The 114,197-nt window shown below is 69.1% G+C and carries 107 protein-coding genes, 1 tRNA gene, 1 rRNA gene and 2 pseudogenes (1 of these 111 running past the window's edge); 47 read left to right on the forward strand and 64 right to left on the reverse strand.

All coding sequences use genetic code 11. The features are described 5' to 3' along the window. Window positions 1–72, forward strand: a 5S ribosomal RNA gene (rrf, locus tag NE236_RS45500); the annotation flags it as partial. Window positions 73–321: 249 nt separating this feature from the next. Here rrf and NE236_RS24650 read toward each other — a convergent pair. Next, complete coding sequence (locus NE236_RS24650; RefSeq protein ID WP_252844487.1) at window positions 322–1,278, reverse strand: LysR family transcriptional regulator; 957 nt, start codon at window positions 1,276–1,278, stop codon at window positions 322–324. A 113-nt stretch (window positions 1,279–1,391) separates the two neighbouring features. On the opposite strand from NE236_RS24650, the gene NE236_RS24655 reads away from it, so the two are divergent. Next, window positions 1,392–2,312: a zinc-binding dehydrogenase gene (locus NE236_RS24655; protein ID WP_252844488.1), complete on the forward strand. Its 921-nt coding sequence runs from the start codon at window positions 1,392–1,394 to the stop codon at window positions 2,310–2,312. A gap of 12 nt (window positions 2,313–2,324) precedes the next feature. Beyond that, the gene (locus tag NE236_RS24660; RefSeq protein WP_252844489.1) at window positions 2,325–2,762 is read left to right on the forward strand and encodes a nuclear transport factor 2 family protein; all 438 of its coding nucleotides are present in this window, start codon (window positions 2,325–2,327) and stop codon (window positions 2,760–2,762) included. Window positions 2,763–2,837: 75 nt separating this feature from the next. Here the strand turns inward: NE236_RS24660 and NE236_RS24665 are convergent, their stop codons facing one another. The 3 genes from NE236_RS24665 to NE236_RS24675 are packed head-to-tail and all read right to left on the reverse strand — an operon-like array spanning window position 2,838 to window position 5,377. Next, window positions 2,838–3,677, reverse strand: coding sequence for an alpha/beta fold hydrolase (locus NE236_RS24665; protein WP_252844490.1), 840 nt, complete (start codon window positions 3,675–3,677; stop codon window positions 2,838–2,840). A 54-nt stretch (window positions 3,678–3,731) separates the two neighbouring features. Beyond that, complete coding sequence (locus NE236_RS24670; protein WP_252844491.1) at window positions 3,732–4,010, reverse strand: hypothetical protein; 279 nt, start codon at window positions 4,008–4,010, stop codon at window positions 3,732–3,734. 29 nt (window positions 4,011–4,039) lie between these two features. Then, window positions 4,040–5,377, reverse strand: coding sequence for a serine hydrolase domain-containing protein (locus NE236_RS24675; RefSeq protein ID WP_252844492.1), 1,338 nt, complete (start codon window positions 5,375–5,377; stop codon window positions 4,040–4,042). A 332-nt stretch (window positions 5,378–5,709) separates the two neighbouring features. Here NE236_RS24675 and NE236_RS24680 point away from each other — a divergent pair, with 332 nt between their 5' ends. Next, window positions 5,710–6,414 (forward strand): hypothetical protein, encoded by a 705-nt coding sequence (locus NE236_RS24680; protein WP_252844493.1) that lies wholly within the window; start codon window positions 5,710–5,712, stop codon window positions 6,412–6,414. A 9-nt stretch (window positions 6,415–6,423) separates the two neighbouring features. Here the strand turns inward: NE236_RS24680 and NE236_RS24685 are convergent, their stop codons facing one another. Next, the gene (locus NE236_RS24685) at window positions 6,424–6,618 is read right to left on the reverse strand and encodes a hypothetical protein (protein WP_252844494.1); all 195 of its coding nucleotides are present in this window, start codon (window positions 6,616–6,618) and stop codon (window positions 6,424–6,426) included. A gap of 190 nt (window positions 6,619–6,808) precedes the next feature. Between NE236_RS24685 and NE236_RS24690 the strand changes: the two genes are divergently transcribed. Beyond that, window positions 6,809–8,551: a pyruvate dehydrogenase gene (locus NE236_RS24690; protein WP_252844495.1), complete on the forward strand. Its 1,743-nt coding sequence runs from the start codon at window positions 6,809–6,811 to the stop codon at window positions 8,549–8,551. Between the two features lie 84 nt (window positions 8,552–8,635). Here NE236_RS24690 and NE236_RS24695 read toward each other — a convergent pair whose 3' ends face one another. Beyond that, window positions 8,636–9,649: a helix-turn-helix domain-containing protein gene (locus NE236_RS24695; RefSeq protein ID WP_252844496.1), complete on the reverse strand. Its 1,014-nt coding sequence runs from the start codon at window positions 9,647–9,649 to the stop codon at window positions 8,636–8,638. Between the two features lie 373 nt (window positions 9,650–10,022). Here NE236_RS24695 and NE236_RS24700 point away from each other — a divergent pair, with 373 nt between their 5' ends. The 3 genes from NE236_RS24700 (at window position 10,023) to NE236_RS24710 (ending at window position 11,554) form a co-directional block, all read left to right on the forward strand. Further along, window positions 10,023–10,187: a hypothetical protein gene (locus tag NE236_RS24700; protein WP_252844497.1), complete on the forward strand. Its 165-nt coding sequence runs from the start codon at window positions 10,023–10,025 to the stop codon at window positions 10,185–10,187. Between the two features lie 59 nt (window positions 10,188–10,246). After that, on the forward strand, window positions 10,247–11,167 hold the full coding sequence (locus NE236_RS24705) for a hypothetical protein (RefSeq protein WP_252844498.1): 921 nt from the start codon (window positions 10,247–10,249) through the stop codon (window positions 11,165–11,167). A gap of 141 nt (window positions 11,168–11,308) precedes the next feature. Then, entirely contained in the window at window positions 11,309–11,554 is a 246-nt protein-coding gene (locus tag NE236_RS24710) for a helix-turn-helix domain-containing protein (RefSeq protein ID WP_308209154.1), read from the forward strand. Window positions 11,555–11,557: 3 nt separating this feature from the next. On the opposite strand, the gene NE236_RS24715 is transcribed toward NE236_RS24710, so the two are convergent. Genes NE236_RS24715 through NE236_RS24730 form a run of 4 tightly spaced genes read right to left on the reverse strand, consistent with a single transcriptional unit; the run spans window position 11,558 to window position 16,175 of the window. Then, window positions 11,558–14,419, reverse strand: a complete 2,862-nt coding sequence (locus tag NE236_RS24715) for an ATP-binding protein (RefSeq protein ID WP_252844499.1) — start codon at window positions 14,417–14,419, stop codon at window positions 11,558–11,560. Window positions 14,420–14,422: 3 nt separating this feature from the next. Next, window positions 14,423–14,590 (reverse strand): PHP domain-containing protein, encoded by a 168-nt coding sequence (locus NE236_RS24720; protein WP_252844500.1) that lies wholly within the window; start codon window positions 14,588–14,590, stop codon window positions 14,423–14,425. Continuing rightward, window positions 14,587–14,871 carry a hypothetical protein gene (locus NE236_RS24725; RefSeq protein WP_252844501.1) on the reverse strand — a complete coding sequence of 95 codons (285 nt, stop codon included), beginning with the start codon at window positions 14,869–14,871 and terminating at the stop codon, window positions 14,587–14,589. Before NE236_RS24725 ends, NE236_RS24720 begins: the two co-directional genes overlap by 4 nt. A 2-nt stretch (window positions 14,872–14,873) precedes the next feature. After that, window positions 14,874–16,175, reverse strand: a complete 1,302-nt coding sequence (locus tag NE236_RS24730; RefSeq protein WP_252844502.1) for a hypothetical protein — start codon at window positions 16,173–16,175, stop codon at window positions 14,874–14,876. A 308-nt stretch (window positions 16,176–16,483) separates the two neighbouring features. Between NE236_RS24730 and NE236_RS24735 the strand changes: the two genes are divergently transcribed. Continuing rightward, window positions 16,484–18,733, forward strand: a complete 2,250-nt coding sequence (locus NE236_RS24735) for a proline-rich domain-containing protein (RefSeq protein WP_252844503.1) — start codon at window positions 16,484–16,486, stop codon at window positions 18,731–18,733. Window positions 18,734–18,966: 233 nt separating this feature from the next. Continuing rightward, window positions 18,967–19,509, forward strand: coding sequence for an RICIN domain-containing protein (locus tag NE236_RS24740; protein WP_252844504.1), 543 nt, complete (start codon window positions 18,967–18,969; stop codon window positions 19,507–19,509). Between the two features lie 16 nt (window positions 19,510–19,525). On the opposite strand, the gene NE236_RS24745 is transcribed toward NE236_RS24740, so the two are convergent. After that, window positions 19,526–20,494, reverse strand: coding sequence for a hypothetical protein (locus NE236_RS24745; RefSeq protein WP_252844505.1), 969 nt, complete (start codon window positions 20,492–20,494; stop codon window positions 19,526–19,528). Between the two features lie 388 nt (window positions 20,495–20,882). Between NE236_RS24745 and NE236_RS24750 the strand changes: the two genes are divergently transcribed. Continuing rightward, window positions 20,883–21,281, forward strand: coding sequence for a hypothetical protein (locus NE236_RS24750; RefSeq protein WP_252844506.1), 399 nt, complete (start codon window positions 20,883–20,885; stop codon window positions 21,279–21,281). 377 nt (window positions 21,282–21,658) lie between these two features. On the opposite strand, the gene NE236_RS24755 is transcribed toward NE236_RS24750, so the two are convergent. The 3 genes and pseudogenes from NE236_RS24755 to NE236_RS24760 all read right to left on the reverse strand — a co-directional run bounded on the left by NE236_RS24755 (window position 21,659) and on the right by NE236_RS24760 (window position 23,457). Continuing rightward, window positions 21,659–22,504 (reverse strand): M48 family metalloprotease, encoded by an 846-nt coding sequence (locus NE236_RS24755; protein WP_252844507.1) that lies wholly within the window; start codon window positions 22,502–22,504, stop codon window positions 21,659–21,661. A gap of 228 nt (window positions 22,505–22,732) precedes the next feature. Then, window positions 22,733–22,861, reverse strand: a pseudogene (locus NE236_RS45180) (DUF2510 domain-containing protein); the annotation flags it as partial. 113 nt (window positions 22,862–22,974) lie between these two features. Next, complete coding sequence (locus NE236_RS24760; RefSeq protein ID WP_252844508.1) at window positions 22,975–23,457, reverse strand: hypothetical protein; 483 nt, start codon at window positions 23,455–23,457, stop codon at window positions 22,975–22,977. Here NE236_RS24760 and NE236_RS24765 point away from each other — a divergent pair. Further along, on the forward strand, window positions 23,456–23,698 hold the full coding sequence (locus tag NE236_RS24765; protein ID WP_252844509.1) for a hypothetical protein: 243 nt from the start codon (window positions 23,456–23,458) through the stop codon (window positions 23,696–23,698). The two genes, NE236_RS24760 and NE236_RS24765, sit on opposite strands and share 2 nt — an antisense overlap. Window positions 23,699–23,994: 296 nt before the next feature. Here NE236_RS24765 and NE236_RS24770 read toward each other — a convergent pair whose 3' ends face one another. Together NE236_RS24770 and NE236_RS24775 are read right to left on the reverse strand one after the other, a co-directional pair. Next, complete coding sequence (locus NE236_RS24770) at window positions 23,995–24,474, reverse strand: hypothetical protein (protein ID WP_252844510.1); 480 nt, start codon at window positions 24,472–24,474, stop codon at window positions 23,995–23,997. Window positions 24,475–24,967: 493 nt separating this feature from the next. Continuing rightward, window positions 24,968–25,546: a TetR/AcrR family transcriptional regulator gene (locus NE236_RS24775; protein ID WP_252844511.1), complete on the reverse strand. Its 579-nt coding sequence runs from the start codon at window positions 25,544–25,546 to the stop codon at window positions 24,968–24,970. 87 nt (window positions 25,547–25,633) lie between these two features. Between NE236_RS24775 and NE236_RS24780 the strand changes: the two genes are divergently transcribed. Further along, window positions 25,634–26,515 (forward strand): SDR family oxidoreductase, encoded by an 882-nt coding sequence (locus NE236_RS24780; protein ID WP_252844512.1) that lies wholly within the window; start codon window positions 25,634–25,636, stop codon window positions 26,513–26,515. A 107-nt stretch (window positions 26,516–26,622) separates the two neighbouring features. Here the strand turns inward: NE236_RS24780 and NE236_RS24785 are convergent, their stop codons facing one another. After that, complete coding sequence (locus tag NE236_RS24785) at window positions 26,623–27,522, reverse strand: MBL fold metallo-hydrolase (RefSeq protein ID WP_252844513.1); 900 nt, start codon at window positions 27,520–27,522, stop codon at window positions 26,623–26,625. Between the two features lie 144 nt (window positions 27,523–27,666). On the opposite strand from NE236_RS24785, the gene NE236_RS24790 reads away from it, so the two are divergent. Further along, complete coding sequence (locus NE236_RS24790) at window positions 27,667–28,278, forward strand: TetR/AcrR family transcriptional regulator (protein WP_252844514.1); 612 nt, start codon at window positions 27,667–27,669, stop codon at window positions 28,276–28,278. A gap of 99 nt (window positions 28,279–28,377) precedes the next feature. Here the strand turns inward: NE236_RS24790 and NE236_RS24795 are convergent. Then, window positions 28,378–28,545, reverse strand: a pseudogene (locus NE236_RS24795) (IS30 family transposase); the annotation flags it as partial. Between the two features lie 38 nt (window positions 28,546–28,583). Between NE236_RS24795 and NE236_RS24800 the strand changes: the two are divergent. The 6 genes from NE236_RS24800 (at window position 28,584) to NE236_RS24825 (ending at window position 36,639) form a co-directional block, all read left to right on the forward strand. Then, window positions 28,584–30,521 (forward strand): protein kinase domain-containing protein, encoded by a 1,938-nt coding sequence (locus NE236_RS24800; RefSeq protein WP_252844515.1) that lies wholly within the window; start codon window positions 28,584–28,586, stop codon window positions 30,519–30,521. Between the two features lie 283 nt (window positions 30,522–30,804). Further along, entirely contained in the window at window positions 30,805–31,992 is a 1,188-nt protein-coding gene (locus NE236_RS24805) for a glycosyltransferase family 2 protein (RefSeq protein WP_504915088.1), read from the forward strand. A 112-nt stretch (window positions 31,993–32,104) separates the two neighbouring features. After that, the gene (locus NE236_RS24810; protein ID WP_252844517.1) at window positions 32,105–32,764 is read left to right on the forward strand and encodes a glycosyltransferase family 2 protein; all 660 of its coding nucleotides are present in this window, start codon (window positions 32,105–32,107) and stop codon (window positions 32,762–32,764) included. A gap of 295 nt (window positions 32,765–33,059) precedes the next feature. Next, window positions 33,060–34,253, forward strand: coding sequence for a molybdopterin-dependent oxidoreductase (locus NE236_RS44630; RefSeq protein ID WP_252844518.1), 1,194 nt, complete (start codon window positions 33,060–33,062; stop codon window positions 34,251–34,253). Next, window positions 34,250–34,819, forward strand: a complete 570-nt coding sequence (locus tag NE236_RS24820; RefSeq protein WP_252844519.1) for a hypothetical protein — start codon at window positions 34,250–34,252, stop codon at window positions 34,817–34,819. Before NE236_RS44630 ends, NE236_RS24820 begins: the two co-directional genes overlap by 4 nt. Then, window positions 34,816–36,639 carry a glycoside hydrolase family 15 protein gene (locus NE236_RS24825; RefSeq protein ID WP_252844520.1) on the forward strand — a complete coding sequence of 608 codons (1,824 nt, stop codon included), beginning with the start codon at window positions 34,816–34,818 and terminating at the stop codon, window positions 36,637–36,639. Before NE236_RS24820 ends, NE236_RS24825 begins: the two co-directional genes overlap by 4 nt. 158 nt (window positions 36,640–36,797) lie before the next feature. On the opposite strand, the gene NE236_RS24830 is transcribed toward NE236_RS24825, so the two are convergent. Continuing rightward, complete coding sequence (locus NE236_RS24830; protein WP_252844521.1) at window positions 36,798–37,739, reverse strand: hypothetical protein; 942 nt, start codon at window positions 37,737–37,739, stop codon at window positions 36,798–36,800. A 109-nt stretch (window positions 37,740–37,848) separates the two neighbouring features. After that, window positions 37,849–38,277 carry a protein-tyrosine phosphatase family protein gene (locus NE236_RS24835; RefSeq protein ID WP_252844522.1) on the reverse strand — a complete coding sequence of 143 codons (429 nt, stop codon included), beginning with the start codon at window positions 38,275–38,277 and terminating at the stop codon, window positions 37,849–37,851. Between the two features lie 197 nt (window positions 38,278–38,474). On the opposite strand from NE236_RS24835, the gene NE236_RS24840 reads away from it, so the two are divergent. From NE236_RS24840 to NE236_RS24870, 7 genes are all read left to right on the forward strand, one after another. Further along, window positions 38,475–39,443: a DUF5954 family protein gene (locus NE236_RS24840; protein WP_252844523.1), complete on the forward strand. Its 969-nt coding sequence runs from the start codon at window positions 38,475–38,477 to the stop codon at window positions 39,441–39,443. Between the two features lie 85 nt (window positions 39,444–39,528). Continuing rightward, window positions 39,529–39,873, forward strand: coding sequence for a PadR family transcriptional regulator (locus tag NE236_RS24845; protein ID WP_252844524.1), 345 nt, complete (start codon window positions 39,529–39,531; stop codon window positions 39,871–39,873). Window positions 39,874–39,878: 5 nt separating this feature from the next. Next, window positions 39,879–40,454: a hypothetical protein gene (locus NE236_RS24850; RefSeq protein WP_252844525.1), complete on the forward strand. Its 576-nt coding sequence runs from the start codon at window positions 39,879–39,881 to the stop codon at window positions 40,452–40,454. Between the two features lie 122 nt (window positions 40,455–40,576). Beyond that, on the forward strand, window positions 40,577–41,869 hold the full coding sequence (locus tag NE236_RS24855; protein WP_252844526.1) for a VWA domain-containing protein: 1,293 nt from the start codon (window positions 40,577–40,579) through the stop codon (window positions 41,867–41,869). A 2-nt stretch (window positions 41,870–41,871) separates the two neighbouring features. After that, entirely contained in the window at window positions 41,872–42,681 is an 810-nt protein-coding gene (locus NE236_RS24860; protein WP_252844527.1) for a hypothetical protein, read from the forward strand. 479 nt (window positions 42,682–43,160) lie between these two features. Then, window positions 43,161–44,867: an ABC transporter ATP-binding protein gene (locus NE236_RS24865; RefSeq protein WP_252844528.1), complete on the forward strand. Its 1,707-nt coding sequence runs from the start codon at window positions 43,161–43,163 to the stop codon at window positions 44,865–44,867. A 36-nt stretch (window positions 44,868–44,903) separates the two neighbouring features. After that, window positions 44,904–45,944, forward strand: a complete 1,041-nt coding sequence (locus NE236_RS24870) for a hypothetical protein (RefSeq protein ID WP_252844529.1) — start codon at window positions 44,904–44,906, stop codon at window positions 45,942–45,944. Between the two features lie 60 nt (window positions 45,945–46,004). Here NE236_RS24870 and NE236_RS24875 read toward each other — a convergent pair whose 3' ends face one another. The 18 genes from NE236_RS24875 to NE236_RS24960 all read right to left on the reverse strand — a co-directional run bounded on the left by NE236_RS24875 (window position 46,005) and on the right by NE236_RS24960 (window position 65,055). Continuing rightward, complete coding sequence (locus NE236_RS24875; protein WP_252844530.1) at window positions 46,005–46,778, reverse strand: L,D-transpeptidase; 774 nt, start codon at window positions 46,776–46,778, stop codon at window positions 46,005–46,007. Between the two features lie 88 nt (window positions 46,779–46,866). Continuing rightward, window positions 46,867–47,412: a hypothetical protein gene (locus NE236_RS24880; RefSeq protein WP_252844531.1), complete on the reverse strand. Its 546-nt coding sequence runs from the start codon at window positions 47,410–47,412 to the stop codon at window positions 46,867–46,869. A 436-nt stretch (window positions 47,413–47,848) separates the two neighbouring features. After that, window positions 47,849–48,292 carry a MarR family winged helix-turn-helix transcriptional regulator gene (locus NE236_RS24885; RefSeq protein ID WP_252844532.1) on the reverse strand — a complete coding sequence of 148 codons (444 nt, stop codon included), beginning with the start codon at window positions 48,290–48,292 and terminating at the stop codon, window positions 47,849–47,851. Next, entirely contained in the window at window positions 48,289–48,708 is a 420-nt protein-coding gene (locus tag NE236_RS24890) for an SRPBCC family protein (RefSeq protein WP_252844533.1), read from the reverse strand. Before NE236_RS24890 ends, NE236_RS24885 begins: the two co-directional genes overlap by 4 nt. Window positions 48,709–48,860: 152 nt before the next feature. Beyond that, a complete protein-coding gene (locus NE236_RS24895; RefSeq protein WP_252844534.1) occupies window positions 48,861–50,918 on the reverse strand; it encodes a glycosyltransferase family 39 protein in 2,058 nt (685 codons plus the stop codon). Window positions 50,919–51,035: 117 nt separating this feature from the next. Next, the gene (locus NE236_RS24900; protein WP_252844535.1) at window positions 51,036–51,881 is read right to left on the reverse strand and encodes a dolichyl-phosphate beta-glucosyltransferase; all 846 of its coding nucleotides are present in this window, start codon (window positions 51,879–51,881) and stop codon (window positions 51,036–51,038) included. A gap of 180 nt (window positions 51,882–52,061) precedes the next feature. Continuing rightward, window positions 52,062–53,321, reverse strand: a complete 1,260-nt coding sequence (locus tag NE236_RS24905; RefSeq protein WP_252844536.1) for an alginate lyase family protein — start codon at window positions 53,319–53,321, stop codon at window positions 52,062–52,064. Window positions 53,322–53,717: 396 nt separating this feature from the next. Then, entirely contained in the window at window positions 53,718–54,182 is a 465-nt protein-coding gene (locus tag NE236_RS24910) for a hypothetical protein (protein ID WP_252844537.1), read from the reverse strand. Further along, window positions 54,179–54,688 (reverse strand): RNA polymerase sigma factor, encoded by a 510-nt coding sequence (locus NE236_RS24915; protein WP_252844538.1) that lies wholly within the window; start codon window positions 54,686–54,688, stop codon window positions 54,179–54,181. Before NE236_RS24915 ends, NE236_RS24910 begins: the two co-directional genes overlap by 4 nt. Then, a complete protein-coding gene (locus NE236_RS24920; protein ID WP_252844539.1) occupies window positions 54,685–56,058 on the reverse strand; it encodes an alpha/beta fold hydrolase in 1,374 nt (457 codons plus the stop codon). The genes NE236_RS24915 and NE236_RS24920 overlap by 4 nt, the downstream gene beginning before the upstream one ends. Before the next feature lie 646 nt (window positions 56,059–56,704). Beyond that, window positions 56,705–56,878 (reverse strand): hypothetical protein, encoded by a 174-nt coding sequence (locus tag NE236_RS24925; protein ID WP_252844540.1) that lies wholly within the window; start codon window positions 56,876–56,878, stop codon window positions 56,705–56,707. Window positions 56,879–56,945: 67 nt separating this feature from the next. After that, window positions 56,946–59,255 (reverse strand): transcriptional regulator, encoded by a 2,310-nt coding sequence (locus NE236_RS24930; RefSeq protein ID WP_252844541.1) that lies wholly within the window; start codon window positions 59,253–59,255, stop codon window positions 56,946–56,948. A 1-nt stretch (window position 59,256) separates the two neighbouring features. Beyond that, a tRNA-Pro gene (locus tag NE236_RS24935) sits at window positions 59,257–59,330 on the reverse strand. Between the two features lie 48 nt (window positions 59,331–59,378). Continuing rightward, on the reverse strand, window positions 59,379–60,776 hold the full coding sequence (locus NE236_RS24940) for an aldehyde dehydrogenase (NADP(+)) (RefSeq protein ID WP_252844542.1): 1,398 nt from the start codon (window positions 60,774–60,776) through the stop codon (window positions 59,379–59,381). Then, window positions 60,776–61,732, reverse strand: coding sequence for a PH domain-containing protein (locus tag NE236_RS24945; protein ID WP_252844543.1), 957 nt, complete (start codon window positions 61,730–61,732; stop codon window positions 60,776–60,778). Before NE236_RS24945 ends, NE236_RS24940 begins: the two co-directional genes overlap by 1 nt. Before the next feature lie 13 nt (window positions 61,733–61,745). Next, window positions 61,746–62,750, reverse strand: a complete 1,005-nt coding sequence (locus tag NE236_RS24950; RefSeq protein WP_252844544.1) for a zinc-dependent alcohol dehydrogenase — start codon at window positions 62,748–62,750, stop codon at window positions 61,746–61,748. After that, complete coding sequence (locus NE236_RS24955; protein WP_252844545.1) at window positions 62,747–63,904, reverse strand: mandelate racemase/muconate lactonizing enzyme family protein; 1,158 nt, start codon at window positions 63,902–63,904, stop codon at window positions 62,747–62,749. Before NE236_RS24955 ends, NE236_RS24950 begins: the two co-directional genes overlap by 4 nt. Window positions 63,905–64,005: 101 nt before the next feature. Next, complete coding sequence (locus NE236_RS24960; protein WP_252844546.1) at window positions 64,006–65,055, reverse strand: LacI family DNA-binding transcriptional regulator; 1,050 nt, start codon at window positions 65,053–65,055, stop codon at window positions 64,006–64,008. Window positions 65,056–65,546: 491 nt separating this feature from the next. Here NE236_RS24960 and chvE point away from each other — a divergent pair, with 491 nt between their 5' ends. From chvE to galT, 5 genes are all read left to right on the forward strand, one after another. Next, complete coding sequence (gene chvE, locus NE236_RS24965; RefSeq protein ID WP_289850850.1) at window positions 65,547–66,683, forward strand: multiple monosaccharide ABC transporter substrate-binding protein; 1,137 nt, start codon at window positions 65,547–65,549, stop codon at window positions 66,681–66,683. Window positions 66,684–66,748: 65 nt separating this feature from the next. Then, window positions 66,749–68,296, forward strand: a complete 1,548-nt coding sequence (mmsA, locus tag NE236_RS24970; protein WP_252844547.1) for a multiple monosaccharide ABC transporter ATP-binding protein — start codon at window positions 66,749–66,751, stop codon at window positions 68,294–68,296. Next, window positions 68,293–69,540: a multiple monosaccharide ABC transporter permease gene (gene mmsB, locus NE236_RS24975; RefSeq protein WP_252844548.1), complete on the forward strand. Its 1,248-nt coding sequence runs from the start codon at window positions 68,293–68,295 to the stop codon at window positions 69,538–69,540. Before mmsA ends, mmsB begins: the two co-directional genes overlap by 4 nt. Before the next feature lie 16 nt (window positions 69,541–69,556). Next, window positions 69,557–70,591, forward strand: a complete 1,035-nt coding sequence (locus NE236_RS24980; RefSeq protein ID WP_252844549.1) for a LacI family DNA-binding transcriptional regulator — start codon at window positions 69,557–69,559, stop codon at window positions 70,589–70,591. 67 nt (window positions 70,592–70,658) lie between these two features. Then, window positions 70,659–71,711, forward strand: a complete 1,053-nt coding sequence (gene galT / locus NE236_RS24985) for a galactose-1-phosphate uridylyltransferase (protein ID WP_252844550.1) — start codon at window positions 70,659–70,661, stop codon at window positions 71,709–71,711. 134 nt (window positions 71,712–71,845) lie between these two features. Here galT and NE236_RS24990 read toward each other — a convergent pair whose 3' ends face one another. From NE236_RS24990 to NE236_RS25005, 4 genes are all read right to left on the reverse strand, one after another. Then, on the reverse strand, window positions 71,846–72,325 hold the full coding sequence (locus NE236_RS24990) for an SRPBCC family protein (RefSeq protein ID WP_252844551.1): 480 nt from the start codon (window positions 72,323–72,325) through the stop codon (window positions 71,846–71,848). Further along, window positions 72,300–72,695: an ArsR/SmtB family transcription factor gene (locus NE236_RS24995; RefSeq protein WP_252844552.1), complete on the reverse strand. Its 396-nt coding sequence runs from the start codon at window positions 72,693–72,695 to the stop codon at window positions 72,300–72,302. The genes NE236_RS24990 and NE236_RS24995 overlap by 26 nt, the downstream gene beginning before the upstream one ends. 78 nt (window positions 72,696–72,773) lie before the next feature. Then, window positions 72,774–73,700: a J domain-containing protein gene (locus NE236_RS25000; protein ID WP_252844724.1), complete on the reverse strand. Its 927-nt coding sequence runs from the start codon at window positions 73,698–73,700 to the stop codon at window positions 72,774–72,776. Then, window positions 73,700–74,446, reverse strand: coding sequence for a hypothetical protein (locus tag NE236_RS25005; RefSeq protein ID WP_252844553.1), 747 nt, complete (start codon window positions 74,444–74,446; stop codon window positions 73,700–73,702). Before NE236_RS25005 ends, NE236_RS25000 begins: the two co-directional genes overlap by 1 nt. 461 nt (window positions 74,447–74,907) lie before the next feature. Between NE236_RS25005 and NE236_RS25010 the strand changes: the two genes are divergently transcribed. Next, window positions 74,908–75,534, forward strand: a complete 627-nt coding sequence (locus NE236_RS25010) for a hypothetical protein (RefSeq protein WP_252844554.1) — start codon at window positions 74,908–74,910, stop codon at window positions 75,532–75,534. 235 nt (window positions 75,535–75,769) lie between these two features. Here NE236_RS25010 and NE236_RS25015 read toward each other — a convergent pair whose 3' ends face one another. The 4 genes from NE236_RS25015 to NE236_RS25030 form a co-directional block, all read right to left on the reverse strand. Continuing rightward, window positions 75,770–76,582, reverse strand: a complete 813-nt coding sequence (locus NE236_RS25015; RefSeq protein ID WP_252844555.1) for an SAM-dependent methyltransferase — start codon at window positions 76,580–76,582, stop codon at window positions 75,770–75,772. Window positions 76,583–76,840: 258 nt separating this feature from the next. Then, window positions 76,841–78,088: an alpha/beta hydrolase family protein gene (locus NE236_RS44635; protein WP_252844557.1), complete on the reverse strand. Its 1,248-nt coding sequence runs from the start codon at window positions 78,086–78,088 to the stop codon at window positions 76,841–76,843. Continuing rightward, window positions 78,085–78,999, reverse strand: a complete 915-nt coding sequence (locus NE236_RS25025) for an alpha/beta hydrolase (RefSeq protein WP_252844558.1) — start codon at window positions 78,997–78,999, stop codon at window positions 78,085–78,087. Before NE236_RS25025 ends, NE236_RS44635 begins: the two co-directional genes overlap by 4 nt. A 147-nt stretch (window positions 79,000–79,146) precedes the next feature. Continuing rightward, window positions 79,147–79,752, reverse strand: a complete 606-nt coding sequence (locus tag NE236_RS25030; RefSeq protein WP_252844725.1) for a response regulator transcription factor — start codon at window positions 79,750–79,752, stop codon at window positions 79,147–79,149. A 148-nt stretch (window positions 79,753–79,900) separates the two neighbouring features. Here NE236_RS25030 and NE236_RS25035 point away from each other — a divergent pair, with 148 nt between their 5' ends. Beyond that, complete coding sequence (locus tag NE236_RS25035; protein WP_252844559.1) at window positions 79,901–81,832, forward strand: sensor histidine kinase; 1,932 nt, start codon at window positions 79,901–79,903, stop codon at window positions 81,830–81,832. 49 nt (window positions 81,833–81,881) lie between these two features. Here the strand turns inward: NE236_RS25035 and NE236_RS25040 are convergent, their stop codons facing one another. Both NE236_RS25040 and NE236_RS25045 read right to left on the reverse strand, forming a co-directional pair. Then, window positions 81,882–82,034 carry a hypothetical protein gene (locus tag NE236_RS25040; protein WP_252844560.1) on the reverse strand — a complete coding sequence of 51 codons (153 nt, stop codon included), beginning with the start codon at window positions 82,032–82,034 and terminating at the stop codon, window positions 81,882–81,884. 146 nt (window positions 82,035–82,180) lie between these two features. Further along, window positions 82,181–83,647, reverse strand: a complete 1,467-nt coding sequence (locus tag NE236_RS25045; protein ID WP_252844561.1) for an FG-GAP-like repeat-containing protein — start codon at window positions 83,645–83,647, stop codon at window positions 82,181–82,183. Window positions 83,648–84,028: 381 nt separating this feature from the next. On the opposite strand from NE236_RS25045, the gene NE236_RS25050 reads away from it, so the two are divergent. After that, window positions 84,029–87,418: a phosphodiester glycosidase family protein gene (locus NE236_RS25050; protein ID WP_252844562.1), complete on the forward strand. Its 3,390-nt coding sequence runs from the start codon at window positions 84,029–84,031 to the stop codon at window positions 87,416–87,418. Window positions 87,419–87,671: 253 nt separating this feature from the next. After that, the gene (locus tag NE236_RS25055) at window positions 87,672–88,331 is read left to right on the forward strand and encodes a choice-of-anchor C family protein (protein ID WP_252844563.1); all 660 of its coding nucleotides are present in this window, start codon (window positions 87,672–87,674) and stop codon (window positions 88,329–88,331) included. 153 nt (window positions 88,332–88,484) lie between these two features. Here NE236_RS25055 and NE236_RS25060 read toward each other — a convergent pair whose 3' ends face one another. Then, complete coding sequence (locus NE236_RS25060) at window positions 88,485–89,114, reverse strand: TetR/AcrR family transcriptional regulator (RefSeq protein ID WP_252844564.1); 630 nt, start codon at window positions 89,112–89,114, stop codon at window positions 88,485–88,487. Continuing rightward, complete coding sequence (locus NE236_RS25065; protein WP_252844565.1) at window positions 89,111–89,626, reverse strand: hypothetical protein; 516 nt, start codon at window positions 89,624–89,626, stop codon at window positions 89,111–89,113. Before NE236_RS25065 ends, NE236_RS25060 begins: the two co-directional genes overlap by 4 nt. Window positions 89,627–89,927: 301 nt before the next feature. On the opposite strand from NE236_RS25065, the gene NE236_RS25070 reads away from it, so the two are divergent. Together NE236_RS25070 and NE236_RS25075 are read left to right on the forward strand one after the other, a co-directional pair. Continuing rightward, window positions 89,928–90,527 (forward strand): RNA polymerase sigma factor, encoded by a 600-nt coding sequence (locus NE236_RS25070; RefSeq protein ID WP_252844566.1) that lies wholly within the window; start codon window positions 89,928–89,930, stop codon window positions 90,525–90,527. Then, a complete protein-coding gene (locus NE236_RS25075) occupies window positions 90,520–91,482 on the forward strand; it encodes a CU044_5270 family protein (protein WP_252844568.1) in 963 nt (320 codons plus the stop codon). The genes NE236_RS25070 and NE236_RS25075 overlap by 8 nt, the downstream gene beginning before the upstream one ends. 82 nt (window positions 91,483–91,564) lie before the next feature. Here NE236_RS25075 and NE236_RS25080 read toward each other — a convergent pair whose 3' ends face one another. From NE236_RS25080 to NE236_RS25090, 3 genes are all read right to left on the reverse strand, one after another. Next, complete coding sequence (locus NE236_RS25080; RefSeq protein ID WP_252844569.1) at window positions 91,565–92,122, reverse strand: DUF6529 family protein; 558 nt, start codon at window positions 92,120–92,122, stop codon at window positions 91,565–91,567. Between the two features lie 107 nt (window positions 92,123–92,229). Next, window positions 92,230–92,724, reverse strand: a complete 495-nt coding sequence (locus NE236_RS25085; protein WP_252844571.1) for a hypothetical protein — start codon at window positions 92,722–92,724, stop codon at window positions 92,230–92,232. Window positions 92,725–93,081: 357 nt separating this feature from the next. Next, on the reverse strand, window positions 93,082–93,513 hold the full coding sequence (locus tag NE236_RS25090; protein ID WP_252844572.1) for a nuclear transport factor 2 family protein: 432 nt from the start codon (window positions 93,511–93,513) through the stop codon (window positions 93,082–93,084). Between the two features lie 245 nt (window positions 93,514–93,758). On the opposite strand from NE236_RS25090, the gene NE236_RS25095 reads away from it, so the two are divergent. Further along, window positions 93,759–93,983 (forward strand): hypothetical protein, encoded by a 225-nt coding sequence (locus tag NE236_RS25095; protein WP_252844574.1) that lies wholly within the window; start codon window positions 93,759–93,761, stop codon window positions 93,981–93,983. Here the strand turns inward: NE236_RS25095 and NE236_RS25100 are convergent. From NE236_RS25100 to NE236_RS25115, 4 genes are all read right to left on the reverse strand, one after another. Further along, window positions 93,980–94,504 carry a GNAT family N-acetyltransferase gene (locus NE236_RS25100; RefSeq protein WP_252844575.1) on the reverse strand — a complete coding sequence of 175 codons (525 nt, stop codon included), beginning with the start codon at window positions 94,502–94,504 and terminating at the stop codon, window positions 93,980–93,982. The genes NE236_RS25095 and NE236_RS25100 overlap by 4 nt on opposite strands. 166 nt (window positions 94,505–94,670) lie before the next feature. Then, a complete protein-coding gene (locus tag NE236_RS25105) occupies window positions 94,671–95,198 on the reverse strand; it encodes a hypothetical protein (protein WP_252844576.1) in 528 nt (175 codons plus the stop codon). A gap of 101 nt (window positions 95,199–95,299) precedes the next feature. Continuing rightward, window positions 95,300–95,788, reverse strand: coding sequence for a cupin domain-containing protein (locus NE236_RS25110; protein WP_252844577.1), 489 nt, complete (start codon window positions 95,786–95,788; stop codon window positions 95,300–95,302). A gap of 345 nt (window positions 95,789–96,133) precedes the next feature. Beyond that, complete coding sequence (locus NE236_RS25115; RefSeq protein WP_252844578.1) at window positions 96,134–97,081, reverse strand: NADP-dependent oxidoreductase; 948 nt, start codon at window positions 97,079–97,081, stop codon at window positions 96,134–96,136. A 104-nt stretch (window positions 97,082–97,185) separates the two neighbouring features. Between NE236_RS25115 and NE236_RS43755 the strand changes: the two genes are divergently transcribed. The 4 genes from NE236_RS43755 to NE236_RS25135 all read left to right on the forward strand — a co-directional run bounded on the left by NE236_RS43755 (window position 97,186) and on the right by NE236_RS25135 (window position 101,171). Beyond that, a complete protein-coding gene (locus NE236_RS43755) occupies window positions 97,186–97,599 on the forward strand; it encodes a winged helix-turn-helix transcriptional regulator (RefSeq protein ID WP_289850852.1) in 414 nt (137 codons plus the stop codon). A gap of 375 nt (window positions 97,600–97,974) precedes the next feature. Then, the gene (locus NE236_RS25125) at window positions 97,975–98,514 is read left to right on the forward strand and encodes a hypothetical protein (protein WP_252844579.1); all 540 of its coding nucleotides are present in this window, start codon (window positions 97,975–97,977) and stop codon (window positions 98,512–98,514) included. A gap of 598 nt (window positions 98,515–99,112) precedes the next feature. Further along, window positions 99,113–100,639 carry a WXG100-like domain-containing protein gene (locus NE236_RS25130; RefSeq protein WP_252844580.1) on the forward strand — a complete coding sequence of 509 codons (1,527 nt, stop codon included), beginning with the start codon at window positions 99,113–99,115 and terminating at the stop codon, window positions 100,637–100,639. A gap of 25 nt (window positions 100,640–100,664) precedes the next feature. Beyond that, window positions 100,665–101,171, forward strand: a complete 507-nt coding sequence (locus tag NE236_RS25135; protein WP_252844581.1) for a hypothetical protein — start codon at window positions 100,665–100,667, stop codon at window positions 101,169–101,171. 159 nt (window positions 101,172–101,330) lie between these two features. On the opposite strand, the gene NE236_RS25140 is transcribed toward NE236_RS25135, so the two are convergent. The 3 genes from NE236_RS25140 to NE236_RS25150 all read right to left on the reverse strand — a co-directional run bounded on the left by NE236_RS25140 (window position 101,331) and on the right by NE236_RS25150 (window position 104,795). Next, a complete protein-coding gene (locus NE236_RS25140; RefSeq protein ID WP_252844582.1) occupies window positions 101,331–102,509 on the reverse strand; it encodes a BAR domain-containing protein in 1,179 nt (392 codons plus the stop codon). A 13-nt stretch (window positions 102,510–102,522) separates the two neighbouring features. After that, window positions 102,523–102,834, reverse strand: coding sequence for a hypothetical protein (locus NE236_RS25145; protein ID WP_252844583.1), 312 nt, complete (start codon window positions 102,832–102,834; stop codon window positions 102,523–102,525). A gap of 143 nt (window positions 102,835–102,977) precedes the next feature. Then, window positions 102,978–104,795 (reverse strand): DUF2075 domain-containing protein, encoded by a 1,818-nt coding sequence (locus NE236_RS25150; RefSeq protein ID WP_252844584.1) that lies wholly within the window; start codon window positions 104,793–104,795, stop codon window positions 102,978–102,980. A gap of 160 nt (window positions 104,796–104,955) precedes the next feature. Between NE236_RS25150 and NE236_RS25155 the strand changes: the two genes are divergently transcribed. Next, window positions 104,956–105,243 (forward strand): hypothetical protein, encoded by a 288-nt coding sequence (locus NE236_RS25155; protein ID WP_252844586.1) that lies wholly within the window; start codon window positions 104,956–104,958, stop codon window positions 105,241–105,243. 346 nt (window positions 105,244–105,589) lie between these two features. Here the strand turns inward: NE236_RS25155 and NE236_RS25160 are convergent, their stop codons facing one another. Beyond that, a complete protein-coding gene (locus tag NE236_RS25160) occupies window positions 105,590–106,612 on the reverse strand; it encodes a hypothetical protein (RefSeq protein WP_252844587.1) in 1,023 nt (340 codons plus the stop codon). Between the two features lie 628 nt (window positions 106,613–107,240). On the opposite strand from NE236_RS25160, the gene NE236_RS25165 reads away from it, so the two are divergent. The 3 genes from NE236_RS25165 (at window position 107,241) to NE236_RS45185 (ending at window position 110,597) form a co-directional block, all read left to right on the forward strand. Further along, on the forward strand, window positions 107,241–107,531 hold the full coding sequence (locus NE236_RS25165; RefSeq protein WP_252844588.1) for a glycoside hydrolase family 88 protein: 291 nt from the start codon (window positions 107,241–107,243) through the stop codon (window positions 107,529–107,531). Window positions 107,532–107,894: 363 nt separating this feature from the next. Continuing rightward, window positions 107,895–109,613 (forward strand): ParB N-terminal domain-containing protein, encoded by a 1,719-nt coding sequence (locus NE236_RS25170; protein ID WP_252844589.1) that lies wholly within the window; start codon window positions 107,895–107,897, stop codon window positions 109,611–109,613. A gap of 552 nt (window positions 109,614–110,165) precedes the next feature. Further along, window positions 110,166–110,597: an HNH endonuclease gene (locus tag NE236_RS45185; RefSeq protein ID WP_372494438.1), complete on the forward strand. Its 432-nt coding sequence runs from the start codon at window positions 110,166–110,168 to the stop codon at window positions 110,595–110,597. A 61-nt stretch (window positions 110,598–110,658) separates the two neighbouring features. On the opposite strand, the gene dndE is transcribed toward NE236_RS45185, so the two are convergent. The 3 genes in view from dndE to dndC are tightly spaced (each overlapping or abutting the next) and all read right to left on the reverse strand, a layout consistent with a single transcriptional unit that may run on beyond the window. Next, complete coding sequence (dndE, locus tag NE236_RS25175; protein ID WP_252844591.1) at window positions 110,659–111,036, reverse strand: DNA sulfur modification protein DndE; 378 nt, start codon at window positions 111,034–111,036, stop codon at window positions 110,659–110,661. Beyond that, on the reverse strand, window positions 111,026–113,020 hold the full coding sequence (dndD, locus tag NE236_RS25180) for a DNA sulfur modification protein DndD (RefSeq protein WP_252844592.1): 1,995 nt from the start codon (window positions 113,018–113,020) through the stop codon (window positions 111,026–111,028). The genes dndE and dndD overlap by 11 nt, the downstream gene beginning before the upstream one ends. Then, window positions 113,007–114,197 carry the 3' portion of a DNA phosphorothioation system sulfurtransferase DndC gene (gene dndC, locus NE236_RS25185; protein WP_252844595.1) on the reverse strand. The gene runs 333 nt beyond the window's last position, so only the last 1,191 of its 1,524 coding nucleotides appear in the window; the start codon falls outside the window, past its right edge — the gene reads right to left on this strand; the stop codon is at window positions 113,007–113,009. The genes dndD and dndC overlap by 14 nt, the downstream gene beginning before the upstream one ends.

A 114,197-nucleotide genomic window follows, 5' to 3' on the forward strand; every position in this document is an offset into this window, starting at 1 on the left:
CCGGAAGTTAAGCCTTTCAGCGCCGATGGTACTGCACTGGAGACGGTGTGGGAGAGTAGGACGCCGCCGGACACATACATAGATCAGGAAAGCCCGCCAGGCATCAGCCGGCGGGCTTTCCTGCGTTTCGGGAAATTCTCGGACTCTCAGTGTTGATCTCTATAGTCTCGATCGTTCTGCCTGATCAACACGGCCGATCGGAGACATCATGTCGGTGCGACGGCTCGGTGCGCCCGCGGATCTGGAGACGGCACGTCCCCTCCCTGCGCGTTCAATCGGATTCCTCGTGGGCCGCTCCCGCCCCTAGACGGATCTTCGGCGTCACCTCACGCGGAGCGCGAGTTTCGCGTGGTCAGCCTCGGGGAGCCAGTCGCGCTGTGGTGTGTAGTCCAGCCAGCGCCGGGTGCGGCCGGTTTCGGCGAAGCCGCGCAGCAGGGTGTCGAGCAGCGGGTGGCGGTAGGACTCGCGCCAGGCCAGCGACCAGGCGTACAGCGGGGTCGGCTCGACGAGGGGGATGGAGCGCAGGCCCGCGTGGTCGGGCAGCGGCGCGTCGGCGGGGAAGAGTGTGAAGCAGGCCGTGTCGGTGCGGATGTGGTGAACGAGGTGGTCCAGGCCCAGGTTGGGGCCGTCCTGCCGCCGCGTGATGTGGAACTCGTCGGCGAAGCGGCGGAGGAAGTCCAGGCGGGTGAGTTCGGCCGGGCACCACAGGGTGCTGTCACGTAGGTCGGCCGGGCGCAGTTCGTCGGCGCCGGCCAGCGGGTGGGACGTACTGACCACCGCGTCGACGGGTTCCAGCCGCACCAGCCGCTGAGTGAGGCCCGCGTCGAGGCCGCCCGGCAGCGCGTGCACCCGGCCGAACCCCAGGTCGGTGTCGCCGCGCAGCAGCGCCGCCGCGACCGACGGCCAGTCACGTCCCGGGCCCGGTTCCAGTCGGACCATGCCGAGCGCCTGCACCGCTTGGGCGACGGTGCGCATCGGCGCGTACAGGTGGCCCCACGTGTCGATTCGTACGACCGGCCCGGCGCCCGTCACCGCCGCGACCGCGCGGTCGCCCGCCGCCAGCGCCTCGTGCGCGGCCGGCAGGAACCGCTCGCCCGCCTCGGTCAGCCGGATGCCGCTCGCGCGTTCGAACAGCCGGACCGCCAGCATCGTCTCCAGGCGCGCGATGCGCTTGGACAGTGCCTGCTGGCTGGTGTTCAGCCGCTCTGCGGCGCGCCCGAAGTGCAGCGTCTCGGCGGTCACGGCGAACGCTCGGACCAGGGTCAGGTCAAGATCCACGCCTGTGACCATAGGCGACAACCGTACGTTGTCGGCCAAGCGGTCGCGTTGTTGGCCCGGCCACCGCCTCACCCGGTGAAGTGGTCGCAGACGCCACCAAGGAGGCAACAACGATGAGGGCGCTCATCCCAACCGGGAACCCGGCCGAACCGGTCGTGCTCGCCGACGTCCCCGAGCCGACGCCATGCTCGAACGAGGTGCTGGTGAAGGTCGAGGCGTTCTCGATCAACCGGGGCGAGACGTTCAAGCTGGAGAATCCCGCACCCGGCGACCGGCCCGGCAAGGACATCGCGGGCCTGGTGGTGCAGCCGGCCGCCGATGGCAGCGGGCCGGCCGGCATCACGCGGGTCGTCGGCCACCCCATGGCGGGCGGCTGGGCGGAGTACGTCGCGGTGCCGGCCGACGCGCTCGCGGAGCTGCCGGACACCGTCTCCGGGGCGCAGGGCGCGGCGCTGCCGCTGGCCGGGCTCACCGCGCTGCGACTGCTGCGCACCGCCGGAACCCTGCTGGGGCGGCGCGTGCTCCTGACCGGCGCGTCGGGAGGTGTGGGGCACTATGTGACCGAGCTCGCCGCCGCCGCCGGGGCCGAGATCACCGCCGTGACCCGGAACACCGAGCGCGGGGCGCGGCTCACCGAACTCGGTGCGACCGAGATCGTCCATGACGTGGCCGACGCGCGCGGGCCGTACGACATCGTGCTGGAGTCGACCGGCGGTCAGGCCCTGCCCCTCGCCCTGGCGCGGCTGGCCGGGCGCGGCACGCTCATCTGGTTCGGGCAGGCCAGCCGGACTCCGGCGACGCTCGACTTCTTCGACTTCTTCGCCGGGCCGGAGTCGGCCGTCATCCGCCACTTCCACTACCTCGACGCCGACACCCGCCTCGGCGACGACCTCGCGGCGCTCGTACGGCTGACCGCCCACGGCCGCCTGCACCCCGAGATCGGCCGCGTCGCCGACTGGGCCGACACCGCGACCACCCTCACCGACCTGCGCGACCGCCGTATCCGCGGCAAGGCCGTCCTCACCCTCTCCTGAAGGAGTACGACCATGACCACCACCACCGACCCGCGGGCCGTCGTCATCCGCTACATCGAGGCCGTCCGCGACGGCGACGCCGAGGTGATCTACGACAACTTCGCCGAGGACGCGACCTGGCACTACCCGGGCGACCTGCCCATCTCGAAGGTGTGGCAGGGCCGCGACGCGATCGTCAACGACTTCCTGGGCGGCATGGGCCCGATTCTCGTCCCCGGAACGCTGGAGATCGAGCTGGTCGGCACGATCGCCGAGGGCGTCCGCGTGGTCGCCGAGTGGACCTCCAAGGCCAAGACCGTCCACGGCGGCACCTACGACAACCGCTGCATCGGCATCTACACCGTCCGCGACGGCCGCATCGCCTCCGTCATCGAGTACGCCGACACCCGCCACGTGGCCGCGGCGCTCTTCCCAGACCACGACACCCCCCGGCTCACCGGTACCGAATGAGCCGTACGCCGGCCGAACGAACAGGTCACCACCCGGGTCGAGCGTCGCCGGACACCTCCCCGGGTGGTCACGGCCCTAGGCACCGGCGTGCTCCTTGAGGAAGGGGATGATCTGCGCGGCGGTCAGGTTCGCGGACTGCGCGTGCGGGTAGTGGCCCGCGCCCTCGATCAGGCCGAGGGTGCCGATCCCGGCGGGCATCATCGACACGATCGCCTCGCCCTCGGCCCGCGGGTCGGGGAAGTCGCACTCCGCGGCGCCCATGAGGATCAGCGCCGGGACGTGGACATTCGGGAGCTGCGCCTGCGCGTCGGCGGGGGTGGACTTGGTGGTCTTCATGAACTCGGCGAATCGTCCGGGCTCCGACAGCTTGGCCGCGAGCTGAGCCATGTAGGCGTCGTAGTCGGCGGGCTTGGTGGGGTAGGCGACGTTGAGGTAGCTCATCCACAGCTTCAAGCTCTTGAACATTCCGGCGCTCATCAGCCGGAGCCCGCCCCGGCGGTAGAGCGAGTTGGTGAACAGGGCGCCGATGTCGGTCTTCGGGACCCTGGTGAAGGGGTTGATCTCGACGATCGCGGTGACCAGCTCGGGAGCGGTCGCCGCGGCGATGGTGGCGGCGCCGCCGCCGAGCGAGTGGCCGACGATGACGGCTGGTCCGCCCAGGTGGCGGATCAGCGCGAGCAGGTCGCCTGCCACGTCGGTCCGGCTGATGGCGTCGCTGCCCCAATCCATGCTCGACTCGCCGTGCCCGCGCATGTCGGCGGTGACCACTCGGTAGCCGGCCGCGGCGAGCTGGGGAGCGAGGTGGCGGAAGGCCTGGCGCATGTCGCCCATCCCGTGCTGCATGACCACCAGCGGGCCTTCACCGATCACGTCGTAGGCGATCCGGCCGCCGTCGACATCCACGAACTCGGTCATCTCTATCCTCCAAAGAGGTGTTGGTTAATCTCGATAGCGATCGAGGTAATCCGATTAGCCAATCTGGTCAAGAGGGCGTCCTGCTCCCGAACGTGACGCGAAGGCTTCCTTGACGGTGGTGGCCAGGTTCTGTTCGGCGGCGCAGGTTGCTTCGAGTTGGCCGAGCAGTGCGGTGAGCTGGCGGCCCATGGCCTGTTCGACCAGGTCGGGCAGGCGCATGTGTTCGGCGCGGAAGATTATCAACGTCGACATCGAGGCCGAGCTCGCCAAACTCACCGAAGGATGACGGCCGCTGCGCCCCACCACCGTCAATGAGTCGGGCACCACGTCCATGCTCCAGCCCTGACCGGGTGCGCGATGGTTTAGACCCGGTTGAACAGCCGTCCGGCCAGGTCCGCCCCGATGATGGCGCCGTCGGCGTCGCGGGTGAGGAAACCGCGCTGCCCGATCAGGCCGCCGCCGGTGACGATGTACTCGTCGCCGGTTCCTGGCAGCAGGCCGAGCCCGGCCGGCGGGATGTCGGGCGGCAGTTCGGCCTCGGACGCCGCGCGGATCTCCGGCTTGATCCGGCATTCCACCGTCAGCGTCTCACCGTCGGTGTCGATGATCAGTGTCATGAATTCGTTCTCGTAGTGTCCGGCGATCTCCCTGGCGCGCTGCGGGTCGTAGGGGATCGGCTCGGGGTCCCGCTCGACCACGCCGAGGTAGGTCTCCAACGCCCAGCGGACCACGGCCTGATTGAACGCCAGACCGTTGTCAGGACCGGCGTTGGACATCGCCACGACGGCGAAGTCTCGTTCGGGAACCAGCAGAAGGTCGGCGAACTGGCCGTTGGACGATCCGCCATGCCCGACGGTGTGTGCGCCGTCCACGTCGCGCAGGAACCAGCCGATGCCGATGGCGTCACCGAGCGTGGAGCCGTGCAGCTCCACCGTCGGCCCCTGCATCCGCCGCGCCGGCTCGCCGCCGCCGAGATGGAACCGGGCCCAGCGGAGCTGATCGGACACCGAGGACACCAGGCCGCCGCCCGGGTGGTTGCCGCGCGTGTCCTTCCACTTCCTCACGGCCTTGAGCGTCCCCTCGCTGAGGTTGTGGCCCACGGCGAACCTGCGGGTGATGGCCTGCCCGGCGGTGAAGACGCTGTCGGCCAGGCCCAGGGGCTCGAAGAGCAGTGACGCGACGGCGGCCTCGTAGGTCTGGCCGGTGACGTTCTCGATGACCCGGCCGAGCAGGTTGTAGCCGAGCTGACTGTAGGAAGCGCGCCCGCCGACCGGACCGACCAGCGCCACCTCGGCCATCTTCGCCACCTCGCCGGCCAGCGCGTCGTCTCCGTCTCCGCTGTCGAAGACCATCCGGGTGTCCAGCCCGGCGGTGTGGTTGAGCAGGTTCAAGATGGTGATCTGAGCGGCCGCGTCCTCGTCCGGGAGCCGCAGTTCAGGAACGTACCGGCGTACCGGCGCGTCCAGCTCGACCCGCCCCATCTCGACCAGGCGCATGATCGCGGTCGCGGTGTAGGTCTTGGTGACCGAGCCCAGCACGAACAGCGTGTCCTGGTCGACGGGCAGCGGGTTGTCGACGCTCGTCACGCCGTGACAGGCGAAGATCTCCCGGCCGTCCACCCACACCCCGACCGCGACACCCGGGATGTCGAACTCCTTGGCCTTCGCCTCGACGAACTCCGCCAGTGCCTCGCGTGACATCCCGTTTCCCTTTCCATTCCGTCTTCGCGCACGACACCGAGGTATCCAACGACCCGCAGCGACCTGCACTTTGTTCAAGTGAACGCTAGCGACAACTTGAACACAGTGCAAGTGATTCTTGAACGTTGTGCAAGTCGATGGCCATCGTGAGGCCGATGGCCCGTGACGCGCTGACCCGCGAACAGATCGTCACCGCCGCCATCGCCCTACAGGGCGCCTCTTGAACAACGTGCAAGTCTCTGACTGTGGATGCGGATGTGGTCCCAGGTGCGGGGCGCGCTGGCGCTCGACTACCCTGCGTGTATTGATCTTCTGGAGCGGCGGGTGGAGCGGTGCGAAGACGGGCGACGATGGCGGCGGCTCTCGGTGGGACGCTGGTGGCCGCGCTCACGGCCTGCGGCCCGGCCGCCAAGAGTCACTCCGGGCACGAGAACGGGCGTGACGCCACGCACGGCCCTTCCCAGGCCGCCGCGACCTCCACACCGGCGGCACCTGGCGGTACGGGGGCGGCCGTTCTCGGCACCTTGGACCAGGTGAAACAGGTCCTTCCCGACCCGCGCGCCATGGGGCCGTGGGATCCGATCGACCGCGCCGCCACCACCGCGGACGGCCGTCTCGGCTGCCCGAGCCCGCAGCAGTGCGCGGGCAGGTTCTTCGGCATGGTCAAGTACCGCCTGCAGGGCGACACGGCCCTGACGGTGACCTTCGACCTCGTCACCTTCACCAAGGCCCTGGACGCCACCGGATACCTGAGGACGTTCTCGAAGTACCGCTCATTTCCCTTGGACAAGAAGATGGGCGATCAGAGCTACGCCTACCAGCGCTACGCCGGTGGTCTGTACGGCAACTACATCGCCGTGCGGGTCGGCACGGTCGTCGCCACGACGGTCGTGGAACGACTAGGCCACGGCGTCGGCCCGATCAACGGCCCCAGTGACGTCACCCTGCTTCAGACGGCCGACATGTTCAGCAAACGTGTCCGGCAAGGCATGGAGGGCAAGAAGGTCGACGCCTCCATGCGGGAGTACACCGAATAGGACCGGGCCCTACGGCGTTTCCGCCGCATCGGCCGGGTCGGTGAGCAGGTCGCCCTTCTCGGCCAGGGCCATCGCGGCCATGGCCTGTCGCAGGTCGTAGCAGCCGGGGCGCCAAGAAAGCACCCAGCGGCCGCTCGGTATGGCCATGGCGGTCTGCGGACAGCGGTCGCTGCGGATCCATTTGTCGCCGATCTGCAGCGTCACCCCTCCAGGCTACGCCCGCAAGCGGCCACCGGCCGTGGCGGAAGCCGGCGGTGATCGTCCAGCCGAGGCCGCAGTGGAGGGGCCGCTGAGGGCGGGAGCGGGGATTGGGTACGCCTGGAGTGAGTGGCCCGGGTGAGGCACCAGATCGGCTGCTTCCGGGGCGGGGCGCCGCTCGACGGGGGTTGAGGAGATGGCACGGCAAACGATCGCGGAGCAATTCGTCGATCTTCTCGTGCAGGCGGGTGTCAGGCGCCTGTACGGCGTCGTCGGGGACAGTCTGAATCCCGTCACCGACGCCGTACGCCGGAATCCGTCGATCGAGTGGGTGCAGGTGCGGCACGAGGAGACCGGTGCGTTCGCGGCGGGCGCGGAGGCGCAGTTGTCCGGGCGTCTGGCCGCGTGCGCCGGTAGTTGCGGTCCGGGCCACGTGCACCTGATCAACGGGTTGTTCGACGCACACCGGAGCATGGCGCCGGTGCTGGCGCTGGCCGCGCACATCCCCAGCGCCGAGATCGGTACCGCCTATTTCCAGGAGACCCACCCGGACCGGCTGTTCGCCGAGTGCAGCCACTATTCGGAGCTGATCTCGCATCCGGCGCAGATGCCGCGGATCCTTCGGACCGCCATCCAGCACGCCGTCGGTCGTTCCGGGGTCGCGGTGGTGAGCATGTCGGGTGACATCGCGGGCCATGAGGCACCGCACCGGGGCGATGCCGTGGCGATGGTCACCCGGCGGCCGGCCGTACGCCCGGGGGAGGCCGAGATCGCTGAGCTGGCGCGGCTCATCGACGAGGCCGAGGCGATCACGCTGTTCTGCGGGAGCGGGACCGCCGGGGCTCATGACGAGGTCATCGCGTTCGCCGAGCGCGTCAAGGCGCCGGTCGGGCACGCGCTGCGCGGCAAGGAGTGGATCCAGTACGACAACCCGTTCGACGTCGGCATGTCGGGGCTGCTGGGCTACGGCGCCGCCTATGAGGCGATGCACGAGGCCGATCTGCTCATCCTGCTGGGCACCGACTTCCCGTACACGGCGTTCCTGCCCGACGACGTGCGCATCGTCCAGGTCGACATCCGGGCCGAGCACCTGGGTCGCCGTTCCCGTCTCGACCTGGCGGTCTGGGGCGACGTCCGCGAGACGCTGCGCGCGCTCATGCCCCGGGTGCGGACCAAGACCGACCGCCGGTTCCTGGACCGGATGCTGAAGAAGCACGCCGACGCCCTCGAAGGGGTGGTCTCCGCCTACACCCGCGACGTCGAACACCACCGGCCGATCCATCCCGAATACGTCGCCGCGATCCTGGACGAGGAGGCCGCCGACGACGCGGTCTTCACGGTCGACACCGGGATGTGCAACGTCTGGGCCGCCCGCTACCTGTCCCCGAACGGCCGGCGCCGGGTGATCGGGTCCTTCAACCACGGGTCGATGGCGAACGCCATGCCGCAGGCCATCGGCGCCCAGATGCTCGACCGTACCCGGCAGGTGGTCTCCCTCTCCGGCGACGGCGGCTTCTCGATGCTGATGGGCGACTTCCTGACGCTGACCGGCTACGACCTGCCGGTCACGGTGGTCCTGTTCGACAACTCCTCGCTCGGCATGGTCGACCTGGAGATGCTGGTCGGGGGCTTCCCGCCGTACGCGACCGCGTACCCGCACGTCGACTACGCCGCGATCGCGCGGGCCGCCGGGGCCCATGCCGTCCGGGTCGAGGATCCTCAGGACGTACGCGACGCGCTGCGCGAGGCCCTGGCCCACGACGGCCCGTCGCTCGTGGACCTCGTTACCGATCCGAACGCACTGTCCATTCCGCCGCGCATCACCGGCCGGCAGCTGGCCGGCTTCGCCACGACCACGAGCAAGCTGGTGCTGAACGGCGGCGTCGGCCGCATGGTGCAGCTCGCCCGCTCGAACCTGCGCAACATCCCCCGCCCGTGACGACCGACAAGCTGGTCTTGGCCGCGGGGCAGGAGTCACGCGGGCAGGCGCAGTCGTACGGGGGCGCGACGAACGGGAACGAACTCACGGGCCGTGCCGGTAGTAGTCGACGGCGATCTTGGCGGCGTAGTTGCCGTCGTCGGTGTCGATGACCTTGATCACGGCGGTCTCGCCGGTGTTCCGGGCGCGGAGGCAGAACACGCTTCCGGGAGGAGCCTGGCGGAAGCGCACGATGTGGACGGGGGCGCGGGTGATCTGCGCGGCGCACTGGTCGGGCGTCAACGAGCCCCCCGGGGAGACGTAGGCGTCGGCGCCGTCCGGGAGTTCGAAGGCGCCGTGCCCGTCGCCGCCGCTGTTGGTGCTCATCGAGAAGGGGCCGTCCCCCTCGGCCACCGTGCCGGTCTTCAGGTCGAAGTAGTAGTTGTAGTTCGGCAGGTCCAGGCGCCGATAGCGGTAGACGGCGACGTACGCGGATGGTGTCGCGGACACCGATGGCTTCGCGGTCGTACGGGCGTGGGCCCGGCCGTCGGAGCGGGACGGATACAGCAGCACCGCGACCAGGACCGCCCCGGCCGCTGCCGCCGCGATCATCGCGACGACGCCGGCTCTGCGCCCGAGGCGGGTGCGGCGAGTGGCCGCCGGGGCGAGCAGGGCGGGAGGCTCGTCGACGCTGTGCCCGGCCCGGGTGGGTGATGCTTCCGGCCGCGTCACCGGGCCGGGGCTCCCGGTTCGACCCTGCGGGGCGTCGGTCTCGGTGATGAGCTCCGGATGGTCGATCCGGAGCGCGGTGTGCAACCGGGTCCAGCGCTCCCGCCACTCGTCGGCGTCGCCGCCGCACGCCTCGACGAACGCCAGGGTGACGTCCAGCGTCGGCAGCCGGCGCCCGGCGGCGGCGACCGACAGCACGGAGGGCGAGTAGTGCGCCTTGTCGGCGAGCTCCCGGTAGGTCGGTGCTCCTGGCGCGTTCGTCCGCAGCAGGCGGAGGGCGAGGGCGAACTCCTTGAGCGGCCCCTCCGGAACCGGCGCCTCTCGTCGGCCCATCGCCACCTCGATCGCGGAGTCACGAGCCGCCTCCCGATCGGCAGGCGGCTGACTCACCGTAATGATCCTTGACGAGGCGGGTCAACGGTCCGTAGTGGCCGACTCCGGCGAGGGCGCGCCGGTGATCGTCGCACGGCATGGCCGTACGCGGGGCCGGCCCGCCGCCTCGTCACCCAAGGCATTACTGACCTGCGGAAACATCGCGCCGAACAATCCATCAACCCAACAATCGAAAGATCAACGCGGAACCCTGTTCCCGGCCGTCTCCTCGCGTCGAACCTGTGGGTGTCGGACCCCCGGGGGAGCGGAATCCCCGCTCCCGGAGAGGAGAACCCCATGGCCGTTCGACGCCCGCGCACCGTGCCGGACGCCGGGCCCGCGCCCCGCCGCCGGTCGCTGCCGCGGTACGTACCCGAGCGGAGGCCCTGACGTGGATCGCACCACGGAGGAACCCGCGAGGGCCGCGTTCCTCCGGCTCCTGGTCGCGGTGATCGCCTCCGCGATCGTCACCACCACGGTCATCGCCACCGCCGCCGTCTGGATGCCACCGGCCTCTGCGGGTCACGCACGGACCACCGGCCCGGCACGGCCTTAGCCCCCTCCACTGCGAGAAGGCCGGCATCGAACCGGCCCAGTCCCGAACGAGGAGTTCCCATGTCCGAACAGTCACGCCCGTCCCTCTGGAGAAACGCGTCCCTGGCCGTACTGACGGCCGCGCTGGGGCTCGCCGGCGGGGTCGCGATCGTCTCCGGCCCGGCCCACGCCGACACCGGAGTGACCGGCACCATCAACACCGGTGCCGTACCGAACTACGTCTCCACCAAGACGATCTACGAGGGTCCCAGCAAGGCATACCACTCGGCGGGAACCGCGCTCGCCGGCAAGTCGTACGCGGTGCTGTGCACGACCGCCTCCGGTGCGAGAAAACCGGGCGTTGCGGGCCCGGTGGCATCCTCGGACGCCTCCGGGGCGTGGGACCGGATCGCCGACCCGGCCAGCCCGGACAGGCCGATCGGCTACCTTGCCGACTCCGACCTCGTCCTGACCAGCGGCGGGACCAAGACCGACTGGACCATCCTCCCCGCCTGCCCCGCCCCGCCCCCGCTCCCGGAGGGCGACCCCCAGCATCCTGTCGTGAGCGCACCGAGTCCCGGGTGGAATGTCCCGCGGTACAAATGTGGTGGGGGGGTCCTCGAACCAGGGTTGAACACCATCGCGTTCACCTCCGAGCAGACCATCGACATCGAGTTCTCCACCGCGAGCGTCGGCATCACGGGGATCGACGTGACGGACAACCAGACCGGATACGAGAACTCGGGGAACGCGCTCCCGGCGATTCTCAACACCAAGAACGGGCCGACGTCCTGGCACTTCACGGAGACGGCGAAGGGAACCGGGGTGACGACGCACACCTTCGGCGTGACCGTCGGCGGTGCCGTCGGCGGCCAGAACACGTCGGTCGAGGGCGGTGGTCCCGTCGGCGGTGCGGGGGCGTCGCAGGAGAAGGGCGGCACCGACGGCGACACGGTGGAGGGCGACGTCGCCTGGGTCGCCCGTTCCATCGCCTGCGGATGACCTCGCCGGCGGCCTGAATCCCGCCCGGTCACTCGCGGCCTCGGCGCCCTCATCCACCAGGGTGCCGAGGCTCGCGGCGTGATCATCTGGTAACGCACAGAACTCGTCATACCGCTGCATAGCGCGGTCTATGCTCGACGCATGACCGATGGTGCCACGCGAATACCGCCCGAGCGGGAGCCGGACGAGTCGACCGTCGCCCACCTCCGGCTGCTGACCACCGGCGAGGTGGCGCGTCTGTTCCGGGTGACGCGTTCGACGGTGACGTCGTGGGCGTACCGCGGCCTGCTTCCGTACACCACCACCCCGACGGGCCACCTGCGGTTCTACCGGGAGTCGGTCGAGCGGCGGCTGGCCGAGCGGCGTGGCCCGGACGACCGCCGCTGACGGTCATCCGGTGGCCGGTGTGTAGAAGCGGACGAGCCCGCCGATGTTCGACAGGTCGATCACGGCCTCGGTGAGGAGCTCCGCCCAGTCGTCGTCGGCGCGGCGGGCCCCGACCGCCGTCTCGATCGCCGAGGGGGTGCCGGCACCCCACAGGGTGGCGTCCCGGGCGGCCTGGTCGCGCTGGTCGCGGTCCCACCAGCGCGTCACGTGCTCCAACTGCTCGGCGACGCCGTCTCCGGGGACCGGCCGGCCGTAGACCCGTTCCCAGCTGTCGCCGTCGCGATGCCGGTCGGCGTCTGGGCTGCGGCGGTGGGCGGTCTGGAGCTCTTCCAGGACGAGACACCAGCGGTACGGGGCGGTGAACCATCGTGGTTCTTCGCCGGTGCAGACGCTTCCGCCGTCCAGCCGGCCGCGGAGCACGGTGATGAGGTGGTCCGCGAGCCCGCCGGGGTCGCTCCGACCGGCGATGACGGAGGCCCGCGCGGCGACCGCCGCGTCGACGGCGTGGGACAGGGCGCAGTCCCGCAGGCGGTCCGGGAGCGCCCGAAGCGAATCCACGAGCGTGGGGGAGGGGACGGGCGAGCCCCAGCCGGTCAGGTGCGCGGCCACGGTGAGCTCGGCCCACAACACGATGGACGGGTGATCGGCCAGGACGCGCTGGGCGGTGCGCATGTCCCGCAGCGTGCACGGGGACGTACGGCAGTCGGCGCCGCAGGTGCCGCTGCGCGATGTCACCAGGGCCTTCGGCGAGGCGAGGACGGCCGGCCGGGTGCTCTCGATGGCGGTCCCGTCGGGCATGCGGACCAGGTGCGGATAGTCCATGCCGTCGCTGAACACCGCGCCCTCACCCGGGCGCAGGGTCACGAGGAACTGCGACTGGGCCTCGGTGATGTTCATGGTCGCGCCGACGGCATCGCGGTCGTCCTTGGCCGGCAGCCGGTGCACGATCTTGACGGCGGTGTTCTTGATGACGTCGGGCACGAGCTTGGAGGGGATCTGCTCGGCCACGATCAGGCCCTCGCCGTACGCGCGGATCTCGGCGAGCAGCCCGGCGAACATCTCCACCGCGTGCGCGGCCGGCCCGGACTCCTCGCTGCGCCGCAGCAGCCGGTGCGCCTCCTCGAACACACTCAGATGCGCCAGGCCGGTCGCGACCCCGCCGCCCGCGCGCTGCCGCATCCGCAGGTACTCCACCAGGCGGACCAGCACCGTCCCCATGAGGAACGCCTTGTCGCGGTCGTCCCCGACGTCCTCGATCTCGAAGACGACGTTGCGCGAGAGCAGGCGTTCGAAGTCGATCGGGTGGCCGCCTTCGAAGAACCGGCCGGTCGTGCCCAACCGGAGGCTGGACAGCCGGACCCGGATGAACCCGCGGACGTTGTCGGTGATCTCCTTGCCGTACCCGATCTCGGTGACGACGTCCTCGGCGGCGGCCTGCAGGTCGGCCAGGGTCGGGTAGCGCGGCATGGTCCCGGGCGTACGGGGTTCGCCGAGCGCCAGGTCCCAGCCGAGCTGCTCATAACAGCGCGTCAACGCCGCCGACAGCACCTGAGGGAACGGCTCGTCGGACTCGAACGCGGCCAGGAACAGCGCCCGTACGAGGTCGGCGTGGGTCTGCAGGGGGAACGCCCGCCCGTTCGCATCCTTCGCGGGCTCCAGCGGGTTGATCCCGGCGGCGATGGCGTCCACATCGCCGGGCCGGATGGCGATCACCTCGGCGTCGGGCAGGCGGGCGGCCATGAGCCGGTATTCGGCCTTGGCCGGCTCGACCACCAGCCACGGCAGCCCGGCGGCGGTCGCGGAGGCCAGCAGCCCGCGTACGGTCTGGGACTTGCCCGCGCCCGTGGCGCCGCACACGAAGGTGTGCCGGTTCAGGCTCTCCAGCGGCACCGAGAGCATCCCCACATCGGCGCGGTTACGGTCCAGCACCCGGCCGAGCGGCACACCCCCCGACGCCGTCTCGGGGGTGACGTCGAACTCCGGGCGCACGACGAACCGAACGCCCGGCACCTCCCGCACCGGCGGCCGGGCCAGCGCTGAAACCAGCCGGGACCCGGCCTCGAACGGCCACGCCGACCCTCTCTCGGCGGTCGCGAACTCATCGCCGTCGGGCGCGGGCGCGAGGGCGTACGGCAGGCCGTCCAGGTCCGCCGACGCGCAGACCAGCGCCGCGACCCGGGTCGCCGCCTGCGGGCTCATGCCACCGGCCAGCAGACGTACGCGCCACAGCCCGCTGGTGCCGGCCTGACGCAGCTCCCGGTGGCGGCGCTCCAGCCGGGCCGCCTCCACGGCGTTCTCCGGCGAGCGCTCGGCCATCGACTGCGCCGTGTACGCGCGGTCGGCGATCTCATCCGCCAGCCGGCCGGTCTCGGCGGTGTTCACGGGTTCGGCCAGCAGCAGCCATGCGAACGGCTGGGTCCACACCGACAGGAGGCAGTCCTCCAGCGACGGCCGCACCACCTGCGCCGACGCGTCCGACTGATCGTCGGTGAGCAGCCCGTCGGTGATTCCGCCGATCCGCGCCCAGCTCGGCAGATCACCCATCACGTCGGCGACCGCGCCCGGCCGCAGCATCCGGCCGCGCCCGCCCACCGGCAGGTTCAACGCCGCGCCGCCGGTGCCGTCTTCGGTGATCAGGCTCTCGCCGCCGACGTACACCTCGACCGGCCCACCGGCGCTCGCCCGCCGCCAGCCGACCAGCACGGGCCCACCACCGTGGTAAGCCGACACCAGTGCCGCCAACCGCTGATCACGCCACTCATCCCGCCCACCGGACTCGGATTCGTCGGTGAGCCGCCGCCGGGGCACCTCGACCAGCCGACACGCCGTCAGCGTCCGCGCCAGATCCCACACCGATGCGCCCATCACTCATCCACCGGCCACGCTGATCGGTTCGGCCCCTGTCGCCTCGGCGATGAGTCGCTCGCAGACCTCAGGCGACTCCTCGTGTGCCTGCCGTACGACCTCGGCCGGCGAATCCGTGCCGTCGGACGCGTTGCTGTGACTGTGCAGATCAATCCGCATCAGCAGGGTCATTCATCGCCGGTAGACGATGATCCGCTGCTGCCCCATCTCTCACGGAAGCGTTCGATCAGGTCGTTGGCCTGGGGTCCGCTGATTTCGGTGAGTTCGGGAAGCCCCAGTTCTTCGCCTCGTTCGATCTGCTGGAAGACATCCGTGGGTCCCCAAGTGAGATCGCGGCGTATCGATTCGTCGGAGACCCCTTCGGCTGTGGGGCGGCGGCGCACCAGCCCGGACGGATTGTCGATCGTGCGGCCCTGGCCGATCACTGCGTAGTACTTCGTCTCGCCGCTCAACGTCAGCGCCCTTCATCTTCATATGGTGATATCTCGCCCGCCCCGTCAGGAATCGGGATCCCAGCCGAGACATCCTGCTGATATTTCCTGGCCGTGGCCTTCTCCGCCTCAGAGGCTTCCGGGTTTTCGATCGTTGCGTACGCGTGGTGCGTCTTTTGTTTGGCTTCCCAGCTCTCGAGCGTGTGGAACTGCACCTCGAACAGCTGCCCACTGCCCGGATCCTGCCACCGGCTGTTCACACCCTTGTACTGGCTGCCACCCCAACTCGGCTTGCGCTGGCGGAGCTCATATCCGCGTCGACGAAGCCTGGATTCGGCGTCGTACACACCAGGTGTGTATTTTTCTGTGGGGAACGTGAAGGTGTATCGGATGCCATCGTGGATTTCCGCCGCGAGCTCTTGTGCCGGTTTGTCCGGCTCCAGTGCGATCCGCTTGGCGAGTTTTTCCTTGAAGCGATCCGCGCCCTTAAGGGCGTACTTCTCAGTATCGGGGACAAGCTCACCGTACGCCAGTTCTTGCTCGATACGACGCATTTCCGGGGTCAGCCCGTGATCGCTGTACTCGCCGTTGACATCCCGTCCCTCGGTCGCACGGCGAGCATCGATCGCCTGATCGGCGATCGCGTTGTCCTGCGGTGTGAGGTGGAGGCCTTTCCATTCCCAGCCGCCGTCATCGGTGGTGACCGGTCGGTCGGCGGCAGTATCGGGTGTCGCCCTGTCGGTCTCTGACGACACCACTTGCTCGGCGCTACCGCCGGTCAGAATGCCCTCAGCGTCTTCCCTCGCCACGGAGCGTCCCGTCGGGGCGGAGATGCCATCGGACACCTCGGCGCCAGTGGCCCGGTCGCGGCCCTCTCGTTCCGGCCGAACGGCTGCAGGCGATGGAGCGGCCGGCTCATTTTCGGCGGGTTCCGTGACCTGGCGGCGGGCACGATCCGGCCGCAGAGGAGCATCCTCTACCTCCGCTGCCTCCTCTACTGAAGCGTCCGCCGCAGTGGGCGAGGCATCGGCGTCAGGAACCGCAGGGTCCCCAGAATCGCCAAGCGGCTCATCCTGCTCGGTCGCGGGCGCCTCGGCTCCATCATCACCGGCCAAATCCTCACTCACGCCGGACGGCTGCTCGGATGCGGAGGGGCTGTCAGAGCCAACGTCTGCGATCTCGTTGGCGGCGGCAGCACCCGCACGGCTGTCCGCGCGAGACGGGCCCTCATCTGAACCGGGATTGTCCGGTGGCGGCGGAGGCCGCCGGTCCGGCGCCGACGGCTTCTCGGCGATCTCCGGGTCATCCGCATGCTCAACGGCCACCGCTCAGCCCTTCTCCCGGCCCGGTCCGTCGGCAACCGGCCCTGCACCGATCCGGCGGCAGCGGAAGGAGATTGTCCGAATTGCGGATTTGACCATCGCTCTTGCCTCCCCGAGAACGTGCGCCTGTGATGCGGTTGCCGTGTGCGGCGGCCGTGGGTCAGGCTATTGAGGGCATTGCCCAATTGGAAGCAGCGGTTCAGAACGGAAGTAGTGACAAGTCCGCTATGACTCTGCTTGGGTAGTTTCCTCGGGGCGGTCAGACGTGTTGTCAAGGCCGGACATTGCGGAGGCACGGGGGTTTCAGGGTCATGACTGTCGAGCCCGTCGATCGTCAGTCGCTGCTCGAACGGCGCTCGCTGCTGTTCTCCCCGGATCCGCGGCTGGGCTGGGTGTTCCGCGACCGCTGGGCGTTCTACGTGCCGTTCACCGAGTCGCCGCCGCAGCCACAGCAGCTGCCGCAGTACCTGCATCAGCAGGTCGTCACCACCCGGCAGGCCCTGGACCGGCATCGCCGGCGCACCCTCCCGCTGAGCATCACCGCTTTCGCGATCCTCGCGCTGTTCTCCGCCTGCGCGGCCAGTGACTACGAGTGGGGGAAGACCTCGACCCCTCTCGCATCGTTCGTACTCGCACTGATCTGCCTGGGCCCAGGCGTCGTACTGACCGCCATCGCGGCCAACGCCTGGCGCGCCGCCCGTGAGGCGTACGAGACGGCGCGCCGTCGCGCCGAGGAGGCGTACGGGGCGGCGATGCGGGACTGGCAGGCCCGCAAGAACCAGCACGAGGCCGCCGAGCACCACAAGGCGAACGGCCGTCCCGAATGGGGCGCGGTCCCGCGTCCGCTGTCCCGCAAGCGCCTGGACGTGTTCGGCGGCACCCTGTGGAGCTGGGAGGCCTTGCTGACCACCTACGGCAGCTCGGCGCTGTTCACCGGGCCGTTGCTGGTGATCGACCTGTCGAGAGAGATGGTCTGCGGCGAACTCGCGACGTTGTCACGGGCGGCGGGCATCGACGTGGACGCGCAGTTGCTCCCCGCCCAGCTCGCCACCTCGACTCTGCTGTCGGGGCTGGAGCCTCGGGAGCTGGCGGACGCGATCGTGGAGTCCATGTACGGCGGCACGCCGGACGCCGCACGCGCCGATCGCAGCATGGACGACCGGATCCTCACCAAGGTCTGCGACGCCCTCGGCGACGACGTCTCGCTCGCCCGGATCGGCGCGGCGCTGCGGGCGCTCATGGGCGAACCCGACGACTCGACCGCTCTCGACCGCGACGAGCGGCGTCGCATCGCGAACGAATTGTTCAGCGTGGAGTACCGCCGTCAGGCCCACGCCAACCTGTCCCGCGTCGAGTCCTATGTCCACCCGCTCGAACAGCTCGGCACCCGGCCGGAACGCGGCGGCTCGGGCTACCTGACCTGCATCGCGCTGGACAGCAGCGCCCGCAACGTCCGATCAGAGCTGCTGACCGATCTGATCGTGCAGTGGGTCACCCACCGCATCGCCGCTTCGGGCAGCCCCCGCCCGTCCGTGGTGGTGGCCGGCGCCGACGAGCTGGCCCGCCGTCACCTCGAGCGCCTCTCCGACGCGTGCGAACGGCGGGGCATCCCGCTGACCTTCCTGTTCCGGCGGCTCCGTGAGACCGGCGGGGAGATGATCGGCGGCGGTGCGGTGGCCTTCATGCGGCTCGGTAACCACGAGGACGCCGCCCGCGCCGCCGACTTCATCGGACGCGACTACAGATTCGTGCTGTCCCAGATCACCAAGAACGTCGGCGGCAACGAATCCCACACCGAATCCGACACCGAGGGCGAGGGCGACTCCGACTCGATCAGCCTGTCCACCTCGATCGGCACCTCCACCAACTGGGGTACCACCCGCTCCTCCGGCGCGACCCGATCCGGCGGTGGGCCGTTCGGCTTCTTCGCCGACCGTTCCACCAACACCGGCGACTCGCGAACGCGCGGCGGAGGAACCAGCGAGACCGACACCCACGGAGAGAGCCGCTCGGTGTCCCGGAACTGGTCCAGCGCCTACTCGTACGCGGTCGGCACCAACTGGAGCGACGCCGACACCACGCAACGGGTCTACGAGTACGCGGTCGAGCCGGTCACCCTGCAGCACCTGCCCGACCACGCCGTCCTGCTCGTGGAGAGCCATCACGAAGGCGGCCGGAAACTCACCGCGGTCGAATGCGACCCGGCCATCGTCACCCTCCACCGCGTCGCCACCACGCCGCTCCCCGACCCGCCGCGGCGGCCCCGAGCCGTCCGCCCTCCGGCCGGCGTCCCGCACCCGCCGCCCTGGGCCGCACCACAGGCCGTCGAACCGCCACGCGAACCGCTGCCGTACGCCCCCGGGCCCCCGCCCGGTTCCCAGAGCGGACCGCGTCCCCCGGCGGAGGACCAGGACTGGCGTCCAGGACAGGTCATGCCCCGCACCACCCGATCGCTCAGAAACCCGCCCGGTCAGGATCCGCCGGCCCCCGGACGCGGTCCAACCGGTACCGGGGACGACCGACCAGGACCTCCGCCTCTATTCGGCTCCGGAAACGAGTGAGGATTCCCCGGGCCACGGCGGCGAGCGGACGAGAAAGCACCGAGGTCGGCGGGGGAACCGTTGCCATCCCACATTGAAGTGTGGGGGTCCGCGACGCATTAGGCCGCCGTTAGGCCCCTGGTCCTGGTTTCCGCAGAGGAGTGTCTTTTGCGGGAATGTCCCGGCTACGATCCCCCGAAACGATCTTCATTGGGGTGTTCGTGCAGCTCCGGACGCCCCCGGAAGGGAACAGAATGAACGGCAAGCAGGTGGCCATCGCCATGGTCTCGTCCGGAGCGATGCTGGTGGGCGGCGCCTTCGCCGCCTCGGCGTCCGCCGTATCGCCCGCTCCCGCCTTCGCCTCCCCGTCCGTGGGTCACGGGTCGGGCTCGGACGTCCACACGCAGATAATGGCCTACCAGTACAAGAGCGTGGCGTCCGGCCTGTGCCTCGACACCAAGACGAAGGCGGGCAACCAGGCGATCCGCCGGGAGTCGTGCCACAAGGGGAATCACAAGGACATCAAGCACCAAAGGTGGATCCTCGGCAACGACAAGTCGTTCCACAGCCTGATCAGCCCCGGCAACTGCCTGGCCCTCAGGCAGAGTGTGTACGCCATCTCGAAGAAGTGCAGCTCCAAGGACAAGACGCAGCGGTGGAAGTGGACCGGCGGTAAAACCCCCACGCTGGTCAACCTGGGCACGAACAAGTGCCTGGCCCTCAACCACCCGCCGTACCTGCTCGTCGTGAAGTGCAACCCGAAGAACAAGGCGCAGCAGTGGAAGCGCTTCTCCTGACCCTGGCCTCGGAGTCTCACGGAGTGGACGACGGCGTGCGACCCGGTCCGGTCAGGGGCCATGTCGGCCGGAGTCGGAGGCGCTTCTCATCTCCCGGCATGGCCATGAGGAGAAAGTTCGAAGCGGGTGATCTCACCGCCGGTACGACGCAGATCGACATCCGGGCCGTGGCGGTCCGAACGGTCGGGAAGTCGCCCGGGGTCATTCGCGCCAGGTAGGCCAGGCCCTGCTGGAGGAACGCCCGCGGCCCCGGGTCGAGGTGGTCGGCCCAGGCGGGGTCGTCCTCGCCGCGGAGCCGGCAGTAGCACGCCAGGGCATAACCGAATTCGGCCTCGGTGAGGTAGCCGAGCCTCGCATAGCCGTCGTTCCGGGCGGCGTTGAGGTCGTGTTCGCTGAGGTATCCGCGCGGACGGACGGACCATCCGCGGGCGGTCTCCGTGAAGTGCAGCGCGGCGTTGGTGGTGAAGATCCCGAACCCGAGATACACGGTGAGCAGGTCGGTCAGGCGTTCGTGATCCCGCTGGGCGGCCGTGATGCGGTTCTCGCCCAGCAGCCGTACATGGCACAGTTCGTGCGCGATGATCGCCGTCAGGAAGGCGGGGTCGGCGGCCTCGCGCAGATCGAGACCGATGATCGCCCGGCCGTCCTCCTCGTGGTAGTGGCCGACCGCGCGGCGTCCGCCGGCGACCGTCGTCTCGGTCGAACCGTCGAAGACCCGGACGACGAGATCCTGCGATGAGTCGACCGCCATCAGGTCGCGGACCTTGAGCACCAGCGCTTCGATCTGCTCCGGCTCACCTGCGTACGCGGTGGGGAAGAAGCCGGGTCGCGGTAGCGCGACCTCACGGGACGCCGCCTCCTCGCCGAATTGGCCGGCGAACCACACCATCGACGTCTCGATCCATGCCTGTACGGCCTGGCCTACGGGGCAACCGGTCGGCGCGTCCGACGACCAGGGAGGTGTGGTCGGCAGGTTGTCATCCATCGAGCCTCCGTCATCACACTGGGCCACCGCTGCATACCGCTGCACACCGTAACCTGAAGAGTCGGTGCTTTCGTGCTCTCCGGTGATACCTCCGGAAATCTGCCGTTCATTACGAGAGGGCTGAGTGCTGCGGATGTCATCCGGGCTTCGAGGACGGCCGCGGCGGTCGGGTCGCGAGTGGGCGGCGGGGCACCGAGCGCCGCCCCTCCCCGCTACAAGATCCGCATATTCCCAGGTCAGAGCGGTTTTTACGATGGCATACCTCACGCGGCCCTAAGTTGAAGGTTCAACTTATGCAGCCGTATGCTCTTCCATGTCCCACCACCCCGGGACGCACGACCGGTGCCCTCCACCCACGAGGGCGCCGGGCAGATACTAGGAGATGACCATGAATCGGACCTTGGGACGGCGTGTCGCCACCGCGGCCGCCACGCTCGCCGTTGCCGGCGGCGCCGCGCTCGCGGTCGGCGGGACAGCCTCCGCGGCGTCCATCCAGGACGCACACCGCACGACCGTCAGTGCCTACTCGTCGAGCACCGTCGTACACAGCGACAACCGCGACGACGACCGCTACCGCGACCATGGCGACGCTCGCCGCTGGGACGAGCGCCGCTGGGACGAGCGCCGCTGGGACGACCGTCGCTGGGAGCGCGTCGGCCACCACTGGTACGGCGGCGAGAGCCGACGCTACCGCGTCATCGGCCACCGGCTGTACTACTGGAACCACGGCACGTGGAGGCTCGTGACCTGGCACACGCACGGTCGCGACGTCCACGCCTTCCGCTGATCCTCGACCAGACGGGAGCCCGCTCCGGACGGCGCGCGACGCGCCGCCCGGAGCGGTAGGTGAGGAACAGAAGAGGCATACGAGACCCGGCACGGGAACCGCGCGGCGGTGGCGCCGAAGGGGAGGCGCCACCACCGAGCGGGACGTGCCGCACACCGCCGCCTCGACCCGCGGTGACGGGGAAGACGGAGCTGAGCCGGGCCCTCAAGGGGGAGGGCCCGGGGTGACGGCCATCGACTGGCCGCCGGCTCCATTTGAATCACCGCTCAGGGCTGCGGCGGCCACCGCCGGCCCGGAGCCGGTCACGGCCTGGGGGGGTCGGACCGGAACCGGGCCGGCGTTTCACCCTGCTCCGGTCTGGAGCGCCTTCCGTACGGTCATGGCGCCGACCTCTTCCGGAGGCGCTGGGCGCGACGCACGATGAGCGGCTGGATGGACAGCAGGCGCGTCACGCGGTCGCTTTCGATATGGCCGGACTCGATGGCCGCTTCCAGAGCCGCCAGCAGTTGCGGGCCGAGCCCGAGGTCGGCCACTGCCGCGTCCGCGAGGAACTCCGTCCGGTCGGTGGAGAGCCGCGCCAGCGCCGCGCCGACGACGGCGATGCCGGCAGGGATCATCAGGACGACGAATATCAGCGCCACGGCCACGGTCAGAACGAACGACACGATGAACCCGAACGGGGTGTGCCACCGTCGCGCGATCGCCCACATGCGGCGTACCGGCCGCCAGATCCGGGTGAGCAACCACCACAGCGCCCGGATCGGCAGGGTCAGGTGCGTGTAGGAGAACACCGGGACGGCGGCCAGGCCGATGTGGTGGCTCAGCTCGTGGGCCAGCACCGCCTCCATCCGGTCGGGAGGCAGCGTCTTCGCCGCATAGGACGTGATGACGACGGTCCGGCCGGTCACGGCGGGCGCGTTCGGCCCGTCCGACTCGGCGATCATCAGTCGGTACCGTCCGGCGGTGACTCCGAGGCGCCGTAGCGCGTGGCGCGACGGCTCGGTGAGGCGACGGTGCTCCTCGGCGGTCGGGTCCCGGTAGCCGTACCAGGCGCGCTGGATCGTCTCCTGAGGCCAGGTCGCCAGCACCGCACCGGCCACCCAGACGACGAACGGGATCACCGCTCCCCAGACCGGCCAGACGAGGTCCAGTCCGAACGCGACCGGTCCGACGATCGCCATCGCACCGACCGCTGCGGGGACCAGCGCGGTCAGCGCTACCACCGTCGCCCCCAGCCTCGGGCGTACAGACCGCGTCGGCCGACGATCACGCGAACTGCTCGGAACGGCGGCGTCACGCGGTTGTACGACCGCGGGGCTCGTCATCGGTACGGGCGACGGTGTGTTTGCCGGCCGCGCCGGCACCTGGCCGTACGCCCTGGTCGGCGCGCCGTGCATCGGCGAAGGTAGTGCTGGCTGTGCCGGAGCCGATACGGGCCGGTCCTGGGCGGGCCCGCGGGTGCCGGTGGTCCAGGACCCGCCATCCCAATACCGCTCGAAGGGACGCCCACTCGGATCCGGGTACCACCCGGCGGGGGGTTGGCCGGTCACCAAGAATCCTCTCCGCTTCCGCGCGGCCATCGTCGGCCTGGAACAGACATCTTCGCGTGCGACATGAACGCCTGCCACCCCCTCCACGACACCGCGTATGCCACGTTCGGACGCCGCAGGACGCTGTCGCCGGTCCTGACGCCTCAGGGATTCTCTGTCGCTGAAGGAGTCCCCTGCCAGACCGTCAGATCGAAGCCCATGAAGTTGCGCGCCTCCACCATGCCGGCCGAATATTGCAAGTCGCCCTGGTAGTGCTGGCGCGGATGCGTCGGATCGTCGGTGAAGCTGATCCCGTAGTCGTCCGGCCGACTGATGTGACGGTAGGTGCCGAGCAGCGAGCCTGGCGGCTTCGAGCCCGCGGTGACGGTCGTGCTGTCCGCTGGTGACGGCTGCGATGCCTGTGACGGCGTCCCGGCCGAGCCGGTCGATGGCGCATGGTTCCGTGCGGCGCTTCGGCCATCACCGCCTCGAGACACCACGGTGACCAGCACGATGAGCATGATGAAGGCGGCCGCAGCGGCGGCGCCGATCACCACCCTGCGATCGACGTGTGCCGGCCCCGTCTCGCCGGCGACGTCGGCAGGCTGGGCCGTGACAAGCTGGCAACCAGAACAGGGGATCGCCATGGCGATAAACAATGAGCAGGTGGCTACCCTGATATTTGAGCGGTTGGATCACGCCGCTCGACTGGACTACGTCACTCTGGTATCTGCCGCGTTCTTCGAGGCGGTTGAGCAAAGATTCACTCAGGGCGCTTCGACTGCGGAAGTCGTAGCGTTTGTAGGGAACCTGCGCACCCGCGGGCTGGACGAGTTCCTAGACAAGTCCCGGAAGCTGGCCGACGAACTACTCGCACCGCCTAACTGACCAGATCCGTTCCGTCTGGGCGCACTCAGTCGCCGTTTACTCCCTCTCGAGTGCCATGTCATGCAACGTTGATCTGTAACCAGGCGGATTAAGGGTCTCTTTCCGTCCGGGGCGGCCGCCTTCGTTCTGCGCTGTCCCGCCACACGAGAATTTTCCCGTCTGAGGGTACAGCGTGGAACAAGGAGCCCGCGTCTGCCGGTGCCATTCAGGCGTTATGCCGGGTTTAACTCCGGTTGCGGCCGGCCGCCCCGCCTAGAGGAGTCGGTCGCCCTGCAGCACCCGTCGCAGTTCGCAGCTCACTTGTGGATGGTTTCGCATGGCTGGCCCGGGATCCCCGTCCAGTGTTGGCCCTTTCCTTTCTTGAGTACGCGCCAGTGCACGCAAACCTTATAGCCGTTCGGGAAATTCTTATTCGCATACCAGTTGCTCCATAGGGTCTTCTGGTTTGCGGGGGTGGGGGTGCAAGTCTGGTAGTGGTGGATGCCGTGCAGTTTACTTACGCCCTTGGAGTGCCCCAGCCAGTCGATGTGGTAGCAGCGCGCGCCGGAGACAGGGTGCGTACTGGTGGTAACGTTTCTCACGTACAATTTGTTGCCGTCGATGTCGATGCAGGTTTTTTCGCTGCAGCCGTTGGCGTTCTGGGTTGTCACGCCGCCGGTCGATGTGGTCGGGACCGGCTTGGCGGGTTCAACGCTGGCTGATGCGCTGGGAACGGTGACCAGGGCCGCGCCTAGGGCGATCGCGCAGGCGGCGACGCTGCGATGAATGGTTCGCAAGGGTCTTATCTTCCTCTCGATCAGGGACCGTCGGGTGCGGGGGCAGCGCCGAACCATATCTGGCCGATCCGACACTTACTGACCCATACTCGCGGGAACAGGGTGGCGTACTGATCGTGCACCATACACCGGGTTTGAGAGAAAGATGACTGTTCGTTCGGGAAGATCGGTTATCTCCCCAGATCAAAAGGAGCGGGTTGAATTCAGTTTCGCCGGGATTCACCTCGCCGACATGTCGTGGTCACCGGCGACGCCGCCACACCCAGCACGACACGGCCGGATACATCGCCGGAGACCGCGATGCCGGCTGCTTCCTGACCGTCAAGGCCAATCAGCCCGGCCTGCAGGCCATGATCTCCGACAAGATCCAGACCGAGTGCGGCCGACGTCGAAGACGCCGTCCTGGTCGCCGGCGAACTCCGTAGATATCGGCCGCGGTGCCGAGCGATGGGTCGATGCGCAAGTAGCCGATGAGCGGGTGAGGTTTGTCCGGTCAGCTCAGCGATGCGCTCGCCGCACGCAGCTCGTCCAGGGCCGCCCGGATGTATCCGGCGAGCTCGTCCTTGGCGCCATGGTCGCCCTCGGACCATTCGGCGTACCCCCGTTTGAAGGCGAGGACGCCCAGCTCGCCCGCGAGAGCCGCGGTCGGATCGGGTACGCCGCGGGCGACCAGAGCGGTTGTCATCGCGGCCGCGAGGCTGACGCTCTTGAGGGCGTCACGCTCTTGAAGTTCGGCGCTGGCGGCGACGGCCGCCTTCAGGCGAGGGGCGAGCTCGCGATTCACGGGGCCCATCGCGCTTGCGGCGCGCTCGAGACCGGCAGCGACCGCGTCGAGCGGGCTGGCGCTCACCGGTGCCTCGGCGATCCCCTCGGCCAGCAGCCGGCTCAGCGTCTCCTGTCCGGCCACCAGCAGCTCGCGCTTATCGGGGAAGTGCCGGAAGAAGGTGCTTTTGGTGACCCCGGCGCGCTCGGCGATCTGCGCGACCGTCGTGGCGTCGTACCCCTGCTCGGTGAACAGGTCGACGGCAGCCACGACGAGTCGTTGGCGCGCCCCTGGTTCCCATCGACCCATGGTCTCCATCATAGGTGATGGGACTCTTGTCCCGTCGCTCTGGTAGCGTGTGACGGGACAAGAGTCCCATCACTTTGGGAGAGTTCCATGCGCGTCTTTGTCACCGGTGGCACCGGTCTGATCGGGTCCGCCGTCGTCGCCGAACTTCTCGGCAACGGCCACACCGTCCTCGCCCTCGCCCGCTCCGACGCGTCCGCGCTGGCCGCCGAGGCGGCCGGCGCCGAGCCGCTCCGGGGAGCTCTCGCCGACCTGGACATCCTTCGCGCCGGCGTTGCTCGGGCCGACGGGGTGATCCACCTGGCATTCGGCCACGACTTCAGCAGCCCCGACGCCCTCGCAAAGTCGGTCGCCGAGGAAAGTGCCGCCCTCGCGACCCTCGGCGAGGAACTCGTCGGCAGCGACCGCCCCTTCGTCACCGTCTCGGGTACGCCCTATGCGCCGGGCCGCGTCTCCACCGAGGCCGACCCGCTGCCGACCGACGGGCCGGTCGGTGGTCGCGGTCGCGCGGTCACGGCGGTCCTGGGCTTGGCCTCGCGCGGGGTCCGGAGCACGGCCGTACGCATGCCGCGCACGGTTCACAACCAGGGCACGGGCGGGTTCGCCGGAATGCTGACCAACATCGCACGCCGGACCGGAGTGTCCGGCTACCCGGGCGACGGCGCACAGCGCTGGCCGGCCGTGCACGCGCTCGACGCGGCGGTCCTCTTCCGGCTCGCCCTGGAGCAGGCGGAAGCCGGTACCTCCTGGCACGCCGTGGCCGACGAGGGAGACAAGGTGCGTGACATCGCCGCGGTCATCGGCCGACGGCTGGGCCTGCCGGTCGAGTCGGTGCCATCGGAGAGCTACGGCCCTCTCGGGCCGATTTTCGCGACCGACCAGCCCTCCTCCAGCACCCACACTCAGCAGGCGCTCGGCTGGGAGCCGAAGCACCCCAGCCTTCTGGAGGACCTGGAGATCATCCAGCCCTGACCAGCGGGGGAAGATCGGGCAGGCCCGCTGCCTGGGCTGTGCGGTCTTGTGTGGAGGTGGCGGCGATGGTGGTCGCCGCCACCTCCGCGTGTGGCTGAGCTGATGGGTTAGAGCCAGCCGCCGGCGATGAACTGGACCGGGTCTTCTCCGGGGTTCTCGCGGATGCCGTACACGGCCTGGGCCGTCGCCCACAGGACCGTGCGTCCGAGCCGGTCGGGGTAGCGTTCGACCATCGCGTTGAAGTAGTCGACGGCGGTCTTCTGGGTGCGGAACAGTTCCTCGGCGACGTCGAGGTATTCGCGTGTCTCGGCGATGGTGCGTGCCGCGTCGTCGTCGAGGTTGGAGTTCTGGTGGCCAGCCACGATGGAGCGGGCGCCCAGCGACTCGACCCGGTCGATCGCCTGCCGCCAGTAGTCGAGGCCCGCGAGCGAGGTCTCGCTGAGGTAGAGATGGGCGCTGTTGTAGATGACGTCGCCGGCGACGACGAGTCCGAGATCGGGAACGTGCAGGACGCTGGAGGCGTCGGTGTCGGTGTACCCGGCCTCGACGATGACGAGGTCTTTGCCTTCGAGGGTGAACCGGTTCTCCGGCACCGTCACCGCGGTCACCGGGGACGCCGGAATGCCCGGGTAGACCTTGTCCCAGACGAACGGCCGCGCGGCGACGTTGGCGTGCATCTGGCCGATCGTTCCCTCGGTCGCCACGACGCGTGAGCCGAACCGCTCGGCCAGCAGATCGGTGTTGAACCAGTGGTCGCCGTGGCCGTGCGTGATGAAGATGTCCGTCAGGTTCCGGTTCTTGCCGGCGACCCAGTCGCCCAGCGCGCGCGCCTGGTCGGTCGTGAAGCCCGGGTCGACGAGCACGGCGTCCTCGGCGCCGTAGATCAGGGTGCTCGCGAGAGGAGGGAAGAGTCTCGACTCTCCGTTCGGAAGCGCGCCGTTGTCCTGCTGCGGCGGGTCATTGATGAACACGTCGTAGGCGAGTTCGTCGGTCGAGCTCATGATCATGGACCTCTCCGTCTTCGACGTTCCTGCGATCGGAACGTGCTGTGCTCACTGCTCTTCAGGCATCTAGGTAAAGTGATCGCTTTACCTGGAGTTGAAGCTACACGGCCTCACGACGGATGTAAAGCGGTCGCTATACTTATGGGCATGGCAGCACCGACATCGATCACCAGGGCGGCCCGCGGCGGGCGCGGAGCGCGTGAGCGCATCCTGCAGGCGGCGGAGGAGCTCTTCTACACACGTGGTATTCACGCCACCGGTGTGGCGGCACTCATGGAGGCTGCGCACGTCTCGCCTCGGACCTTCTATGTGCACTTCCCGACCAAGAACGCGCTGGTGGAGGAGTATCTTCGCCGGTTCGAGTCAGAGAAGCCGCTCGCCGCTGAAGCAGTGCTGGAGCGCGGCGACCTGACCCCGGCTCAGCGATTGTTGGCGATCTTCGCCCCCATGGAGAGCGACTCGCCGGCGCCCTTCCGCGGCTGCCCCTTCCATAACGCCGTCGTCGAGGGTGCCGGAGAGCTCCCGGAAGTCGCCCGTCTCGCGCAGCTCCACAAGCAAGCCTTCCGCGATCGCCTGGTGGCCACAGCCGCCGAGGCCGGAGCAGCCCACCCGGAGAGCCTCGGCAGGCAACTCGCCGTGATCTTCGAGGGCGCCAACGCGCTGGCAGCCTCCTGTAACGACACGGAGGCGTTCACCGATGCCCGGCGAGCCGCCAGGACGCTCCTGGACGTAGCCTTTACGACCGCGCCCAGAGAGTGAATGTCTCGATGACGGTCTGCATCTCCCATAGTCGTGACGGCTCGAGCCATCGGTCCTCCGTGCGTCAGCTCTGCCGCGACAGGGTGCTGCGGGTACGGCTCACAGGTCCAGCCGTGCGGCCGGGGTGTCCCAGCCGAGCGTCTTGCGGGGCCGGGTGTTGAGCTCGGCGGCGACCGCGGCCAGCTGCTCGGGGCCGTGGGCACGCAGGTCGCTGCCCTTGGGGAAGTACTGCCGCAGCAGGCCATTGGTGTTCTCGCCGGCTCGCCGCACGCCTGAACCAGGCTGCCGCCGTCACGATTCACGATGTGATCTCCAATGGTGGCGCTATCTTGATCATTATGGAGATCCGCTCCGCGCCGACCCTTGCGGAGATCGTCGACGGCAATGGCCCGTTGACGTCGACCAGGGTCGCCGCGATCGGGCTCGCGTTGCTGGAGGTCCTGGACCAGGCACATCGAATCGGCATCGTGCACCGTGACCTGAAACCGTCGAACGTGATGCTTCTACCCGGTGACCGGGTCGACCTCGTCGATTTCGACATCGCGCGTATCGCCGGCGACCCGACCCTGACGCACACCGGCCCGCTGTTCGGCTCGCCCGCGTACATGGCGCCGGAACAGGTACGGGGAGACCGCGGAGACGCCGCGACCGACTGGTGGGCCCTCGGCGCCACGTTGTACTACGCCGCCGAAGGCACGGCCGCGTTCGAACGCGCCACGTACGACGCCTGCATCGCCGCCGTTCTGACCGAGTCGCCACCGCCGCCGAGAAGGGCGAGCACCGATCTCGCCGCGTTGTTCTCCGCGCTGCTCGACAAGGACCCTTCGCAGCGCCCTGGATCGGAGTACATCCGTACGGTGCTCGAACGCGTTGCGGGAAGCGCGGTGACGGTCTCCAGCACGCCTGAGTGGGCCCCGGAATCACGGCCGGTGCCGCCGCAGCGCACGTCGGAATCGCTGACGGCCGGGATCGGCCCGGCGCTCGAGAGGGCCGCCCGGATGGGCGCCATGGCGGTACCGCAGGCGACCGAGACGGACACGACCACGCGCCGGTGGGACCGTGGACAAAGTGCCTCGTCTCCGCTCGAACCACCATCCGGTGGCAGGCGTGCTCTCCGTCGTACCGTGCTCGTCGCGGGTGCGACCGTGCTGGTCGCGGTGGTCATGCTGGGGATCGGGATCGGGATCGCGATGCCGCGCCGGCCTGCCCACCGGCACGAGCGTCCGGCCGACCGCCAGGCCATGTCCACGCCTTCGGCGACCCGTCCGCCCTCCCCGGGGACCGCGATCCGCCGTGTACAGGCATGCCACGCCGGGCCCGACGGTGTCAGCTCGATGGCGGCGACGACCTTGAACGGCCATCCGACGATCGTGGCCGGTTGTGATGACGACACCGTGCAGGTGGCCGATCTCGCGACCGGCGCGCTCGGCCGCACGTTCACCGCCTCTGGAGTCCTGACCGTGCAGTCGGTCGCGGTCGGCGTCGTGGGCGGCCACCAGGTCGTCGTCGCCGGCACACAACTGCGTGGCGAGGGCAACGGCTACATCAAGATGTGGGACGTGGCGACCGGCTCACCGACGGGAAAGACCTTCTCCGGTGACACGAACGGCGTGACGTCGGTGGCGCTCGGCACGGCGGGCGGTCGACAGGTCGTCGTCTCCGGAAGTTTCGACACGACCGTACAGACCTGGGATCCGGCCACCGGCAAGACCGTCACTCCGCAACTCGACACCCATTCGGAGGCCATCTCGCTGGCGCTCGCCACGCTGCAGGGCGGCCGGCAGGTCGTCGCCGTGGGCGGTTACGGATCGGCCGTCCGGGTGTTCGATCAGACGACGGGGCATCAGGTCGGCGCGACGTTCACCGGGCACAGCGCCCACGCCAGTGAGTACGTCTATTCCGTGGCGGTCGGCGCCCTAGGCGGACGTAAGGTCGTCGTCTCCGCCGGTGACGATTCGACGATTCAGGTTTCGGACCTGGCCACGGGCGAGCGGATCGGCGCCGTGATCCACATGGCCGCCCATGCGGTCGTCGTCGCCTCTCTGGGTGATCGGCAAGTGATCATCGCTGGCGGCAAGGACCACTCCGTACGCCTGTGGGACCTCGCCACCGGAAAGCCGGTGGGCGGCCCGTTCACCGGCGATTCCGCCGTCATGTCCCTCACGACCACGACGCTCGACGGCAGGCCTGTCGCGGTCGCCGGGTACGAGGACGGCTCGGTGACCGTCTGGAGCCTCGGGTGACCATCCAGCGGAGACCAACGTGGGGATGCGACCGTGACATCTGAAACGACGTGGCTATCTTCTTGCCCGTGGGCGAAAGGGAAGCGTAGTCGACACGCAAATCGTCCAAACCGCGAGAAATAGCGTGTAACTCGGTAATTGTCCGGGTTGGCGCGTCGATCGGGCGGAGTTATCCACAGTCTGTGTTTGCGTCTGGCCGTGCCGGCTCGGCGAACCCCATCATGAAAGTGCCCGGTGGTCAGCGCCGCCGAGGTGGCGGGCGGCTCGGCCGCTGCCGGGTTCCATCTTCAGGAAAGGGGTTCGAAATGCACGGGGGCCTGCCCTTCATAGGGTTCAGCACCATCATTTACGGGGTCGTCGGGCTCGTCACCACGGTCGCGCGGTTCAGGAGGCGCAAATAATGCTCTCCCTCACCGTTATCGTCCCGGCGCACAATGAGGAGGAAGGGCTTCCGGCCACGCTGGAGTCTCTACTCCGCCAGACGGTCCCGCCCGAGGAGATCATCGTGGTCGATGACGGCTCGGTCGACCGCACGGGCGCGGTCGCGCGGGCCTACGGAGTGACCGTGCTGACGCCCCCGCGGAATCTCGGCAGCAAGGCCAAGGCGCAGAACCACGCGCTGCCGCACTGCGGGACCGATCTCGTGCTCGCGGTCGACGCCGACACCGTGCTGGCGCCGGACTACATCGAGAAGATCAAGCCGGCGTTCGGCGATCCGGCGGTCGTCGTCGCGGCGGGAAACGTGCAGACGCGGTTCACCCGCACCGTCTGGGAGCGCGGCCGGTCGATCGAGTACCTCTTCGGCTTCCACTGGAATCGGCCGATCCAGAACCATGCGAACAGCCCGGTGGTCTGCTCCGGCTGCTGTTCGGTGTTCCGGCGGGACGTGCTCGTCGCCTTCGGTGGCTTCCCCGAGCGCACCATCGTCGAGGACATGGACTTCACCTGGTCACAGCAGATCGCGGGCAGGAAGGCCGTCTACGTCGGCGACGCGGTCGCCTGGGCGGCCGACCCGGAGACCCTCACCTACTTGCGTAAGCAGGTGTGGCGCTGGATGGCCGGCTTCTTCCAGAACGTCCGGCTGCACCTCGGACAGCTCATCATCCGCAAGCCCATGCTGGCCCTGTGGATCCTCCTGGCGGTGGGGGAGGTGTTCACCGCGCCGCTGTGGTGGGCCACCCCGTTCCTCTTCACTCTGGGCATGCACCGCCCGGTCGGCCAGACCCTGGCATGGTGGATCGGCTCCGAGCTGATCTTCACCGCGCCGCCGCTGATCTATGCGGCACGGCGGCGGAGGCTGCCGGTGATGCGGGTGCTGATGAACGTCCCGTTCGTCTACCTGACGAAGGCGGTCAACCTCTACTACGCGTGGAAGGCCCTCGTCGTCGAGCTGATCCTGGTTCCTCTCCGCCTCTCCAAGGGGCTCGTCGTGTACGAGAAGGGACGTGCTCACACATCTCCCGGCGCATAGGGCGGACCTGATCGTGTACGGCTGCCACCAGCCGTGCACGATCACCGCAGCGCACGAGGGTGCGTCGGCTCGTGCGGTGTGAGGAACCGGCGGTGAGGGAATGTCGCCGAGCGTGACCGATCCGCTCGTGGAGGTGATCCTGCCCTGCCTGGACGAGGCCGGAGCGCTTCCCTGGGTGCTCACCCGCTTCCCCAGGGGCTTCCGGCCGATCGTGGTCGACAACGGGTCCACGGACGGGTCGGGGGAGATCGCCCGGTCGCTCGGCGCCGTGGTGATCGACGAGACACGCCGGGGCTTCGGCGCGGCATGTCACGCGGGTCTTTCGGCGGCGACCGCCGAGGTCGTCTGTTTCTGCGACTGCGACGCGAGCCTCGATCCCCGGCAACTGCCACGGGTCGCCGACCCGGTTCTCGATGGGTCCGCCGATCTCGTGCTGGGGTACCGGCGGCCCGTCGCGCGCGGGGTCTGGCCGCTACCCGGGCGGCTGGCCAACCGGGAGCTGGCACGGCGTATCCGGCGCCGCACCGGCGTCCGGGTGCGTGATCTCGGGCCGATGCGGGCGGCTCGACGGGCGGACCTGCTCTCGTTGGAACTGTCCGACCGCCGGTGCGGCTATGCGCTGGAGATGCTGATCCGCGCGGCGGATGCCGGCTGGCGGGTGCGCGAGGTCGACGTCGACTACCTGCCGCGGATCGGCCGGTCGAAGGTCACCGGGACGGTACACGGCTTCCGGCAGGCGGTTCAGGACATGAGCACGGTCCTGGCCCGGTGAGGCGCGCCGACGTCGCCTTCCCGACGACGACGCGATCGAGGGGTCACCCCCCGCCACGATGAGTCGGCTCGGGTGCCGCGGGGAATGGGAGGGTAAGTGGCTGTCGGGGGGAGCTGTGGCAGATCGGCCATCACGGGGTGACGCGAGGCACGAGGCCCGGTCCGCTGATCGACCGGGTCGGCGAGGCGACCCCCGAGGTCGGCGGGGAGCCGCCTGGCTCACCGCACATCCACCGCCCGGACCGTTTCGCCGGGAGTTCTGGCGGAGCCCGCTGCGCGGCCCGTGGCTCACGTCGGTGTTCGGCGTCGTCCTCTTGATCGGCATCCCGCTGATCGCGATCACCGGGTTCCTCTCCTACGCCGCGTACGACCCGCGGCTGGCGGGCAACGACCTGACGCCTCAGCGGGGCCTGCTGGGCTTCTACCTGTTCGACTGGCCGACCCGTCCGGTGTGGTTGTACCGGCTCAGCCAGGCGGTCCACGTCATCCTCGGGATCACCCTCGTTCCGGTCCTGCTGGCCAAGCTGTGGTCGGTCATTCCCCGGCTGTTCGACTGGCCACCGGCGCGCTCACCGGCCCAGGCCCTCGAACGCCTCAGTCTGCTGCTGCTGGTCGGCGGTGCGGTCTTCGAGTTCGTCACCGGCATCCTCAACATCCAGCTTTTCTACGTCTTCCCGTTCTTCTACCCGGCGCACCTGTACGGCGCATGGATCTTCCTCGCGGCGTTCGTCGTGCACGTGGCACTGAAGCTGCCGCGGATGGTCAGGGCATTGCGATCGCGCGGTTTCCGCCGCGAACTGCGCACCGGCCTGCGCGAAACCCGCCCCGAACCGCCCGATCCCGATGGTCTGGTCGCGGTCCATCCAGGAGAGCCGACCGTCTCCCGGCGCGGGCTGCTCGGCTTCGTGGGCGGCGCGTCGCTGACCCTGTTCGGACTGTCCGTCGGCCAGACCGTCGACGGGCCGCTGCGACGTACCGCGCTGCTGTCTCCGCATGGGCGCACGTACGGTGAGGGGCCGAACGATTTCCAGGTGAACAAGACGGCGGCGGCCAAGGGCATCACGGCCCGCGACGCGGGGCCCGACTGGCGGCTGGAGGTGGTCGGCCCGCGGCGGACGCACTTGTCCCGCGCGGACCTGCTGAGTATGCCGGCGCACACGTACGACCTGCCGATCGCCTGTGTGGAGGGCTGGTCGACCCTGCAGCGGTGGACCGGCGTGCGCCTGGCCGACCTGGCCCGGCTGGCCGGGGCCACTCCGGGCAGAGACGAGGTCTTCGTCGAATCCCTCGAGCGTGGGGGCGCCTTCGGCCACGTGACCCTCAGCGCCCGCCAGGTCGCCGATCCCGCATCACTGCTCGCGCTTCGCGTCAACGGCGCCGACCTGTCCCTCGACCACGGCTTCCCCGCCCGGATCATCGTTCCGAACGCTCCCGGCGTGCACAACACCAAGTGGGTCACCCGGCTGAGCTTCCGGCCCGCGGGACCATGAGCGCCGGGCGCCCCTCCCGTAGCCGTGCGGCGTACCGGCGGATCACCGCACACTACGGCGCGGATCCGCTGCATCTGCTCGCCCTGCTCGCCTGCTTCGCGCTGGCCGGGTACGCCGCGAGCCGCGTCTTCGCCGCCGGCATCTGGGTCGGGTTCGCGATCTGGTTCGTCGGCGCGGCGGTCGCCCACGACCTCGTGCTGTTCCCGCTGTACGCGCTCGCCGACGTCGCCGTGCAGCGTCGCCGATGGGGACGGCGCCGGCCGGGTCCGCACGTCCACTGGACCCCGTGGATCAACTACGTGCGGGTACCGGTCGGGCTGTCCGGCCTGCTGCTGCTCGTCTGGTTCCCGCTGATCCTCCGCCGGTCCGGCGAGACGTACCGCAAGGCGGTCGGGCTGGACAGCAACCCGTTCCTGGGGCGCTGGCTCCTCGTGACCGGTGTGCTGTTCGCCGGATCAGCCGTCGCCTACGCCGTACGCCTGAGGCGGTCGACGCCCCGCCGGCGCGGCACCCGACGGGGACGGGGGCCGGAGAGGGGGCGCCGGGACGGGGGAGGTGGCTCGTGAGCACACGCCCGATCAGCGACCACGCCCTGTTGTCGGACTGCCGCTCGGCCGCTCTCGTCACCTCCGAGGGATCGGTGGACTGGCTGTGCTTTCCGCGGTTCGACAGCCCGGCGATCTTCGCCCGCCTGCTCGACGAGGACGCCGGGCACTGGGCGATCCGTCCCACGGGTCCCGCCGAGGTCACCCGCAGGTACGTCGCGGACACGCTCGTACTGGAGACCACCTTCCGTACCGCGAACGGAGCGGTCACGCTCGTCGACGCGCTCAGCCTGGGCAGGCGGGAGCGCGGGCACGGCATCGGCAGGTCCTCGCCCGGAGTTCTGCTTCGTGAGGCGACCTGTGTCGAGGGCACCGTCACCCTCGAGGTGACGTACGCGCCGCGCCCGGAGTTCGGGATCGTCCACCCCCTGATGGCGCCGGTGCGCGGCGGGCTGATCGCTCGTGGCGGCGCCCACGTCCTGACGCTGTCGCTCCCCGTGGAGGCGACGGTCGACGGCGCCACCGCCCGCGCGACGGTCACCCTCACCGCAGGCCAACGCCTCGGCTTCGCACTGGCCGCCGGGCCTGGCTGGGAGGCGGCACCGGTGGTCTGGAACGGCCGGCTCATCCATCGCCGGCTCAAGGACACCATCGCCGGCTGGCTCTCATGGTCCCGAGGACACGCACGCTATGAGGGCCCGTGGCAGGAGCAGGTCGCCGTCAGCGGACGGGTGCTGCTCGGCCTGACGTACGCCCCCACCGGGGCGATCGTCGCCGCGGCCACCACCTCACTCCCGGAGGAGGTCGGCGGGCAGCGCAACTGGGACTACCGGTACACCTGGATCCGGGACGCCAGCCTCACTCTGCAGGCCCTGGACACCGCGGCATGTGAGAAGGAGCAGGACGCGTTCTTCGGCTTCCTCGCCCGCGCGGCGGCCTCCCGACTGGGTCACGACGCCGATCTGCAGATCATGTACGGCGTCGGGGGAGAACGCGATCTCAGTGAGCGCCTGCTCCCGCATCTCGGCGGCTGGCGCGGGAGCAGTCCCGTACGCGTCGGCAACGACGCGTGGCGCCAGCGCCAGATCGACGTCTACGGCGAAATCCTCGACGCGGCCCACCAGCTCTCCTCCGACGCGACGAGGCGCCCGTACGACCCCGTCATGCGGACGTTCCTGCTCGACGCCGCCGAGACGGCCGCCCGCCGCTGGCAGGAACCCGACCAGGGCATCTGGGAGATCCGCGGGCCGAGCCGGCACTTCCTGCATTCCAAGCTGATGTGCTGGGTGGCCTTGGACCGTGCCATCGCCATGGCCCCCGCGCTCCACGCCACCGACCGCGTCGGCGAGTGGGAACGGATCCGGGCGCGGATCCGCACGGCGATCCTGACGGACGGCTGGAACCCGCACGCAGGCGCGTTCACCCAGGCCTTCGGCGAGCCGTACCTGGACGCGTCCGCGCTCACCATTCCCCTGGTCGGATTCCTGCCCGGCGACGACCCCCGCGTCCAGGCGACGGTCGACGCCATCGCGACCCACCTCACCGACGCGCGCGGACTCGTACGCCGATACGCCACCGCGGACGGACTTCCGGGAGACGAGGGAGCCTTCCTCCTCTGCACGTTCTGGCTGGCCCACGCCCTCGCCCTCACGGGCCGGGCCGCCCCCGCCGAACGGGCCTTCCTCACCGCCGTCTCCCACGCCAACGACGTCGGCCTGCTGGCCGAAGAGGTCGACTCCGACACCGGCGAGCCCATCGGCAACTTCCCCCAGGCGTTCAGCCACATCGGCCTGATCAACGCCGCACGCGCCATCCGCGACTGTCACGACCGCTCTCCGTGACGAGTCGGCCTGTAAGAGACGGACGGGATGGGCGCGCGGCGTGACGTGACGGCGATGACGTCGGTGGACAGGTGGTCCTCATCGATTCGGTACACAGGCCGTCGGAGATCGGCCGTGAACGCCTCGCGCCGGGCGTTCACGGCCGAGTTCGGCGTGCGCTACCGGGGGACCTGGTCGAACGCCACGAATCCGCCGAGGTTCTCGTCGTCCGTGCCCCAGATCGCCTGTCCGTTGGCCAGGGCGACGATGCCCTCCACCTTGTGGTCGTCCTTCTTGGTGAACCGACGCAGCGCCCGCAGGCTCCCCGTCTTCTTCAGGTCGAGTACCGGGTGTCCTCCCTTGATCTTCAGCTTTCCGGCGTTGTAGACGGCGGAGCTGAACGGTCCGTTGTCGTCGTTGGGGTCCGAGGCCGACGACACGAGCACGGTTCCGTTCGGCAGGACCTTGAGGTCGCTGACGTGCCGTACCTCGTCCTGGTTCGGGAACGGCACTGCGAACTTCTCCTGGTCGGCGGTCGTGCCGATGCGGAGACTCGCCTTCCCGACCGTCGCCGGAGCGGTGCGGACGACCGCCTTCTCCGCGTTCTTTCCGCGGGTCGCCCACACGGCGAAGAGCTTGCCGGCGGAACCTCGGAACAGCGCGAAGCTCTCGTAGTTGTCGCCGTCCTTGCGGTCCGGCAGGGAGACGGGTGCGCCCTGGACCGTGGCCGTGCCACCGGCGACGGTGACGTGGTACGCCGTGCCCTCGCTGGCAAGCGCGATGTAGTGGTTCTTGCGTCCGGGAACCGCGTCGAGCGCCTCCACGTCCTTCGGCAGGGGGCCCTTCCAGGTCAACGGCGTGACCGCCGGTGCCTTGCCGGGCCTGAGCCGTACGGTGGAGATGCGGTTCTCTCCGTCCTTCTTGTTGTCGCGCACGATGAGGACATCCGCCCGGCCATGGCCTATGGGGGCGCCCGCGACGAGGGCCATGCCGCTCACGCCGCCGGTGATGTCCGTACCGACACGCTGCCACTTCGGCTGAACCGCGGCCTGCGCCGGCAGAGCCATGGCCACGACGGCTCCGAGAGCGGCGGTCGAAACGACCAGTTTGTTCATGATCACGACCGGATCGTAGACGACCGGCGTCTTCCTCGCGGGGGATCGCGTCTTCCCGGAGTGAACGGCTCCGGGATGTTCACCGAGTGCTTCGCTCGCGTTCAGAGTCGGCGCATCACCGGAAGCGGGTGACGAAGCGGCGTTGCCAGGGCGTTTCAACGGCGCGCTCGGCGTAGTGCTCGCGGACATAGGCGACCGCCTCCGCCGCGGGCACGCCGTCCAGCACGGCGAGGCAGGCGAGTGCCGTGCCGGTCCGTCCGTACCCGCCGCCGCAGGCGATCTCGACGCGTTCGGTCTCGGTGCGGGTCCACGCCTCGCGGAACGCGTCCGCGGCGGCGCTGCGGTCGGACGGGAGCCGGAAGTCCGGCCAGCGGAGCCACCGTGACTCCCACGGGACGGGAGGCGGTTCGTGGCCCAGGAGGTAGAGCGCGAACGCGGGTTCCGGTCCGTCCGGGAGGGGGCGGCGGAGTCCCCGGCCGCGGACGAGCCTGCCCGAGGGCAGGCGGAGCACTCCCGTGGCCGTGGGCTCCCATGTAGTGATCACGGGGCGAGGGTAGCGTTAATTGCGCCATTCGGCGCCATTGGCGGCATATATTGCAAATCGGTCATTCTGCTGGAACGGCCCTATAGAGGCCGGGGATTCGGGTCGATGACCAGGGGAAACGCCGGTTCGTGCTCTGCCCTTCCGTGGATCCGCCGAAATCGATGCGCGTCCGGGAATCCGTGGGTAAGGATGGTGCCATGTCCTTTCCGTTAATGCCTGGATACGACTACATCAATGTGGTGGCCGACCTCGAGCCGGTCGCCGCGATGTGGGACAGGGACCTCGGAGATCGCATCCGGACCTACACCAAGCTCCTTCCGGCAGGGGCGCCCGATTTCGGGTACGCCGTGCAGAAGGGCACCGAGTGGCGCATCGGCAGCATCGGCGCGTGTGACCCGGAGGGGGCCCGCTACACCCTCGCCGCGGGCCTGCGCATGGGGGCGAAGCAGGAGAACGATCCGGAGACCGTCCGCGCCATGCGCGCGGTGGCCGACCGGCTCGACCCGGAGGACGGCAGGCAACTCCCCAAGGACGAGTGGGAGATCGGCGACCGTCGCTATCGAGTGATCAGGATCGAGAAGTTCACGCTGATCGGCCAGCGGGTGATGGAGCCGCCACGGCCGACCGACACCGAGCCTCCGGACGAGGGCCGTTTCCTGGAGGACCACCTCATCGAGCCGCGGGCGCCGGCGGGGCAGTGGGAGGCGCAGCTGCGGTTGAACCTCGTCGGTCACCTGCCCATCCCCGGCACGGTGCCCGAGACGGTGGAGATCGAGGCCCGGCACGCGATCCGCACCCATCCCGGCGTGGTCCTGCTCCCGCCCACCTTCACCGTCGTGGAGATCAAGGGCGACTCCTGGGAGCCCCTCACCGGCGCGGACGGTCCCCTCCAGGCTCGTTTTCACCTGGCGAAATACTTCAGCGAGCTGCTGCCCCGCCTCCTGGAGTTCCAGGGCGAGCCGGCCGAGCCGGAGGAGATCGCCGAGTGGGAGGCCGCGGCGGACGAGATCGAGGCGATGAGCGGGCCGGAGTTCGCCGTGTTGGATCGCAGGTTCCGCATCGTGCGCGTCTCGCGGATGCTCCGCGTCGGCCGGGACGGCCCGGAGGGCCCGCGCCCGTCCGATCAGGAACGCTACGGCATGCAGGGGACGGAGTCGCGATCCTGACCGACCGCCGTGCGGCAGGCCGCGAACGCCGACCAGGGCGGTACGAGGGATTGCTCTATATGTCGCTCGGCGATATATATGTCGCATGAAGCCATCCCCGCTGCGGGAGCAGAGCTATCTGATTCTGCTGGCGCTGGCGCCTGAGCCGCTGTACGGCTACGGCCTCATCGCCGCGGTGCGCGAGCTGTCGGACGGGCGCGTCAAGCTGGGAGCCGGCACGCTGTACGGCGCGCTCGACCGGCTCGGAGCCGACGGCCTCGTCACCCTCGATCACGAAGAGGTGGTGGACGGCCGCTTCCGCCGCTACTACAAGCTGACCGACCAGGGTCATCGGGTGCTCACCGCCGAGACCGAACGGCTGGCCGAGCTGGCGGCCAGAGCACGCCGGCGCCTCGCGGCGTCGCGCGTCGCTCCCCGCCCCGCGGGATGAACGACATGGACGACGCCTACGAACGCCGCTGCCGTCTTCTGCTCCGCGCCTACCCGCCTCGCTACCGCCGGTCCCGGGGTGCGGAGCTGCTGGGCACCCTGCTGGACGCCGCCGAGCCCGGACGCGACACCCCGCCGCTCCGCGACGCGTGGGACGTCATCCGTGGCGGCGTGCTGTTCCGGCTGCGTGACCGGCCGCCGCCGCACCGGTGGCTCGCGTACCGGGTGCTGAACACGCGCCTGCCGTACCGCCACCGGTGGTGGGTGCGGGACGACGTGTTCGGCCGCGGCTACCACTTGCGGGAGTCCCTGCCCGGCTACGCCGCGATGTTCCTCATCCTGTGGGTCGCGGGCGCGGTGATGAGCTCCGCGTCCGGCCTGCCCGTCACCCCCGCGATCCGCCCGACACTGTGGGGGCTGCTCATCATCGCGGGGATCTGGCTGATCCCGGTCCCGCCGCTGATCCGCAAGAAGAGGGAGCGTGTGCTGGTCCAGCACGAGTTCCACCCCGACGGGACGTCGTACGCGTCCGGGCCGTGGCAGCCGGAGGGCCGGCCGCAGCCCGACGACCGGCCGGCCTGACCCCGAGAGGCGGGCTTCCGGCCGGCACCTCACGTGCCGACCCGGTCGAGGAGACCGGCGCCGCGGGCTCGCCCGGCTCGTGCCGATTTAGTACCTCACTCGTTGATCATTAGGATCCTCGGGTGATCATCAGACGACGGTCCGCGGCCGGCCTGCTGTGCATGCTGGCCGCATTGGCGACGCTCGGCGCGCCTCCCGCCTCCGCCGCCAGGGCGACCGCCAAGGAGCCGCCCAAGGTCGAGCTCGTCCTGGACGTCAGCGGCTCGATGCGGGCCAGGGACATCGACGGACGAAGCCGGATATCGGTGGCCCAGCAGTCCTTCAACGACGTGGTGGACGCCCTACCGGCCGAGACGCAGTTGGGCATCCGGGTCCTCGGATCCCGCCACCGCTACCCCGGCAGTCCCAAGAGCGTCGGGTGCCGGGACACCGAGCAGATCAGCCCGGTCGCCACGGTCGACAAGGGGGAGGCGAAGGCCGCCATCGCGACGCTGCGCCCCACCGGCTGGACCCCGATCGGGCTGGCCCTGCGGGCCGCCGCCAAGGACCTGGGCGCCGGTGAGACGACCCGGCGGATCGTCCTCATCACCGATGGCGAGGACACCTGCGCGCCGCCCGACCCGTGTGACGTCGCCCGCGAGCTCGCCGCGCAGGGCACCCACCTCGTCATCGACACGCTCGGGCTCAGCCTGGACGACAAGGTCCGGCGCCAGCTGACCTGCATCGCGGGCGCCACCGGCGGGACCTACACCGCCGTCCAGCACCAGCAGCAGCTCACCAACCGGCTCAACCAGCTGGTCCATCGGGCGGGCAGTACCTACCAGCAGACGCCGCAGCAGGTGGCCGGGGGCGCGCAGTGCGTCAACGCGCCGGTGCTGTCTCCCGGCGTCTACACCGACCGCGAACGGTTCGGCGAGCACCGCGTCTACCGGGTGCCCGTCGCCCCCGGGCAGGAACTCCGGGCCTCCGTGAGTGTCGGGCTCGACCGCAGCTTGAACCCCGACTACGGCGTGCTGCTGCGCGCCACGTCCCAGGACGGTCAGGAACTCGTCCGCGGTACGGACGCGGGCAGCGGACGCACCGACGTCCTGTCCACCGGGCTGCGCTGGTCCGACCAGCGGCCGGCCACGGCGTCTGAGCAGCCGTCCGCGTCGCCGTCGACGGCCGCGTCCGCGACGGGCACCGTCTGCCTGGTCGTGAGCAACTCTTTCTCCGCGCCCCCCGCCGTGCGGACGGCCCCCGGCATGCCTCTGGAACTGACCGTCGACGTGGTGCCCTCCTCGCCCACGCCGAACGGTCCGGACCTCGGCCGCGGCTGGCTGCTGCTCGTCGTGCTCACCGTCGCGGGTCTGGTCGCCGGTCTGGTCTTCGGCTGGCTCGCCCGCTGGCGGATCGCCATCTGGAAGGAGAACTGACCGTGCGCGTCACACCGCTCCTGAGCCTTCCGATCGCGACCGCCGTCCTCGCGCTGGCCACCGCCGGCCCGGCCTTCGCCGGCGGCAAGGCGTCGCCCAAGCCCCGTACGACGGTCGGCACCGCCGGGACGTCCTTCCTCACCGCGACCGCCGTACGGCCCGGTCAGTCCGCACGGCTGTCGGCGTCGACCGGCGACTACCTGTACTGGTCGTTCGCCGCGGCCGCGGGGCAGACCGACCGGATCGCCGTCACCGTCACCCTGCCCGCCGAGACGAACCGGCCGGGGGCCGCGACGTGGACCGTCGACGTCTTCGACGGGCTGCGCCGGCGCCAGGCGTGTACGGCGGGCCCGCAGACCGTCACCGCACAGTCCGGAACGGCGAAGATCTCGCTTCAGTGCACACTGCGTCAGATCCGTTCCTGGGCCGAGCCGTGGTCCAGCGACCCTTTGCCCGGCACCTATTACGTCCGGCTGTCGGCGGCCGACCTGTCGGAGCAGGGCCTCGGCCTGCCGGTCGACGTACAGCTGCGGATCGGCGCGCGGAACGGGAACGCCGAGCCGTCCGGCGCGAAGCTGAAGGCTCCGCTGTCTCCCGCGATCAACCCGGGGGCGACCGTGGCCCCTGATGCCGTGCCCTCGGTGGACCCCTCGGCGGTCAGCTCCGCGCCCAAGCCGGTGCAACGCGCCAAGAGCTGGCTCTCCTGGCCGTCGACCCGCTGGTGGTGGACGATCGGCGGTGGCGTGCTCGCCGCCGCCGCGGCGGTCGCCGGCTACAGCCTGACCCGCCATCCCCGGCGCTGGTTCTCGTGAGTTCGCCGGCCCGTGCGCCCTGCCGGGCCGGCGTAACAAAACTGTCGTGCCGCCTGCGCTGATGACCGACGGCTGACGCGCGCCCCCTGGGCGGTGTGAAGACGGCCACCGTGTGATCCCCGGTATCCAGCGGATCGCACGGTGGCCGTCGCGTTGACCTGATGGCGCGTCTCAGCCCGATCTTAATCGGCTCTCATTTCCGTCTTGGCGGGCTCTCAATCAGGGCCTCTAATGTCTTTCTCGTAAGCGCCGAAAGGCGACAGAGGAAGAAAGGTCCGAAAATGAGCTTCCGCAAGATCATGCCGCTTCCCCCCAAGAAGAAGCCGGCTCCGAAGCCGCCGCACAAGCACCACAAGAAGCACGGCAAGCCGCTTCCCGTGCCGCCGCACCAGCGGTAACACGCGTTAAAGGGGGGTGAGGGAGTCGGCAGGCGATCGCCTGCCGGCTCCCTTCTTCATGCTGCGAGGAAGTGGGAAGAAATGCTCTCGACACGGGATGCGTTCCGTCGTTTCTGGCCGTACACGCGCGGGCTTCGCCGGTGGCTCGTGGTCGGCGCGCTGCTGCTGATCCTCTCGGCGGCCTGCGAGGTCGTCGCCATCTGGCTGTTCGGCGACATCACCGACCATGTGCTGGCGGCCAAGAATCTGCACGCGTTCTGGACCCCGGCCGCGATCTGGCTGGAACTCGCGGTCCTGACCGGCGTCGCCACCTTCGGCGGGAGCTATCTGACCACGCTCGTGGGGGAGCGGTTCCTGCTCCGGCTGCGCGACTCCGTCTTCGCGCACGTTCAGGGGCTCTCCCCGGACTTTCTCGACAACCGTAGGCTCGGTGACCTGATGGTCCGCCTCACCGGGGACATCGAGGCGATCGAGCAGTTCGTCGCCTCGGGGGTGATCCAGACCGTCACCGCGGCGGTCAGCGCGGTCATCTTCGCCGCTGCCGCCCTGTACGTCCGCTGGGACCTGGCGCTCGTGTCGTTCGCCGTCGCGCCGCTGTTCTGGGTCGCGATGCGGAACTTCACCTCGCGGTTCCGGGACGCAGCCGTACGGGAGCGGGAGAGCAGCGGCGCGATCACGAGCGTCGTGGAGGAGACCCTGTCGAATCAGGCGCTCGTCCAGGCGTACAACCGGCAGCGCGCCGAACAGCGGCGGCTGCACCGGGAGGGGCTGTCCTGGCTGGAGGCCAAGATGGCCGAGACGCGGCTGGCCGCGCTGTACGAGCCGCTGGTGCAGGTGATCGAGACGGTGTGCGTGCTCGTCGTGCTCGGCTTCGGCGCGTGGGAGCTCACGAACGACCGCGTGACGCTGGGCGGCCTGCTGTCCTTCGCCGCCTACCTCGGATACCTCTACCCGCCGATCCAGAGTCTGGGCCAGGTCAATCTGATCGCCTCGGAGGCGACGGCGAGCGCGGAGCGGATCGTCGAGCTGGTGGAGGCCCGGCCCGCGGTGGTCAACCGCCCGGCGGCCCGCACCCGCGCCGCGCGGCGGGGACGGGTGGCCTTCGACGACGTCACGTTCTCCTATCCCGGCAGCGAGCGGCCCGCCGTCGAGGGGTTGTCGTTCCGCGCCGGGCCCGAGGAGCTCGTCCTGCTGACCGGGCCGAGCGGATCGGGCAAGTCGACCATCACCAAGCTGCTGCTGCGGTTCTACGACCCGCAGGCCGGGCGGGTCCGCCTCGACGGCGTCGACATCCGCGAGCTGTCGCTGGCGACGCTCCGCGACACCGTGACCCTGCTGCAGCAGGAGACGATGCTGTTCCCCGGAACGGTGCGCGACAACATCGCGTACGCCCGGCCGGACGCCACCGACGAGCAGATCGGCACGGCCGCGCGGGCGGCGGACGCCCACGACTTCATCATCGCGCTGCCCGAGGGTTACGACACCCCGGTCGGGCAGCGCGGCCGTCTGCTGTCCGGCGGGCAGCGTCAGCGGATCGCGATCGCGCGGGCGATGCTCCGCGACGCGCCGGTGCTGATCCTCGACGAGCCGACCACGGGCCTGGACGCGCCGACCGCCCGCCGGGTGCTGGAACCGCTGCGCCGGCTGATGGCGGGCCGTACGACCATCCTCATCACCCACGACCTGCACCTGGCCCCCGAGGCCGACAGGGTCATCACCCTTCAGCCGGCCGCCGATGTGCGCACCGTCTCATCCGACGATGATCCACTTTTGGCGCGTTTGCCCTAAGCTGCCCGATCACATCCCCCTCGGCAAGGAGTGTCATTGGGTTCCCCCCGACTCATGGGCAGCGTCACGGCGGTCGTGTTCCTCGGCGCGGTCGCATCCGGGTGTTCCACCACCTCGGCACGGCCGCAGTCCGCCACCGTGTCGCGCTCCGCCCCCGCGGCGATCGCGTACGCGCCCGACGACGACCAGAAGACGGCCGCGTACTGGACGCCCGCGCGCATGAAGGCCGCCAGGCCCCTCGCGGACGAGACGGCGTCGACCGCCGACCGGGCGATGCGAGCCACGGCGCGGCCGGAGGGCGGCGCGCCGGTGACCGTCGACCCCGTCCTGCCGTCGGCCGCCGCGACGCGGACCTCGGCGAGCGGCGTCAGCACGACCGGGAAGAATCAGGCCACCTGGAAGCGCGGCGGCCTGGTCGTCAGGACCGCGGGCAAGCTGTTCGGCAAGGGCGACGGTGGCGCGGGGTTCGTCGCCTCCGCCGATGTCGTGAAGAGCAAGGACGGCGACGTGGCCATCACCGTGGCGCACGCGCTCCGCACCCCGACGGGCAAGTCGACCACGAACCTCGTCTTCGTGCCGGGCTACAAGAACGGGAAGGCTCCGTACGGGAGGTTCGCCGTGCGCCGTGCGTTCGTCCCCGGCGAGTACATGAAGAAGGACGGCTCCGGGACGTGGGTGCGGGACAGCCGGTACGACTTCGGCGCGATCGTCCTCAAGCCCCTGAAGAATCGCAAGATCCAGTCGGTCGTCGGAGGCCAGGGCATCACCTTCAACACGCCTGACCGTCCCACCGGCTACCTGTTCGGCTACCCGGCCAACGGCAACAAGGGCCAGACCCTGCAGTACTGCAGCGGCCCTCAGGTCCAGGACCCGGGCGGCGTCATGCCCCACGGCATGGCCTGCGACATGAACGGCGGCTCCAGCGGCGGCCCGTGGTTCCGCGGCTTCAACGTGAGCAAGGGGACGGGCTACCAGATCTCCGTCCACGCGGCGCACACCACGGTCAGTCTGATCAGCTATGGACCGTACTTCGGCGCCAGCGTGCTGGCCACGTACCGCGCCGCCGAGCGGGCCTGACCCGGCCTAGCCGGTCCGGCCGGGGCCGTGCCCTCTGGGGCGGCCCCGGCACCGGCGGGTTCAGGCGTTGATCTGGACCGGAGTGCCGAGCGGCAGCATCTTCGCCATCCGGCTGATCACGGTGTTGCCGACCCGCACGCAGCCGTGGCTGACGGACTTGCCGAGCGACTGCGGCTCGTTCGTCCCGTGGATGCCGATGATCGCGTCCTGGCCCTGGAACTGGGTCAGCGTCGTCGAGTAGCCGGACAACCCGTAGGCGTACGGACCGTACGCCCCCTTGGGGTTGGGCGCCTGCAGAAGCTCGGTGAGGTAGTAACGGCCGCCGGGCGTCGGGGTGTCGGACTTGCCGATCGCGGCGGGAGTGTCGATCAGCACGCGCTTGCCCTGGTAGACCTTCACCCGGTGCGCCGACTGGAGGACCTGGACCCAGTAGCTGGTCTTCGTGGTGATGAGGTCCTTCTCGGCGATCCACCCCTCGCTGCCGTTCGGCGGCACCGGCAGCAGGACGTGCACCCAGCCCGGTCTGCTGCCCACGACGAGGAACACCCGCTTGACGCCGTCGGGGTTGGGGTTGCTCAGCTGCATGCTCGGCGACGCGTCGCCGGGGCTCTTGAAGATGTCGACCGTCTTCGGGCGTGCGGTGGCGATCGTGCTCGGGCCGTCGCCCAGCTTCACCGACTCGGTGTCGGCCGCCTTCGCGGTGGAGTTCGCGGCGGGGCTCTTCGCGGCGTCGTGGGCCGAGCCGCCGCCGCAGCCGGTCAGGGAGAGGCTCACGGCGACACCGATCGCCGCGGCCGCCCAGCGGGGGCCCGGCACGGCCAAGCTGATGGACATCCGTCCCGCTCCTTAGAAGATCGTGAGGTGGATGACAGGCGGACGGCCCGGGAACGCGCCTTCCCGGGCCGTCCTACGCGTTCGTCCGTCAGCCGGTGAACTTCGGCTGCGCCTTGACGGGCGTCGCCGGACGCGCCTCGCCGCTCGGGGCGGTCGCGACGGGCGTCGGGGTCGCCGTGTGCGTCTTCTTGACGGTGCTCGGCTTCGCCGACGGCTTCGCGCTCTTGGACGGCGTGCTCGGGTGCGGGTGAGGCGGCTTCGGGGCAGCCTTGCAGTGCGCGACACCGAACGTCCCGTGGCGCTGCCACACCGGCAGGTCGCCGCGGTCGGGACGGTAGGCGATCACGTTCACCTTCGACGCGTGGGTCGGCAGCGCGACGCTGCCCCGGGCGGGCGCCCAGAGCTTGGTCGAGCTCTGGGCGTGGTTGCTGTCCGACCACGTGAAGGGCACCCGGCCCCACCCGTTCGGGTTGTACACCATCCAGTTCGGCTGGCCGTTCACCCCGCAGGCCGCCCGCAGTTGGAGCTTGGGGTCACGATCGTTGCAGGCCCACGCGGGGGACGCGGTCATCGTGGCGACGGCGAGTGCGGCCGCCGTACCGGCAAAGGTCAGGCTCGCCTTTTTCAGGCGCATGCAGTACCTCCAGCAAAGGAGAGTAGGTCAGGGTGCGCCGCGAGACTCTCCATCAACGGCGCAGGCGGCACACTATCGGTCAGATGCCACGTATGTCTCATCGATCGACAATGCTTTACTATTCGGCCAGCTTCGGTTCTCATCGCTTCAGATCGCCTTGCGGCGCAGGCGATCCCGCGACCGCCGCGCCTTCCCTGACCTGCGCCGGGAAATGCGAGCACTCATCTTACGGGGGGTTTTCACCCGTTCTGTGATCTGGTCGGAGCGGGCCGCATCAATTTGCGAACGCACGCCGGAATCCGGCCGGTGACCTGAGGGCGTGGCGGAAGGTCGTCACCCGTGTCGACCTGCCCGGATCACGGCGGGTGAGGTTCCGTGAACCCCCCCGAGGGGGCCGGGTGACCCCCCGCCTCCGGAGGCCGGCAGAAAACTTCGGTCAGGGCGCGGGCTCGTCCGGCGGCACGGCCAGCGGCCTCAGGACCCGGAGCAGCGCGGCGGGGTCCGGAACGCGGCGGAAGAACTCCGCGTCGGCCGCCTCCACCGCCGAGATCGCCGTACGCGCCACCTCGGCGCCCCGCTCCGTCACGCGCAGCCGCCTGGCACGCGTGTCGGCGGGATCGACCCGGCGGCCCAGCAGGCCCTTCTCCTCCAGCTTGCGCAGCACCTGCGACGTCATCTTGATGTCCGTGACGGCGCGCCGGGCCAGGGTCAGCTGGTTGGGCTCCTCGCCGTGGGTGTTCAGCCACCAGGTGGTGGCCAGGAGGACGAACTGCACATGGGTCAGATCGAGCGGGGCGAGGGTGGCGGTCATTGTCCGCTGCCAGCGCAGCGTGACCTGCCAGAGCAGGAACCCGGGGCTGTCGTCGGGATGGGACGTCATCGGCCCTCGGCCAGCCGGACCAGGGCCGCGACGGTCTCGGGGAAGTCGGCGGTGATCGCCGGGCCGAGTTGCGGACCGACCTGGTCGGCGGCGGGCCCGTCGATCTCCGTGCGGTAGACGATCCGGCTCCGGCCGTCGCCGAGCGGCTCGATGCGGTGCACGGTCGTGACGACGAAGTCGCCGGCGTCCATCTCGTCGACGAACAGTGTGTTCTCCTCCGCCTGCGCCACCTTCAGCACGATCGGCTCGTCCCCGGGGGGCGTCATGGTGATCTGGGAGCCGACCGCGAACGGGCCGTCGATCTCGACCTTCTCGATCTCGGCGTTCCAGGTCTGCCAGCCCGGCACGTCGGCCCAAAGCCTCCAGACCGCCTCCGGGGTCGCGACCGTCTCGGCGATGTGCTCGTAAGACCACATGTCCCTGCTCCGTTCTCCGCGGGGGGTGTTGCCAGGAATATAATCTGTGCGGAGATTATCTGTCCACTCATTATCTGTGAGTGCCGAATACGGCCGTGGCCCGGTCTCCACAGACTGTGGAGACCGGGCCACGGCTTCGCGCGGACGAGAGGTCAGCCGTTGTAGCGGTACAGCGCCATGCCGCTGCCGGTCGAGCTCGACGTGCTGCCGCCGTACGCCGTCGCCTTCACCACCGTGAAGTTCTGCTTGATCCAGCTGGTGACCGCGGTGTTGCCGCCCCCACGGTTGTCGCCGCCGAGGAGGACGTAGCGCAGCTTGCCCTCGGTGACGTACTGCTTCAGTTTCGCGACCGTCATGGCCGGGTCGCTGCCGGTGAAGCCGCCCATCGCGATGACCGGCTTTCCCGTCTGCAGGATGATCGACGATGCGCTCTGCGCGCTGGAGACCGCGACGAGCCAGGTCGCGCCGCCCTGGTTCTTCTCCAGGTAGGAGACCAGCGACGCGCTCACGTCCCCGCCGGGCCCGCCGCGCGACGCCGAGCCACGCGACGCCGAGCCACCGGACGGTGCACCACCCGACGGTGCGCCACCCGGCGCCGAGCCGCTCGACGGTGCGCCCCCCTGGGGCGCATTGCCGGTGGGGGGCTTCATGCCAGTGGGCATCGAACCCCCGCCCATCCGCGGCCCGCCGCCCATGCCGCCCGAGGTGGCCGGGCCGGCCGTCGGGTTGGTGCCGTTGCCGGTGCCGCCGAACGCGGTCGTCGTGGCGTACGCGGCCGGCCCTGCCAGGGACCCGGCCAGGCCGACGGCCGCCGCTCCCAGGGCCAGCCGGGTCCGGGTACGCGGCGCGAGGCGCGCTATCAGCAGTCCGGCCACGCCGGCGACCGTGGCGGCCGCGACCAGCCAGGCCACCCACGGGTGCCAGCTCGGCGTACGGCGCAGCACGGCGAACGCCCACCCGCCGGTGACGGCGAACGCGAGCGGCAGCGCCCACGACCAGCGGCGCGGCGCCTGGTACATCGCGACCGTGCCCGCCCCCACCAGGGCGGCCAGCGCGGGCGCCATGGCGGTCGTGTAGTACGGGTGGAAGGTGCCCTGCGCGAAGCTGAACACCGCGTAGTGCACGGCCAGCCAGCCGCCCCACAGGAGCAGCCCGGCGCGCGCGGCATCGGTGCGCGGCGCGCGGCCTCGCAGGGCGACCGCCACGACGAGCGCGATGACGGCGAACGGGATCAGCCAGGAGATCTGCCCGGCCATGATCTGGTTGAACAGCCGGCCGGCGCCGGACGTGCCGCCGAAGTTCGCGCCCTGGCCGCCGCCACCGCCGCCCGACTGACCGAAGATCCGGCCCAGGCCGTTGTAGCCGATGACGAGGTCCCAGACGGTGTTGTCCGTGCTGCCGCCGATGTACGGGCGGTCGTTCGCCGGCCACTGGTCGACGATCAGCATCCACCAGGCGCTCGACACCGCGAGCGCCACTCCGGCGGCCGCCAGGTGACCGATGCGCCGGACCGTCGAGCCCTTCGCGCACAGCAGGTAGACCAGCGCGAAGCCGGGCAGCACCAGGTACGCCTGCATCATCTTGGTGTTGAACCCGAGCCCGACGAACGCCGCGCAGGCCAGCAGCCAGCGCAGCCGGCCGGATTCCAGTGCCCGCTGCAGCGCCCACGCGCCGAGCACGAGGAGCAGCACCAACAGCGTGTCGGGGTTGTTGTCCCGGTTGATGGCGACCGTGATCGGCGTCAGCGTCATCACGAGCGCGGCGATCAGCGCCGCGCGGTACCCGAGGCTCCGCCGGACGGTGGCGTACAGCACGGCGACGGCGGCGACGCCCATGACGACCTGCGGGCCGACCAGGCTCCAGCCGTTGACGCCGATCACCCGCGCGACCAGCGCCGGGATCCACAGCGCCAGCGGCGGCTTGTCCACGGTGATGTAGTTCCCGGCGTCCAGGGAGCCGAAGAACATCGCCTTCCAGCTGTGCGCACCGGACAGGACGGCGGCGGAGTAGTAGGAGTTGCCGGACAGGGACCAGATCCGCCAGCCGTACAGGATCGCGGCCGTGGCGAGGATCGCCCACAGCGCCGGGCGCACCCAGCGCGGCGTCCGGTCGGACGTTTCCGGGCGGTACGTGCCGGGAGCGCGCTCCCGGTATCGTCCGGCGGGATCTCGGGTGATCGAGGTGGCGGGCGGGGAGATGTGCGTCGTCATCGGTACAGGTCTTCCTGTGCGGGCGACGGCTGGGTCGCCGGGTCGGCTGTGGAGGGAGGGCCGGGTCGTGGTGCGGACGGCGGTGGGTCGCCGGGACGGCTGGGGAAGGCGGAGGGGTCAGGCCGCCGCGCGGGCGGCGGCGGGCCGTCGCCGGGACGGCACCGGGGCGCTGAACTCGCCGTGCCGGATGCGCCGCCGTACGCGGGCGATCCCGCGCAGGTCGTCCAGGGCGGTCCGCATGATGTCGACGCGGCTGTCGGGGTCGTCCACCCAGTCGACGGGGACCTCGTGGACGCGCAGGCCGCTGCGCTCGGCGAGCACGAGCAACTCTGTGTCGAAGAACCACGCCTGGTCCTCGACGAGGGGGAGCAGCGCCCGGACGGTCTCGGTGCGCGCCGCCTTGAACCCGCACTGAGCGTCGGAGAACCTCGTGCGCAGCGTCATGCGCAGCAGGAGGTTGTAGCAGCGGGAGATGATCTCGCGCTTCGGACCCCGCTCGACGCGCGCGCCGCGCGCCAGCCGCGAGCCGATGGCCAGGTCGCTGTGGCCCGACACGAGCGGCATCACCAGCGGCAGGAACCCGTCGAGGCCGGTGGACAGGTCGACGTCCATGTACGCGACGACGTCCGCGTCGGTGATGCTCCAGACGTGCCGCAGGGCCCGGCCCCGGCCCTTCTGGTCCAGGTGGACGGCGCGGACGTGGGGCAGGTCCTGGGTGAGCCGCATGGCGACGTCCCAGGTTCCGTCGGTGCTGGCGTTGTCGGCGATGGTGATCCGGAAGGCGTACGGGAAGGTGCCTGTCAGGTACGTGTGCAGCCGGCCGACGCTCCGGGCGAGGACGTGCGCCTCGTTGTAGACGGGGATGACGACTTCCACCAGGACGTGTGACGACCTGCGGAGGGGACGGACGGGCATGTCCTGCGTGGTGAGGGTGTCGTGGTCGCTCATGGCATCCACGGTCACGAATCGGACTGTGAACGGACTGACACGTCCATGAGGTCCGGGTGAGAGCTCGGCCGTACTGGGGCGGCTGCTCTCATACGGCGCTCATGAACGCCTTAGACACGATCACGCATCCGATCAATAGGGTCGCTGACGCGCGAAGCGGGGGCCGGACCGAGGGCCCGGGCCCCGCTTGCCGTTCTACCGGGTGAAGGCGAGTGTGCCGAAGCCGAGCTGGTCGAAGCCGCCGCTGTTGGGGCCGTAGTCGCCGCCCCCGCCCTCGGGGCGCACCTTGGCGGTCATCGTCTTGGTGTACGGGGCGTGCAGGCCGCGGCGGCGGACGTAGTGGTTGTAGACCAGCGCCCAGATCGGACGCACGTCGCCCCGGGCGGAGGGCGACACCTGAGTCTGGGTCTGGGTGCGTCCATGCGTGTTCGCCGCGCCGGACTTCCAGGTGTACGGCGTGAACGGAACGTCGTGTCCCAGGTTGTACTTGGCGACGTACTCACAGCCCTTGAGGAACCGGTTGTCGTCGTAGCCGTACAGGTCGTAGCCCTGGTTCCAGGCCATCTCGCAGAACGTTCCCATGAGCCCGATGCCGAGCGTGGTGTGGCCCTGGTCGCGCCCGGCCTCCTGCCACTGACCGAGCCCGCCGGGGTGCAGGAACGGGACGGCATGGCGGATGGAGCCGTTGCCCGCACCCGTCTTGAAGTAGGTGACGGCCTGCCGCACCTTGGCGTGGTCGTCGCAGAGGATCCCGATGGCCAGCACCGAGCACATCGACGCCAGGTCCCAGTTGGCCCAGTAGTTCGTGATCCACGCGCCGTTGTGGTTCTTCAGGAAATCGTCGTTCATCGGGTAGAAGATGTCGCGCATCATCTTCTGGAACCGCGCGAGGTCGAAGCCGGGGTAGCCGCGCAGGAGCTCGGCGGCGTTGGCGAACTGGTACCCGTAGATCCCGGCCGCCAGGAACCGGTCGGCGTTGCCCGTCACGGTTTTCAGGGTCGCGGACCAGGCGTTCATGATGTCCCGCGCCGTGTCACCGTGCGCGCTCTCTCCGGTGATCTTCCAGCGGAGGGCGTTCTGGTAGGCGGCGTGGACGTCGTTGTAGAGGATGACATAGTTCTGCGGCGAGCCGCCGCGGTACACCGTCGTCTGGGGGCGGGCCTTCCAGCCGCTGCGAGAGTGCGCGTTCGCCTCAAGGACCTTCCAGCCCGCCTCCCACGGCGCGGTGCCCGCGCGCACCTTGGTGCGCATCCGCTTCAGGTCGGCGCTCGTGTGCAGCAGTCCCGGATGGGCGAACCGCTTCACCGGCGCCTTCGCGAGCTTCGCACTGGCGCTGCCGGCCGTGACGCGCCCGCCGTCGAGCAACCCTGCCCCGGCGACACCGGCCACCCCGGCGACCGCCAGACCACCCGTCAGCCCCAGCACACCCCGTCGGCTTATCCGGCTCTGCCCCATGAGGTCTCCCATCCGTGTCGATGCCCTCGCTCAGGAGACGGTCCCGGCCGCCCGGCGATAACGGTTTCCGGTGGCCCCGGCGCAGAGATCTTCCGCACTCGTCATCCGGCGATCACTGCCGGACGAGCGGCAACCGTCAGTAGAGCGGCAGAGTAGTGGTTACACGCCGACTGTTTAGGCGGGTTTGCGTAGTTCGGGGCGAGTTCTGTCGGCCGCGGCCTCGTGGGCCGGCCGTGCCCGGCTCCGGCGGTCCCCTCAGTGCGGCAGACCCGCGTAGCGGCGGCACTCCGCCCGGTCGTGCGGCAGGACGGCCGGGAAGCGTCCTCACCATGATGATCCTTGGCGAGCACTGCCATTAGATACGCAGTGACCGCCAATGGATCGGCTTCGTGGTGGTCACGCGCGGAGTCGGGTCTCGAGCCGGGTCAGGGCATGGTCCAGCTCGCGGGCCGTGCCGAATGGGACGATCATGGCGCGGCCCGGGACGCGCAGGCCGCCGGTGAGGGCGATCCGGGTGCCGTCGGGGTCGGGTGCGGCCGCCATTCCGATGATCAGGAACCGGCTCTGCAGCCAGCACCAGCCGGGCCGGACCACCCCTTCCAGCCGGGCGCGCATTCCGTAGCGGCTGCGGGCCAGCGCCACGACGCGTTCTCCGTCCCTGCTGAGCACACGAACGTGCCGCATGTCCGGCTGGAATCGGCCGAACTCTCCTTCCAGGTCGCCCATCACCGCCCAGACCTCGTCGGCCGGGAGGGGCAGCACGCGCTCGGTGATCCGCGCGCCCGGGATCGCCGCCGCCAGTACGCGCAGGCGGCGGACATCGTCGAGGTCGGCGGTCGGCCACTGCTGTTCATCGGTCATGCGGACCACGCCTTTCGAAAGCTCGCCCGGGCGCGGTGCAGCCGGGACTTGAGGGTGCCCGCCGGGAGGTTCAGCAGGCGGGAGGCGGTCTGCTCGTCCAGCCCTTCGACGTCCCGCAGGACGAGCACCGCGCGGTGTTCGGGAGACAGCCGGGCGAGCACGTCGCGGATGTCGGCGGCGAGCTGGGGGTCGCCGGGCGCGGGGAGGTCTGCGAGTTCGGCGGGATGGGCCCGGCCGTCACGGCGGGCGATCCGGACGGCCTCGCGGACGGCGACGGCGCGCACCCACCCGTACAGCGCCTGCGGGTCGCGCATGGAGCGGAGCGACCGGAACACCACGATCAGCGCCTCCTGGGTCGCGTCGGGTCCGCTGTCCAGTGCGATCGGCCCGCAGATCCGCGCGACGTATGGGGTCAGGTGGGCGAGGAGGTCCTGCATCGCGAGGGTGTCGCCGCGCAGTGCCGCCCGCGCCAGCGCGATCCCCGGTTCGTGCGGGTCATCGCTCATTTGAGGAAGTCTTCCATCAGCCGGTCGACCGGCCCGGGGCAGTCGAGGGTGAGAGCGTGCCCGCATCCGTCGAGGACGTGCACCCGCGCGTTCGGCAGCAGCGCGCCGAACCGCTGCGCCTGCCGTACGGGCAGCACGGTGTCCTGCCTCCCCCACACGACGAGGACGGGCTGAGGGGTACGGGGCATGGCCCGCTCGGTCTCGCGCCAGTCAAGGCCGCGTTCCAGCCGGTAGGTGGCGCGCCGGTTCGCATCGATGGTCCCCGGGGCCCACATCGCGTCCACGACCTCGTCGGTGGCCCGCTCCTTGTGCACGAACAGCGCCCGGACGGACGAGGCGACGAGGCCGCGCCCCGAGCCCAGGTTCGTCAGCAGTTCGCCGAACGCGGGCATCTTCAGCGCCTCCCAGCTCATGGGGTCGCGTTCGTGCAGGCCGGACGGGGCGAGCAGGATGAGCCTGCTGACCCGCGCGGGGTGCCGCTGCGCGTAGGCCAGCGCCCAGCCGCCGCTCCAGGAGTTGCCCGCGAGCGCCACGGCCGGCAGCCGCGCCGCCGTGAGGAAACCGTCGATCGCGGCGGTCATCCCCTTCAGGTCCCAGGAGAAGTGCGGGTCGCGTACCTGGGTGTTGCCCTGGCCCGGCAGATCGACGACATAGACGGTGTGGGTGCGGGAGAGAACGGCGAGTTGTTCCTTCCAGGCGAACAGCCAGGCCGCGCCGGGCGACAGCAGCACCACCGGCGAGCCGCCGCCTCCCTGCCGGACGTAGTGGAAGCGCGCGACGGGCGTCTCGAGATACTGCGACGCAACGGTGGTCAGGTAGGGCGACCGGTATCCGCGCTGCTCGCCGGGCCGCCACCCGTACGCGCCGTACAGGCCGGCACCCGCCAGCACCAGCGGCAGTGCCATCGCGACGGCGCGGACCCATCTCCCGGCGAAGACCCCCGACAGCCACGCGGTCGCGACACCGAACCCCAGGCACAACGGCGTGTAGAGCAGCGGGTTCAGCCATCCGAACGCCGCACCGGACCCGTCACCCGCCCCGCAGGCCCACACCACGCCGGCCAGCCCCCGCACGAGCAGCCCCGCCGCGACGGCGAACGTCACCGCCGCGCAGAGCCGCCGCAGCCACCGGGGGCCGCGCCCCAGCGCATGCCCGAGCACGGCCGCCGCCGCGGTGAACAGGGTCGCCGCCAGCGGCAGCAGCACACCCGGCGTGAACGGCACCTCGCCGCCCAGCACCGCCAGGGACAACGACCGCTCATCCGGGGCCGGCCAGGTCAGCCCGGTCGCCCAGTACAGATGCAGGACGCCGTCCAAGGCCAGCAGCGCGGCGACGGCCTGCCCGCCGCCCCGCCGAAGATCGCTTCGCATGTCTTCCGCCTCTTCCGTGTGTTGTGTCGCATGGAAGAGGAGCGGTGTCGGGCGAACGTTCCTGTGACCCCGGTCACCGCTACGAACGATCCCGTTGATCACCGTGCGCTGGTCGACGTACTGGCTACCCCGCCGCGGCTTGGCAGGCCGGATCGACGGGACATGGCAATGGGCACCGACGGCACGTCACCGCCTCAGCCGCCGTCTACTGAGACGAGAATATTCTCGTCTCAGTAGACGGCGTGGAAACACACGGGTCCCCCAGGGCGATTTCAAGTTTGCCCGTCTGGGGTTATCGTCACGTGATGCCCGGATCGATTGTGGCTACTTAGCATGACGTAAAAATGAGGATGACCTTCTGTCCGTGATCATGCTGACGATCAAAGGCAACCGGCCCTCCCTGCACGCCGCAGCCATCCCAGCCACTTACGAACTGACCCGCGCCGAAACACCTGGGCCACCAGCACCAATGAAAGTCTCGGCCTGCCGTACGCAGCCCGGCTGGCCCTTATCCGCCGTGACACCTCCGACCGAATACCGGCCCCGAGACACCATCTGGCGCGAAGACGACCACCCTTCCGTTCATCACATAGCGTCACCGGCACGGCAAATTTCAAGTTTGATCTATGGTGGCCGCGGGGTGCGACTATGCCTTTTTGATCGCGTCGATCGTCCGCGTGTTGGACCATCCGGATCCAAAGCTCAGGTAGTCGTGGTCGACCGAGCCGTTCTTGGAGCCGTAGAAGAGCGACACCCGCGCCAGGCTCCCCTTGGGAGCCGACCCGGTGAAGGTGATGGTGATCCTGCGTGTGCCGGTCACCTTCCAGTAGCCGGTGACCCTGACCTTGGTAGGCGCGCAGTCGCGGCTAACGCCAGGGCCCTGGGCACTAGGAGCCGCTGCGCATCCAGTGGCCGGCCGCGCTCCAGCCCAGGAGGCGGCGGGCGTTCGGGGCGCTGCCGTCGTCGAGGCTGCCGCCGACGAGGACGTGTCGCAGTCCGGTGAGCACCGGCGCGAGCCGCCGTACGACGTGCTCGGGGTGACGGCGGGTCTCCTCCTGGATCCAGGCGATGACGGCGATCTGGTCCTCCAGTCCGCACAGCGACAAGAAGAACAGCGTCTGCCGCCAGGCGTACGCCGCGTCCTTGATGGTGGTGAGCGGACGCGGGTTGCCGTGGATCCGCGTCACCAGGCGGCACACGGTCGTGAACGCCCGGCGGGCGAGCTCCGGCCAGCCTCCGGACGGATAGACGCCGATGGGGTGGACGAGTGCGGCCAGGTTGTGGGTCGTGAGGATCTGCGCCTGCTCGATCATCATGCCGTTGGCCGCGACCCACGAGCCGCCCGTCCGGTCGCCGGCCCGGCCGCGGCACACCGCGGCGAACCGGTCGGGGTCGGCCAGGCCGCGGACCGCCGCGTAGTCGATCCCGTAGTAGCGCTCGTAGAGCGTGCCCTCGAGCACGTCGGCGGCCAGCCGGGCGGCCCGCCCGAACTTGGGGGAGAAGGCGCCCATGAAGATGTCGGCGGCCAGCTCCTCCGTGAACGGCACGTCGACGCCCGCCTGCCGGGCGAGCGCGGACAGCTCCTGGATCAGCGGGTTGGGCAGGACCGTGCCCGGGAAGCCCTGCAGCGCGAGCTCCCCGAGGCGTACGAGCGCGACTCGCGCCTGCCCGCCGCCCTTGGTCGTGGAGCGGTACCGCGTCACCGCGGCCACCCAGGGCAGCTCCTCGAGCCGGACCTGGTGCTCGAGGTTGAGCAGGAGCAGGGACCGCCGGTTGCGGAACGCGCGGTACACCGCCGCCATCAGCGCGCGGAGCGCGGCGTCCTCGTAGGCCTCGGCGGTCGTCACGGCGACGAGCTGGGGAACGAGCTCGGCCAGCACCTCCGCCGACGGGACCACGCCACGCTCGACCAGGGTGGCGATCGGGGCGCTGAGGGCCCGCTCGACGACCCGCCGCAGCGGGTCGGGGATCTCGCTGCCCGCGGCCGCTCCCGTACGGGCCTCCTCCTCGGTCACCGGCGCGACCGTCTCGTCGACGGACGGCAGACCCGCGTCCGGCGGAAGGTCCGCCAGGCGTGCCACGAGGACCTGGGCGAGGGCGTGGAGTGTCGGGCGGGCGGCCGTGATGGCCTGGGCCTCGCGCAGCGTGGTGTGCTCCGGGGAGCCGGGTACGCCGCGCCGCCGGACCATCGAGTCCACCGCGTGCTGGAGCAGCCCGCGCAGCCGGGGCGTGAGGTCGCGCCCCGCGACCCTCTCCTCCAGCGCGGTCCGCAGGATCGTGAGGTTCTCCTTCGGGCGGCGGTGCTTTGTGCACAGGGTGTGGACAACGGCCAGGCGTCGATACCGCGCGAGCAGGTCGGCGCCGCGCTCCCGCCAGCCGTCGGGATCGACGGCCCCGACCAGCCCGGCCGTGACCCGCCTGGACTGCACCTGTCCGGTCGCGAACCGATGGGACTCCACCTGACCGGCCATGAACCGATCGGACTCGACCGTCTTCAGCCAGTGCGCCAGGAGTTCGTCGGCGAAGGGGTTCCAGACGGTGAGCGCCTCGTTCATCGCGGTGATGGCGCGGTGCGGTCGGCGGCGGTCGAGGGCGGCGTGCACCTCGCCGACCGTCTCCCGATGCACGACTGCATCGCCGGCCGACGACGGCGGCGGCGCGGCGACCGGTCGCGGCGCGAAGCGGAGCCGGTCGGCGAACGGGTGGATCTGCTCCAGCAGCGTCAGCGCCGCGTCCCGGTCGCCGGACCGCAGCAGCCACGCGACCGTGAGCAGCGCGGCCTCCTCCGGCAGGGCGACCTCGTACGCGCCGCCGTCGAGCAGCGCGTACAGCTCGGCCAGGCCCGCGTCGGTCAGGTGGTGGCGGAACAGCGCGTGGCGGTCGGCGGGCACCCCGGCGCCGCGCGCGGTCGCGATCTCGTGCGGGAGGAGGGGCCCGCCCGCGGCGGCCTCGCCCGTGGCGAACCCGCCGCGTACGACCTCCGGGGTGACCCAGGCCGGGAGGCCGGCCACCGGCGTGCGGGACCCGATCGTGAGAGTGCCGGCCGCCATCCCGCGCACCACCTGCTCCCAGCGGTGGAGGCGTTCTTCCGCCCGCCGCCGGGTCGCGGGGTCCTCGTGGCTCGACGCGGTCGTGAACGCCTTCGCCAGCTGCCAGGACGGGTACCCCGTGCCGACGTGCACCTCTTCACGGTTCATGCCGGCGTGGCGGGTGCCGCCCCCGCGCCCTCCGGGTCCCAAGCCCGGTGCTCTGTCTGACTGAGCTACACGCCGATGGAGCATCAGGCTAGGAGGCGGCGATCACGTCGGCAATGCGTTAATTCACCGGACCGACGGCGGGAGCACCTCGTCGGGCAGGCCCTGGAAGGAGACCGGGACCTGGAAGCGCTGGATCGAGGCCGTGCCGACGGACGTGTGCAGCGGCGCTGTCGTCGCGGGCCAGGGGCCGCCATGCTGCATCGTGTGGTTGACCGCGACGCCGGTGGGCCAGCCGTTGTAGACGATCCGCCCGACGTGCCGGGCCAGCTCGGTGACGAGGTCGCGCGCCAGGTCGGCGTCGGACGACTCGGCGTGCACGGTGGCGGTGAGGGAGCCGGGTACGGCGGCGGCAGCGGCGTGCAGTTCCTCCTCCGAGGAGTACTCGATGATGACGGAGGCCGGGCCGAAGCACTCCTCCGCCAGCTCGGGCCGGGCCGCGAACTCCGTGGCGCTCACCGCGAAGAGGTGCGCCCCGGCGCTCTCCGCGACCGTGCGCGTTCCGTCCGCGAGCCGTTCGACGCCGGTACGGAACCCGTCCACGATCGGCGGCGTCAGCAGCGCCGGCGCCTCGATCGGCGCGATCGCGTCGGCCAGGACCGACTCGAGGCCGTGCCCGGCGGGCAGGAACATCAGCCCCGGCTTCGTGCAGAACTGCCCCGATCCGAGGGTGAACGACCCGACGTAGCCGCGCGCGATCTCCTCGCCGCGGGCGGCGACGGCCGCCTCGGTGACGAAGACGGGGTTGACGCTGCCCAGCTCGCCGTAGAACGGGATCGGGTCCGGGCGGCTGACGGCGGCGTCGAACAGTGCCCGGCCGCCGCGCACCGAGCCGGTGAACCCGGCCGCCTTGATGTTCGGGTCGTTGATGAGGGCCAGGCCCGCCTCGAAGCCGTGCGTGACCGCGAACGTCCCCTCCGGCGCGCCCGCCTTCGCGAGGGCCTCGGTGACGATCTCGGTGGTACGGACCGAGGTGCGCGGGTGGCCGGGGTGGGCCTTCACGATGACCGGGCAGCCGGCCGCCCAGGCCGACGCCGTGTCGCCGCCCGCGACGGAGAACGCGAAGGGGAAGTTGCTCGCGGCGTAGACCGCGACCGGCCCGATCGGCAGCAGCGCCCGTACGAAGCCGGGCTCTGCGGCGTCGCGCTGGAAGCCCTCGCCTCGTACCTCCTGGGCCAGGAGCCGCAGCTGCCCGGTGGTCCGGCCGACCTCGCCGGTGAGGCGGGTGCGGCCGAGCGCGGTCTCGGCGTCGGCGAGCGTCACCAGCTCATCGGTGGCCGCGTCGAGCGCGTCGGCGACGGCGTCCAGCAGCGCGGCCCGCTCGCGCAGCGGCAGGGCCGCGAGCGGTCGCGCGGCGTTCGCCGCGGCGACGGCCAGCGCGGCGACCGTCTCGGCGGAGGTCTCCTCCACGCCCGGCTCCAGGCGTTCGCCGGTCCGGGGGTCGACTCCGTACAGCAGCGTCATCACAGGTCTCCGTCGGTGGGGAAGCGGTTCAGGGTGCCGGGGAGGCGCGAGCCCAGCGGGGACATGCCGCCGTCGGCGCCGAGGCGCTCGAGGATGTCGAGGGTCAGGCGGCCGCGGTGCACCCGCTCGCGGATGGCGTTGACGGCCAGGTCGCGCAGGTGGCGGCCGACCGGGTAGACGCCGGGGGTGTTGCGCAGGCCGAACTTCAGGTAGATCGGCGCGCCGCAGCGGATCAGCTCGGCCGCGTCGTAGAGCCGGACGAACCCGCCGAGGTCGTCGGGGGCCTCGACGTAGAAGTCCATGGGCGCGGCGCTCTGCGCCCGCAGCTCGGCGATCTGTGCGATGGTCAGGTCGCTGGGCACGTTGATGGAGTCGCCGCCGAGCTTCTCCCAGACCGTGTACGCGGCCGGGTTGACGGGTCCGACCAGCGCCGACACCTTGAAGGTGACGTCGGCCGGGAGCACCCCGGCGGCGCGCAGCCGGTGCAGCGTCCACAGCACGCCCTCGTCGGCGACGAGCAGGCAGCGCACGCCGAGGGCGATGGCGCGCTCGGCCTCCTCGACGCACTGGGCGAGCTGGTCGCGGCCACGGGCGCGCGGGCCGGAGCCGCCGGACGACGCCTTCACCCCGGCGCCGATGTCCCAGGTGCCGCGCGGGCCCACGAACAGGCACAGCTCGATGTGGCGCTCCTCGCACGCCTTCACCATCTCGGTGATCTCGGCGTCGGTGAGCATCCAGATGCCGCTGCCCTGGCTGATGCGGTGGATGGGCACCTCGAGGCGGTCGATCTCCTCCAGGGCGGCGGCCAGCACCTCCGGCCCCTCACAGGAAGGCAGCTCGGTCCGCCAGCTTCCGCCGTCGGGGAACCGGGCCTCCGAGCCGGCGGGGGCGGCGCTGCGGGCGGGCATGCCGAGCCGGCCGAGCAGGTGCTCGCCGGGGTACCGGGGAACGCTCATGACGAAAAACTCCTTAAGGCTTCAGAATGATCTTGCCGACGTCGTCGCCGCCCTGGCCGAGGAGTGCCACCGCGTCGGGGTACTCCTCGAGGGTGAACTCGTGCGTCACCATCGGCCCGAGGTCGAGCAGGCCGGCGGTGAAGGCGCGCACGGCGTGCGCCCACGCGGCCGACGGGGCGCCGAACACGCTGGTCACCGTCTGCTGGCGTTCGACGATCGCCGAGGGGGACAGCATCTCCGGGACCACGCCGGGGATGCCGGTCAGCACCAGCCGCCCGCCCCGGCGCAGCAGCCGGCTGGCCGCCGCCGCCGAGTCGCGGGCGCCGGCGGTCTCCACGACCACGTCGAGGTCGAGCTCGCCGAGCTCGTCCGGGTGGAAGTAGCCCGTCGCGCCGCCCGTCCGCGCGACGGGCTCCCGGCCGGCGCGGGGGTCGCTGACGATCAGCTCGGCGGGCGAGGACGCGGCCAGCAACTGGATGGTCAGCAGGCCGAGGGTGCCCGCGCCGACGACGCCGACCCGCTCGCCGGGCAGGGGAGCGGCCCGGAGCACCGCGGCGGCGGCGACCGCCGCCGGTTCGAGCAGCACGGCGGCCCGCAGGTCAATGCCCGGCGGCAGCGTGTGCAGCAGGCGGGCGGGCACGATCAGGTGGTCGGCGAACGCGCCGGGCCGGGTGAACCCGATCTCGTCGTAGCCCGCGTGGCACAGGTTCGTGTCGCCCGCGCGGCAGCGTTCGCAGACCTGGCAGCTCACGAAGCCCTCGCCGACGGTGGGCAGGCCGACGAGGGCGGGGTCGACGCCCGGCCCTACCTCCTCGATCGTCCCTGACCACTCGTGGCCGGGGACGATCGGGAACGTGCGGTACGCCTCGGGGCGCCCGCCCTCGTACAGCTCGCGGTCGCTGCCGCAGATGCCCGCCGCGGCGACCCGGACGAGGACCTCGCCGGGCCCGGGTCTGGGGACCTCTCCCTTGACCAGCCGGTGGCGACCCGGCTGCTCCAGGAGTACGGACCGGCTCACTTGGCCCTGGCCGGGTCGCGCAGGTGCCAGTTCTCGGCGAACAGGTTGAAGTTGGCTTGCTGACGCGGGAACTCGGCGAGCGCGTCCAGGTCCAGCTCGACGCCCAGGCCCGGGGCCTCGGGCAGGGAGAAGTACCCGTCGACGACCTCGGGCAGGCCGGGAGCCACACTCTTGATCGCCGAGTCGGCGAAGTCGTTGAAGTGCTCCTGGATCTTGAAGTTGGTGGTGCAGGCCCCCAGGTGCAGGTTGGCGGCGGTCAGCACCGGGCCGCCGACGTTGTGCGGGGCGACCATGACGTAGTGCGTCTCGGCGGTGGCGGCGAGCTTGCGGGTCTCCGCGATGCCGCCGATGTGGGAGATGTCCGGCTGGATGATGTCGACGGCCTGCAGCTCGAACAGCTCGCGGAACTCGATCCGGTCGTGGATCCGCTCGCCGGTCGCGACCGGCAGGTCGGTGTGGGCGGAGACCTTGGCGAGGGCCTTGAGGTTCTCCGGCGGGCAGGGCTCCTCGATCCAGCTCGGGCGGAACGGCGCGATCAGACCGGCCAGGCGGATCGCGGTCGCGGGGGAGAACCGGCCGTGCATCTCGACGAGCAGCTCGGCCTCCTCCCCGATGGCGTCGCGGACCGCCTCGACGAGGCTGACCGAGCGGATGGTCTCGGCGTGGTCCAGCTCCATCGTGCCAGTGCCGAACGGGTCGAGCTTCAGCGCCTGGTAGCCGCGCTCGACGACCTTCGTGGCCGCCGCGTGGAAGGCCTCGGGGGTGCGCTCGACCGTGTACCAGCCGTTGGCGTACGCCTTGATCTTGTCGCGGACCTTGCCGCCGAGCAACCGCCACACCGGCTGGCCGAGCGCCTTGCCGACGATGTCCCAGCAGGCCATCTCGACGCACGCGATCCCGGACATCACGACCTCACCGGCGCGGCCGTAGTCGCCGTACTTCATCCGGTGGACCAGATCCTCGATGTCGAACGGATCCGACCCGACGATGTGGTTCACCTCGGCCTCGGCGAGGTAGCCGATGAGCGCGTCGGTGTGGTTGAGCATCCGCGCCTCGCCCACACCGACGAGTCCCTCGTCGGTGTGCACCTGAACGAACGTCAGGTTGCGCCAGGGGGTCCCGGCGACGTGGGTGGAGATACGGGTGATTCGCATGGATGGGCTCCCTATTCGTCAGGGGGTGTTAGCGCTATCATTCGAGGCCGTCCTGGAGGGCGGCCAAGGCTGGACAAGAGTCGGGGATGGGACGAAGTGCGTCAGCCGGGGCGGCCCGTGCTCTGGCGCACGACGAGCTCTGGTTCGACGATGATCCGGCGGTCCTCCTCGGCGGGAGCACCGCCGATGCGTTCCAGCAGGAGCCGGAGCGCGTGCCGGCCGACCTCACCGAAGTTCTGGCCGACCGTCGTCAGGGGCGGGGTGAGGTACGCCGCCTCCGGGACGTCGTCGAAGCCGACGATGCTGACGTCGCCGGGGATGCGGCGCCCCGCCTCGTGCAGGGCCCGGATCAGGCCCACCGCCATCTGGTCGTTGGCGGTGAACACCGCGGTCACCGAGGGGTCGCCGGTCAGTCGCTTGCCGAACTCGTAGCCGCAGCGCGGGCTCCAGTCGCCGATGACGACCGGGGGGACGTCCCGTCCGGCGGCGCGAAGGGTGTGCTCCCACGCCTCCCGCCGGGCGCCCGCCTCCACCCAGTCGGTCGGGCCGGCCAGGTGCCACACGGTCGCGTGGCCCAGATCGAGCAGGTGGCGGGTCGCCGCCGCGGCGCCCGCGTGCTGGTCGACGGCGGCGACGGGGATGACCCCGCCGTCCCCGCCGCCCACGGCGACGATCGGCAGGCCGGAGGCGAGGTCCCCGAGCCCTTCGACCGACGCGACGTGCGGGGCGATGATGATGACGCCGTCGACGGACTGACCGCGCAGCCGGTCCACGGCCTCGGTCACGTTGCGCTGCGTCAGCGCGGCGAGGCTGGTGATGGTCACGCCGTACTCGGCGTCACGGGCGGCCTGCTCGATCCCGAACAGCATCGACGCGGGGCCGTACAGGGTGGTGTCGAAACCGACCACCCCGAGGACGCCGGAACGGCCCGTGGCGAGCACCCGGGCGGCCGAGTTGGGCCGGTAGCCGAGTTCCCGTACGGCGTCGAGGACGCGCATCCGCGTCTCGCGCCGTACCCGTGTCGGAGAGTTGAGCACCCGAGACACCGTCATGGGCGACACGCCGGCCAGTTTCGCCACGTCCGCCATCACCACGGTGCCCGTGCCTCTGCCGGAACCGGGGCCGACCGGCTTCGCGAGATCGTTGCCCACGGTCACCTCCCCCAAGCTCCGGATCCTCGGACGTCGTCATGTTTCCACCAGGTTGCCGAGGAGTGTTAGCGATAACCATCCAGAAGTCAACCGTTGACCCCGGAACATGGTTAGCGCTAACACTAACTCTTCCGAGGTCACTGTCCGCGACCGGATGAGATCAATGCGCTGACGGCGCGCATGACGCTGGACCTCGCCTTCCGCTCCGGAGGTCCGGATGGCGGACGGCACGCCGTCCGCGGTGCTGCCGCCCGTCTCGTGGAACCTGATCCGTCTTGTCCGCCGACCGTCCCCGGACGCGCCTGCCGAGGTGCCCAGATAGGGGCGCGATGTTACCGGTAACACACTCCTCGGCAGAGCTGTTGGGAGACAGCGGCGTTGCCGAACTGTGTCTTGACATCGGATTTGTGACCGTTAACACTCCCGACACAGCAGTGGGAAATTCAGTCGTAACCCCGGCGTAACCGCCTAGCCCCCACCCAAGGTGAGAGATGAAGATCACTAAGTTGGCCACGATGGCCACGGGCCTGTTCATGGCCCTCAGCGTGACCGCGGCGTGCGGTTCGAGCACCAAGAGCGTCGACAAGAAGGGCGCGACGGGTGGCGACTCGGCCAAGGGCGCGCTGATCGGCGTCACGATGCCGACCAAGTCGTCCGAGCGGTGGATCCACGACGGGGACAACCTCAAGTCCTCGCTGGAGAAGCTGGGCTACAAGGTCGACCTGCAGTACGCCGAGAACGACATCCCGACCCAGGTCAACCAGATCGAGAACCAGATCACCCGGGGCGCCAAGCTCCTGGTCGTCGCCTCGATCGACGGCACCGCCCTCACCACGCAGCTGCAGGAGGCGGCCGACAAGCACATCCCGGTCATCGCCTACGACCGGCTGATCCGCAAGTCGCCGAACGTCGACTACTACGCGACCTTCGACAACTACAAGGTCGGCGTCCTGCAGGCCACCTCCCTCCTCGTCGGCCTCGGCCTGAAGAAGGAGGACGGCACCGACGGCACCGCCAAGGGCCCGTTCAACATCGAGGTCTTCGCCGGCTCGCCGGACGACAACAACGCGACGTTCTTCTTCAACGGCGCGATGGCCACGCTGAAGCCCTACATCGACAAGGGCACGCTCGTCGTCAAGAGCAAGGAGACGGACTTCAAGACCGTCGCGATCCTGCGCTGGGACCCGGCCACCGCGCAGAAGCGCATGGAGGACCTGATCACCAAGGCCTACACCGGCGGCCCGAAGGTCAACGGCGTGCTGTCCCCGTACGACGGCCTGTCGATCGGCATCCTGTCGGCCCTCAAGAGCGCCGGCTACGGCACCTCCGGCCAGCCGTACCCGGTCGTGACCGGCCAGGACGCCGAGCTCGCCTCGGTGAAGTCGATCATGAAGGGTGAGCAGTACGCCACCATCTACAAGGACACCCGCCAGCTCGCGGCGGTGACCGTGAAGATGGCCGACACCGTGCTCAAGGGCGGCAAGCCCGAGGTGAACAACACCACGGACTACAACAACGGCGTCAAGGTGGTCCCGTCCGAGCTGCTCCAGCCGGTCGCGGTCTACAAGGACAACGTGCAGAAGACCCTCATCGACACCGGTTACTACACCGCCCAGCAGGTGCAGTAGCGGGTCAGGGGCGGGCGGCGCCGAGTGCGCCGCCCGCCCTTCCGGCGTGACATGAAGGGCACGACATGACCGACGACGCGATTCTGCGGATGAGCGGGATCACCAAGACGTTCCCCGGCGTCAAGGCGCTGCAGGACGTCAACCTGGTGGTGCGGCGCGGCGAGATCCACGCGATCTGCGGTGAGAACGGCGCGGGCAAGTCCACCTTGATGAAGGTGCTGTCCGGGGTCTATCCGTACGGCTCGTACGACGGCGAGATCCACTTCGACGGCGAGCTGTGCCGCTTCTCGGACATCCGAGAGAGCGAGAAGCACGGCATCGTCATCATCCACCAGGAGCTGGCGCTCAGCCCGTACCTGTCGATCGCCGAGAACATCTTCCTCGGCAACGAGCGGGTCCACCGCGGCCTGATCGACTGGAACAAGACCAACGCCGAGGCCGCCGAGCTGCTCGCCCGGGTCGGCCTGGACGAGAACCCGGTCACCCCGGCGATGGACCTGGGGGTCGGCAAGCAGCAGCTCGTGGAGATCGCCAAGGCGCTCTCCAAGGACGTGCGGCTGCTCATCCTGGACGAGCCGACGGCGGCGCTGAACGACGACGACTCCGCGCACCTGCTCGACCTGCTGCGCGGCCTGCGCGACCAGGGCATGACCTGCGTGATCATCTCCCACAAGCTGAACGAGATCAAGGCGATCGCGGACTCGACGACCATCCTGCGCGACGGCCGCACGATCGAGACGCTCGACATGGAGAAGGACCTCGTCACCGAGGACCGCATCATCTCCGGCATGGTCGGCCGCGACCTGGAGCACCGCTTCCCCGAGCACGAGCCGACGATCGGCGAGGAGGTGCTGCGGATCGAGGACTGGACCGTGCGCAGCCCCACCCAGCACGAGCGTCTCGTGGTGTCGGGCGCCAACCTCACGCTGCGGCGCGGCGAGATCGTCGGCCTGGCCGGCCTGATGGGCGCCGGGCGTACGGAACTGGCGATGAGCGTGTTCGGCCGTAGCTACGGCGTCGGGATCACCGGCCGCGTCTACAAGGACGGCAAGGAGATCCGCATCAGGTCGGTCGGCGACGCCGTCAAGCACGGCATCGCGTACGCCACCGAGGACCGCAAGCGGTACGGCCTGAACCTCATCGAGGACATCAAGCGCAACGTCTCCACCGCGGGGCTGCGCAAGCTCGCCAAGCGCGGATGGGTCCACGACAACGAGGAGTTCCGCGTCGCCGAGGGCTACCGCAAGAGCATGAACATCAAGGCGCCGAGCGTCCTCGCGGTGACCGGCAAGCTGTCCGGCGGGAACCAGCAGAAGGTCGTGCTGTCCAAGTGGCTGTTCACCGACCCGGACGTGCTGATCCTCGACGAGCCCACCCGCGGCATCGACGTCGGTGCGAAGTACGAGATCTATTCGATCATCAATGAGATGGCCGACCAGGGCAAGGCCGTGCTGGTCATCTCCTCGGAGCTGCCCGAGCTGCTCGGCATCTGCGACCGCATCTACGCGATGTCGGCCGGGCGCATCACCGGTGAGGTCCCCCGCGAGGAGGCCACACCCGAGCGGCTCATGCAGTACATGACCAGATACGACGAGGAGCAGGTAGTCTCATGAGCAGCGTCGCACCGGCCCGCCCGGACAAGGGCGAGGCCCCGCCCCCGTCCCGTGGCGGCGTGGCAGACCGGATTTTCTCCGTCAACCTGCGCCAGAGCGGGATCTACGTCGCGTTCGCGCTGATCGTCGCGCTGTTCGCGATCCTCACGCACGGGGACCTGCTCTCGCCGGAGAACATGTCCAACGTCCTCGTGCAGAACTCCTACATCCTGATCCTCGCGATCGGGATGATCCTGATCATCATCTCGGGGCACATCGACCTGTCCGCGGGCTCGGTCGTGGCCGTCTGTGGCTCGATCTCCGCCGTGCTGATGGTCAACCACCACGTGCCCTGGCCGCTCGCGGTCGTCCTGACCCTCGCGGCGGGAGCGCTGATCGGCGCGTGGCAGGGCTACTGGGTCGCCTACTTCGAGATCCCGGCGTTCATCGTGACGCTCGCTGGCATGCTCGTCTTCCGCGCCCTGACCCTCACCGTGCTCGGCAACCAGGGCATCGGCCCGTTCCCCGACCAGGTCCGTACGCTGGCCAACGGCTTCCTGCCCGGCTACTTCGGCAACGTCGGCCTGGGCGGGCTCGGCGGCGCCGACCTGTTCACGCTGATCGTCGGCGTGGTCGCCGTCGTGGGCATCGTGCTCACCCAGTGGCGGGCCCGCCAGGGCCGCTCGGGATACGGCCAGAAGGTCGACCCGCTGCCGCTGTTCGTCGTGAAGATGGCGCTGGCCGCGTTCGTCGTGATGGCCATCGTCGTGCAGCTCGCCCGGTTCAAGAACCTCCCGTTCGTGCTGGTGATCCTGACCGTCCTCGTCGTGGGGTACACGCTGGTCACCAACCGCGCCGTCTTCGGCCGGCACGTCTACGCCCTCGGCGGCAACCTCCAGGCCGCCCGGCTGTCGGGCATCAAGACCAAGTCCGTGGTGTTCTGGCTGTTCGTCAACATGGGCGTGCTGGCCGCGCTGGCCGGCATCATCTTCGCCGGGCGGCTCAACCAGGCCGGCCCGACCGCCGGCACCAACTTCGAGCTGGACGCGATCGCGGCGGCGTTCATCGGCGGCGCGGCGGTCCAGGGCGGCGTCGGCAAGGTCGTCGGCGCCATCACCGGTGGCCTCATAATGGCTGTGATCAACAACGGCATGTCCCTGCTGGGCGCGCCCAGCGAGCGGGTCATGCTGATCAAGGGTCTGGTGCTGCTGGCCGCCGTGGCGTTCGACGTCTGGGCCAAGCGCCGCGCCGGCACCTCCCGATGAACCGAGGAACGATCACATGACCGCAGCCCCCGGTGAGCGGGGAGACGCGCGGGTCACGGCGCGCCCCGGCCTACGGGATGTGGCCAAGCTCGCCGGGGTGTCGCACCAGACCGTGTCCCGGGTCTTCAAGGATCACCCGAGGGTGAGCACGGAGACCCGGGCCAAGGTCCTGGCGGCGGCAGCCCAGCTGGACTTCCGGCCCAACGCCTTCGCCCGCGCCCTGGCCACCGGCCGGTCGCGCACGCTCGGCGTGGTCAGCTTCGACGCCACCCTGTACGGGCCCGCGTCGATGATCAGCGAAATCGAGCGCTGCGCCCGGGAGTCCGACTACTTCACCAGCGTCGTCGCGCTGCAGTCGGCCAGCCAGCGCTCGATCGTCGAGGCGGCCGAACGGCTGCGCGGCCAGGGCGTGGACGGGCTCATCGTGATCCCCGGGCACGTCCCGCTGACCCAGACCACCAAGCACCTGCCGTCCGACCTGCCCCTCGTGGTCATGGAGAGCGAGACGATCATCCCGGCGGTCGGGGTCGACCAGTACTCCGGCCCGAAGGCGGCGACGCGCTACCTCCTCGACCTCGGCCACCGGACGGTCCATCACCTGCCCGGCCCGCTGTCGTGGCTGGAGGCCCGGGAACGCGCCCGTGGCTGGCACGACGCGCTCGTCGAGGCCGGTGCGCCGGTGCCGGTCACCCTCCCCGGTGACTGGAGCGCCGGGTCGGGGTACGAACGGGGCCTGACCCTGGCCGCCGACCCGGAGGTCACGGCGGTCTTCGCGTCCAACGACCAGAACGCCCTGGGCCTGCTGCGTGCCCTCCACGAGGCGGGCCGCCGTGTGCCGGACGACGTCAGCGTCATCGGCTTCGACGACATCCCCGAGGCCGCCTACTTCATCCCGCCGCTCACCACGATCCGCCAGGACTTCGCCGCCGTCGGCCGGTCCAGTGTGAACCTGCTGCTCGGGCAGATCGAGAGCGGCCGTCGCAGCGACAACAAGATCATCATTTCCACCGAGTTGGTCAGCCGGAACAGCGCCGGCCGGGCACCCGCGTAGCCTGGACCGGCCCGTGCCGTGACCGTACGGTCCGGCGCGCGCTCGGTTCCCCGTGAAAGGAAGCCCGATGTCCTCCGCACAGGCCGTCACCGCCTCCGCCGACCGCACGTCCGTGCGGCTCGCCGACGGAAGAGAGATCATCTACTTCGACGACGTGCCCGGGTTGGACCGCTCCATGCCCGACCGTCGGGACCTGCCCCCGTACGCGCCCGCCGCCGAACTGCGGTACGACGAGCTGCACGGCGAGGAGGTCCTCGTCGCCGCCCACCGGCAGAACCGCACCTACCAGCCGGCGCCCGGCGAGTGCCCGCTCTGCCCCTCCCACGGCGACCACCTGAGCGAGATCCCGGCCCCCGACTACCACGTGGTGTCGTTCGAGAACCGCTTCCCGTCCCTCGGCGGCCCGGCGGGCGGGCGCTGCGAGGTGCTGTGCTTCACCAGCGACCACAACGGGTCCTTCGCGACCCTGCCGCCGGAACGGCTCGCCACCGTCGGCCGCGCGTGGGCCGACCGCACCGCCGATCTGGGCGGGCGACCGGACGTGGAGTACGTCTTCCTCTTCGAGAACCGGGGCGCGGCGATCGGCGCGACCCTGCCGCACCCGCACGGCCAGGTCTACGGCTTCCCGTACATCCCGCCGGCTCCCCGCCGGATGCTGGCCGCCGCCGAGCGGTTCCGCGAGGAGCACGGCCGGTGCCTGATGTGCGACGTCGTCGCCCGCGAGGCCGGCGGCCCCCGCGTCGTGGCCGAGACCGACGGCTTCCTCGCGTACGTGCCGGAGGCCGCCCGCTGGCCGTACGAGGTGTACGTCGCCCCGCGCTCCTGCGTCCCCGACCTGGCCTCCCTCGACGCCGCCCCGCGCGACGAGCTCATGGGCCTGTACGCCGACGTGCTGCGCCGCTTCGACGCCCTGTACGAGGACACGACGCCGTACATGGCCTGCTGGTACCAGGCGCCGGCCCGTACGTCACGCGACCTGGCGCACCTGTGCGCCCGCATCTACACGCCGCAGCGCACCGCCGACAAACTGAAGTTCCTCGCCACAAGCGAGACCGGCGCCGGCGCGTACATCAACGACGTGCTCCCCGAGACCGCCGCCGCCCGCCTCCGCGAGCTCTGACGGACGGCCCTCAACGGCGGCCGCGGGTCAGCAGTGCGACGGCGCGGTCGAAGGCGGAGTCGCGGCCGCCGTTTCGTCACCCCGTGGGGCCGGAACCGGCGTCACCCTTGAGGACGACGGGCCTCACCCCGGCGTCAGCGGCCCTGGAGTTCGACGAGGAGTTCCTCCAGGCGTTCGTCCGAGGTGCGGACGCCGCTCTCCATGCCGGAGGCGACCATGCCGTCCCGGTCCTCCACCGACTGGAAGCTCGACACCGACCGCACGAGCGTCCGGCCGCCGGCCTCCTCGAAGGTGACCGTCTCCAAGGCCACGTGGCCGGGCACGCCCTCGTACTCGAAGGTCTGGACGATGCCGTCCATCGACGGCGTGCCGTGGAAGACGCCGTGGAAGCCGTGCTCGTTGCCGGCGGGGTCGGTGCTGACGTAGCGCCAGCGGCCGCCGTCGCGCGGCTCGTGGTGGTCGAAGCGCGTCGTCAGCTCGCGGGGGCCGAGCCAGCGCACGATCAGCTCCGGGTCGGTGTACGCGCGGAACACCAGGTCGCGCGGTGCCTCGAACTCCCGCGTGATGACGACCTGCGGGATGCCGGGCTCAGCGGTGATCTGCGTCTTGGCCATCGTCGTCTCCGTTCGTCGTGGTCGCGTCGGCGCGGCCGTCTCGTCCTTCGCCCTGCAGCGCCGCGAGCAGCTCGTCGAGCCGTTCGTGACTCTCGTCCCAGAACCGCTGGTAGCGGGCCAGCCAGGTGGTCACCTCACGGAGCGGTTCGGCCTCGAGATGGCTGATCCGGGCCGTCGCGCGACGGGTCCGTGAGATCAGCCCGGCGTTCTCCAGCACCTTCAGGTGCCGGGAGATCGCCGGCTGGGACACGTCGAACGGCGCGGCCAGCTCGGCCACGGTCGCGTCCCCCTGGGTCAGCCGCGTCAGGATCGCGCGCCGCGTGGGGTCCGCCAGCGCGGCGAAGACGAGACTGATCCGGTCATCGGCCACTTCATAACCACCTTGTTCCAAAACGAGTAGGTTAATAATCAGCCCGTGCGCCGATCCTGTCAAGGGGACCGCTCGGGGCTACCGCCGGGTGAGCACGCCCGACGAGATCGTCTTGCCGTTCTTGTCGTAGTAGGCGAGGGCGAGCCTGCCGTTCTTGCGCAACGTGAGGTGCATGTCGCCGACGTCGCAGCCCGTCGTCCCGTTGGAGAACACGGTGCGGACCGTCAGCCGGTCGCGTTCGAAGGAGACCGGCACGGCGGTGCCGCCGCACCCGCTCTCGAGGTAGTGGACGTCACCGTTGTGCTTCCCGGCGTGCAGGGTCACCTGAGCCTTCCAGCCCTTGGCCTCACGGTTCTTGTCGGCGACGTCCTTGACCAGGCCCTTCCACGTGCCCGCGAACGAGGACGGGACCGCAGCCGACGGCTGGGGGCCGTGGTCCGTAAGGGCCGAGCGCACGATGTGCAGGATGCCGCCGAACCAGACGAGGCAGAACACGATGCCGATCAGCCGGCGGAGCAGGCGACGAGGGCGCACGGACGGCGGAACGAACGGTGGCGCCGGTGCGTCCATCCGCGGCGGGCGCGGTACCGGAACGGGCGGCGGGGGAGGCGGGGGGCCGACGTCGGCGGTGTCCCAGGGGTCCGGGAAAAGGGCCGGGCCGGGGTCGGCGTTCGCCCATGGGTCCTGCGAAGGGGGGGTGCCCGGCGCGGCATCCGCCCACGGATCGTCGATGAGCTCCTCGGGCTCGGCTTCCGGCTCCGGCGGCGCGGAGCGGAAGGCGTCGTATGCGGCGCGGCGGTGCTGCAGGGCGTCGCGGGCGGCGTTCAGCAGGCGGATGTTCTCCTCGGCCTCCGCCTTGGCCCGCGGCTCGCGGAACAGGTCCGGATGGTTCGCCTTGGCCAGCGTGCGGAAGGCGCGCCGGATCTCCTCCCGGGTGGCGTCCTGCCCGACGCCGAGAACGTCGTACGCGTCGTGCCCCGCGAGTTCGGCGAAGTCCGCCGACATCACCGACCGATCCGGCGCGCCACCGAGGCCCGGAAGCACGTCAGTGACCAGTGGGCGGTCGCGTCGGAGTGGCCCGCGGGGATCACCTTCGTGCCGGACGCCACCGTCACGTCGCGCGCCCCGGCCAGGCAGACCATGAACATGGTCAGCTGGTGCTCGAAGCCCTCGTAGGCCCAGTGGCAGCGCAGCACGCCCTGTCCCGACGTGAAGGGGGTCTGGAGCAGCTCCTGGGCGCGCGGCGGGAGGTTGCCGAGCAGCCCCCGGTCGGCCGGGTCGAGGCCGGTGACCGGCGCGACCGGCGACCTGGGCCCGGATCCCACGGCGGGTCCGGACGAGGGCGCGTACGGCGGCGGCCGGTGGTCCACGCGTACGTGCCGCAGCGAGCCCGGCTCGAACACGAACGCCGAGATCGCGTAGACCGGGCGGTGCTCGGTGTTGATGCGCGGCTCGGCGATGGTCAGGCCCCGGTCGCCGAAGACCACGGCGTACGGCCGGCCGTCGAGGCTGGAGGCGTCGCGGCGGGCGAACCAGTCGATGACGCCGCCGGCCAGCTCCGTCAGCCGGTCCCGCGTGCGCCCGCCGATCATCTCCCAGCATTCCTGACGGAGCTTCTCGCCGGAGTCCAGGCCCATCTCCCCGGCCTGGTGCAGGGGGGCCGCGGCGGGCTGCGCACGGTCCAGACCGCCGCCGCGCCGCGTGAGCGGACGGTCGTCGCCGGTCGGAACGATGGGAAACGACGGATCCACGCGCCGAGCCTCCTGACCAGCTTTTGTCGACCGCTGACCCCATTATGTCGAGACCGGCGATCCGTTGTCCCGTCCAAGAAGGGCCATGGGGCACGGAAGACGATCCGGGCGTGCGACGGAGTACGGGCGACCGGGTGGGCGGGATGGTGCGGGAGGGCGGACCGGGGCGGCCAGACCAGTGGACGTTTTGGGCCACCTGGAGGGGACGCGACGATCGCCGCAGTACTCGGCCGAGGTAGGAACCGGTCGCCCGCCGCCCGGACCTGACCGTGCATGCAAGGAGCGTGCGCGGTCGATGGCACTTACGGGGCGGGTGAAGGCCGAGTTGGTGCCGAGGTAATCGGGATCGAGGCGATCGGCCCTCTGGAGATTCGCGGGTCGGCTTGAGACAATGTGGCGCTGACCGCAGTGGCCCGTCCCGATGGGACAAGCGCTGTCAGCCCAGTGGCGGGGGTGCGGTAATGGCGGAAAGAGACAGCGACGAAGGCTCCGCACAGCACGGCCTCAGCAGTTCTCGGCAATGGACACCTTTCGGTATCACCACGGCAGTGGCCATCCCGCTTCTCGCCATCGTCGTGTCGGTCATCATTGCCGTCACGACCTCAAGTTCCGGTGGCCCCAAACCCACTGCCGCCACCAGTCCGACGGCGACGCCCGCTACCCCGATCCCACTCCTCGACTCATGCCTGTTCGGCGTATGGATCCAGCAGGACCATCTGCCCGACCGCATCATCCTGACCGACGGCAGCATCGTCAAACCAGTCACCCGGACCGGCGGCATCTCTCTGCACTTCGGCTCAGACGGCCATGGCTCGACCGAGTTCGGCATGCAGCTCACCGGCACTCACCAGGGCTCACCCGTCGAGGTGGATCTCGAAGGAACGGATGCCTTCACCTACACCGTCCGGGACGCGACGCTGCAATTCGTCCGAACCACAAACAATGCACAGCAGGTGCTGTATGTAGGCCACCAAAAAACCTTTGCCAAGCCACTGAATGGGGCCCTGTTCAGCGACCAGATCACCTGCACGCCGGCCCACCTGACCCTGGTAGAAGCCGACGGCGCTTGGCACTACGACCGGCCTTGATGAACTCATGGTGGTTGCGGGGGGCACTTAAGGCCCGGCATGGCGGCTGGTGAGGAAGTCCTCAAGGGCGTTGACCGCCTCATGGCCGTATGGGACGGCGGCCCGTCCGGCGGTCTCGGTGGGACGGCTGATGTTGTCGAGCACGCCCGCCGAATCGGGACACCCGTTGACGTGATCTGGCCAGACGGCGCGCAACGTTCGTAGCCCGGCTTCGGCATCGAGCGGACGCGAGAGGTCAGCGCTTGCGTCCGGCGGCGCCGAGCATCCAGACGGCTTCGGCGTCGCGTGCGGCGCCGGGGTCGTCGGGCCGCCACCTCGGCAGGTTCACCAGGCCGGGGTCGACCACCTCGTAGCCGTCGAAGAACGCCTCGATCTGCTTGGGGGAGCGCAGGACGGCCGGGGAGGTGGCGCGTTTCTTGTAGACGTCGGCGGCGGATTCCGCGCCGTCGGCGCCCCGCTCAGGCGGGGTGATGTGGGACAGCGCCAGGTGGCTGCCCGGCGCGCACACGTCCCGGAACGCCGCGACGAGGCCGTACGGGTCCTCCGCGTCGGTGATGAAGTGCAGCACCGACATGAACAGCACGGCCACCGGCTCGTCGAACCGGATCAGCCGGCGCGTGTCCGGGTGGTCGAGGATCGGGCCCGGGTCGCGCATGTCCGCCTCGACCACGGCCGTGGTGCCGTCGTCGGGCAGCAGCGCCTTCGCGTGGGCGCGGACGATCGGGTCGTTGTCGACGTACACGACGCGGGAGCCGGGCGCGACGGCCTGCGCGACCTCGTGCACGTTGCCCTGGGTCGGCAGCCCGGTCCCGACGTCGACGAACTGCCGGATGCCCGCCTCGGCCGCGAGGAAGCGCACGGTCCGGCCGAGGAACGCGCGGTTCTCCCGCGCGAGCACACGCACCTCGGGGGCGGAGGCCAGGACCTGCTCGGCCGCGTCCCGGTCGACGGCGAAATTGTCCTTGCCACCGAGGTAATAGTCGTACATCCGGGCAGGGGTCGGCCGGTCCGTACGCAGGTCGTGAACCGGGATCTCCTCGTCGTCCATCAGGGTTCCCCATTCCGTACGCGTTCGATCGCGGGCCATCTCCGACGATCGGGGCAACGAATCCGAAGATCGTTCTGTTCCCGGGGCCGGCGACGGTCGCACGCCTCATTCCACGCCGTCTACGGAGACAGGAATATTCTCGCCTCAGTAGACGGCGCGGAACACGACTGCTGGAACGGGCGCGGCGCACTCGCGGCACCGCGCCCGTCGACGTGCGAGCGGCCGGCCCTCGGCCGGCCGCGTCGTTTCGGCCGCTCGTCAGCGGGCGGCGAAGCGGGTCTTGACCCAGGCGAGGATGTCGGGCATCGCGCCGTCGTCGATGCCGGTCGCGCCTCCGTACGTGTCGTGCTCCAGGCCGTCGTAGACCCGGTAGGTGACCTGGGACCCCGTGCCGCGGAGCTCGGCGGCGACCTTGGCGTTGACCGATGCGGGGGTGACGGTGTCCGCGCCGCCCTGCAGGAACAGCACCGGGCCGGCGACTCGCCGGTGGCCGAGGCTGTTGTCGCGCAGGTACCGGGTGAAGCGCGGGTCGCCGGAGTAGCCCGGCCGGACCAGCGCCGGCCCGGTCAGGTCCGCGTACACCGCGGTGGTCACGCCCAGGCAGCCGTTCCGGGCGGAGTCCACGCGGGCGAGGGCGGCCGGGGTCAGCAGTCGCCCGACGTCGATCTTCGGGTCGCTGTAGGCGGCGCCCTGGGCGAGCAGCGGAGCGAAGCCGCCGTACGGGACGGTCGTGGCGACGTGGGCGGCCAGCGTGGGCAGATCGGCGGCGGGCGAGGTGACGACCGCCCCCCGGTAGCCACGCTCCGGGCGCTTCAGCTGGCGTTCGGCGAAGCCCAGTGCCGCGCCGCCGCCCTGGGAGTGCCCCCACAGCACCCAGCCGCGCGCCAGGCCGGGCACGGCCTGGCGCGCGGACCGCACCGCCCCGGCGATGTCCTCGGCCTCGGCGGTCTTGTTCACCAGTTCCGGACGACCGGTCGTTCCCAGGCCCGCGTAGTCCGGGGCGACGACGACGTACCCCTGCTCCAGGAAGCGGACCATCTGGTCGCCGTGGTAGAGGTCGCGCATCAGTGACGGCGCGCAGTCGACCCCGATGCCGCTGGCCCCGTGGGCGTCGACCACGACGGGCCGGCCGCCCACCGGGCGCGGGCGGTCCTGCGGCACCAGCACGACGCCGGAGACCGCCACGTCACGGCCCCGGGAGGTACGGGAGTGGTACAGCACCCGGACGGCCTTGACCGGTTTGTTCTCCACCACGTGGTCGGAGGTGGTCTCCGCGCGGATCAGGGTTCCGCTCGGCGCCCATGGCAGTGGGCTGGGCGCGTCGTAGAAGGCGGTGCGCGTCAGAGCGTTCTGCCGCTGGGCCGCCCAGGCCCAGTCGATCTGGCAGGCCTGATCACAGCCGTCGGCATGCCCGCTCGTGGCGGGCACGGTTGCCAGGACGGCACCGGCCACGGCGGCCGCGGACAGCAGACGGGCTCGGGGGAAGGCATGACGAACAGACCTCACCGGACGCTCCCGTCGAAGAAGGACACGGCCCGGTCGATGGCCGGCAGTACGTAGCGGTCGTCGTCGTACAGGTCGATGTGGTTGCTCGTGTCGAGCAGCAACAGTTCCCTGGGCTCGGGCGCCGCCGCGAAGGCGGCCTCCGCGTCGGCTACGGGAATGGCCTGGTCGCCGCGGCCGTGCACGATCAACAGGGGAGCGTCGACCAGCGGCAGGAAGGAGTCGACGTCCAGGGTCAGCTCCTGCAGCACCGACAGCGCGGTGCAGCGGTTCTCCCATCCGGGCCGGGCGCCGCGCTCCGTCCCGTAGTACTCGAAGGGTTCCGGCCCGGGGTTGCCCGCGGGCATGCCTTCGGGGTTGACAGCGGGCCAGTACTCGATCTCGCCGGTGTCGGACTGCCGCTGCGCTATCTGCGCGAACTGGGCCATCAGCGCCGCGAAGTTCTCCGCGCCGAAGCGGTCATGGATCAGCTTGGGGTTGTTGTAGGCGGCCGCGATCAGTGCCACGGCCTTGACCCGGGGGTCGAACGCGGCCAGCTGCACCGAGTAGATCCCGCCCAGGCACACCCCGCACAGCGCGATCTTCTCGGCGTCGACCTCCGGCCGGGAGGCCAGGAAGCCGACCGCGTTGCGCAGGTCCGACACCTTCGCGGTGGCGTCCTCGTGCCGGCGCGGTTCACCCTCGCTGTCGCCCCAGTTGCGGTGGTCGAAGGCCAGGGCCGCATATCCGCGCCGCGCGAACCGCTCCGCGTAATAGCCGGTCACCTGCTCCTTCACCCCGGAGAACGGGCCGGTCAGCACCACACCGCCGCGCCCGGTCCCGGGCTCGGGCAGGTGGAGGTCACCGACCAGCCGGTACCCGTCGCTGCTGAACTCGACCTTCTCGACCGCCATCACGAATCCCCTTACGCTCATGCCTGCTCAAACGGTGCTGCCAGGCACCGCGCGGAGAAGATTCGCAGATCCGGCAGGTGGCTCGATAGCGCGTGCGTCATCTGCTGCGATGTGACTTTTTCATAGGGATCCCGGACGGGCGGTCCGGTGGCCACCGTGCCGCCGGCCTCAGATCCAGCCCGCGTCGGCGGCGATCCTGATGGCGTCGACGCGGTTCCTGGCGTCCAGTTTCACCGCGGCCGACGTGAGGTAGTTGCGGATGGTCCCCGGGGTGAGGAAGAGCCGTTCGGCGATCTCCGCGGGGGAGGCGCCCGTGGCCGACATGCGCAGCACCATCGTCTCCCGCTGCGACAGGGGGCTCGCCGGCGCTTCCAGGGCCGCGGCCGTGAGCGCCGGGTCCAGCACCCGGCCGCCTGAGGCGACGGTCCGGATCGCGCCGGCCAGCTCGGCGGGCCGTACGTCCTTGGGCAGGAACCCCGCGACCTGGGCGGCGAGTGCCCGGCGGAGCTGGCCCGGCCGGTTCAGACCGGTCAGGATCAGCACCCGGCACTCGGGCAGGCGTTCGCGGAGCCGTTCGGCGGCGGCCAGGCCGTCCACCTCGGGCAGGTCGATGTCGAGCACGGCCACGTCAGGCCGGACCTCCAGCGCGGTCGGCACGATGAGCGCGCCCGAGGCGAGCTCGGCGACCACCTGGAGGTCGTCCTCCAGGGACAGCAGTTCCACCAGCGCCGAACGCAGCAGTGCCACGTCCTCGGCGAGCAGAATCTTGATCACGGCGAACAGTACCTCAGCGGCAAGGGATTCGACGGTCGGCGTCCGGGGTGGAGGGGTGGCGAGGAAGAGCATGTGGTCCGGGGAGATCGGCGCCACTAATGTCCATTTAACCGACATTCTGTGATGTCAGGGGCCAGGGGAGACGCGGGTGCTGGGAACCTCGGTTGCTGCGGCGGTGGAGAACGATCCGGCAGACGACGGGTCGGGCGGCACCGGGGATTCGCAGTTGCGGTTGGTGCGGCTGATGATGTGGACCGCGCTCGGCCTGATCATGGCCATCCGGCTGCTGTCGGCGCTGCAGGAAGGGCTGGCGTGGTCGGTCGCGTTCGTCACGATGGCTCCCTATCCGCCGCTGGTGGCGCTGCTGGCCGGGCCGCGTCGCCTCCGGGTACGGAACGGCCTGCTGGCGGCCCTGGTGATGCTGTACGCGGTGCCGTTCGCCGTCGCGGGCACGCACTGGGACTGGCTGCCGTGGCCGCTGGCGGTCGCGGCGCTGTGCTTCTTCCCGGGACGGGTGGCCTGGCCGCTGTTCGGGCTCATCCTGGTCGCCACGGACGTGGCCGGGATGTGGGCCGGCGACGGCGCGCTGGGGGCGATCACGAGGACGCTGAAGACCGCCGATGACGGGCTGATCATCTTCGGGCTGTACGCCCTGGTGGCGATGGTGGCGAGGCTCGACGCGGCCCGTGGGGATCTGGCGCGCCTGGAGCTGCTGCGCGAACGGCTACGGGTCGACGGAGAACTGCGCACGGTCGTCGGCGCTCACCTGCGGGCCGCCTCGGTGCGGCTGGCACAGGCCGTCGACGCCGAGCCGAAGATCGCGCGGGACCGGCTCGGCGCGGCCGTCGAGACCGTCCGGCAGGCGCTGACCGACATCCGTGCGACGGCCGCCGACTACCGCGTCTCGCCCGCCCCGCCGGCGCCGATCGAGTCGCCGAGGGTGGCGCGCCTCACCCTGGCCGCGGTGTTCGTCTGCGATGCGTCGCTCCAGCTGGTCGGCGCGGTTCAGACCTACCATCGGCCGTGGACCCTGCTGCTGTTGGCGCCGTTGATCTGCGCGGCCGGAGTGGTCCTGCTGCTGATGAAGCCGTCACGCAGGCAGCTGATCCTCCTCGGGCTGCTGGTGGGCGTCCCCGCGATGCCGTTCGGCTACCTGCTCTGGGAACTCAGCGCCATCGCCAACCTGTGGCCCTTCTTCCTGGGCCTGGTGCTCACCCGCATGCGGCCACCGCGCTCTCTGGTGATCACGGGTGTGGCGGTGGCGCTGTACATCACTTTCTTCTTCTACCCGCCGCCGGTGCCCAACCTGGCGGGGATGGCAGGGTTCCTGGTGTCCATGGCCATCCTCACCTGGGTCTCCTACGGCCTGATCCGGCTGTCGAACCTGGTGGTCCTGCTGCACCAGGCCCAGCGAGACCTGACCCGTGAAGCCCTCATCCGCGAGCGCACCCGCATCGCCCGCGACCTGCACGACCTGCTGTCCTTCAGCCTGTCGGCCGTGGCGCTCAGGGGAGAGCTGTGCGAACGGCTGATGGAGACCGACCCGGTCCGCGCCCGCACCGAGCTGACCGCGCTGCCCGACCTGGTCGAACGCGCACTGACCGAACTCGAATCAGTGGCCCACGCGGCCGTGGGGCTGCGCCTCGACCAGGAGCTGACCACGGCGCACGCCGTCCTGGAGGCCGCCGGGATCCAGGCCGCCACCACCGTCGAGACCGGCACCCTGTCGCCTGAGGTGGACGCCGCGATCGCCGCGGTGCTGCGCGAGGCGGTCACCAACGTCGTACGCCACAGCACCGCCCGAACCTGCCTCATCACCGTCACCCCGGAGGGCCCCGCGGTCCGGCTTCGCGTCGTCAACGACGGAGCCGCCGACCCCCCACCCGCGACTCCGGAACCAGGCCCCGGTGGATCGGGGCTGACCGGCCTGGCCGAACGCACCGGGGGGCGGCTCACCGCCGGAACACGGGCAGGAGGCCGTTTCGAGCTGGTCGCCGAGTTCGCCACCGACCCCATCAGCGCTCCTGGGCCGGCGCCTCTTGATCTTGCTCCGGAGAATGGTCCGCACCTGCGACTGTGAAAGGAGCGGCCCCCCGGAGGGGACCGCTCGTCGTTCATGGGGTGGCCGCTTAGCCGCGCTCCAGCGTCTGGTGCGGCCTCGTCGGGGTGTTGTCGTCCCGCTCCAGCGTCCGCTCCGGGATGACGCGCTGTTCGCCGTCTCCCCGCTCCAGCGACTGGTGGCCGCTGTCGCGGTCGAGGGGCTGCTCGTTGTTGGTGGTCATGTCGACCGTCCTTTCCTTTTTGTGAAAGGTGCTCTGTAGAGACACCCGGTCACGATTGTTCGGGCGATCACCGCGCCCGCAACCCAGCGATGCGAACGGGCGCGGCACCGTACGGTGCCGCGCCCGTTCATGTTCCGGGGGATGGGTCAGCCGACCGAGCCGTTCCAGCCGGTGGTCAGCTGCTGCCGGGCCGCGTACCCGGTCGTGCGGCCCGGGTAGACGAACATCGTCCCGGTGCTCGCCTCGACGCCCACGAGGTCGGGGGCGCCGTCACCGGTGATGTCCCCGGTCAGGGTCAGCGAGCGGATGCCGCCCCAGCCCGAGCCCAGCTTCGTGGCCGACCCGACGGCGCGGTTGCCGCCCGGGTAGACCCAGAGGGTGCCGTCGGACTTGCGGACGGCGATGAGGTCGGGCTTGCCGTCCTGGGTGATGTCGGCGACGCCGGTCAGCTTCTCCATGCCGTTCCAGCCGCTACTGCCGATCTTGACCGGGGTGGCGACCCGCTTCGTGGCGCCCGGGTAGAGCCAGAGGGTGCCGTCGGACTTGCGGACGGCGATGAGGTCGGCCTTGCCGTCGCCGGTCAGGTCACCGATGCCGGTCAGCTCGGTCATGCCGTTCCAGCCGCTACTGCCGATCTTGATCGGAGTGCCGACGGCGTTCGTGGCGCCCGGGTAGAGCCAGAGGGTGCCGTCGCTCTTGCGGACGGCGATGAGGTCGGCCTTGCCGTCGCCGGTCAGGTCACCGATGCCGGTCGTCTCCGCCATGCCGTTCCAGCCGCTGCTGCCGATGAGCTTCCGCTTCGCGGCGGCGAACCCCGGCCCCGGGTAGAGCCACAGTTTCCCGGTGACCCGGTCGGTCGCCACCATGTCGGCCGTGCCGTCCCCGGTCTGGTCGCCGAGGCTCGTCAGGCCGACGTCGGTGCGGCCGGTGGCCAGGAACATCCCGGTCGGCTGCATGCCTGCGGCGAGCTTCGTGGCCGAGAGGGTGTGCGTTCCGCCGGTGGCCTTCCACGGGTCGAAGACGGTGATCGTCCCCGCGCTGCGGTTGTACCCGTACGCGACGATCGCGTGCCCGACCTTGCTGCCGCTCATCTTGGAGTTCCACGGCAGCTTCTCCATCCACACGCCGAGGACGGGAGCACGCTTCAGCACGCCGACGTCGTACGACACCTTCGCCATCAGGCTCGACGAGGTCGAGGCGTCCGCGAAGCCGTACGAGTAGCCGAGCGGGTCGGCGTAGGAGTTGAGGACGGGCCGCGCCTGGGCGCCCGTCGTGCCCTTGGTGGGGCTGGTGCCCATCTTCTTGGCCAGCGTCTCCTGGCTCACCTTGACGCCGAAGGTCGACAGGCTCATCGACGACGACGTCGGCACGCAGTTCATGTTCGTCTTCTGGTACTGCCCCGTCATGGACAGCTTCGCCGACGCCGGGGCGGCGGCCGCCGTCGTCGCGGTGACCTGCGGGGCCATGGCCTGCGCGCCCGGCCGGGCGACGAGGTTCGCGCCGGGCGGCGGCGGGGTCGGCGCGGCGTCCGCCGCGCCGGTCAGACCTCCGCCCGCCAGGATGAGCGCCGTAACCGAGCCCACCGGCAGCACCCGTCGGCCGAACGACTTCATGCAATCTCCTCACGTTCAGGTGCCGGTGCGCCGTGCCGTACGCGGGGGAGCGCCGGCGGCCGGGGCCGCACCGGTCGAATACCGGCCGGGATCTTCGACGGTGCCGCGAACGAATCGGATCCACGAAAAAGGGGAAAAGGGCGGCGCCGAGGACAGGCCGGACGTCGAACGCCGGTCACCACGTAACAGGCGAATCCGCTGGATCACCCCGTGGACCGGCAAACGGATCGTACCGGACGGTGATCTTCCGTAGTGGCGACATCCGCGGAAGTTCACCGCGGCGAGAGATGTTCATTCGCTCGACCACGACCGGTCAAGGCCGGTGTTAGTGATCACCCGCCCGGCGCGTTAATCTCCTCCGGCACCCCCACGGAGGCCTCCATGCGCGTACGATCCCTGCTGACCGCGGGCGCCCTTGCCCTGGGCGTTCTCGGCGCACCCGCCTGGACCGTTCCGGCCCGGGCGGAGCGGCCGCCGCGCGTCCCGGTGCCCTCCTACCAGACCGCCGTTCCCGGCGAGTCGGTCGAGGCCGACCGGGTCGACCAGCCGGTCGCCCCGGGGATCGTCCGCACCACCTTCGACACCTTCGGCCGTACCGGCTGGACGCGCGTCCACGTCCTCAGCGCCGACCTGCGCGACCGCTCGGTCGGCGTCGACCTCGTCGGCCGCAAAATCAGCGAGGCACGGCCGCTCGCGCAGGCCGCCGACGACCAGCGCGCCGTCGCCGCCGTCAACGGCGACTACTTCGACATCACCGAGACCAACGCCGCCATCGGCCCCGAGATCCAGGGCGGCACCCTCCGCAAGGGCGTGAGCCAGTCGTCGACGGTCGCCGGCATCGGCACCGACGGCATCGCCCGGCTCGCCGACCTCGCCATCGAGGGCACCGTCACCGTCGCCGGCACCGAACGCCCCCTGGCCGCGCTCAACTCCGCCGGCGTGCCCGCCGACGGCATCGACGCCTTCACCCCGCAGTGGGGGCCGGGCCTGCGCACCCTCATCCGCGACCCGGGCCCGTACACCGAGCTCATCGTCGCGGGCGGCAAGGTCACGGCGGTGGGCGACCACCTCACCACGACGCCCGTCCCGGACGGCGGCCTCGTCCTCCTCGGCCGCGGCGCCGCCGCCGGACAGCTCGCCGCCGTCAAGCCGGGCGACCCCGCCGCGATCGCCTTCGCGCCCAAGGCCGACACGAAGCTGCGGATGGCCCTCGGCAGCGGCGCGGTGCTCGTTCGCGACGGCAAGGCCGTCGACTTCCCGCCGAGCACCGGCAACGACGCGCTCAAGCCCCGCACGGCCATCGGCTGGAGCGACGGCGGCCGCCGGCTGCTCCTCGTCGCCGTCGACGGGTCGGCGAGCTTCTCCGCGGGCCTGTCGTTCGACGACACGGCCCGGCTGATGGCCCGCCTCGGCGCCGGCGACGCGTACATGCTCGACGGCGGCGGCTCCACCGAGGCCGTCGCCCGCCGCCCCGGCGACCCGGGCGTCAGCGTCGTCAACACCCCGTCCGACGGCAGTGAGCGGCCCGTGCCCAACGGCGTCGGCCTGTTCGGCCGCAAGGGCTCAGGAACGCTCCAGGGCCTGGACGTACGGCCGCGCGCCGACCGCGTGTTCCCCGGCCTCACCCGCGACGTCACGGCCGCCGGCTACGACGAGACGTACGCGGCGGCGCCGGTCGCCGGACGTCACGTCTCCTGGCAGGCCGCCCCCGGCAGGCTCGGCCACGTGAGCGGCGGCGTGTTCCACGCGTCCATACCGGGTGCGGGCCGGCTGCGCGCCCGCGCCGGATCCGCGAGCGGCGAGCACGACCTGCGCGTCCTCGGCCCGCTGCACAGGCTCGCCTTCGGCCGCCGCGCCGCCACCTTGGAGCCCGGCACGGCCATGAGCATCGGGCTCACCGGCTACGACGCCGACGGCTTCAGCGCCCCCGTCGCCCCGCGCGACGTCACCCTCGCCTACGACCACGACGCCATCGACGTCACCGCCGAACCCGACGGCGACCTGAAAGTCACCGGCAAACCGGGCGCGACCGGCACCGGCACGGTTCTGACGGCGACCGTCCACGGCGTCACCGCGAAGCTCCCCGTGTCGGTCGGCCTCATCGACAGGTCCCTCGCCGAGTTCGAGCCCGACGAGAAGTGGACCGCCTCGGCCGCCCGCGGCACCGCCAAGGTCGCCACCGTCGACGCCCCCGACCGCCCCGGCGCGCCGTCCGGCAACCAGGCACTGCGCCTCACGTACGACTTCACCGGCCAGCCGAGCACCTCCGCCGGCTACGCCGTCGTCCAGCCCACCCCGCTCACCCTGCCGAGCGGCGCCAGCGGACTCGCCCTGTGGGTCAAGGGCGACGGCAAGGAGCACTGGCTGCGCGCGACCCTCCGCTCCCAGGGCACCACGAACGTGCCGTTCACGTTCGCGCTCAGCGTCGACTGGACCGGCTGGCGGCGCGTCACCGGCACCCTGCCCACCGGGTTCGCCACTCCGATCACGCTGCTGAACATCTACGTCGTCGAGACCGCGCAGGACAAGAAGGACGCCGGGGAGCTGCAGTTCGACGCGCTCGCCGCCCAGGTCGGCCAGCAGCCCGACAGCCGCGAGGCCCCGGTCCCGGACCCGTACGTGCTGGAGCAGCGCGGCGTCGGCACCGACCGCTGGACGTACGCCGTGATGTCCGACCTGCACGTCAGCGCCGCCGCCGGAGCCGACTCCTTCCCCGCGAAACAGGCGGCCGCCGCCCTCGACCAGGCCGTCGCCGCCAGGCCCGACTTCATCCTCGTCAACGGCGACTTCGTCGACAGCGACAGCCCCGCGGACTTCGCGTTCGCTCAGCAGCTGCTGAAGGACCACGTCCCCGACGGCCTGCCCGTCTACTGGGTGCCCGGCAACCACGAGGCGGGGCTGGGTTCGAGCGGCGGGCTCGACAACTTCGTCAGCGCCACCGGCCGCAAGACCCGGCAGGTGTTCGACCACAAGGGCACCCGGTTCGTCCTGCTCGACTCCCACAGCGGCAGCCTGCGCACGTCCGACTGGGACCAGGTCCCCGCGCTGCAGGACGAGCTGAACAAGGCCGCCACCGACCCTTCCGTCACGGGCGTCGTCGTGCTGTTCCACCACCCGCCGCACGACCCGTCCGGCGCCGGCGACTCCCAGCTGACCGACCAGCTAGAGGCGGGCCTGGTCGAGCGGTGGCTGGCGGCGTTCAGGGAGGAGTCCGGCAAGCCGGTCGCCCTCTTCAACGGCCACGCCCACACCGCCGCCGTCACCCGCGCGGACGGGGTGCTCGAAGTGAACACCCCGGCCGTCGGCAAGACCCCGTACAGCTCACCGGACCAGGGCGGCTTCTTCGGCTGGATGCGCGTCGGCGTCGACCCTCGCCCGGGTCGCGTACGGGCCGGGCTGCCGGACCCGCAGACGCGGGACTGGCTGCAGGCCGAGAGCCGGCCGCTCATCGACGGCATCGAACTGTCGGCGCCCGCGCAGGTGGCCGTCGGCGGGTCCGGGCAGGTCGCCGCGACGGGCGTGACGAGCGGCTTCGGCCTGAGGTTCCCGCTTCGCTACCCGGCCAGCGTGACGTGGAGCGGAGATGCGGGCCTGCTGGTGACCTCCTCGCCCGAGGCCGCCAAGGCCGCCCGCCACCACCCCGACGTCCTCGCGATCCTCGACCCGGCCACCGGCACCCTGACCGCCGTACGCCCGGGCACGGTGACCGTCACGGTCTCCTCCGGCCCCCAGACCAGGTCCGCCACCGTGACCCTCGGCCCGAGCACCTGACCAGGTCACTGCAGGCTCCAGAGCGGATCAGGTCCGATCGTTCGCCTTGATAACGCATTTTCCGGCCATATCCGACCAATCGATGGCGCGGCGATAAACGCGCGTGTCCTTTCTTGATGCGACGTCTATTCAATGATCTCTTTGGGGCTGCTCGCTCGTTACGAACGGTTGACATCCGGTGTCGTGATGCGAGCCGGCGAATGGGTGCTGATCGCCCATTCGGTGCACATTCATGCACGAACGAAGGAGAATCATGGCTATCGACGCAACTCCGGCCGGCCGGTTCGCCTCCGACGCGCCGCGACTTCGCGGGTGCCGACCCACTCACGCGCGCCCGTGGCGGCGGCTCTGCGCAGGCGCCGGCCTGGCCGCCGCGCTGGCCGGGTCGGCCGCCTTCGCGGCCGCTCCGGCCAATGCGACGTCTGGGCTGGCGGACGGCAGCTTCGAGACCCCAGTGGTAACTCCGGGCACCTTCCAAACCTTTTCCTCGGGACAGCTCATCGGACCATGGAGAGTGACCAACGGGAGCGTCGACCTGATCGGAGGCGGCTTCTGGCAGGCCTCGGACGGACGCCAGTCACTCGACCTGAGCGGCGGTTCCGCCGGTGGGGTGACCCAGACCTTCGCGACACGTCCGGGTGTCATATACGAAGTGATCTACGCGCTGGCGGGGAATCCGCAGGGATCGCCGGCCGTGAAGACCGGGCAGGTCTTCATCAACGGTGCTCTCGCGCAGAACTTCTCCTTCGACGTCACCGGTCACACCGTCGCCAATATGGGATATGTGACACGGGCGGTTAGGTTCCGGGCGACCGGGGTTTCCAGCACCGTGCACTTCTCGAGCACGACGAACAGTGCCTACGGCCCGGTCATCGACGATGTGGGTGTCGACCGATGCGGTTGCGGCGTGTAGGAGCCGAATACCCCGTACCCTCCGGGCATCGCCGGGCGCGAGCGGCCGCCCGGCGGTGCCCGGCCGCGCTGCGCGTCACTTTCGTCACCGTGGGACGGTGCGGAGTGGCCACCTCGCGCTGAGGCCTGTCTTCGCCTGCGCCACCGCATGAGGTCACTTCGGGGCGGTACGGCGGACCTTGGCGCGCAGCGCACGGGTGGCGAGCGGGCCGAGGTCGTCGAAGACCTCCAGGACCGCACCGAGCTGGTCGAGGGCGTCGAGCGCGTCGCCGGCGCCTCGCGGGTCGGCGCCTTCGTAGAGCTCGATGCCGATGAAGGCGGCGGCGACCGCCTTGGCCAGCCCCGGAATCTCGGCGAACTCGGCAAGTGGGGTGCGGTCCAGGACTCGCCTGAGGACGGTCTCGAGCTCACGCGTCCACAGGTCGAGCGCGGCGGCCGTGGCCGATGCCAGTTTCGGGTCGCCCTGGGCGCCGGCGAGTAGTTGGGCCAACACGGTGACGTTTCCGACCTGGCGTTCGGCGGCGTGCAGTTCCCGGCCGACCGCGAGCAGCTCCCGTAGCGAGCCGACTTCGGCGAACCGGTCGCGGACGACCTCGATACGCCGTGCGGTCGCCGTGGTGCAGGCGGCGGCGAGCAGCTGGTCGACGCTGCCGAAGTGGTAGAACACCAGCGCCTGGTTGACCTCGGCGGTGGCCGCGATCGTCCGTGCCGAGACTCCCGCGATGCCGTGCGTCCGAAGAGTCTCGATGGCGGCGTCGAGGAGTCTGTCCTTGGTGCTCGTCACTCAAGCGAGTCTGCACCCTTGTCGTGTCCCGGGGCGTCATCGGGCCGTTTTCCGTAGAGTATGCGCGGCGCCACCAGCGTGCCGGCGGCGGCGCCCACCATGCATATGGCGGCCAACGTCTCTCTCGTCTCGCCGGAGAGTATGTCGTCCGCGGTCTTTAGCCGCCAGATCGAGAACACGCACGAGGCCAGGACCAGGATGCCGGGCAGGACGGCGGCGCCGGCGGGCCGCACGGCCCGGGGATGACGCGCCAGGCATGGCATGGCCAGCGCGAACGCCACTCCGCCGATGAGGCCCGCCACCAGCCCGGCCGCACCACCGACGACGCCGCCGCAGAACGCGTAGATGACCGACCAGAACAGGTAAGGAAGCCGCAGCAGGGCGCCGAAGATGGCACCGCCGATCAGGCCGGCGAGACATCCGTATCCGGTCCCCCTCAGCACGATCGACGTCCGTAGTGGAACCGTACGGCCGGCGCGATGGGCGTCGACATCGTCGGGTGCACCGGACATGCCCACCTCCGAGTTGAGCGGTCGCTTAAATCCGAGAATACGCCGATTTGAGCGACTGCTCAAGTGGCCTGCTGACTGCTGCCGACCGCGGCGTCGCCGTACCATCCGCCTGTCTGATCATCGGGCGATGACCACGGGACGAACTTCGCGGCCTCACCGGAGGGATGCGCAGCCGGGCCGCGCGGCCCTGGCCGTACGGCATCGCGACCAATCTGAGGGATGCGCAGCCGGGCCGCGGACCAATAGCCGGGTGACCCTGCCCCCCGCCTTGGAGGTTCGCGATGACGCGAATGAGCTCGACATGATCAGCCATGTCAATGAACAGGTCGCCACCGATGACGAGATCGTCACGTGGTCCCTCCGGGATCCCGAGGTGTTCGCGACGTTGTACGACCGGCACGCCCCGGCGATCCATCGCTACATCGCCCGCCGGCTCGGTCCGGATCTGGCCGACGACCTGATGGCGGAGACGTTCCTGCTGGCCTTCCGGCAGCGGGCGCGCTACGACACCGCCCGTACCGACGCCCGGCCGTGGCTGTACGGCATCGCGACCAATCTCATTGGCCGGCATCGGCGCGCCGAAGGGCGTTTCTGGCGGGCGATCGCCCGCAGCGGCACCGATGCCGCGACGGAGTCACTCGCGGAACGAGCGGCGGACCGGGTGAGCGCCCAGATGTCCCTGCCAGCACTGACGGCGGCCCTGGCCCGCCTCAGTAAAAGCCAGCGTGACGTGCTGCTGCTGACCGCGGAGGCCGGCCTGTCACCGGTAGAGATCGCGGACGCCCTGGGGGTTCCCAAGGGCACGGTGCACTCGAGGCTGGGCCGGGCGCGAAGAAAGATGCGCGAGGCGCTCGGCGGAATCGACCCCCTGGACCCGCGAGAGGACGCAATCGATGAATAGCCTCAAGCAGATGCTGCCCGAGGTGGCGCCGCCCTCACGAGAGGCGTTGCTGGAGGGACGCGGCAGGCTGGTGGCGGAGGCCCGCGACGAAGCCGCGAGTGCCGGAAGGTCACGGCTTCTCAAGCGCCGGATCAACCCCTGGACGGCTCTGACCGCGGGCCTGGTCGCCGGGACGCTCGGGGTCGGTGCCGCTCTCGCCGTCCAGATCGGAGGCGACCACCGTCCGCCCGAGAGAGTACGGCTCGTCAGCGCCGCCGAGGTGCTCAGCCGCGCCTCGGCGGTCGCCGGTGCCGACGGCGCCGCGCGGCATGGACGGTACTTCCACTACCGGTGGCAGGAGATCTCGCTGCCCGACGAGAAATCGCGGCACGTGCTCGGCAGCGGCGAGAGCTGGGTTCCGGCCGGCGGCAACGGCAGAGGCCTCCAGCGGATGCAGCCGTGCACCGAGGGGAACGCACCCGACTGCGATGTCGTCCTGAATTACAAGGACGGCGCCACCGACCGAGAAGGGTTCACCGGCCCGAGATCACCGAAGTACCTTCGCGACCTGGCCACCGACCCTGATGCGTTGCTGGCTCGGATCAGGCGCACCGCCAAGGGCGACGGTACGGCGGACGACCGAGCGTGGCGCGAGATCACCGATCTCATCACGGAGTCCGTCGGCACCGAGCCGAAACTGCGGGCCGCGCTGTTCGCGGCGGCGGCGAAGATCCCCGGAGTCGTCGCGGACATGAACACCAAGGACGCCATCGGGCGACCGGGGATCGCCATCTCGAGGCCGGGCAGGTCGCCCCAGCAGATCATCTTCGACCGCGGCTACCGGCTGATCGGCGACCGTACCTTGGCCGTCGGTAAGGGCGGCCCTGAGCCCGGCACCGTACTGTCCGCCTACGTCCTGGTGAACGAGGACGTCGTCGACCGACTGCCCGCGCCGCGGCCGGGACTCGTCCGCTGACCAAGGGCGCCCGCCGGGTCCGGCCCCGGCGGGCGCCCGTGGCGCTGGGGCCATCGATCCGCCGGTTCGTCGGCGCCGCAGGCTAGGGGCGGGCCAGTTGCCAGAGCGCCCCTGAAAGCCACAAGATCACAATGAGGGAGAAAAGCGTCCCGCCGGCGAGTGGCAACGCCCAGCCGGGAAGGCGGCGGCTGCGGACAAGAAGCACTTTGGCGGCGAATGCGCCGTAGAAGAAACCGCCGGCTATGGAGTGCAGGGCGACCCGGGCACTGTACGTCTGTACTCCGTACGCCGTGATGCAGTGGTAGGCAATGGGCAGGGAGAGTACGAACAGAACGGCTCCGCCGATGCGATGGGTGAGCGGCACCTGGCGGGGGGCGGCTCCGGCACCGGGTAGCCGTCGGTACATCCACAGCGCCAATATCAGCTGGAAGAGCGCCAGGCACAGCAGGGCGGTGCCGAGTTCGGCCTTGAGAATGTTCGCGTCGTTGCCGCGGCGTCCGAACAGGCTGCTGTCGTAATTCGGCGTGTGTATCCGGCCGAATGCGTACAGGGCCCCCGCCACGACGAGCGCGAGCCCGGCGGCTGCCGTCAGCCGCAGCCTGACCGGCCGGTTCGACGTCCTTGTTCCGCTCCCAGTCATCTGATCCCTTCGTCTCCTCGGCCGTCAGCGATGATCTTGCCGAGTTCGGCGTCGTGGACCGCGAGGCTGAGGCTCACCCATGGCTTCCCGGGGCGAGCCGCGCGATGTCAGCTGCAGGTGAACTTCTCGCGAGGACTGTTCACGTAATTCGACGCTGATCCGGCCTGATGGGTGACGATGGTCAGCCAGGTGTCGGTGATGAATTCGTGCTGGGTCGAGTGCGTAGGGCATCTGTAGGACGGATTCAGTGCGATTCCCGGTCGGCAGGTCTTCCAGCCGGAGTCCGCCCATTCGCCCTTCTGTACCCACTGGCTGGAATAGGGGACCCACATCTGCAGGCGCGATTGGAGATGGCAGTAGACGGGAGCCGGGGCGGTGCACCTGGTTATCTGGGCCTGCCCATGGACGTACCTGTCCCTGGTGTGCAGTACGAAGGGCTTATGGGCGCTGAACCAGCAGCCCTCCACCGCTTTCGCGGTGGTCGAGTCCGTGCCGGCGAATCCCTGCTCAGGGCCCGGTTGCGGGGTCGGTTCGTCCGGGTGGGGGATCGGTGTTCCGGGAGCGTACGCCGTCCCGGCGAGGATGCAGGCGAGTGCGATCACGACTGGTCCCATCGAGGTTCTGGCGAGAGCCATTCGGTCCCTTTCGTAGGCGTCGTCTGCAACGAGGTGGTTCGGCACCGGTCCCGCGTGGCCAGACTAAAGTCCTGTCGCATGACCTGGAAGGTCACATCGCCGGTACGAAGAGGAAATAAATTATTCTGGTGGCGCGAATGTCGTTGAATATGGGATTGGCGATGATTTGCCGCAGTAGGGAATTGCGCGGTGAATCGGTGCGCGGTCAGGGCGTACGGAGGATCTGGGCCTGGTACTCCAGTGACACTTCGTGATCTTGGTTCGGTCGCCGAACCTTACGCAGGAGGGGAGGCGCCTCCACCGGCGCGTGCGAAAGGCCGCCGGTCACCCGGGGCGGTGTGGCGTAGATGCGGCCGGAGGCGGAGCGAGCACCTCGGCGATCAATTGGGTGTCGGTGTACTCGGTGATCTCGGCGACCTTGCCGTCGCGCATCACGAAGACCCAGCAGTAACGGTTCGGGTAGTCACGGCCTGATCTCGTGACGCTGTGATTGCGGCCTTCGACGACGACCACATCATTGTCGGCCACGAAGCGTTCGGCGCTGACGACGTTACGGCCGCCGAGCTGTTCCGCGAGCGGGCGGAGCAGTTCCTCCAGCACGGCACGCTTCCCCTCGTAGGTGCGTGACCACGCGGTCTGCCCGATGATCGTCCAGCGGACGTCGTCGGCCAGCGCGTCGAGGAACGGCCGCCCGTTCCCTTTCGCGGTCTCGGCGAAGACCCCCTGCAAAAACGCCTTGTTGCTGACCTCGGACACCTGGCATACCTCCTGATCGGACTAATCCAGTGACACTTCGTGATCTTGGTGGTTCGGGTGGCATGAGAACGGCCACCGCGTGATCATCCAGTGTTTGTGCAGACAGCTGAAGATCGCGTGGTGGCCGTTGGCCGTAGCGTAGCCCCGGCCTGTGGCGGGCGCAGTGGCCGCAGGCTTGAGTCGTGCTCGGGCGATGTAGTCCTCGACGTGGTGGTCGATGTCGGCCAGTGCGCGTCGTAGTTGGGGTGGAGCTTGGGGCAGGTCGGCTGCGGTCGAAGCTCCTGCGCCGCGGCGACTTCACCTCCCGTGAGCACCTCGAAGCCCAGATCACCGAGTTCACCATCCGGCACAACGAGACCGCGCATCCGTACAAGTGGAGCTACGACGCCGATGCCGACCACGCCCGCTACCTCGAACGCCACCCCGGCAGCAGAACCTCGCCCAGGCCGCATGACCGCGACACGGCCTAACCACGAACCAGTAAGGAACTGCTGAGGGGCTGCACCAGGTCACGCTGATACCAGGTGCCTTGCTTACCGCCGAGGTCGGCCGGGTCTGCCGGGCCAACCGGGACGAACCCGGCCTTGGTCAGCACCTTCTGGGACGCGGCGTTGTCGTGGGAGGTGGCCGCCCGCAGCGTGCGCAGCCCGTGCCGCGCCGCCGCAATCCGGCATAGCTCCCGGACAGACTTGGTCGCCACGCCGCGGCCGGCGACCTGCTGCGCGACCCGGTAGCCGAGTCTGGCAGTGCCGTCATTGAGGTCGTACAGGTTGAACCGGCCCAGAACCGAGCCGTCATCAGCGACGAGCACGTAGAAGGCACAGATGCCGGCCTCCTGCTCGGCCAGCAAGGCACTGTGCCGCTCGGTGAACCGATCGTAGAACTCATCACCGCGGTCAGAGACCGAGGCGGCGAAGTAGACGCGGTTGGCCAGCTCGAAGGCCAGGACCGCCGGGGCATGGCCGGCTCGCAGGCGCTCCAACTCTGGCACAGCACGACTTTATCCAGATGACGCGCGGAGGTCGCCTGAGTTTCCGCCGGGTCAGGTCGGGCCTGGTGCAGCCCCGCACAAATCCCTTACCGGTTCCTCGTCAGACTGCCGTATGGCTGCAACTCGGTGTAACCACGGACCAGTAAGGAATTACTGCGGGGCTGCACTAGCGAGCCTTCAGGCGGACGACGGGCACCAGGCGTGCCTTCCTCATGCCGTACCTCTCGTCGAGTGAGGCACTCTTGAGGAGCCGAGCCGCCACCTTGGACTGCTCGGCCTCACCGATCACCGGGAAGACGTCGGCGTCCAGCTGCCGTTGCGTCGCGCCGTCGCGGACCTGCTCGCGGAGCCGGCGCGCTTTCTCGGCGTCCGCCTCTCCGTCGCCGACCACCGAGACGGCCGTACGCTCGATGCCCTCCTCGATCTCCAGCGTGACGCTCGTGGCGCTGCGCACGTCGCGCACCCATCCTGGTTCGGACGCACGGGCGGGCACGAGCAGGACGAAGTCGTCACCGTCGCGCAGGTAATCGACGAAGGGGGGATCGAGCTCAGGGACCTGGCCGATCCGGGTGAGCCGCGCATAGGGCATCCCTCCGAACCGGTGGAGCACCACCCGCCCGCGGGAGACCCGGAAGACCGCCACATTCGCCGCGCCGATGACATGGACCAGGACGGCGTCCAAGACGTACGTCACGAGCACTCGCCCCCATCGAAGGTGCCGTGCATCCACCCAGCACCTTAATCCGGCAGGCCTTCAGAAGCTCGTCGGTTGGGAGGAACCCGAGCATGGGGAGGTCAGTTCTCCGGAAGGGGACCGATCAGCTCGATGCCGTACTCGGCCCCCAGTGCCCGGAGCTTCTCGGGCGTCACTGCGTCCACCTCGATGGCGCGGTGTACGTCGCGGAAGAACCCCTCGGACCCGCCGGGGATCATCATCGTCAGCTTGCGCCCGCCCTCGGGTCCCGCGCGCAGGCCGTGCACCAGCCCGCCGGGCACGAACACCACCCCTCCGGCGTCGGCCGGCAACCACTCGCCGGCGACGTAGAAGTCGTAGTGGCCGTCGAGGATGTACCAGAGTTCGGCGACGTCGTGCCGGTGCAGGGGAGTGGCGAAGCCGGGCGCGTCCACACCCTCGATCAGTCCGAGGCCGCCGCCGGTCGACTCGGCGGACGCCTTGAGCCGCATGACGGAGCCCTCGGGCGCCGCCCCCATCGCTCCCTCGCCCGCGGCGAGGACGTACGGGCGGAGGGTCCGACTCGTCGCCCCGTTTCCCTCAACGGCCATGGTCAGGCGCCCGCGAGCTGGACCGTGGCCACGCGGTGGTGGCGCGGGGAGGTCAGACCAGAAGTCATATGACGGTATGTCCGCATAGGACGATCTTGGCACGACCCGACCGTTATCTGATCTTGGGATGGGCGGCGAACGCTCGGACGCGGAGTCGGCGGGCGACGTCTTGCCCCCTGGGTATCGCCGGTGTCCTTATGAAGGCATCGCCTTGGCGTGCTCGCAAACGTCCCCGAGAAGCTGCCGCTCCTCGTCGGTGGACGGGTTCACCGTCACGCCCGCCCGCGCCAGCAGGCTCGAGGTGTTGACGGCGCCTACGGCCGTTGACGGCCGTACGCCGCGTGCTCATCCAACGGTCAGCACGATCTTGCCTTTGACCCGGCCGGTCTCACTGAGCTCGTGCGCCTTCGCCGCGGCCTCCAGGGGCAGGACCTGGTCGACGACGACGCGCAGGGCACCGCCTTCGACCAGGTCGGTGACCTCGCGCAGGTCGTCGCCGGACGGGGTGAAGCCGAACTCGACGTGGCGCAGGCCGCGGGCGCGGGCGAGGTCGCGGGTTTCGGCCCGGTCGGGACCGGTGCCGCGTACGTCGAGAAGGACGCCGTCCGGGGTGAGGACCCGTAGCGACCGGGGTCCGTACTCGCCGCTGATCGGGTCGAGGACCACGTCGACGTCGCGAACGGCGGTCGTGAAGTCGGTGGCGGTGTAGTCGATCAGCTCGTCCGCGCCGAGCTCGCGCAGGAAGGCATGCTTGTCACGGCGGGCGGTGCCGATGACGTACGCGCCGCGCGCTTTCGCGATCTGCACCGCCAGGTGCCCGACGCCACCGGCCGCGGCGTGCACGAGGACGCGCTGCCCGGCGCGGACGCCGGCGACGCGGACGAGGGGCTGCCAGGCGGTGAGCGCGGCGGTCGGCAGTGCGGCGGCGTGGACGAGGTCCAGGCTCGGTGGGGCGGGCGCGAGGGCCTGTTCGGGGGCGACGGCGTATTCGGCGTAGGTGCCGCTGGGCGACAGCACCGCGCCGTACACCTGGTCGCCGAGCCGGAATCGCTCCACTCGATCGCCGACGGCCTCGACGGTTCCGGCCAGGTCGAGCCCGAGGGTGAAGGGCGGTTCGCCGAATCGGCCCACGATCCCGGCGCGCCTCTTCCAGTCGGCGGGATTGACACCGGCGGCGCGGACCCGGACGAGAACGTCCTGCGGGCCGGGAACGGGCCGGTCGGTCTCGACGACCTCCAGGACCTCCGGGCCGCCGAAGGCCTGCTGGCTGATCGCGCGCATGCGGGTGCTCATCTGGTCGTTCTCCTCCTCGGGACGGCCGTTCCGGCCGTGATCTCATCGTGGAGGAGGGCGGTACCTGTTGTGAAGTAGGCACCTGTTCGATATATAGGTACCCCATGGATACCGCTTCTCCGGCCGGGACCGGCCTGCGCTTCATCTACCACCGTGACTGTCCCTCGCGGACGGTGATCGAGGTGCTGGCCAACAAGTGGGCGCTGTACGTCCTGGCCGCGCTGCGGCGTCAGGAGCAGCCCCTACGGTTCAACGAACTGCGGCGCGTCCTGGAGGGCATTACGCAGAAGATGCTGACCCAGACGCTCCGGGCACTGGAACGCGACGGGCTGGTCAGCCGCACCGTCTACCCGACCGTTCCGCCGCGCGTTGAGTACGGCCTGACGCCGCTCGGGGTCGATGCGGGGCGACTGACCGGCGCGATCGCGGACTGGTCCATTGACCACGCACGGGAGATCCTGCAGGCCCGCCGGGAGTTCGACGACCGGGCCGCCGTAGAACCGCAGCCGGTCCGCTGACGCACCACCGGACCGACGGACGAGCCTGGATCCGGCGATGGGCGGTCACCGGCCGCCGGCCCGCAGGGCTCTGAAACGGGGTGACGACTGTGGGAGGGGAAGAGCGCCCGGATCGTCAGCGCCGTCCCAGCTCACCCACCCTTCGTTCGGCATCGGGAAGCCCATGGCCGTGAAGGCCGAGAACTCGACGGGCGCTTGCGGCCGTACGGCCGCACCGTTCGGAAGCTGCCGAGCGAAGCCCTGGAACTGCGGCGGGGCCCGGCGGTGGTCGGTGGTGATCGTTCGGTATGTTCCGGGTGACCGAATTTGGCAGAGCGCTGTGGGGGTTCACGGATGGACTTCGGCCCGGCTTCGAACGCCTGCCCGCTCTGTCGCATGACGGACCAGACCCAGCCGGTCCAGGGCATCGTCGCGTCCCAGACGGCGTACTCCAGCGCGTACGTCAGGGGCTACCGCGCGCACGGCACGTCGAGCACATCCCTGGCACAGCTGCTGGACCTGCCACGGCCCCGGCCTCCGCGCGGCATGGTCACCACCGGCTGGATACTCACGCTGCTCGGGGTGCCGCTGGCGGCACTGTTCGTCCTGGTCTCCTTGTGGGCACGCCACAACGAAACGGATCCCGCCCCCGCGTGGGCGTCCGTCATGGCGCCCCTGTTCATGACGATGCCCGTATGGCTGCCGGGACTCGTCTGCCTCGTCGTCGGGTACGCCCGCCTGCGCGGCTTCCGCCGCGGAGCTCCGCTCCGTGAAATGGCATGGCAGGTATGGTCGACCGCCCGCTACTGCGCCCGCGATCACGTGGTCTTCCTGCCCCACGGCGTCCACGCTCCGGCGGAGTTCGCCCGCTCGCTCATCTTCGACACCGCCCAGCGCGCCCTGGCCGGACCCCATACGACCGGCCTCAGGGCGTAAAGGCCACGGACGGTGGTTGCCGCGCCAGCACCGAGGTGCCGCGGTCTTACGTGAAGCGCTCCTCAATCCGGAGGCCATGCCGCAAGATGGCGGCAGAAGTATCTAGGGGACTTAGAATCCGCGCAGATAGGCGCGGCAGGGCCGCCCCGGTAGCAAAGCAGGCACGTGCGCATGGTGGGCAAGTCAGAATAGCTCTTTGGTTGGAAATACCTCCGCAAGTCCGCCAGTAATGTGCCCAGCGCTCACTTCCACCTGCACGCGCACCCCGACGAGGTACTCCGTCGACGCGGGCGGGTAGCTGCGACGTCGGCTCCTGCGCTGGGCAGGGGCCGGTTGCGACCGGATGCGCCAGCGATGGCGAGGTAGTTGACGTGCCGGCCCCGTGGGAAGGACGTGCCTGGAGCTCGTCTACAGCAGGAGATGCCACAGCACCTGTGCCAAGCCCAGTTGAGCAAGCCTGGCCGACTCTTCTTGGTCGAGAACACGAACGACGAAAGAGGAAACGGCCCACGAGAACCCCAGTGACTGGGACTTTCACTTTGTGTAAAGTCGCTAACAGTTAAGATCGGCAGATTTGGGACCAAGGGGATGTGGCAGTGTGGCGGGTGGCCAGCGGGATTCGGTCCGGTTTTCGGTCGAGGTGTTGCTGTATTACGCGCCCCGGTTCGACGCGGCAGGCACGGCATTGTCGCAGGCCGAGACGGCGGCGCAACGGAAGCTGGAAGGGTTGGGGTCGTTTTGGGGTTCGTCGTGGCCGGATGAGTCGTTCGCCGAATCCTACCGGCCGGCACAGCACTCACTCTTAGTAACGGTGCGGCAATGCGCGGCCCACCTTAGGGCGATAGCGAGCGGCATCCAACAGATGGCGCGCAACTACAGCGTCACCGAGGCGAACATGACCGCCGACATCGACCGGATCGCTGAGGCCGCGAGCCGAGAATCGCGGTTACTGCATAACACTGGTGGGCTCCCGCCCCCACCGGACGTGCCCGAAAGCACCCCACCAAGCTCACCGCGTACGACCCCGAATCCGACCCCGAATCGGTCACCGACCCCACCGGCATCGGCCCCGCCCGGGCCGCCGAAATCCACGCAACCGGCGCCGGTGCGGACTCCGAGCCCGTCGCCGGAGGCAGCACCGGACCCGAACGCGTGGAAGCGGGCCGGGGCGACCTACTTCTTCGGGCCGTTCCCTACGGGCAAGCCGGAACTGATGGAGGAGGCCGCCGAGGCGTGGCGAGAGTTCGCCACCGCGCTGCGCACCGCCTGGGAGGACACCCAGCACTACGCGGCCTACGTGTTGGCCGAAAGCGAAGGCCCGGCCGCCGACAGTTTCCGCCACCACGTGCAACGGCTGGTGGACTACAACACGGGATCGCTGACGTTAACGCTGCAGGGGTGCGAGCACACCGAGCGTGCCTGCCGGGACCAAGCTCAGGCAATCCGTGACCTGAAACGCCAGTTCGACGAACTCGCGTTGGAGTTCGCCCTCACGTTCATAATCGGCGAGGTCGTCGCCGCGTTCTTGGCCGCACCCACCGCAGGGGGCAGCGAGGCCGCCGGCCAGGCGGCCGAAGCCGCCGCAGAAGGCGGGATCACCGCCCGCGCGATGGCGTTGCTCCGTCAGTTCGTCGGAGCGGTCGTGGCTCGCATGAGGACCGTCGGCTCGGCACTGAGGGACCTCGCACGAGTACTACCGACTTCAGAACGAGAAGCCGCCGGTCTGGGCAAGGTTACCGTCAAGATCATCAAGAATCAGCTCACGGAAGCCGAGGAGGCGCAGGCCAAAGAGCTCGCTGAGTATCTTGGTGGAAAGGAGTTCACCGGGCCGCCGACGAATAACTTCGAAGGCATCGACGGCTGGCTCGATGGCCAGGAGGTCAGCCTTAAGGAGTACTCCGGAACGTCTCCGTCTGCCGTGCTGAAACACGCGGTCAAAGCCGAGAGCCAGGCTACCAATGCGGGTTACAGTAACGTGACGCTGTATATCAAGGCGCCGGACATGTCAGCGGCCAGACTGGCCGATTTTGCCAAGAACGGGCCGTTGGCGCAGATTCCAGGACGTGCGTCGATCGGACGGATCTATATCCGTACGGCGGACGGATGGCTAAGATTCCCTCAATAGTTTCGAGTATTTCACGGGAGGGCATGTGGCGGTCGAATGGTGGACGCGAGTCAATCAAGGTTTTTCGATAGCGGATCTACTCAGGGCCGTCGCGGCGGTCCTTGACGACATCGGCTTTCCTGGGATCGAGTTGGCTCCTAGTCCTGAAGATGCCACGGGCCAAGTCATTGGTTCCGGTCGGGCTGATATCGAGATCAGGATCTCGACCACGGATAGAAAACATTCGAATACGGTGAGCTTCCAGGATTTCGGGGATCCAGATGATCCAGAACTCGGGGGATGGATCACAGTCACCCCGTGGCGAGACAACCTCTCCATCGTCCTGTCAATAGCCACCATAATCGCCGCAGCGAAATTGACGAAGTCTCCGGTCGTCGACGAGTCGCAGTTGCTGGGTGGCAGGCAACAGGATCCAGAGGATCTGATCGAGGCCATTAAGCAACATTCCATTGAACAAGCCGTTCCGCCTGCCGAAAAAGCGCAATCGCTATTGCGAAGCTTCCAGCCGGGCCTGCTAATTGTAGGTCAGTAGAATTATTCGGCACGGTATCGGCGCCATCTGTGGTGCTCGGTCGGCGACGCTGGATGGTCTCGGCTTGGACGACATACCCGACCGTCCCGCCGATCGTGCTCGCCTTCAAAGACGACGCCGTTGCCGTCAATAAGGGCCCCGTCTTCGGCGGCCTGTGCGTCAGCCGGCCGAGGCGGCGGTGATTCCGGCACGGTCGAATCGGGCGATGAGGCTTGGCTTGCGGAGATGTTGTTGGCGCAGGAGCGAAAATCGCCGCGTGAACTCCTCCGCCTGGCCGCCGCGTGATGCGACCACCTGGAGATCCTGGAGGATCTCGACGGCTGCGTCGTAGTCGCCCTGCCGACGGGTGTCGATCAGCGCGTCGACCCGCGCCCAGGCCGTTTCCTGGTCGCGGGCCAGGGCATCCAGCCGCTTGTCCCGGGCCAGCTCACGTTCCTGGGCCCGGCGAGCCTCTTGGGCGGCAAGCGCGACCTCGGCCTGCCGATGGCGTTCCTGCCGGATCTTCGCTGCGGCGTCCAGCAACTCGGCCACCGTACGGCGGGAACGGCCATCGTCGCTGGTGCCTGGGTCACCACGGAAACGGCGCAGCAGCTCCATCTGGACTCGGGCGCCGTGGCCTTGCGCGACCTGAAACAGGAGCGTCTCCTTGTCCCCGGAGGGCAGATCCTTGAGCCATCTGGCCAGTTTCCGGGGATCGTCCCTGGTCTCCGCCAGGGCCGGGCTCGTCTGGGCCGCGACCGTGAGCAGGTCGGCGTCAAGGCGGAGGAGGTCCGCCAGGGCCCGCTGCGGCGCGGTGAGGGAGCCCAACCCGGCGGGCACCGGCGGTTCGAGTTCGTCCTCCTCGTCGTAGTCGAAGGCGTCCTCGTCGCGTTCCCACGCCCCGTAGCCGGCCAGCCAGGCCAGATGAAGAGACCGCAGGTCACCGGACGCGAGTTCGGCGCGAACACCGACGATGGCCGACAGGGAGTCCTCGGCGCCCTCCACCCAGTCGCCGCCCTCGTCCTCGCTGGTCAGACCGAGGATGAGATGCTCCTTGGAGGTCCAGGCGGTCACGTGCGGGTCGATGAGGTACTGCTCGACGGCCTTGAGATCGAGGAGAGCACGGGGCACGCGGAGCATGACCTGGTGGGTGCCCCAGCTGGTGACGTAGAGGTGAGCGTCGTAATAGCGCTCCATCATCCTGCGTGGATCGCCGCCGAAGTCGCCCCAGTGGTATTCGTTGGTGAAGCTCGTGGCGGTGATCCGGGCTCGGGTGGACAGGGCGCGGACCTCGGCCTGCTGCCGTTCGTCCAGGGGGCGGTCGACGGCCAGGAACTCGTAGTACTGGTATTCGCTCATCGTCGCTTCGTCGTCAAGGGGTCCAGTGCCGGTAGGCGTCGATCCATTCGGCACCGGCCGGGGGCGGGGCGGGCAGTGGCAGATCCAGGAGGCCGATCGCCTGGCGATTCCTCTTACGGGTGCAGATCGCGACGATGCCGCTTCCGGGCACCAGGTCGATCTTCGTAACGGTCACCTCGACGCCCAAGACGGTGGTCTGGAATGGAACAGCGAGCTCCTGCTCGATCACGGCGTGGAAGGCCGTGAGCTGTTCGTACTCGTCATAGGCGTCGACGACGGCCTGCTCGACCAGGGCGTCCAGCTCGGCCTTGCTCGGCTTCGCCACGTCCGGCAGCCTACCGAGGCGGGGAATGGACTACGTCAGGGATCGGCGTCATTTCGAGATTCAGGCTCAGTCGTCCGCATCCTCGATCATCGGAACTCATCAGCCTCCCCAAGCCCCCGCCCAAACGACGCTGATGTCGTCGCTCAGGCGACCTGGAGGAGGTCGGCGAGGAATTCGCGAGTCTCCGGATCGACCGCGTAGATCACCGTGCCGACCATCCCGCGCGTCAGCAGCACCTTGTGGATGTTGCGGATGTGCCGGGCGTACTGCAGGTCGGTGACGGAGCGCCGCTTGAAGTCGGGGTCCTTGTTGGCCTCCCGTACGGTGACCAGCCGACCGTTGCGGGCAACGATGTCGGGGCCGAGGATGACGCCCGACCAGTCGTACTCGAAGCCCTGCGCGGTGTACACGCAGCCGACCTGCTCGAAGCCGCCGTCGAACGTCGCCCACAGCGCGCTCGGCGGCGCGTCACCGACGGCCCGCTCGCCCTTGACATTCCACGGCCGGGCCCAGTCGCCGATGTGGACGTCGTTGATGAGGCCGTCAGGTCCGGAATCGCTCCACGGCCAGCAGTACCCCGCTGAGATCCGTGCGGAGTAGCCGTCCTTGAGCTTGTCCCGCAGGAGGTTCTCCATCTCCCACGGCGACTCCGCGAGCCGTACCTCGAAGTGGTCGTCGCCGGTCCACTCCTCGGGGCCGCCGGGCTCCAGGTTGAGGAGCCGGAGAACCCACTCCTCGTACTTGCGGCTGCCACCGCACCGGAACTGACCGTCGAGCGGAACGTGGTGGACCCGGATCCCCATCGCGGTGGCGTGGGCCTTGATGGCTTCGACGGTCCCGATCTCGTTGGGCTTCACCACCTGGTGCTCGTCGAGCAGGAAGACCGGCACCCGGGCGGTGGCGATCAGTTCGTCGACCTGAAGCCGGCCCGTACGCTGCGTCGCCTTGGTGAAGCGGTTCGCGGACGTCTCCCGGATCCGGTGCGCCTCGTCGCAGATGAGCACCTCGAGGCTGTTCGACTCCGCATCCATGAAGCTGTTGAAGTACTTGAACATGTTCTTGACGCGGGACGAGCCCTTGCCCACGTGCCGGCGCATCGTCTGGGTGAACGACCGTGAGCCGGTCGCGTGCAGGACGGAGTATCCCTGGCGGGAGAGGTCGCCCAGCAGGGACAGTGCGATGACGCTCTTGCCACTGCCCGGTCCGCCGGTGACGATGACGACCTCTTTGGCGTCGGACTGCCGGGCCTTCTTTACGGCATGCTGCACGAGGTCGTACGCCAGCCGCTGCTCGGCGAGCAGCGTGAACTGCTCCTGCTTCTTGATCTCGTCGGCGGCGAGCTTCAGGAGCTGCTTCGAGGGGCGTACGGCGCTGGCGAGGAACCGATCCGCGGCGCCGGCCCCGCTCTTGGGAGCGAACTGTCCCTGGAGGTATTCGAGGAAGGCGCCCCGACGAGTCTTGGTGAAGAGCCTGGTGCGCTCGGTGGTGGACAGCTCGAAGAGGTCCTGAACGTCGAGGTCCGCCGCGTTGTGGAGGTACGCGACGCCCCGGACGGCGTCCGGATGCTCGCTCAACGATCCGATGAAGTCGGCGATGTGCTCGCAGTAGCCCTGGACCTGCAGCAGGGGATGGCCGAGGGGGCGGTGGATGCCCTCGACCAGGACGAGGTGCTCATCGTCCTCGTAAAGATCGGCCTGGCTCCACTGCTTGAGCTCGACGACCACATAGGCATCGCCGCCGGTCCGCGCGTCGACCCCCGCGAGCACGACGTCGGCGCGTTTGCTGGTCAGGGGAAGTTGGTACTCGATGAGCATCTCGACCTTGCCGAGACCCGCCTCGACAAGGTCCCGGGCGAGCACCGGGATGCTCCGTGGCCAGGACTTCTTCTCCGACGCGGACGGGTACCTGCCCGTGGTCGCCTTGACGTGATCGGCGAGGATCCCGGCAAGTTTTCGTTCCATCGGTGAGCCGACCAGACTCTCGGCGGACACACGAAGCGCCGTCACGGACTTCCCCCAGGCAGCACGAAGAACTCGTGCGGGTGGGGGCATGTCCGCGATCAGAACCGATCAGCGGAAGCCCCGGGCCGCTACCTAACGACTGACGAGGTTACAGCCGGACATGGTGACGTACATGGCGCCCGCCGAACGGGCGGTCGAGGTGCGGCTGCCGTCCGGCCCGACGCCGATCGTCGTGGCGTCCTGGCAGGTCGCGTTCCGCGAGTGCCGTCAGGTGCTGTGCCTGCGCGTCGACGGCCTTTCCGCACGGGTCGTCGTGCCCAGCCCGGGCGCGGACGAGCGGATCGGCACCATCGCCGACCCGGTCCTCGAAGCAATAGCCACGCCCACCTGGGCGACACGTCCGGCGAGGTCACCCTCACCGGAGCGCCGGGAGCCGCGCCGCGGGTAGGCTGGCACGACCGCGGCTGCGGCGTGCATCGCGGCCGCGATGTTGCGGGTTGCCCACCTCGGCGTGTCACCGGACCCGCTCCGCGAATCCGCGTGGCGCGCCCTCGCCGGCGTCGACGCGTTGGTGGCCGACAACGGCACCTGACCCGAACCAGCGCTGGCACGGTCCTGCAGCTCGTCCCGTTCGGCTACTCGGTGATTCGCGACGACCCCGTTCAGCCATGGGGACAAGGCCTCGCCTCACACGCCTACGCCGCGGCTATGCACGACCGACGACACGTGAATTACCACACGATGAGCGGCGTGGCGACGAAGCAGATAGACGAGCGGCGAGGCAGCGGTAAGGGTTAGAGATGTTCTCGGATCTGCATCATGTGATCGCGGCGGTGGGACGGAGCCGGTAGGCGCTTAAACGTCCCGTCCTCATCTCTATGAACGCAGTCGATGCCATAATGGTGGAGCAGCTCGATATCGGAATTGGCTGGGCGGCTTGGGAACAGACCCGTGAGGCGTGTTACCTTCTGTTGAATCTGTAGATAATAATCTAGGAGTTGGCCTAGCGCTTGGCGAACAAAATGGTGATCGGCAGATCTCTTTGCTTCGATTACATCGGCGTCGTCGTGGGTGACGACGTATAGGTCAGTAACTCCCGACGGCACGCGGATTCGGGTAACACTGGCCCCGTCGAGCGCCGCTCGATATTCCCTTACCAGGATTGCTTCAACGCGACGGACCAGGGTTGTCCCAGTGGCCTTTTCGTAACAGGTATTTTCGGTATTAACGGCTTCTACGTCGACGATCTGTGACTGGCTGACGAGGCTATCTATCAGTTTTTGTTCCTGCTTGATGGCTTTGCGAGCCGCGGTCAGTGTTTCGATGTTAAGGCCGTCGATGATTATATTCGCCTTGTATGCATCCAGGAGTCGTAGACCCATGAAATTGTCGCCGGAATTGAAACCCGGTAGATCCCAAATCTCCTCGTAGGGGATCACGGTGGCCTGGAAGCTGAGCAAGCTGTAGACGTTTCGGTAGGATCCTCGTTCAGGGTGTGGGGCCCAGAGGGTGTCGGCGAACGCCGGGTTGCGGAAGCTATATCCGACCTCGCCTACGGCCCTGACTAGCTTTTTCCCTGTAAACAGAACCACGTCGCCAGTCTGGAGTTTTCCCATTTTCTTATCGTGGTTACCGGTCGCGCCCCAGAATCGAGCCGCACCTGAAACGTGCAGGGTGTCAAGGCCGGCGCGATCAGCTGAGGTCAGGGCTTCTGCGTGTGGGCTTGCGCCGTATTCGATCTCTTGATCCAAAGTGTCTCGCCAGTGCCTCTGTGCCGTTGGGTTGCCAAAGGAGGGCTGGATGACGACCTGTGTCATACGCGAAGTCCTCGTCGGAGTTACGACTCGTTCACCGTGAGTACTTCACGGCTGCGGGCGGACGCCGGTGCGTTGCTCGCACTCCTGATCTTTGCGCACACGTACGACAAATCGGCTATAAGACACGGATAGTCAGCTATACGGACAAGACGATCGAGATGCCGGACTCTAGGAGGCGGGTGACATCAGACGGTTCGGCGACCGATCTGCTCTGCACCTGCGCTGCAGCCAGCGGCCGTAGCTAGCTAGGGAATGGGTGCTCAGGGCTCGGCCGTCCCAGACGCGGACCGGATGGGATCCCACCCTTGAACTGCGAAGACATAATGAACGACCACCTGACCGGATCTGAGCGGTGCTGATTTTCCGCTGCCGGTCGACCCGCGGGGAACAGGAGTGACGAGGACTTCTGAAGACCGGCCAGGACGTCCGCGGACTCCACGACCTGTGACACGGGCCGGAAGGTCAGAGGAAGAGACCCCGACCGGGGCGCCCCGGCCGTCGGCCTCGACCGCAGTCAGGCCCGCCGCGCCCGCCCACCCGAACCAACCAATCGGCTGGCCTCGCCGCGCTCACCCGGCCCGTACTCGCCGAGAACGGCAACGCGCGGTACGCGGGGGCTTGCGAGTAAATGCTCGACTGGCTCGGCGCCCACCCCACCGGCGCACCGGGCGGCGCGATCGAACACTGGCTCGGCAGCGTCTGGGCGGACACCGTCTTTATGGTCGGCGTCTTCCTGCTGCACTACGGACGGCTCACCGGACGCCGTGGCGTCATCGCCAAGGCGAGCCGGCAGGACCTCGCCCATGCCGATGTCCTCCGCGACCCAGGCACCGGGCTGTATGCGCACGGCTACCACTGCGGCGAGACGATCTGGTGCTTCTGGGGCAGGGCGAGCTCGTTCCGTTCAGCTACTCAGTGATCCAAGACGACCTCATCCAGCCATCGGGCCAAGGCCTTGCCCTGCACGCCTATGCAGCCCCGCCCTGCACGACCGCCAACACGACCAGCAACTGACGAACAACGAGATCCACAGAGAGCCGGTCCAGTATCGCCCTCGACCAGCTCGTCGGGCCGCACCGCCAGGGAACAGCAAGGTGGCAGGCACCTGCGGACGGAGATCATGAGCTGGGAGCCTCATGGGGTGATCAAGAAGTCCGGCACACCGATCAGGAACCCTGGAGGCGTTCATCGAAGGCCTACAAGTCCTTTACCAGGAGTTACCATTTCCGCTAAGCTGCCGCTGGCAGCGACATGATCAAAGACGATCGCCCGGGGAGTCGGTGTGGACCAGGCCCACGTTTACCGGTACGAGGTTTACGTCCTCCAGGAGACCGAATCAAGTAAGCCGCTGCTCCTGTTCGCTGCCAACGCGCTCGAAATAAGCGAGTGGGCAGGTATTCCTCAACGTCGACGCCTTTCCGGCGAAGAGACGGTCGGCTGGCAGCGCGAGGAGAATGTTGGTCGCTTGCGTGAGCTTGCGAAATTCTTCGATGACGGCAAGAACGTAGTCCAAAACCCACTCCTTTGTGCACTGCAGGATCCGCAGTGTGTCACTTTTGAGCCGTTGGACGGACTGCCGAATTTTGGCGAATTGGTGATCCGGCCATCGGTAAAACAAGACACACCTCTTCTTGAGGTACTAGAGCTATTGTCTCAAAGGCTTGAAAGCCGAGTCCCTAGTCTCAAGGACCATGCGATCGACACCGACCGCCGAAGAAAGGTGCGGGAGCGCGCAAGATTCGAAGATGGTCTGCATCCTCAACTGCCGTCAGACTCGGCCGACCTGGTGGAGCCCGAGGGCGACGAGGTGCGCCTGACTCCTCAAGTCGAGGAGAACGAGACCGAAGATGTAGCTTCCGTTGTACTGACGGAAGAGACACAGCTCGTTGACTTCTATCAGGAGCTACGAATTCGGATAGAAATCCTAAGGGAGTTGCCTGCTGACGCCAGGCCAAGCAAGCTAGTCGGATTCTCCGCAGACGCGATGCTCAGTTATCTGCAACCAGTCGTGCTGGTTGATGGGCAACATCGTCTCCATGGAGCAGTACTCTCGGCCAAGAAGAGGATCCAATCCAACGAGATGCAGGACATCCTGATCGATCAGGTCAATAACGGGATTAACCCTGCGGAGGCGGAAAGAAGTGCGCTCCACGAATCCGCTAGGATGCTCCCCGTCTCACTGCTTTTCGACGCGAATCCGGCAGAGCATGTCTTCCAGTTCGTGGTGGTAAACCAGAAAGCCACACCTATGGGGAAGGCGCTGCTAGGGACTATTGTCTCCACCAGTCTATCCCGTGAGGAGCTCGAGCCGGTAGCGGATAGATTGCGCAAAGCGTCGATCCCTCTCGATGATTCGCAATCTGTCTCGTATATGACACGCGCCGATGAGAGTCCCTTTAAAGCACTTGTACAGACCGGTATGGGTGGAGACGATCGCCGCCACCTCCAATGGTCTGTTCTCAAAAGCCTAACGCAGATATTCCGCGAATTGAAGGGCGGAAGGGTCTTCGGGGATACCAACGACTACGCCGAACTGTGGCAGCAGCGACATCTAGAGAAGTCGGACCTCGTTAGCCAAGGCGAATCGTTGGAGGAAAAATACCGAATCTGGAGGGAGCCGGATGGTCCGTGGAGAGCCGTATTTGTGCGCTTCTTCACCATTATTCGAGACCGGTTCGGCGACCCTGATCCGGAAGCGCATAACGCGTGGGGCAACACGAACAAGAACCTGTACAACAAGATATCACTAACCATTCTTGCTGCAGATTATTTCCAGTTCCTATGCGAGACCAAAACGGCGATCAATGACTTGAATGACGTCGATGAGTCAGTAGCAGACTGGCTAGAAGGCGCCAATGATCAATATTTCGCGCGAGACTGGCGCATGGATCTGAAGAAGGATCAGCGTAGAGTGCGCGAAACCTGGGCCAAGGTATGGGTCCAGTATCGCAAGAATCCTGCACGTCTTCCTAGGGTGGAGAACTACACGCCATCTTCCTAGGGCGAGAAACTTGGCACCAGATCGATGAACCCTCATCTTGTTGGTAATTGGGTAGACGTAGCTGGCGAGGCATTGGAGACGGGATGGTCGCGCAAGGCTCTTACCGATCTCGCGAAGCTCGAAGTCCCCGCCGACATCCTGGGTGATATGGCATGGGTCATCCGAGGTGACGCCGCAGCCACCTGGGCCCAGTGGTTCCTCGAATCCTTGATCGATAGCGCTCCGTACGAGAGCCGTGAAGATCTAGGTTTCGCTCATCTCTATGAAGAACTGCGCCGGATCCTCCGTGACGAGCTTCACGCGTGCCCTATGGACGAGGTATCGGCGCTTGCCTCTCAGATTGCGAAGGTCGCATGGCGAGAGATTTCGTTCCGCCGCGAATCCGGGCTACGGAAGTCTCCAAGCAAGGAGCAGCGTAAGCGTCTGTGGCTCCGCAACGAGCCTGACCCAAGATGTTATCTCTGCGGATACAAGTTTTGCGAAGCGGCAAAGGATAGATTTCTGAATGGAGGCGACATTGGAGACATTGCCCGTCCTTTGCTGTTCGACTTCATGCGTCCGCGTGGGCTCCATGCTGTCGATTTGACGATTCAGATTGACCATGTGCGACCAGTGCGTGCAGGGGGCGCGACAGATGACGAAAACCTAAGGTTTGCATGTGGCTGGTGTAACAGAGCAAAGTCAGGCCATATGCAACTCTACGGTGCATCGTCATGGGTAAACCATCGGATACAACACCCACTTCTAGGATGGGTCTCGATACCGAGGCCTCTGTGGGTCGTTCGTATGACGCAGCTCCGGGCGCGCTGCGAGGATCCTAGCGGTTGCTCGGCAACGCTAGCTACGAATGAGCTATATGTAGCACCGAAGCGTACTACTGGTGCCTTTAATCCCAGCAACTGCCGGATATACTGCGACGTACACGATCCTTGGGCGGGTATCCGATTCGTCGGGGAGAAGGTTCTCTCGGCGAAGTCTCCATGATTGCCAAGCCGTCTGGTAGTACAAGGGATTGGTTCGATCGATGCGGTGGCATTGTCCTCCGCTAGTCGAGCGCCATCCGAACTAGGTCATCGATGCCTTTAAGGCTCTTGCGGCCTGCAAGGTGTCCGATGCCGCGGTGAACGTGAACGATTAGGGCGGCGGAAATGGCCTCGTCTGTCGGCTCACTTCCGTCTACTAGACACCGTTGCTTGAGGAGAACGAGGTAGATGTCGCCGTAGGCGCCGGCGAATGTCTTCCAGCTCATCTCGACATTAGAGTCGGTCGTGATCTCTCGTACGAGAGGAGGCGATGGGTCTTGGAGTGACAACGTTAGAGCCCACCGACATAGAGTGTTCCAGTGCTTAATGCCCGTAATGCGCTTCAGTTTTGTCAGCTGGTCCTTGGCTGGCTGTGACAGCCGGATATTGTCAAGCGACATCCGAAGCCCCTGTAGTCCACCAGTAGCCGCGTTCGATCGTTGTGACAAAGCGCTTGTCGTCGTGAACCAACATGTAGGTGTGCGCAATCGATGGGGCGAGCTTGGTCAGTAGGTGCTCGTCAATCTCTTCGTCGGTAGAAAGCAACAGGACTTGATGACTTGCGAACGGGAAGTAGCGCTCCACCAGCTGCTCTCGGTGTCGGCTGTCCAGCCGTCCAAGCGGCGTGTCGATCACACTTGGCTGGCGCTTCCCTGCTACGCGCGCGAGTCCCCAAAGGAGCGCGACGGCGAGTAGCTGTCGTTCCCCCGCGCTGAGTCGGGATGGATCGAGCTGTTCGTCATCCGGGCCGACCAAGGTCAGAGTGAACTTTTCCGTGTCGATGCGGAGGTCACGTACCAGCTCGCTCTTACGCATAAGCCTGTTAAAGCTATCCAATACGGCTACTTCCAGCCGACTTATATGTCGACGAAGTAGTGCGGATCCGAACTTCTCAAGCGTCTCGCGGGCGCGGTCTGTATAGGAAACAATGCGGGTCGCCGATTCGGTCTGGGCGAGCTTTTGTGCACGTCGCTTGTAGGCGCGGTCACGGTCGAGCGATAGCTGTTGCCTCTGTCGTCGGGACTTGGCAAGCACTTCCTCAAGAGTGGTCAGCGCGGATCGGATTTGCGTTACCCGGTCACGAGCGGTATCTCGCTCTTCAATGAGCGCAGCGATTGCATTCTTGTCCGGGACGCCGGCGAGTTGTCGCTCCAGAGTGTTGAGACGCTCCCGCAGATTTCTCGCCTGGCCGACCAGTTCACTGGCGCGCTTGGCCTCGTCTTTAAGTAGTTGATCTAGGGACGACAGCTGAGGAAGGGCGCTTGCCGGGAAATCCAGTACTTGAGGCGTCTCTGCGGCTATCTGGGCGCGTATTTGTCGATCTTCGGCGAGATAGCTCTCTGCTGCAGCGATGCTTTGGGAGGGGACCAGCGTCCTGAGCATCTCGAGCACCATGTGATCTCGCTCGTTCAGGAGCTCGATTACCTGGGCGCTGTCTGCGGCTGCGTGCTCCTTGTTGATCTGCTCACGAAGCGAGGTTAGCTGTGTCTGGAGGAGGAGCAGAGGAAGCGGCCCAGCGACCACGGTGGTCGCGAGCGTTTCGCTAACGCTCCTTAGCGTGGATTCTGTTTGCTCTTTCTGTGCTTCTAGGTCGGCACGTCGACTGTAGAGGTCGCCTCCTTCTTTCGAGAAGGCGACGTCGATCACTGAGTAGTCGTCTTCGGCTCTGGCTAGGCTGTCGCGAAGGGACGCAACTTTTTGGTTGAGGTCAGCACACTGCTGGTCGACCTTCCTGATATCCGCTTCTATCAACCGAATACCTCCCATTGTCTCGTCGTCTTCCTCCGAGACCTTCTGGCGGCGCTGGAGGGCGAGGAGGTCGGTGCGTAGCTTTTCGACAGTGTTGACGCCAAGAAGCGAATGAACTGCAGATTCTATGACTGGGGCCGCACGCTCCGGATCGGCAAGCGACTCAATCTTCTCTCCGTCGAAAAAGAATAGCGAGGCGGCTTCGATCGGCAGGATCTCTTCGATGTGGTCTGCCCAGTTCTCACTGATGACCTTGTCGTACTCGCCGTCGATGAACACTTCAAGGAACTCGCGAACGGCCTTGTCGTAGGCTTCCCAACTGCGACAGACCCGGTAGAGCCGTTCCTGACCTTCGAGCGTTGTGGAGAACTCGACGACAACGTGGGCATGCTTGGGGTTGGCGTCCCTGTTCACGCTGTCTTTGAGGTAGCTCTCATAGGGGCGGTTGCCGCGACCACTGGTACGTGCTCGCGGGCCGTAGAGCGTTAGCTGGATTGCATCCAGCAGGGTTGTCTTTCCGCAGCCGTTGAGGCCTCCGATCAGGATGATCGGACGCCCAGGCCTGGTCGCGAGGTCCAGAGACTGTTCGTCTTTGTAGGCGCCGAAGTTCTTGAGGGTGACCCTATGAAGCAACATTCGCGGCCTCTTCGTCAGAGAACGGCAGCTCCGGGGCTTCCTGGGCTGCGCGGATCCGTCGGGCGTAATCCTCGGCGTCGTCCTTATCCTCGTAATAGCCGCGACGGATGGTCTTCTCCAACTCTTCGAACAGTCCAGCGCGGCGCCTCATTGTGCGGTACTTGCGCTCCACACCCATGAGCTCTCGCACGGTGGTGAAGTGTAGATCGTCGTCCCCGCATACCTCCCGAAGCAGCTCCATCTCATCCCCGGCCAGTGTGAGGTGCTCATCGAGCGGCTTGCCGGGGAACTCCTCGCCGGTCTCTTCTTCATAGATACGCGGGAGGAGATCTTCGATCTCATGCTTCTCGAACACCCATATGCGCCGGATCTCATGAAGCTCATCCATGGTGATGAGCTCAATACCCCGAACGTTATGTGGGGCGTTCTTGCGGATCCAAGTCTGCGCATTGAGGAGGTCACGCAGCCACTGCCCGCGTGCCTGTTGGGTGTAGGGGCCGTGAACGACGCGGTCGTTGAACAGCTGGATGGTGCCGTTCATCTTCCGCCAGTCTCTGAGGTGCTTGTCGTCGCGGTGGCCTTCCTCGTTGCGCACGTCCAGCTTGTTCCGGAGCTCGAGGAGCGGAAGCATCCACTCCTTCTCCTCGTCGTTCTGGATCATCGCCGACATCGACTTGTCCTGGTCGACGAGGGTGCATGTCCAACAGCCGAACCGGCTGTCGCCGCAAGAGGGAGTGGTGTTGTCGACGACGAGCGGGCACTCGCCGTCGCTGGACGCCCCCTGGTACATGGTGAGCAGGTCTTTGTTCTCATGGCCCCACGGGTTGGGTTGTTGCATGAGGAACGTCCAGACCTCGTCGTTCGACCACTCCTCGATCGGGCTGTAGACGAGCGAGTTTGGCAGGTTGCCATTCGGGGAGAGCCGCTCTCGTACACGCCGTTTCTCATGTTTGGCCATCGTTTTGGCGCGCATCTGGCTCTCGGCCTTGCGGATGCCCAGGACCAGGATCGTCTCGCCATGCTCACGGACGACTTCGCGGATGAACCTGTTGGACGGTCGGATCTTCAGCCGTTCAGTGCACCAGCGGAACTTCGGGCGTGGCGCAGGGTAGCCGCGGCCGATCAGCCCTACCCAGAAAGTATCTTTGACCTCAGGGGTGAGCCGGTGGGGTGCGAT

This window comes from Actinoallomurus purpureus, from assembly GCF_024055795.1.
Classification (GTDB): domain Bacteria; phylum Actinomycetota; class Actinomycetes; order Streptosporangiales; family Streptosporangiaceae; genus Actinoallomurus; species Actinoallomurus purpureus.

Excerpts from the sequence above, each read along its gene's own strand:
- NE236_RS24655 (WP_252844488.1), top strand. The coding sequence starts at position 1,392 with ATGAGGGCGCTCATCCCAACCGGGAACCCGGCCGAACCGGTCGTGCTC.
- NE236_RS24660 (WP_252844489.1), top strand. The coding sequence starts at position 2,325 with ATGACCACCACCACCGACCCGCGGGCCGTCGTCATCCGCTACATCGAG.
- NE236_RS24665 (WP_252844490.1), bottom strand. The coding sequence starts at position 3,677 with ATGACCGAGTTCGTGGATGTCGACGGCGGCCGGATCGCCTACGACGTG.
- NE236_RS24670 (WP_252844491.1), bottom strand. The coding sequence starts at position 4,010 with ATGGACGTGGTGCCCGACTCATTGACGGTGGTGGGGCGCAGCGGCCGT.
- NE236_RS24675 (WP_252844492.1), bottom strand. The coding sequence starts at position 5,377 with ATGTCACGCGAGGCACTGGCGGAGTTCGTCGAGGCGAAGGCCAAGGAG.
- NE236_RS24690 (WP_252844495.1), top strand. The coding sequence starts at position 6,809 with ATGGCACGGCAAACGATCGCGGAGCAATTCGTCGATCTTCTCGTGCAG.
- NE236_RS24705 (WP_252844498.1), top strand. The coding sequence starts at position 10,247 with ATGTCCGAACAGTCACGCCCGTCCCTCTGGAGAAACGCGTCCCTGGCC.
- NE236_RS24710 (WP_308209154.1), top strand. The coding sequence starts at position 11,309 with ATGACCGATGGTGCCACGCGAATACCGCCCGAGCGGGAGCCGGACGAG.
- NE236_RS24715 (WP_252844499.1), bottom strand. The coding sequence starts at position 14,419 with ATGGGCGCATCGGTGTGGGATCTGGCGCGGACGCTGACGGCGTGTCGG.
- NE236_RS24720 (WP_252844500.1), bottom strand. The coding sequence starts at position 14,590 with ATGACCCTGCTGATGCGGATTGATCTGCACAGTCACAGCAACGCGTCC.
- NE236_RS24735 (WP_252844503.1), top strand. The coding sequence starts at position 16,484 with ATGACTGTCGAGCCCGTCGATCGTCAGTCGCTGCTCGAACGGCGCTCG.
- NE236_RS24740 (WP_252844504.1), top strand. The coding sequence starts at position 18,967 with ATGAACGGCAAGCAGGTGGCCATCGCCATGGTCTCGTCCGGAGCGATG.
- NE236_RS24745 (WP_252844505.1), bottom strand. The coding sequence starts at position 20,494 with ATGGATGACAACCTGCCGACCACACCTCCCTGGTCGTCGGACGCGCCG.
- NE236_RS24750 (WP_252844506.1), top strand. The coding sequence starts at position 20,883 with ATGAATCGGACCTTGGGACGGCGTGTCGCCACCGCGGCCGCCACGCTC.
- NE236_RS24765 (WP_252844509.1), top strand. The coding sequence starts at position 23,456 with ATGGCGATAAACAATGAGCAGGTGGCTACCCTGATATTTGAGCGGTTG.
- NE236_RS24760 (WP_252844508.1), bottom strand. The coding sequence starts at position 23,457 with ATGGCGATCCCCTGTTCTGGTTGCCAGCTTGTCACGGCCCAGCCTGCC.
- NE236_RS24775 (WP_252844511.1), bottom strand. The coding sequence starts at position 25,546 with ATGGGTCGATGGGAACCAGGGGCGCGCCAACGACTCGTCGTGGCTGCC.
- NE236_RS24780 (WP_252844512.1), top strand. The coding sequence starts at position 25,634 with ATGCGCGTCTTTGTCACCGGTGGCACCGGTCTGATCGGGTCCGCCGTC.
- NE236_RS24785 (WP_252844513.1), bottom strand. The coding sequence starts at position 27,522 with ATGATCATGAGCTCGACCGACGAACTCGCCTACGACGTGTTCATCAAT.
- NE236_RS24790 (WP_252844514.1), top strand. The coding sequence starts at position 27,667 with ATGGCAGCACCGACATCGATCACCAGGGCGGCCCGCGGCGGGCGCGGA.
- NE236_RS24820 (WP_252844519.1), top strand. The coding sequence starts at position 34,250 with ATGAGCGCCGGGCGCCCCTCCCGTAGCCGTGCGGCGTACCGGCGGATC.
- NE236_RS24840 (WP_252844523.1), top strand. The coding sequence starts at position 38,475 with ATGTCCTTTCCGTTAATGCCTGGATACGACTACATCAATGTGGTGGCC.
- NE236_RS24845 (WP_252844524.1), top strand. The coding sequence starts at position 39,529 with ATGAAGCCATCCCCGCTGCGGGAGCAGAGCTATCTGATTCTGCTGGCG.
- NE236_RS24850 (WP_252844525.1), top strand. The coding sequence starts at position 39,879 with ATGGACGACGCCTACGAACGCCGCTGCCGTCTTCTGCTCCGCGCCTAC.
- NE236_RS24865 (WP_252844528.1), top strand. The coding sequence starts at position 43,161 with ATGCTCTCGACACGGGATGCGTTCCGTCGTTTCTGGCCGTACACGCGC.
- NE236_RS24875 (WP_252844530.1), bottom strand. The coding sequence starts at position 46,778 with ATGTCCATCAGCTTGGCCGTGCCGGGCCCCCGCTGGGCGGCCGCGGCG.
- NE236_RS24880 (WP_252844531.1), bottom strand. The coding sequence starts at position 47,412 with ATGCGCCTGAAAAAGGCGAGCCTGACCTTTGCCGGTACGGCGGCCGCA.
- NE236_RS24885 (WP_252844532.1), bottom strand. The coding sequence starts at position 48,292 with ATGACGTCCCATCCCGACGACAGCCCCGGGTTCCTGCTCTGGCAGGTC.
- NE236_RS24890 (WP_252844533.1), bottom strand. The coding sequence starts at position 48,708 with ATGTGGTCTTACGAGCACATCGCCGAGACGGTCGCGACCCCGGAGGCG.
- NE236_RS24895 (WP_252844534.1), bottom strand. The coding sequence starts at position 50,918 with ATGACGACGCACATCTCCCCGCCCGCCACCTCGATCACCCGAGATCCC.
- NE236_RS24905 (WP_252844536.1), bottom strand. The coding sequence starts at position 53,321 with ATGGGGCAGAGCCGGATAAGCCGACGGGGTGTGCTGGGGCTGACGGGT.
- NE236_RS24910 (WP_252844537.1), bottom strand. The coding sequence starts at position 54,182 with ATGACCGATGAACAGCAGTGGCCGACCGCCGACCTCGACGATGTCCGC.
- NE236_RS24915 (WP_252844538.1), bottom strand. The coding sequence starts at position 54,688 with ATGAGCGATGACCCGCACGAACCGGGGATCGCGCTGGCGCGGGCGGCA.
- NE236_RS24920 (WP_252844539.1), bottom strand. The coding sequence starts at position 56,058 with ATGCGAAGCGATCTTCGGCGGGGCGGCGGGCAGGCCGTCGCCGCGCTG.
- NE236_RS24930 (WP_252844541.1), bottom strand. The coding sequence starts at position 59,255 with ATGAACCGTGAAGAGGTGCACGTCGGCACGGGGTACCCGTCCTGGCAG.
- NE236_RS24940 (WP_252844542.1), bottom strand. The coding sequence starts at position 60,776 with ATGACGCTGCTGTACGGAGTCGACCCCCGGACCGGCGAACGCCTGGAG.
- NE236_RS24945 (WP_252844543.1), bottom strand. The coding sequence starts at position 61,732 with ATGAGCGTTCCCCGGTACCCCGGCGAGCACCTGCTCGGCCGGCTCGGC.
- NE236_RS24955 (WP_252844545.1), bottom strand. The coding sequence starts at position 63,904 with ATGCGAATCACCCGTATCTCCACCCACGTCGCCGGGACCCCCTGGCGC.
- chvE (WP_289850850.1), top strand. The coding sequence starts at position 65,547 with ATGAAGATCACTAAGTTGGCCACGATGGCCACGGGCCTGTTCATGGCC.
- mmsA (WP_252844547.1), top strand. The coding sequence starts at position 66,749 with ATGACCGACGACGCGATTCTGCGGATGAGCGGGATCACCAAGACGTTC.
- mmsB (WP_252844548.1), top strand. The coding sequence starts at position 68,293 with ATGAGCAGCGTCGCACCGGCCCGCCCGGACAAGGGCGAGGCCCCGCCC.
- NE236_RS24980 (WP_252844549.1), top strand. The coding sequence starts at position 69,557 with ATGACCGCAGCCCCCGGTGAGCGGGGAGACGCGCGGGTCACGGCGCGC.
- galT (WP_252844550.1), top strand. The coding sequence starts at position 70,659 with ATGTCCTCCGCACAGGCCGTCACCGCCTCCGCCGACCGCACGTCCGTG.
- NE236_RS24990 (WP_252844551.1), bottom strand. The coding sequence starts at position 72,325 with ATGGCCAAGACGCAGATCACCGCTGAGCCCGGCATCCCGCAGGTCGTC.
- NE236_RS25000 (WP_252844724.1), bottom strand. The coding sequence starts at position 73,700 with ATGTCGGCGGACTTCGCCGAACTCGCGGGGCACGACGCGTACGACGTT.
- NE236_RS25010 (WP_252844554.1), top strand. The coding sequence starts at position 74,908 with ATGGCGGAAAGAGACAGCGACGAAGGCTCCGCACAGCACGGCCTCAGC.
- NE236_RS25015 (WP_252844555.1), bottom strand. The coding sequence starts at position 76,582 with ATGGACGACGAGGAGATCCCGGTTCACGACCTGCGTACGGACCGGCCG.
- NE236_RS25025 (WP_252844558.1), bottom strand. The coding sequence starts at position 78,999 with ATGAGCGTAAGGGGATTCGTGATGGCGGTCGAGAAGGTCGAGTTCAGC.
- NE236_RS25040 (WP_252844560.1), bottom strand. The coding sequence starts at position 82,034 with ATGACCACCAACAACGAGCAGCCCCTCGACCGCGACAGCGGCCACCAG.
- NE236_RS25045 (WP_252844561.1), bottom strand. The coding sequence starts at position 83,647 with ATGAAGTCGTTCGGCCGACGGGTGCTGCCGGTGGGCTCGGTTACGGCG.
- NE236_RS25050 (WP_252844562.1), top strand. The coding sequence starts at position 84,029 with ATGCGCGTACGATCCCTGCTGACCGCGGGCGCCCTTGCCCTGGGCGTT.
- NE236_RS25055 (WP_252844563.1), top strand. The coding sequence starts at position 87,672 with ATGGCTATCGACGCAACTCCGGCCGGCCGGTTCGCCTCCGACGCGCCG.
- NE236_RS25065 (WP_252844565.1), bottom strand. The coding sequence starts at position 89,626 with ATGTCCGGTGCACCCGACGATGTCGACGCCCATCGCGCCGGCCGTACG.
- NE236_RS25070 (WP_252844566.1), top strand. The coding sequence starts at position 89,928 with ATGATCAGCCATGTCAATGAACAGGTCGCCACCGATGACGAGATCGTC.
- NE236_RS25075 (WP_252844568.1), top strand. The coding sequence starts at position 90,520 with ATGAATAGCCTCAAGCAGATGCTGCCCGAGGTGGCGCCGCCCTCACGA.
- NE236_RS25080 (WP_252844569.1), bottom strand. The coding sequence starts at position 92,122 with ATGACTGGGAGCGGAACAAGGACGTCGAACCGGCCGGTCAGGCTGCGG.
- NE236_RS25110 (WP_252844577.1), bottom strand. The coding sequence starts at position 95,788 with ATGGCCGTTGAGGGAAACGGGGCGACGAGTCGGACCCTCCGCCCGTAC.
- NE236_RS25115 (WP_252844578.1), bottom strand. The coding sequence starts at position 97,081 with ATGAGCACCCGCATGCGCGCGATCAGCCAGCAGGCCTTCGGCGGCCCG.
- NE236_RS43755 (WP_289850852.1), top strand. The coding sequence starts at position 97,186 with ATGGATACCGCTTCTCCGGCCGGGACCGGCCTGCGCTTCATCTACCAC.
- NE236_RS25125 (WP_252844579.1), top strand. The coding sequence starts at position 97,975 with ATGACGGACCAGACCCAGCCGGTCCAGGGCATCGTCGCGTCCCAGACG.
- NE236_RS25140 (WP_252844582.1), bottom strand. The coding sequence starts at position 102,509 with ATGAGCGAATACCAGTACTACGAGTTCCTGGCCGTCGACCGCCCCCTG.
- NE236_RS25150 (WP_252844584.1), bottom strand. The coding sequence starts at position 104,795 with ATGGAACGAAAACTTGCCGGGATCCTCGCCGATCACGTCAAGGCGACC.
- NE236_RS25155 (WP_252844586.1), top strand. The coding sequence starts at position 104,956 with ATGGTGACGTACATGGCGCCCGCCGAACGGGCGGTCGAGGTGCGGCTG.
- NE236_RS25160 (WP_252844587.1), bottom strand. The coding sequence starts at position 106,612 with ATGACACAGGTCGTCATCCAGCCCTCCTTTGGCAACCCAACGGCACAG.
- NE236_RS25165 (WP_252844588.1), top strand. The coding sequence starts at position 107,241 with ATGCTCGACTGGCTCGGCGCCCACCCCACCGGCGCACCGGGCGGCGCG.
- NE236_RS45185 (WP_372494438.1), top strand. The coding sequence starts at position 110,166 with ATGCGTCCGCGTGGGCTCCATGCTGTCGATTTGACGATTCAGATTGAC.
- dndE (WP_252844591.1), bottom strand. The coding sequence starts at position 111,036 with ATGTCGCTTGACAATATCCGGCTGTCACAGCCAGCCAAGGACCAGCTG.
- dndD (WP_252844592.1), bottom strand. The coding sequence starts at position 113,020 with ATGTTGCTTCATAGGGTCACCCTCAAGAACTTCGGCGCCTACAAAGAC.